The organism is Lutibacter sp. B1 (assembly GCF_012524075.1).
In the GTDB taxonomy this organism is placed as follows: Bacteria; Bacteroidota; Bacteroidia; order Flavobacteriales; family Flavobacteriaceae; genus Lutibacter.
Map to the genome: position 1 here is coordinate 57,672 of NZ_JAAZUI010000003.1, position 115,343 is coordinate 173,014.

92 protein-coding genes and 1 tRNA gene (2 of these 93 cut by a window edge) are annotated in these 115,343 nt (G+C 30.7%); 63 read left to right on the forward strand and 30 right to left on the reverse strand.

Translation table 11 applies throughout. The features are described from left to right. On the forward strand, window positions 1–499 hold the 3' portion of the coding sequence (locus HGB55_RS02615) for an HAD family phosphatase (RefSeq protein ID WP_168814377.1). 98 nt of this gene lie to the left of the window's left edge; the window shows 499 of its 597 coding nt (coding positions 99–597); the start codon falls outside the window, past its left edge; the stop codon is at window positions 497–499. On the opposite strand, the gene HGB55_RS02620 is transcribed toward HGB55_RS02615, so the two are convergent. Further along, window positions 500–1,357, reverse strand: a complete 858-nt coding sequence (locus HGB55_RS02620) for a DMT family transporter (RefSeq protein WP_168814379.1) — start codon at window positions 1,355–1,357, stop codon at window positions 500–502. Further along, a complete protein-coding gene (gene mfd / locus HGB55_RS02625) occupies window positions 1,354–4,707 on the reverse strand; it encodes a transcription-repair coupling factor (protein WP_371807796.1) in 3,354 nt (1,117 codons plus the stop codon). The genes HGB55_RS02620 and mfd overlap by 4 nt, the downstream gene beginning before the upstream one ends. Before the next feature lie 156 nt (window positions 4,708–4,863). Between mfd and HGB55_RS02630 the strand changes: the two genes are divergently transcribed. From HGB55_RS02630 to HGB55_RS02695, 15 genes are all read left to right on the forward strand, one after another. Further along, on the forward strand, window positions 4,864–5,304 hold the full coding sequence (locus tag HGB55_RS02630; protein WP_168814383.1) for a TerB family tellurite resistance protein: 441 nt from the start codon (window positions 4,864–4,866) through the stop codon (window positions 5,302–5,304). A gap of 67 nt (window positions 5,305–5,371) precedes the next feature. Beyond that, complete coding sequence (locus HGB55_RS15570; RefSeq protein WP_256368413.1) at window positions 5,372–5,500, forward strand: hypothetical protein; 129 nt, start codon at window positions 5,372–5,374, stop codon at window positions 5,498–5,500. A 74-nt stretch (window positions 5,501–5,574) separates the two neighbouring features. Next, window positions 5,575–5,805 carry a hypothetical protein gene (locus tag HGB55_RS02635; protein ID WP_168814385.1) on the forward strand — a complete coding sequence of 77 codons (231 nt, stop codon included), beginning with the start codon at window positions 5,575–5,577 and terminating at the stop codon, window positions 5,803–5,805. Window positions 5,806–5,892: 87 nt separating this feature from the next. Further along, window positions 5,893–9,039 carry a UvrD-helicase domain-containing protein gene (locus HGB55_RS02640; RefSeq protein WP_168814387.1) on the forward strand — a complete coding sequence of 1,049 codons (3,147 nt, stop codon included), beginning with the start codon at window positions 5,893–5,895 and terminating at the stop codon, window positions 9,037–9,039. A 31-nt stretch (window positions 9,040–9,070) separates the two neighbouring features. After that, on the forward strand, window positions 9,071–10,264 hold the full coding sequence (gene kbl / locus HGB55_RS02645) for a glycine C-acetyltransferase (protein WP_168814389.1): 1,194 nt from the start codon (window positions 9,071–9,073) through the stop codon (window positions 10,262–10,264). 115 nt (window positions 10,265–10,379) lie between these two features. Beyond that, window positions 10,380–11,741, forward strand: a complete 1,362-nt coding sequence (locus tag HGB55_RS02650; protein WP_168814391.1) for an OmpA family protein — start codon at window positions 10,380–10,382, stop codon at window positions 11,739–11,741. A 117-nt stretch (window positions 11,742–11,858) separates the two neighbouring features. Then, the gene (locus HGB55_RS02655) at window positions 11,859–13,277 is read left to right on the forward strand and encodes an OmpA family protein (protein WP_168814393.1); all 1,419 of its coding nucleotides are present in this window, start codon (window positions 11,859–11,861) and stop codon (window positions 13,275–13,277) included. A 77-nt stretch (window positions 13,278–13,354) separates the two neighbouring features. Further along, the gene (locus HGB55_RS02660) at window positions 13,355–16,093 is read left to right on the forward strand and encodes a PD-(D/E)XK nuclease family protein (protein WP_168814395.1); all 2,739 of its coding nucleotides are present in this window, start codon (window positions 13,355–13,357) and stop codon (window positions 16,091–16,093) included. Window positions 16,094–16,103: 10 nt separating this feature from the next. Continuing rightward, window positions 16,104–16,952 (forward strand): S9 family peptidase, encoded by an 849-nt coding sequence (locus tag HGB55_RS02665; RefSeq protein WP_168814397.1) that lies wholly within the window; start codon window positions 16,104–16,106, stop codon window positions 16,950–16,952. A gap of 16 nt (window positions 16,953–16,968) precedes the next feature. Beyond that, the gene (locus HGB55_RS02670) at window positions 16,969–17,478 is read left to right on the forward strand and encodes a GNAT family N-acetyltransferase (RefSeq protein WP_168814399.1); all 510 of its coding nucleotides are present in this window, start codon (window positions 16,969–16,971) and stop codon (window positions 17,476–17,478) included. Further along, complete coding sequence (locus tag HGB55_RS02675) at window positions 17,471–18,805, forward strand: MATE family efflux transporter (protein WP_168814401.1); 1,335 nt, start codon at window positions 17,471–17,473, stop codon at window positions 18,803–18,805. The genes HGB55_RS02670 and HGB55_RS02675 overlap by 8 nt, the downstream gene beginning before the upstream one ends. 10 nt (window positions 18,806–18,815) lie before the next feature. Further along, window positions 18,816–19,571, forward strand: coding sequence for an enoyl-CoA hydratase/isomerase family protein (locus HGB55_RS02680; protein WP_168814403.1), 756 nt, complete (start codon window positions 18,816–18,818; stop codon window positions 19,569–19,571). Between the two features lie 292 nt (window positions 19,572–19,863). Next, window positions 19,864–20,517, forward strand: coding sequence for a dienelactone hydrolase family protein (locus tag HGB55_RS02685; RefSeq protein ID WP_168814405.1), 654 nt, complete (start codon window positions 19,864–19,866; stop codon window positions 20,515–20,517). Window positions 20,518–20,729: 212 nt separating this feature from the next. Next, a complete protein-coding gene (locus HGB55_RS02690; RefSeq protein WP_371807792.1) occupies window positions 20,730–20,936 on the forward strand; it encodes a hypothetical protein in 207 nt (68 codons plus the stop codon). 22 nt (window positions 20,937–20,958) lie between these two features. After that, entirely contained in the window at window positions 20,959–21,420 is a 462-nt protein-coding gene (locus HGB55_RS02695; RefSeq protein WP_168814406.1) for a 6-carboxytetrahydropterin synthase, read from the forward strand. Window positions 21,421–21,502: 82 nt separating this feature from the next. On the opposite strand, the gene pth is transcribed toward HGB55_RS02695, so the two are convergent. From pth to HGB55_RS02710, 3 genes are all read right to left on the reverse strand, one after another. Then, window positions 21,503–22,135, reverse strand: coding sequence for an aminoacyl-tRNA hydrolase (pth, locus tag HGB55_RS02700; RefSeq protein WP_247649174.1), 633 nt, complete (start codon window positions 22,133–22,135; stop codon window positions 21,503–21,505). A gap of 95 nt (window positions 22,136–22,230) precedes the next feature. Further along, window positions 22,231–22,827, reverse strand: a complete 597-nt coding sequence (locus HGB55_RS02705) for a 50S ribosomal protein L25/general stress protein Ctc (protein WP_168814407.1) — start codon at window positions 22,825–22,827, stop codon at window positions 22,231–22,233. 22 nt (window positions 22,828–22,849) lie between these two features. Next, window positions 22,850–23,791 (reverse strand): ribose-phosphate pyrophosphokinase, encoded by a 942-nt coding sequence (locus tag HGB55_RS02710; protein ID WP_168814408.1) that lies wholly within the window; start codon window positions 23,789–23,791, stop codon window positions 22,850–22,852. A 143-nt stretch (window positions 23,792–23,934) separates the two neighbouring features. Between HGB55_RS02710 and HGB55_RS02715 the strand changes: the two genes are divergently transcribed. The 11 genes from HGB55_RS02715 (at window position 23,935) to HGB55_RS02765 (ending at window position 39,728) form a co-directional block, all read left to right on the forward strand. Beyond that, window positions 23,935–24,016, forward strand: a tRNA-Leu gene (locus HGB55_RS02715). Between the two features lie 573 nt (window positions 24,017–24,589). Next, window positions 24,590–27,931 (forward strand): SusC/RagA family TonB-linked outer membrane protein, encoded by a 3,342-nt coding sequence (locus tag HGB55_RS02720; RefSeq protein WP_168814409.1) that lies wholly within the window; start codon window positions 24,590–24,592, stop codon window positions 27,929–27,931. 55 nt (window positions 27,932–27,986) lie between these two features. Then, window positions 27,987–29,444 carry a SusD/RagB family nutrient-binding outer membrane lipoprotein gene (locus HGB55_RS02725; protein WP_168814410.1) on the forward strand — a complete coding sequence of 486 codons (1,458 nt, stop codon included), beginning with the start codon at window positions 27,987–27,989 and terminating at the stop codon, window positions 29,442–29,444. 23 nt (window positions 29,445–29,467) lie between these two features. Continuing rightward, window positions 29,468–31,114: an alkaline phosphatase family protein gene (locus HGB55_RS02730; RefSeq protein ID WP_168814411.1), complete on the forward strand. Its 1,647-nt coding sequence runs from the start codon at window positions 29,468–29,470 to the stop codon at window positions 31,112–31,114. Further along, window positions 31,107–32,378 carry a hypothetical protein gene (locus tag HGB55_RS02735; protein ID WP_168814412.1) on the forward strand — a complete coding sequence of 424 codons (1,272 nt, stop codon included), beginning with the start codon at window positions 31,107–31,109 and terminating at the stop codon, window positions 32,376–32,378. The genes HGB55_RS02730 and HGB55_RS02735 overlap by 8 nt, the downstream gene beginning before the upstream one ends. Beyond that, window positions 32,365–33,711 carry an aspartate aminotransferase family protein gene (locus HGB55_RS02740; protein WP_168814413.1) on the forward strand — a complete coding sequence of 449 codons (1,347 nt, stop codon included), beginning with the start codon at window positions 32,365–32,367 and terminating at the stop codon, window positions 33,709–33,711. The genes HGB55_RS02735 and HGB55_RS02740 overlap by 14 nt, the downstream gene beginning before the upstream one ends. A 26-nt stretch (window positions 33,712–33,737) precedes the next feature. Beyond that, entirely contained in the window at window positions 33,738–35,330 is a 1,593-nt protein-coding gene (locus HGB55_RS02745) for a metallophosphoesterase family protein (RefSeq protein WP_168814414.1), read from the forward strand. Beyond that, window positions 35,330–36,433, forward strand: coding sequence for a phosphoglyceromutase (locus HGB55_RS02750; protein ID WP_168814415.1), 1,104 nt, complete (start codon window positions 35,330–35,332; stop codon window positions 36,431–36,433). The genes HGB55_RS02745 and HGB55_RS02750 overlap by 1 nt, the downstream gene beginning before the upstream one ends. A gap of 7 nt (window positions 36,434–36,440) precedes the next feature. Next, window positions 36,441–37,742 carry a DUF5690 family protein gene (locus HGB55_RS02755; protein ID WP_247649175.1) on the forward strand — a complete coding sequence of 434 codons (1,302 nt, stop codon included), beginning with the start codon at window positions 36,441–36,443 and terminating at the stop codon, window positions 37,740–37,742. Window positions 37,743–37,807: 65 nt separating this feature from the next. Beyond that, a complete protein-coding gene (locus HGB55_RS02760; protein ID WP_371807793.1) occupies window positions 37,808–38,485 on the forward strand; it encodes a phosphonatase-like hydrolase in 678 nt (225 codons plus the stop codon). A gap of 1 nt (window position 38,486) precedes the next feature. Beyond that, window positions 38,487–39,728 carry an FAD-binding oxidoreductase gene (locus HGB55_RS02765; RefSeq protein ID WP_168814418.1) on the forward strand — a complete coding sequence of 414 codons (1,242 nt, stop codon included), beginning with the start codon at window positions 38,487–38,489 and terminating at the stop codon, window positions 39,726–39,728. Between the two features lie 25 nt (window positions 39,729–39,753). Here the strand turns inward: HGB55_RS02765 and HGB55_RS02770 are convergent, their stop codons facing one another. Then, complete coding sequence (locus HGB55_RS02770) at window positions 39,754–40,335, reverse strand: XRE family transcriptional regulator (protein WP_168814420.1); 582 nt, start codon at window positions 40,333–40,335, stop codon at window positions 39,754–39,756. A gap of 319 nt (window positions 40,336–40,654) precedes the next feature. Beyond that, the gene (locus tag HGB55_RS02775; RefSeq protein ID WP_168814422.1) at window positions 40,655–41,248 is read right to left on the reverse strand and encodes a DUF998 domain-containing protein; all 594 of its coding nucleotides are present in this window, start codon (window positions 41,246–41,248) and stop codon (window positions 40,655–40,657) included. Between the two features lie 154 nt (window positions 41,249–41,402). Here HGB55_RS02775 and HGB55_RS02780 point away from each other — a divergent pair, with 154 nt between their 5' ends. The 21 genes from HGB55_RS02780 to HGB55_RS02880 all read left to right on the forward strand — a co-directional run bounded on the left by HGB55_RS02780 (window position 41,403) and on the right by HGB55_RS02880 (window position 71,652). Further along, window positions 41,403–44,213, forward strand: coding sequence for a triple tyrosine motif-containing protein (locus HGB55_RS02780; protein WP_168814424.1), 2,811 nt, complete (start codon window positions 41,403–41,405; stop codon window positions 44,211–44,213). A gap of 242 nt (window positions 44,214–44,455) precedes the next feature. Beyond that, window positions 44,456–47,494, forward strand: a complete 3,039-nt coding sequence (locus HGB55_RS02785; RefSeq protein WP_168814426.1) for a TonB-dependent receptor — start codon at window positions 44,456–44,458, stop codon at window positions 47,492–47,494. A 12-nt stretch (window positions 47,495–47,506) separates the two neighbouring features. Further along, entirely contained in the window at window positions 47,507–49,000 is a 1,494-nt protein-coding gene (locus HGB55_RS02790) for a RagB/SusD family nutrient uptake outer membrane protein (RefSeq protein ID WP_168814428.1), read from the forward strand. A gap of 14 nt (window positions 49,001–49,014) precedes the next feature. Then, the gene (locus HGB55_RS02795) at window positions 49,015–51,093 is read left to right on the forward strand and encodes a PKD domain protein (RefSeq protein WP_168814430.1); all 2,079 of its coding nucleotides are present in this window, start codon (window positions 49,015–49,017) and stop codon (window positions 51,091–51,093) included. 44 nt (window positions 51,094–51,137) lie between these two features. Next, complete coding sequence (locus HGB55_RS02800) at window positions 51,138–52,802, forward strand: family 16 glycosylhydrolase (protein ID WP_168814432.1); 1,665 nt, start codon at window positions 51,138–51,140, stop codon at window positions 52,800–52,802. A gap of 56 nt (window positions 52,803–52,858) precedes the next feature. Continuing rightward, a complete protein-coding gene (bglX, locus tag HGB55_RS02805; protein WP_168814434.1) occupies window positions 52,859–55,141 on the forward strand; it encodes a beta-glucosidase BglX in 2,283 nt (760 codons plus the stop codon). A 10-nt stretch (window positions 55,142–55,151) separates the two neighbouring features. Continuing rightward, window positions 55,152–55,913, forward strand: coding sequence for a family 16 glycosylhydrolase (locus HGB55_RS02810; RefSeq protein WP_168814436.1), 762 nt, complete (start codon window positions 55,152–55,154; stop codon window positions 55,911–55,913). Window positions 55,914–56,097: 184 nt separating this feature from the next. Beyond that, the gene (locus HGB55_RS02815) at window positions 56,098–58,068 is read left to right on the forward strand and encodes a cytochrome c biogenesis protein CcdA (protein ID WP_168814458.1); all 1,971 of its coding nucleotides are present in this window, start codon (window positions 56,098–56,100) and stop codon (window positions 58,066–58,068) included. Window positions 58,069–58,149: 81 nt separating this feature from the next. Next, window positions 58,150–59,658, forward strand: a complete 1,509-nt coding sequence (locus tag HGB55_RS02820) for an aminotransferase class V-fold PLP-dependent enzyme (RefSeq protein ID WP_168814460.1) — start codon at window positions 58,150–58,152, stop codon at window positions 59,656–59,658. Between the two features lie 57 nt (window positions 59,659–59,715). Beyond that, a complete protein-coding gene (locus HGB55_RS02825) occupies window positions 59,716–60,300 on the forward strand; it encodes a HupE/UreJ family protein (protein WP_168814462.1) in 585 nt (194 codons plus the stop codon). A gap of 55 nt (window positions 60,301–60,355) precedes the next feature. After that, window positions 60,356–60,781 carry a dCMP deaminase family protein gene (locus HGB55_RS02830; RefSeq protein ID WP_168814464.1) on the forward strand — a complete coding sequence of 142 codons (426 nt, stop codon included), beginning with the start codon at window positions 60,356–60,358 and terminating at the stop codon, window positions 60,779–60,781. Continuing rightward, window positions 60,778–62,394, forward strand: a complete 1,617-nt coding sequence (locus HGB55_RS02835; RefSeq protein ID WP_168814466.1) for a S41 family peptidase — start codon at window positions 60,778–60,780, stop codon at window positions 62,392–62,394. Before HGB55_RS02830 ends, HGB55_RS02835 begins: the two co-directional genes overlap by 4 nt. Before the next feature lie 55 nt (window positions 62,395–62,449). After that, window positions 62,450–63,196 (forward strand): UDP-2,3-diacylglucosamine diphosphatase, encoded by a 747-nt coding sequence (locus HGB55_RS02840; protein ID WP_168814468.1) that lies wholly within the window; start codon window positions 62,450–62,452, stop codon window positions 63,194–63,196. A gap of 115 nt (window positions 63,197–63,311) precedes the next feature. After that, window positions 63,312–64,319, forward strand: a complete 1,008-nt coding sequence (locus HGB55_RS02845) for a MoxR family ATPase (RefSeq protein ID WP_168814470.1) — start codon at window positions 63,312–63,314, stop codon at window positions 64,317–64,319. A gap of 87 nt (window positions 64,320–64,406) precedes the next feature. After that, the gene (locus tag HGB55_RS02850) at window positions 64,407–65,279 is read left to right on the forward strand and encodes a DUF58 domain-containing protein (RefSeq protein ID WP_168814472.1); all 873 of its coding nucleotides are present in this window, start codon (window positions 64,407–64,409) and stop codon (window positions 65,277–65,279) included. Window positions 65,280–65,282: 3 nt separating this feature from the next. Continuing rightward, window positions 65,283–66,194: a hypothetical protein gene (locus HGB55_RS02855; RefSeq protein ID WP_168814474.1), complete on the forward strand. Its 912-nt coding sequence runs from the start codon at window positions 65,283–65,285 to the stop codon at window positions 66,192–66,194. After that, entirely contained in the window at window positions 66,181–67,188 is a 1,008-nt protein-coding gene (locus HGB55_RS02860) for a VWA domain-containing protein (protein ID WP_168814476.1), read from the forward strand. The genes HGB55_RS02855 and HGB55_RS02860 overlap by 14 nt, the downstream gene beginning before the upstream one ends. A 109-nt stretch (window positions 67,189–67,297) precedes the next feature. Further along, window positions 67,298–68,332 (forward strand): VWA domain-containing protein, encoded by a 1,035-nt coding sequence (locus HGB55_RS02865; protein WP_211047331.1) that lies wholly within the window; start codon window positions 67,298–67,300, stop codon window positions 68,330–68,332. Further along, a complete protein-coding gene (locus tag HGB55_RS02870) occupies window positions 68,319–69,125 on the forward strand; it encodes a tetratricopeptide repeat protein (protein ID WP_168814477.1) in 807 nt (268 codons plus the stop codon). The genes HGB55_RS02865 and HGB55_RS02870 overlap by 14 nt, the downstream gene beginning before the upstream one ends. Window positions 69,126–69,139: 14 nt before the next feature. Further along, window positions 69,140–70,894, forward strand: a complete 1,755-nt coding sequence (locus HGB55_RS02875) for a BatD family protein (protein WP_371807794.1) — start codon at window positions 69,140–69,142, stop codon at window positions 70,892–70,894. A 2-nt stretch (window positions 70,895–70,896) separates the two neighbouring features. After that, window positions 70,897–71,652, forward strand: a complete 756-nt coding sequence (locus HGB55_RS02880) for a tetratricopeptide repeat protein (protein ID WP_247649176.1) — start codon at window positions 70,897–70,899, stop codon at window positions 71,650–71,652. Here HGB55_RS02880 and HGB55_RS02885 read toward each other — a convergent pair. Continuing rightward, a complete protein-coding gene (locus HGB55_RS02885; RefSeq protein WP_168814481.1) occupies window positions 71,649–72,161 on the reverse strand; it encodes a CvpA family protein in 513 nt (170 codons plus the stop codon). The two genes, HGB55_RS02880 and HGB55_RS02885, sit on opposite strands and share 4 nt — an antisense overlap. A gap of 64 nt (window positions 72,162–72,225) precedes the next feature. Between HGB55_RS02885 and HGB55_RS02890 the strand changes: the two genes are divergently transcribed. Then, window positions 72,226–72,579 carry a hypothetical protein gene (locus HGB55_RS02890; RefSeq protein WP_168814483.1) on the forward strand — a complete coding sequence of 118 codons (354 nt, stop codon included), beginning with the start codon at window positions 72,226–72,228 and terminating at the stop codon, window positions 72,577–72,579. Here HGB55_RS02890 and HGB55_RS02895 read toward each other — a convergent pair. Then, window positions 72,576–73,376, reverse strand: a complete 801-nt coding sequence (locus HGB55_RS02895; RefSeq protein WP_168814485.1) for an SDR family oxidoreductase — start codon at window positions 73,374–73,376, stop codon at window positions 72,576–72,578. The genes HGB55_RS02890 and HGB55_RS02895 overlap by 4 nt on opposite strands. 83 nt (window positions 73,377–73,459) lie before the next feature. Between HGB55_RS02895 and HGB55_RS02900 the strand changes: the two genes are divergently transcribed. Then, window positions 73,460–74,806 carry a TlpA disulfide reductase family protein gene (locus HGB55_RS02900; RefSeq protein ID WP_168814486.1) on the forward strand — a complete coding sequence of 449 codons (1,347 nt, stop codon included), beginning with the start codon at window positions 73,460–73,462 and terminating at the stop codon, window positions 74,804–74,806. Here HGB55_RS02900 and HGB55_RS02905 read toward each other — a convergent pair. The 3 genes from HGB55_RS02905 to metG form a co-directional block, all read right to left on the reverse strand. Further along, complete coding sequence (locus HGB55_RS02905; RefSeq protein WP_168814487.1) at window positions 74,803–75,162, reverse strand: YraN family protein; 360 nt, start codon at window positions 75,160–75,162, stop codon at window positions 74,803–74,805. The genes HGB55_RS02900 and HGB55_RS02905 overlap by 4 nt on opposite strands. A gap of 125 nt (window positions 75,163–75,287) precedes the next feature. Continuing rightward, on the reverse strand, window positions 75,288–77,435 hold the full coding sequence (locus tag HGB55_RS02910; protein ID WP_168814488.1) for a Tex family protein: 2,148 nt from the start codon (window positions 77,433–77,435) through the stop codon (window positions 75,288–75,290). A 122-nt stretch (window positions 77,436–77,557) separates the two neighbouring features. After that, on the reverse strand, window positions 77,558–79,615 hold the full coding sequence (gene metG, locus HGB55_RS02915) for a methionine--tRNA ligase (protein ID WP_168814493.1): 2,058 nt from the start codon (window positions 79,613–79,615) through the stop codon (window positions 77,558–77,560). Window positions 79,616–79,718: 103 nt separating this feature from the next. Between metG and HGB55_RS02920 the strand changes: the two genes are divergently transcribed. Next, window positions 79,719–80,612: an LD-carboxypeptidase gene (locus HGB55_RS02920; RefSeq protein ID WP_168814495.1), complete on the forward strand. Its 894-nt coding sequence runs from the start codon at window positions 79,719–79,721 to the stop codon at window positions 80,610–80,612. A 163-nt stretch (window positions 80,613–80,775) separates the two neighbouring features. On the opposite strand, the gene HGB55_RS02925 is transcribed toward HGB55_RS02920, so the two are convergent. Then, window positions 80,776–81,111 (reverse strand): single-stranded DNA-binding protein, encoded by a 336-nt coding sequence (locus HGB55_RS02925; RefSeq protein WP_168814497.1) that lies wholly within the window; start codon window positions 81,109–81,111, stop codon window positions 80,776–80,778. A 179-nt stretch (window positions 81,112–81,290) separates the two neighbouring features. Between HGB55_RS02925 and HGB55_RS02930 the strand changes: the two genes are divergently transcribed. The 4 genes from HGB55_RS02930 to HGB55_RS02945 all read left to right on the forward strand — a co-directional run bounded on the left by HGB55_RS02930 (window position 81,291) and on the right by HGB55_RS02945 (window position 85,725). After that, window positions 81,291–81,848, forward strand: coding sequence for an HNH endonuclease (locus HGB55_RS02930; RefSeq protein ID WP_168814499.1), 558 nt, complete (start codon window positions 81,291–81,293; stop codon window positions 81,846–81,848). Window positions 81,849–81,865: 17 nt separating this feature from the next. Beyond that, the gene (locus HGB55_RS02935; protein ID WP_168814501.1) at window positions 81,866–82,213 is read left to right on the forward strand and encodes a hypothetical protein; all 348 of its coding nucleotides are present in this window, start codon (window positions 81,866–81,868) and stop codon (window positions 82,211–82,213) included. Window positions 82,214–82,309: 96 nt separating this feature from the next. After that, entirely contained in the window at window positions 82,310–84,619 is a 2,310-nt protein-coding gene (locus tag HGB55_RS02940; protein WP_168814503.1) for a M28 family peptidase, read from the forward strand. Window positions 84,620–84,621: 2 nt separating this feature from the next. Continuing rightward, the gene (locus tag HGB55_RS02945) at window positions 84,622–85,725 is read left to right on the forward strand and encodes a DUF2891 domain-containing protein (protein WP_168814505.1); all 1,104 of its coding nucleotides are present in this window, start codon (window positions 84,622–84,624) and stop codon (window positions 85,723–85,725) included. On the opposite strand, the gene pyk is transcribed toward HGB55_RS02945, so the two are convergent. The 5 genes from pyk to HGB55_RS02970 form a co-directional block, all read right to left on the reverse strand. Next, window positions 85,722–87,167, reverse strand: a complete 1,446-nt coding sequence (gene pyk, locus HGB55_RS02950) for a pyruvate kinase (protein WP_168814507.1) — start codon at window positions 87,165–87,167, stop codon at window positions 85,722–85,724. The genes HGB55_RS02945 and pyk overlap by 4 nt on opposite strands. A gap of 2 nt (window positions 87,168–87,169) precedes the next feature. Continuing rightward, window positions 87,170–87,628: an IPExxxVDY family protein gene (locus tag HGB55_RS02955; RefSeq protein WP_168814509.1), complete on the reverse strand. Its 459-nt coding sequence runs from the start codon at window positions 87,626–87,628 to the stop codon at window positions 87,170–87,172. Between the two features lie 88 nt (window positions 87,629–87,716). Next, entirely contained in the window at window positions 87,717–88,457 is a 741-nt protein-coding gene (gene rnc, locus HGB55_RS02960; protein WP_168814511.1) for a ribonuclease III, read from the reverse strand. A gap of 15 nt (window positions 88,458–88,472) precedes the next feature. Beyond that, the gene (fabF, locus tag HGB55_RS02965) at window positions 88,473–89,723 is read right to left on the reverse strand and encodes a beta-ketoacyl-ACP synthase II (RefSeq protein ID WP_168814513.1); all 1,251 of its coding nucleotides are present in this window, start codon (window positions 89,721–89,723) and stop codon (window positions 88,473–88,475) included. Window positions 89,724–89,730: 7 nt separating this feature from the next. After that, window positions 89,731–89,967, reverse strand: a complete 237-nt coding sequence (locus HGB55_RS02970; protein ID WP_068209181.1) for an acyl carrier protein — start codon at window positions 89,965–89,967, stop codon at window positions 89,731–89,733. A 172-nt stretch (window positions 89,968–90,139) separates the two neighbouring features. On the opposite strand from HGB55_RS02970, the gene purN reads away from it, so the two are divergent. Both purN and rnhA read left to right on the forward strand, forming a co-directional pair. Further along, complete coding sequence (purN, locus tag HGB55_RS02975) at window positions 90,140–90,715, forward strand: phosphoribosylglycinamide formyltransferase (RefSeq protein WP_168814515.1); 576 nt, start codon at window positions 90,140–90,142, stop codon at window positions 90,713–90,715. Then, the gene (gene rnhA, locus HGB55_RS02980; RefSeq protein ID WP_168814517.1) at window positions 90,702–91,190 is read left to right on the forward strand and encodes a ribonuclease HI; all 489 of its coding nucleotides are present in this window, start codon (window positions 90,702–90,704) and stop codon (window positions 91,188–91,190) included. Before purN ends, rnhA begins: the two co-directional genes overlap by 14 nt. On the opposite strand, the gene HGB55_RS02985 is transcribed toward rnhA, so the two are convergent. The 12 genes from HGB55_RS02985 to HGB55_RS03040 all read right to left on the reverse strand — a co-directional run bounded on the left by HGB55_RS02985 (window position 91,179) and on the right by HGB55_RS03040 (window position 104,987). Further along, window positions 91,179–91,592: a hypothetical protein gene (locus HGB55_RS02985; protein ID WP_168814519.1), complete on the reverse strand. Its 414-nt coding sequence runs from the start codon at window positions 91,590–91,592 to the stop codon at window positions 91,179–91,181. The genes rnhA and HGB55_RS02985 overlap by 12 nt on opposite strands. A 79-nt stretch (window positions 91,593–91,671) precedes the next feature. Further along, window positions 91,672–92,733 (reverse strand): zinc metalloprotease, encoded by a 1,062-nt coding sequence (locus HGB55_RS02990; protein ID WP_168814521.1) that lies wholly within the window; start codon window positions 92,731–92,733, stop codon window positions 91,672–91,674. Window positions 92,734–92,909: 176 nt separating this feature from the next. Beyond that, complete coding sequence (locus HGB55_RS02995) at window positions 92,910–94,124, reverse strand: aminotransferase class V-fold PLP-dependent enzyme (RefSeq protein ID WP_168814523.1); 1,215 nt, start codon at window positions 94,122–94,124, stop codon at window positions 92,910–92,912. 75 nt (window positions 94,125–94,199) lie between these two features. After that, complete coding sequence (locus HGB55_RS03000; RefSeq protein ID WP_168814525.1) at window positions 94,200–95,321, reverse strand: ABC transporter permease; 1,122 nt, start codon at window positions 95,319–95,321, stop codon at window positions 94,200–94,202. Further along, complete coding sequence (locus tag HGB55_RS03005; RefSeq protein ID WP_168814527.1) at window positions 95,321–96,427, reverse strand: ABC transporter permease; 1,107 nt, start codon at window positions 96,425–96,427, stop codon at window positions 95,321–95,323. Before HGB55_RS03005 ends, HGB55_RS03000 begins: the two co-directional genes overlap by 1 nt. A gap of 103 nt (window positions 96,428–96,530) precedes the next feature. Further along, window positions 96,531–97,304 (reverse strand): ABC transporter ATP-binding protein, encoded by a 774-nt coding sequence (locus HGB55_RS03010; protein ID WP_168814529.1) that lies wholly within the window; start codon window positions 97,302–97,304, stop codon window positions 96,531–96,533. A gap of 6 nt (window positions 97,305–97,310) precedes the next feature. Next, complete coding sequence (locus HGB55_RS03015) at window positions 97,311–98,213, reverse strand: ABC transporter ATP-binding protein (RefSeq protein WP_168814531.1); 903 nt, start codon at window positions 98,211–98,213, stop codon at window positions 97,311–97,313. Between the two features lie 148 nt (window positions 98,214–98,361). Then, entirely contained in the window at window positions 98,362–99,279 is a 918-nt protein-coding gene (locus tag HGB55_RS03020; protein WP_168814533.1) for an HlyD family secretion protein, read from the reverse strand. Window positions 99,280–99,384: 105 nt separating this feature from the next. Beyond that, the gene (locus HGB55_RS03025) at window positions 99,385–100,644 is read right to left on the reverse strand and encodes a TolC family protein (RefSeq protein WP_168814535.1); all 1,260 of its coding nucleotides are present in this window, start codon (window positions 100,642–100,644) and stop codon (window positions 99,385–99,387) included. Window positions 100,645–100,648: 4 nt separating this feature from the next. After that, entirely contained in the window at window positions 100,649–101,260 is a 612-nt protein-coding gene (locus HGB55_RS03030) for a TetR/AcrR family transcriptional regulator (RefSeq protein ID WP_168814537.1), read from the reverse strand. 139 nt (window positions 101,261–101,399) lie between these two features. Beyond that, window positions 101,400–102,530 (reverse strand): PepSY domain-containing protein, encoded by a 1,131-nt coding sequence (locus HGB55_RS03035; RefSeq protein WP_168814539.1) that lies wholly within the window; start codon window positions 102,528–102,530, stop codon window positions 101,400–101,402. A 75-nt stretch (window positions 102,531–102,605) separates the two neighbouring features. Then, window positions 102,606–104,987 carry a TonB-dependent receptor gene (locus tag HGB55_RS03040; protein ID WP_168814541.1) on the reverse strand — a complete coding sequence of 794 codons (2,382 nt, stop codon included), beginning with the start codon at window positions 104,985–104,987 and terminating at the stop codon, window positions 102,606–102,608. A gap of 221 nt (window positions 104,988–105,208) precedes the next feature. Here HGB55_RS03040 and HGB55_RS03045 point away from each other — a divergent pair, with 221 nt between their 5' ends. From HGB55_RS03045 to HGB55_RS03070, 6 genes are all read left to right on the forward strand, one after another. Further along, window positions 105,209–106,558, forward strand: a complete 1,350-nt coding sequence (locus HGB55_RS03045) for a serine hydrolase (protein ID WP_168814543.1) — start codon at window positions 105,209–105,211, stop codon at window positions 106,556–106,558. A gap of 418 nt (window positions 106,559–106,976) precedes the next feature. Then, complete coding sequence (locus HGB55_RS03050; RefSeq protein WP_211047332.1) at window positions 106,977–107,699, forward strand: LuxR C-terminal-related transcriptional regulator; 723 nt, start codon at window positions 106,977–106,979, stop codon at window positions 107,697–107,699. Between the two features lie 235 nt (window positions 107,700–107,934). After that, complete coding sequence (locus HGB55_RS03055) at window positions 107,935–111,291, forward strand: DUF11 domain-containing protein (RefSeq protein ID WP_168814545.1); 3,357 nt, start codon at window positions 107,935–107,937, stop codon at window positions 111,289–111,291. A 702-nt stretch (window positions 111,292–111,993) separates the two neighbouring features. Then, a complete protein-coding gene (locus tag HGB55_RS03060) occupies window positions 111,994–112,245 on the forward strand; it encodes a hypothetical protein (protein WP_168814547.1) in 252 nt (83 codons plus the stop codon). Window positions 112,246–112,279: 34 nt separating this feature from the next. After that, window positions 112,280–115,027, forward strand: a complete 2,748-nt coding sequence (locus HGB55_RS03065; RefSeq protein ID WP_168814549.1) for an Ig-like domain-containing protein — start codon at window positions 112,280–112,282, stop codon at window positions 115,025–115,027. Between the two features lie 57 nt (window positions 115,028–115,084). Then, a protein-coding gene (locus tag HGB55_RS03070; RefSeq protein WP_168814552.1) for a type IX secretion system membrane protein PorP/SprF crosses the window boundary here: on the forward strand, window positions 115,085–115,343 show its 5' portion. Its footprint extends 662 nt past the window's final position; 259 of the gene's 921 nt are visible here — the first part of the coding sequence; its start codon is at window positions 115,085–115,087; the stop codon falls past the right edge of the window.

Sequence of the window (115,343 nt, forward strand, 5' to 3'; positions counted from 1 at the left end):
AATTTTACCACACGGAATAGATTTTAATGCAACGTTATTTAAAGAACTTACGGGTATGCCTCGTACCGCAACTATTGAAAAATTAAATGAAATGTTCGGAACAAATATGGATACTCAAAAGGTGGGAGATGTAAAATCAAATCACTTTGAAAAATTGGCACACTTAACAGAAGAAATTAAAGTTGTTACCGATGTTGTTAGAAAATATCATGGTATTTTACCTATGTCAATTGGCACCGGAAGTCACAAAGCAGGAGCTTTTAAAACTTTAGAAGTAATTGGAATGAATTCTTATTTTGATGTGGTTGTTACTTCAGATGATGTTACGAACTTTAAACCACATCCTGAAACCTTTTTGAAATGTGCTGAGCTTATGGGAGTAAATCCAAAAGATTGTGTGGTTTTTGAAGATGGTATTTTGGGGATACAAGCTGCAGAAAAAGCAGGAATGATGGTAGTTGATATAAACGATTATTATGAAATGGAGTTTAAAGTATAACTATTTTTTATGATTGATACTTTCAATAATTACTGTTGCTACAATTAAAAAGCCACCAATAAAAATAGTTAAACTAGGAATTTCATTTAAAAATAACATTCCCATTAAAATGCCATAAACAGGTTGTACACTACTCATTATACTTGCAGTACTTACGTTGAAGTTTTTAAAACTCATTACAAATAAAGTGTGCCCAATAGAGGTTGTTACCAAAGCTAAAGCCGCTAACGCTTTCCAATCGTTTACTGTTGGGTTTACTTCAAAAACAAATAATACAGGCCATAAAACCAATGTAACTATTACCATTTGGTAAAACATAAGCATTGAACCATGGTAATTTGTCACTTTCTTTTTCATTAAAATATTTCGAATTGCGTAAAAAACAGCTGAGATCAACCCAAAAATAACACCTTTGGTATGGTTATTTTCTAAGTTAAATTCCGGAGATAAAAAATAGATACCGATAAGTACTATAATTCCTAAAACTACGTGTTTAAAGTTAAGCTTTGTTCTAAAAAAAACAGGCTCTAATAAAGCTGTAATTACAGGATAGGTAAATAAAGAAAGCATTCCTATAGCTACATTAGAAAGTTGTAAGGCATAAAAATAAGTAACCCAATGCGCTCCAAAAAATAAGCCACTTACAATAATTGAAGCCAAATCTCTTTTATTAAAAACTTTGAGATTAATTTTTTTATACCAGCAAAACAGTCCTAAAATTACAGCAGCAAATAAACAACGAAACCAAATGGTAACAGGAGGCGGCATAGAAACAAATCTCCCTAACGGTCCTGATGTACTTATCAAAATGACCGCAATATTAAGTTCGATGATATTTTTTAAGTGTTGATTTTTCAACTGTTCATTTTTTGAAGGGTTTCTAACGCTTTTTTAACAGAAGTAATTTTAGTAAAGGTTACTAATAAACGCAATCCGTTTTTAGTTTCTTTCTCTTTCATAGTACAACTTGCTGTATTTTGTTGTACAAATTGCAGCACTTTTGTAAATATAGGCGTTTGGTAATAAGAACTTTGCTGATTTGCAATAAAATAACCAACCATTTTATTGTGCTTTAAAATAAGCCTTTCAATACCCAATTTTTTTGCAATCCATTTTATGCGAACACTGTTTAATAAATCAACTACTTGTGTTGGAAGTTCACCAAAACGGTCAATGAGTTCTAATTCAAATTTTTGCAATTCATCTTCGTTTTTAAGCTCACCTAACCTATTGTATTGGTTTAAACGTTCTGTAATTACGTTGATATAATCATCAGGAAAAAGAATTTCAAAATCGGTATCAATTTGAATTTCTTTTACATATTCTTTAGGTTTATCTGAAGTGTCTTTATACAAGTCTTTAAACTCATTTTCTTTCAGTTCTTCAATGGTTTCATTTAATATTTTTTGATAGGTTTCAAAACCAATATCGTTAATAAAACCACTTTGTTCACCACCTAATAAATCACCTGCACCACGAATTTCCAAATCTTTCATAGCAATGTTAATTCCGCTTCCTAAATCGGTAAACAATTCAATTGCTTGTATTCGTTTTCGTGCCTCTTCGGTCATCATATGATACGGAGGTGTAATAAAATAAGCAAAAGCTTTTTTATTGGAGCGCCCAACTCTACCACGCATTTGATGTAGATCGGATAAACCGAAATTGTTTGCGTTATTTATAAAAATGGTATTTGCATTTGGAACATCCAAACCACTTTCAATAATAGTAGTGGAAACTAACACATCAAATTCATTATTGATGAATGAAAGCATTAAACCTTCTAATTTTTTACCATCCATTTGCCCGTGACCAATACCAATTTTTGCATCAGGCACCAAGCGTTGCAACATTCCGGCAACTTCTTTAATATTTTCAATTCTGTTATGAATAAAAAATACTTGTCCACCTCGTTGAATTTCATATCGAATAGCATCACGAATTATTTCTTCATTAAAACGAATCACATTACTTTCAATGGGATGGCGGTTTGGTGGCGGTGTACTGATAACAGATAAATCACGCGCTGCCATTAACGAAAACTGTAACGTTCTTGGTATTGGTGTGGCGGTAAGTGTTAGCGTATCAATATTTTCTTTTAGTGTTTTGAGTTTATCTTTAACTGCTACACCAAATTTTTGTTCTTCATCAACAATTAAAAGGCCTAAATCTTTATATTTTATGGCTGAATTTGTAAGCTGATGTGTACCAATAACAATATCAACCGAACCATTAGCTAAACCTTCTAAAACTCCTTTACGTTGTTTTGCTGTTCTAAATCTATTTAAATATTCAACAGCAACAGGAAAATCTTTTAAGCGTTCGCTAAACGTTTTAAAATGCTGAAACGCTAAAATTGTAGTAGGTACTAAAATGGCAACTTGTTTACCATTATCTACTGCTTTAAAAGCTGCTCTAACGGCAACCTCGGTTTTACCAAAACCAACATCACCACAAACCAACCTATCCATAGGCTGTTGACTTTCCATATCATTTTTTACATCTTGTGTTGCTGTAGATTGATCAGGCGTGTCTTCATAAATAAAACTGGCTTCTAATTCATTTTGCAAATAACTGTCCAAATTGTACTGATATCCTTTTTGGATTTTACGTTTTGCATACAGTTCAATTAAATTAAAAGCAATATGACGTATGCGCGATTTTGTTTTCTGTTTTAATTTTTGCCATGCACCGGAACCTAATTTGTATAATTTAGGAGCTGTACCGTCTTTACCGTTGTATTTTGAAATTTTATGAAGCGAATGAATGCTGATGTATAAAATATCTCTGTCACCATAAATAAGTTTAATAGCTTCTTGTTTTTTTCCTTCAACATCAATTTTTTGAAGTCCGCCAAATTTACCAATACCGTGGTCAATATGAGTTACATAATCACCAATTTCAAGATTTGTAAGTTCTTTTAAGCTGATGGCTTGCTTTTTTGCGTAACCATTTTTTAAGCGGAATTTATGGTAACGTTCAAAAATTTGGTGGTCGGTATAACAAACAAGTTTGTTTTCTATATCAATAAATCCTTGATATAATGGAAAAACAATGGTTTTGTATTCAATTTCTTTATCAACATCATTAAAAATATCGTGAAAACGATTGGCTTGTTTTTGCGAATCACAAAAAAGATAGTTTTCAAAACCATTTTTTGTGTTTTGATGCAAATTTTCAATTAATAAATCGAATTGTTTATTAAATGAAGGCTGCGGTTTTGTATTGAAAATAATTGAACCTTCGTTCTGAGTAGGTCGCTGAGCGGAGTCGAAGCGTTGATCCTGAATCTTTTGATGCGATTTCGAATCAAGCTCTGATTGAAGTGAATTAACAATTTCAACAACACTAAAATCTTGAAGTTCATTTTTTATATGCTCACCATTGCAAAATAATTCGTTTGGTTTTGCGTGGTTTATGGCACTTGATAAATTACTAAAAGCACTTTCGGCTTTACTGAAAAGCTTGTCTAACCTATCAGAAAACAACTCAATATTTTTAGTAAAAACAACCGTTTTATCGGAAATGTATTTTAAAAAACTTTCACGTTTTTCATCTAATGCCTTGTTTTCAACATTAGGCATAATGTTTATTTTCTTTAGTTTTTCAGTTGAAAGTTGGGTTTCAACATCAAAAGTTCTGATGCTTTCAACTTCATCACCAAAAAATTCTATTCGGTAGGGTTCATCATTAGAAAACGAAAACACATCAATAATACCACCTCTAACCGAAAATTCGCCGGGTTCTGTAACAAAATCGACTCTGTTAAAATGATATTCAAACAACACTTCGTTTACAAAATCTAAACTTAAATTGTCGTTTACACTTATTTTTAAGGTATTTCTGTTTAGTTCAGCCTTTGTAACAACTTGTTCAAAAAGTGCTTCAGGATAGGTAACAATAATAGCCGGTTTTTTTCGCGAATTTATTCGATTTAAAACTTCCGATCGCAATAAAACATTCGCATTATCGGTTTTTTCAATCTGATAAGGTCTTCGGTACGAACCCGGATAAAAAAGTACATCGTTATCATTTAAAAGTTGTTCTAAATCATTTAAATAATAAGCGGCTTCTTCTTTATCATTAAAAATTAATAAGAAAGGTTTTTCGGCCTTTTTAAAAGTTTCAGAAATAACAAAAGACAATGACGATCCAACCAAATTCGAAATTTGAAAATGGTGATTGCCTTTTGAAAGGAGTTGAACTATCTGTTTTTGCTGAACAGCTTGCTCAAAAGTTTTAATAATATGTTGTTTGCTCAAAAGTTGCAAATTTTGCCAAAGGTAGTATTTTATGAAAAATGAAAAAAAAATCGTTAAAATTTCTTAAATTTATAAGAGCGAAATTTTTAAAAACAATGTATTATGACTATTTCAGATTTGTATCCAACGGGTTTGCATGAAGAAAATATTGGACATTTTGCTACTATTGTTAGACTAGCTCTTATGGATGGTAAAATAGATTCTGATGAATTTATACTATTAAAAAGATTAGCTTTAAGATTAGATATTAGCAAAACTGAATTTAAAGATATTTTAAAAAATCCAACTAATTATCCTGAAAACCCTCCGGTAAGTTATGAGGACAGACTTGAACGATTATACGACTTAACTAAAATGTTATTTGTTGATAGAAATCCTACGATTGATAAAATGTCTACAATGGACAGAATTGCTATAGGTTTGGGATTTCCTGTAGAACACGCAAGAGATGTGGTAAAAGAAGCGGTAAAGTTCTTTTTTAAAGAACCTGATTTAGAAGATTTTAAAAATAAAATTAAAAAAGTAAATCCTATGAAACATTAACCTTCGGGATTAAGCATGATGTAAATTTGGTTAGTTTATTTATATTTGTTCACAAAAAATCAAAAACATGAAAATATCTGACCATAATCTAAACGGAGAGCAAAAAAGAAATTTTGATCATTTTGCAAGTTTAGTGAAATTAGCTTTAGCTGATAATGTTATTACTGAAGGAGAAGAAAAGTTTTTAAAAAAATAGCAACCAAGTTTCATATTTTAGATGAAAAATATGACGAAATTCTAGCAAATCCAGAAAAATTTTGTGCGCACAGTTTGCATAATTACGATGAACGTATTGAACATTTATACGATTTAACCAAAATGATTTTTGCTGATAATGAAGTTACAGGAATTGAAGCCAAAGTGTTAAGAAAAATTTGTTACGGATTGGGTTTTCCAACAGATAATGTTGAAAAAGTAGTTGACGAAGCTATACATTTGGTTTTGAATGATAATGATTTGGAGGAGTTCACAAAAGCTGTAAAATATGTGAATAGAATCTAATTAAGTTTAATGTTTATATTGAAAAAAGCCGAACAATTTGTTCGGCTTTTTGTGTTTAAAATAGTATTTTGCAGTAAAATTAAACAAGTGCCAAACGCAACTTCATTTCAAGTATATAACGCATCTGCAGGGAGCGGAAAAACTTTCACATTGGTAAAAGAATATTTAAAAATTCTTTTACAAAGCACCAATACTTTTAAATTTCAGCAAATTTTAGCTGTTACCTTCACTAATAAAGCTGCTGGTGAAATGAAAGAGCGTATTATTGAGAATTTAAATGTATTTTCAAAAAACACAACAAATAGCATGTTATCGGTAATTTGTAACGAAACAGGCTTAACAGAAGAAACGGTTTTTATAAGATCTAAAGTAATTTTAAATGCAATTTTGCAAAACTATTCGGCATTTAATATTACAACAATTGATGCTTTTACACATAAATTAATCAGAACTTTTGCGTACGATTTAAAACTTCCATTAAATTTTGAGGTAGAAATGGATTCTAAAAGTTTGTTAAATGAAGCGGTTGATATTGTGATTTCTAAAATTGGAGATACTAAAGAGCTAACCGATTTGCTGGTAGCTTTTTCACTCCAAAAATTAGACGATGATAAATCTTGGGATATTTCTTTAGAACTCAAAACGTTTGCCGAAATTATTTTGAACGAAAATCATGCAAAGCATTTAAAAATACTTTCTAAAGTTTCGGTTGACGAGTTCAAAAAACTAAAAGAAAAACTTCAAAAAGAAAATAAAGAAATTGAGAGTGAGTTTAAAAGAATTGGAAACGAAGGCTTACATATTATCAATGGCATTGGTGTTGATTTTAAGGATTTTTATTACTCAATGATTCCAAATCATTTTCAAAATTTGGCAACTTCATTTCAAAAAGCAAGTTTTTTTGATCAAAGTAAGCTTAAAGAGAGAATTGATGAGCAAACATTTTATTCAAAATCGAAACCGGAAAATGTAAAAAGCGCAATAGATAGTTGTATTCCTCAATTATTGAATTTGTACAATCAATCAGAAGTTTTGTTTCAAAAGAAAACTTTGAACGATTTAATTTTAAACAGCTTGATTCCTTTGGCAGTTTTAAATTATATCAACAATGCATTACAAGAAATTAAAAATGAAAATAATGTTTTGTTGAATGCCGAATTCAATCAAATTATAAGCGACACCATTAAAAACGAACCTGCACCATTTATTTATGAACGGATTGGAGAAAAATACCGTTATTATTTTATTGATGAAATGCAAGATACATCGGAAATGCAATGGCAAAATTTAATTCCGTTAATTGACAATGCAATTTCATCAGAAAATGAAGCTGGTGAAAAAGGGCAGTTATTATTGGTTGGCGATGCCAAACAATCAATTTATCGTTGGAGAGGAGGTAAAGCAGAGCAATTTATTTCGCTATCAGCAACCGATGCAGGAAAAGCGAATAACCCTTTTTATGTAGAAAAAGAATTACAAAATTTAGAAACAAACTACAGAAGTTATTCAGAGATAATAGACTTTAATAATTCCTTTTTCAAACACATTTCACAATATTTAGCTAACAGCAGTTACGGTAAGTTGTATTTTGAAGGAAACAACCAACACACAAATGAAAATAAAGGTGGTTATGTTCAACTGTCGTTTGTAGAAAAACAAAATGATGATGAAGAAAAGGATTTAGTTTTCCCTAAAAAAGTATACGAAATAATTGAAAATTTAGACAGCTCTTTTCAAAAAAGTGAAGTTTGCGTATTGGTGCGTACTCGAAAACAAGGAGTTAACGTTGCTGAATATTTATCGGAAAATGGTATTGAGATTATTTCATCAGAAACTTTGTTGTTAAAAAATAACGCAAAAGTTGATTTTATAATAGATTTATTGAATGTATTACAAAATCCCTCAACCAAAGAATACAAAATAAAATTACTCTATTTTTTGTACGAATACTTGCAATTAAAAGAAGATAAACATTTGTTTTTAAATAGATTTATAAACTACTCGAATGTTCAATTTTTTGAAGAATTGAAGCAATACAACGTGTATTTTAGCTACAATGAGTTTGTTCAAAATCCGTTTTATGAAAGTATTGAATATATCATCAGAAATTTCAATCTGGCTCAGGAGTCAGATTCTAATATTCAGTTCTTTTTAGATGTGGTTTTTGAATTTCAGCAAAAGAAAAAAGCATCAATTGGTGATTTTTTAGAATATTGGGAGTTAAAAAAAGACGCGTTAAGCATTGTTGCTCCTGAAGCAAAAAATGCCGTGCGAATTATGACGATTCACAAAGCAAAAGGTTTGGAATTTCCGGTAGTTATTTTTCCTTATGATATTGATATTTACAGACAAATAAACCCTAAAGTTTGGTATAATTACACACAATCAAACACTATAAAATCTATATTGTTAAATTATAGTGCCAAATTAAAGTATATAGACGAGCAAGGAATACAATTATTTGACCAACAAAAAGAAGAATTGGAGTTGGATAATTTTAATATTTTATATGTTGCTTTAACAAGAGCAGTTGAACAATTGTATATAATATCAGGTAAAAAGACATCAAATAAAAAAGAAGAAAAGCTTAGCTCAACAGCCGATTTCTTTATCAATTATTTAAAGAAAATTGAACAGTGGAACGAAAAACAAAACGAGTATTGTTTTGGAACTTCAACTCGAACAGATGTTATTTCCAAAAGAGATGAAGAAACAATTTTTCAACAGAGCTTTATTAATAATTCATGGAAAAATCACAATATTTCAATTGTTGCAAATTCTTCTTTATTATGGGATACGGAAAAAGGAAAATCAATTGTTTATGGTAATTTGATACACGAAATTTTATCAAAAATAAAAACTAAAAATGATATTTTAGAAACGGTTCAACAATATCTTTATAAAGGCATAATCACTATAAGCGAACAGGAAGAAATAACAGAAATCTTATATAAAATAGTGAATCATAAGCAGCTTTCAATTTATTTTGAACAAAATAACAAGGTTTTTAATGAGCAAGAGATTGTAACTAAAGAAAAGAACATTATTATACCTGACAGATTGGTAGTTAGAGAAGAAAAACTAACAATTATTGATTATAAAACGGGAAAATATGATAAAAAATATCATGATCAAATTAAAAATTACGCCAAAACGTTAGAGAATTTAGATTTTGAAATCGAAAAAAAATTACTGGTATATATTAACAATCAAATTTTGGTGGAAGAAGTTTAAATTGAATTAAATTTGTAAAAAAACAATAACAATGTACGGTACAATTCAAAAATATTTGCAAAACGAACTGCAAGAAATTAAAGATGCAGGACTTTATAAAACTGAACGGATAATAACCTCGTCGCAAGATGCAGTGATTAAAATTAGCACAGGTGAAGAGGTGATTAATTTTTGTGCTAATAATTATTTAGGATTGTCAAATAATCCGGAAGTTATCCAAGCTGCAAAAGAAGCAATGGATTCTCATGGCTTTGGAATGTCGTCGGTTAGATTTATTTGTGGCACACAAGATATTCATAAACAATTAGAGCAAAAAATCGCCGATTTTTATCAAACTGAAGACACAATTTTATACGCTGCGGCTTTTGATGCAAATGGAGGCGTTTTCGAACCGCTTTTATCTCAAGAAGATGCTATTATTTCAGATTCTTTAAACCACGCTTCCATAATTGATGGTGTACGCTTGTGTAAAGCGGCTCGCTACAGATATGAAAATAACGATATGGCATCGTTAGAAGAACAACTTATTGAAGCCAACAAAAACAAGCATCGATTTAAAATTATTGTTACAGACGGGGTATTCTCTATGGATGGAATTGTAGCAAGCTTAGATAAAATTTGTGACTTGGCTGATAAATACGATGCTTTAGTTATGGTAGATGAATGTCATGCTGCCGGATTTATAGGGAAAACAGGTAGAGGAACACTTGAGTTAAAAAATGTGATGGGTAGAGTAGATATTATTACCGGAACATTAGGAAAAGCATTAGGAGGAGCAATGGGAGGTTATACAACAGGTAAAAAAGAAATTATTGAAATGCTGCGTCAACGTTCCAGACCTTATTTATTTTCAAATTCTTTAACACCTGCAATTGTTGGAGCTTCATTAAAAGTTTTCGAAATGATATCTAACGACACTTCACTAAGAGATAAATTGGAATGGAACACAAATTATTTTAAAAATGCTATGAATGAAGCCGGATTTGATATAATTAAAGGAGATTCGGCTATAGTACCTGTGATGTTATACGATGCTAAACTTTCTCAAGATATGGCAAATATGCTGTTAGAAGAAGGAATATATGTGATTGGTTTCTTCTATCCTGTGGTACCAAAGGGTAAAGCAAGAATTAGAGTACAATTGTCAGCAGCTCATACTGAAGAACATTTAAAAAAGGCCGTAAAATCTTTTATTAAGGTTGGAAAAAAACTCGGAGTAGTATAAAAATCACAAAAAAACTATAGATTTTAATATAATTTTGTATTTTTGTCGTTATAATTGAGCTTTTATGGCTTATATTTGTGAAAAAAGAAAGAACATTAAATTTAAATTTTTGAAAATGAAACATTTAAAAGTAGCCTTATTGGCTTTATTATTGATTACTGGTTTCAGCAATGTAAATGCACAAGATGAAAACAATCCTTGGGCAATTGGTTTTGGTGTAAACGCAGTGGATTTCTATCCTACAAATTCAGGAGATCTTCCTGGAAAATGGTATGATGAATTTGCAAACGCAGACGATCATTACAACATTTTACCTGCAATTTCAAAACTTACAGTTGGCAGATACTTAGCTGCAGGTTTTAGTTTAGAAGTAGGAGGTACTTTAAACAAAATTGAAAAAATCGGTGATTTTGAAGCTGATGATTTATCATTTTTTGCTGTTGATGGTACTGTAAAGTACGATTTAAACAAACTTATCGGTGAAACTGCTTGGTTCGATCCTTATGCTTCTGTTGGTGGAGGTTATACTTGGATGGACGATTGGGATACTGGTACATTTAATGGTGGAGCAGGTTTCAATGTTTGGTTTACAGATAACTTAGGTTTAAATTTAGAAACAAAATATAAACACACTTTCGAAAGTAATATTATTCAACATTGGCAACACTCTGCTGGTATAGTTGTTAAATTTGGTGGTACTGACACTGATGGTGACGGTATTTTTGACAAAGATGACGCTTGTCCAGAAGTATTCGGTTTAGCTGAATTTAAAGGTTGTCCAGATTCTGATAATGATGGTATTATCGATTCAGAAGATGCATGTCCTAATACTGCAGGTTTAGCTGCATTAAACGGATGTCCAGATGCTGACGGTGATGGTATTGCTGATAAAAGCGATGCTTGTCCAAACGAAAAAGGAACAAAAGCAAACAATGGTTGCCCTGATACTGACGGTGACGGTGTAATTGATTCTAAAGACGAATGTCCTTCAGTTGCTGGTCCTGTTGCTAACAATGGTTGTCCTTGGCCAGATGTTGATGGTGACGGTGTTTTAGATAAAGATGATGATTGTCCAAAAGTAGCTGGTACTGTAGCTAACAAAGGTTGTCCTGAAATTACTGCTGTTGAAGTAGCTAAATTAGATGAGTTATTTAAAACAGTATATTTTGATACAGGAAAAGATACTTTTAAAGCTGATACTTATTCTAAATTAGATACAGCTGCTGAGATAATGGCTAAATATTCTACTGCTAAATTCGCAATCGGTGGTCACACAGATAGCGTAGGTAGTGCTACTTTAAACCAACAATTATCTGAAAAAAGAGCTAATGCTGTTAAAAAATATTTAGTTTCTAAAGGAGTATCAGAAAGTAACTTAACTGCAACAGGTTATGGTGAAGATATGCCAATAGCATCTAATAACACTAGAGCTGGTAGAGCTGAAAACAGAAGAGTTGAAGTAAAATTGATCAAATAATTGATTTTATAAAACATAAATTAAAAAGCCATTCATTTTTGAATGGCTTTTTTTTTGAAAAAATATTTTTGTGTTCTGATTTTTACAGCTAAATTAGTAAAAATTAAAAGTATGAAAATGAATATATTATCTAAAAAAATTACGCTAATAATCTTTTTCTTAATATTCATATCAGATTTAAGAAGTCAAGATAAAGACAATCCTTGGGTTATCGGGTTTGGAGTAAATGCAGTAGATTTTTATCCAACGAATATTCATGGCATGAAATCCGAAGCTGGAAATTCAACTAAATGGTTTGATCAATTTTTTAATTTAAATGATCATTATAATTATATATCAGCTCCAAGTAAATTAAGTATCGGAAGATACTTAAATGAAAGTTTTAGTGTAGAATTAGCAGGTAGTATTAATAAAATTAAGAAACTAGGTAGTATTAAGTTAGACAAAAGTATTTCATACTATGCAATTGATGCTAATATAAATTATAATATAAATAAGATTATAGGAAAAACATCTTGGTTCGACCCTTATGCAATTATGGGAGGAGGTTTTAATGCTAAAACAGGAAATAGTAATGGTTTGCCATTTAAAAATTATGGGTCATTTAATAGCGGAGTAGGAAGCAAAATATGGCTGTATAAAAAACTAGGAGTTAAAATACAAACTATATATAAACATTTTTTTAATGACGGATCTTACCCGCATTTTCAACATTCAGCAAGTATAATATACAAATTTGGAGGTTACGATGAAGATAATGATGGTGTTTTTGATAAAGATGATGTATGTCCGGATGTTTTTGGATTGGTTGAGTTTAAGGGGTGTCCAGATTCTGATGAAGACGGAGTGCCTGACTCTGAAGATAATTGTCTCAATGTTTATGGTTCAGTTAAATTAAATGGGTGTCCAGATTCTGATGAAGATGGCGTAACTGATGAACTGGATAACTGTCCTTATATCAAAGGAGAAATAAAACACAATGGTTGTCCTGATACTGATGGTGATGGAATTATTGATCAGCGCGATGGCTGTCCAACCGTAGCAGGTCCTCTTTCTAATAATGGCTGCCCTGAACCAGATACTGATGGTGATGGTGTGATAGATAGATTAGATAAATGTAAATTTGAAACTGGTCCAGCCGATAATAATGGCTGCCCGGTTGTAATTGATAATAATTATGAAGAATTAGAAGCAAAATTGGTTGAATTAGCACGTGGTATATTATTTGTTTCAGGGTCTGATAAATTTTATACCAAAAATGAGGATCAACTAAATCAAATAGCTGGCTTAATGAATGATCATAATGATTTAAAATTTCAAATCCAAGGGCATACAGATAGTGTAGGATCTGAAGAGACTAATCTTCAGTTATCTATAAAAAGGATAAATAAAGTTGTAAATTATTTGGTTTCACAAGGAGTAGATAAATCTAATTTAAGTACAAAAGGTTTTGGAGAATCTATGCCTATAGCAACAAATGACACTGCTGAAGGAAGAACAAAAAACCGTAGAATTGAAATTAAAATTGTGAATTAAAATATTTTAAAAAAATAGTAATAAAGTCATTTCTTTTGAGATGGCTTTTTTATTTTTATAAAATATAAAAAGGCTATATGAAATCATTTATTTCTAATGTTGTTGAGGATGTTTTAAACAAAAACAAAAATTATAATAACTTAATATGTGTACTTCCAAGTCAAAGGGCATGTGTTTTTTTAAAAGAAGAACTAATAAATAGCATACCTAAAACTTCATTTTTGCCTAAAATTATTAGTATTGAAAACTATATACAGGAGTTAGCTGATATCAGTTTAATTGACAATACTCAGTTGCTTTTCGAGTTTTATAGCATATATAAACAAAAAATCAAAGAAGAAAATATAGACAGTTTTGACTCATTTTCACAATGGGCTACCATTGCTTTGCAAGATTTTAATGAAATTGACAGTTATTTGATAGATACTGAGGTGTTTTTTTCTAACCTAAAGGATATTAAAAAGTTAAACAATTGGTTTCAAAATAAAAAACCAACAAAACTGGCAATAGATTATTTACAATTTTTTGAATATTTAGATGAATTATATACTGAACTTTATAAAAAACTTAAAGATAATAAAGTTGGTTATCAAGGTTTAATTTACAGAGAAGCCAAAGACAATTTAGAGTTTTATATTAATTCGCATTCAAAAGAGCATACTGTTTTTATAGGTTTTAATGCTTTAAACAATGCCGAAGAATTAATAATTCAAGAGTTGTTGTTGGCAAATATGGCATCAATTTATTGGGATGCTAATGAGGCAATGTTAAAAAGTACTAATGGAGCAGGAGTTTTTTTAAGAAAGTACAAAAACGAATGGAGTTATTATAAAAACAATCCTTTTTTGTGGATTGAAGATTTTACTGCTTTCAAAAAAAACATCCACATAATTTCTGTACCCAAAAATATAACTCAAATAAAATATGTAGGAGAGTTGTTGTCAAACTTTACAGACTTCTCTAAAACAGCATTGGTTTTAGCAGATGAAAGTTTACTTACACTAGCGTTAAATTCTCTTCCAAACAATGTTAAAAATATAAATATTACTATGGGATATCCTTTAAAAGATATTCCGATAGCAAGTTTATTCGAAAAGTTTTTTAAACTTCATTTAAATCAAGAAAAATTCAATAAGGTATCTGAAGGTGAATTTTATTATAAAGATGTTCTAAACCTTTTAAATGATCCTTTTTTAAATAAATTTGAGAGTGATTTACTTCAAAAAACAATACGTAAAATTAAAAGTGAAAACAGTATATTTTTATCGGTGGCGTCACTTCAAAAAAATCTTTCTGAAATAGAAAAAACGAATATTGTTTTTTCATTATTTTACATTTCTTCAAACATAAACAATGTAATAAATAGTTGTATTAAGTTTATAAATCAATTAAAAGATGTTGTTACGGGTATTGAAAAAGAATATTTGTACAGGTTTTATAATACGTTTAAACAATTACAAAGCCTTAATACAGAATACAATCATATTGACAATTTAAAAACCTTGTATTTATTTTTCAATCAACTTTTAAGTAATGAAAAACTATCTTTTCAAGGGGAACCTTTACAAGGACTTCAACTTATGGGAATGTTGGAAACAAGAGCTTTGGATTTTGATACAGTTATAATTACCTCAGTTAATGAAGGAGTTTTACCCGGCGGTAAAAGTGAAAATTCATTCCTTCCTTTTGATATTAAAAAGCATTTTAATTTACCAACTTATCAAGAAAAAGATGCTATTTTCTCATACCATTTTCAGAGGTTGTTACAAAGAGCAAAAAATGTTTATTTAGTGTATAATACGGAAACAGATGGTTATGGAGCGGGTGAAAAAAGCCGTTTTATCACTCAGCTTGAAATTGAAAACCTTAACTTAATTAAAACAGCTGTAAGTCCTAAAGTTCAACCATTAGAACTACCTGAAAATACTATTAAAAAAACACCGGAAGTATTAATTAAATTAAAAGAAGTTTTTGAAAAAGGCATTTCGCCTTCAGCTTTGGCAACATACATATACAACCCAATGAGTTTTTACGAGCAAAAAGTACTAGATATTAGCGAAGACAGCGAGGTTGAAGAAACAATAGAAGCAAATACAATGGGCTCGGTTATTCACGATGTTTTAGAAGAGCTTTATTTTCCTTTTTTAAATAAGTTTTTAAAAGAAGAAAATATTGTTGAAATGAGAGGGAAAATAGATGAATTACTCAATAAATATTTTGATAAACATTATGTAAAAGGTAATATTTTAACGGGTAAGAATAAACTTATTTTTGAAGTTTCTAAAACCTACATACATAAATTTTTAAAGCAGGAATTACAGTTGTTAAAACAAAATAAACAACTAAAAATACTTGCTTTAGAAGAAAAACTAGAAACTGAAATAATTATAGACGGAATTGATTTTCCTATAAAATTAAAAGGAATTGTTGATAGAGTTGATGAGTTGGATGGAATTACTAGAATTATTGATTATAAAACCGGAAAAGTAGAAGCAAGTCAATTAAAAATACCGGATTTTAGTGTAATTTCAACCGATTATAAATACACAAAGGCGCTACAGGTAATGATGTATTCTTTAATGTATTCAAAAGAAAAATCAACTCAAATTATAAATCCTATTGAAGCAGGAATCATTTCCTTTAAAAGTTTAAACAGTGGTTTTTTAAAAATGAATTTTTCCGATAAAAGAGGAGTTTCCGAAAGCTTAATTTCTTTAGAAAAAATTGAAGAGTTTTCTGTCGAATTAAACACAATAATAAAAGAAATCTTAAATCCTGAAATACCTTTTATTCCAAATAAAGATTTACCATTTTAAAATTAAAAGCATGAAAGATCTACGCAATTTAACAGTACAAAGTTCTCATCACAACAAACCAATTTTAACCGATATTTTTTATAACGATGATAAAATAAAAAAGCCAATTGTTATATTTTGTCATGGATATAAAGGTTATAAAGATTGGGGTGCGTGGAATTTAGTTGTAAATGAATTTACAAACAACAAATTATTTTTTGTAAAGTTTAATTTTTCTCATAATGGTGGAACTATTGAAAACCCGATTGATTTTCCTGATTTAGAGGCTTTTGGAGAAAATAATTTTATAATTGAGTTAAACGATTTGGAAGATGTTATTAATTATGTAGTGGAGAATCAAGATTTTAAAGATGAAATTGACCCAACTAATATCACTTTAATTGGCCATTCTCGCGGAGGTGGTACGGTGGTTATAAAAGCATCAGAAAACAATAAAATATCGAGAGTAATTACGTGGAACGGTATTTCCGATTTTGGTTCAAGATTTCCAAAAGGCAAAGAATTGGAATACTGGAAAGCTAATAAAATTGGCTACATTTTAAATGCACGAACCAACCAAAAAATGCCACATTTGTATAAATTCTACGAAAATTTTAAAGAAAATGAAGAGCGTTTAACTATTAAAAATGCAGTTCAAAAACTAACAATTCCTCATTTAATTATTTATGGTGAAATAGATGATGTTGTACCTCCGGTTGAAGCTGAAAATTTACATTCGTGGAATCCGAAAAGTGAATTGATTTGTATTGAAGAAATGAATCATGCTTTAGGATGTGTGCAGCCTTGGAAAGAATCAAAAATGCCTTTTCATTTAGAAAAAGTTGTTAAATTAACTATAGATTTTATTCATAAAAAGTAAAAGCTGTTTAAGGTAAATGAAAATTGAAAAAGCTTCAAACAATGATTTAGTGCAATTATTTGAAATCACAAAGAGTTGTGCGTTAGATTTAACTGAAAAAGGTATTTTTCAGTGGAATGAGCATTATCCTTCTATTGAAGTTTTGCAAAACGATATTGATTTACATCAAATTTGGAAATTAAGAGATGAAACTACTATTTTTGGAATAATTGTACTTACTGAAATTGAAGACAAAGAGTATAAAAACGTAAAATGGCTCACAAAAAACAGTAAAAATTTATACATTCATAGGTTAGCTGTGCATCCAAAATTTCAAGGAAAAGGGTATGCGCAAAAACTAATGGATTTTGCCGAAAATTATGCTGAACAAAACAATTACAGTTCAATTAGGTTAGATACCTTCAGCCAAAATAAAAGAAATCAAAAATTTTATGAGAAGCGTAACTATAAAAGACTCGAGAATATTTATTTTTCCAAACAAAGCGAATACCCATTTTATTGTTATGAAAAAGTTTTAGATGTATAAAGAATCCAATATAACTTTTAAAGGAATTAATAAGTTGGCAATTCCCGCTATTATTTCAGGTATTGCCGAGCCTTTATTGTCTATAACAGATACTGCCATTGTTGGTAATATTCAAGTAAATCCAACAGAAGCATTGGCTGCAGTTGGTATAGCAGGCTCATTTATTTCGGCTTTGGTGTGGATATTGGCACAAACACGTTCAGCAATTTCTGCAACAATATCCAAGTATTTAGGAGCAAAAAAATTAAATGAGATTGAAACCTTACCGGCACAAATTATAGCCATAAACTTTTTGTTAAGTACTCTAATTTATATTGTAACACTCTTTTTTGTACAGCAAATTTTTATGTTGTACAATGCACAAGGTTTAATTTTAAATTATGCTGTAGAATATTATAAAATTAGGGCTCTTGGATTTCCTCTAACTCTTTTCGTATTTTCAGTATTTGGAGTTTTTAGAGGTTTGCAAAATACTTTTTGGCCTATGGTAATAAGCATTGTAGGAATGGTTTTAAACATTGTTTTGGATTTTGTTTTGGTATACGGAATTGATGGTTTATTAAACCCCATGAATGTAAAAGGAGCTGCTTGGGCAAGTGTTATAGCTCAGGGAGTAATGGCAATGCTTTCTTTGGTTTTGTTGCTTAAAAAAACGCCTTTCAACTTAAAATTTGTGTTACCTTTTAATAAAGAAATTAAAAATTTACTTTCTATAAGTTTAAATTTAATAATTAGGGCATCTGCCTTAAATGTGGCATTATATTTGGCAAATTCTTTTGCTACAAAATATGGTAACAATTACATTGCTGCTCAAACAATTGCTTTCCAAATTTGGTTGTTTTTTGCTTTTTTTATTGATGGGTATGCCAGTGTTGGCAATATAGTTTCGGGGAAGTTATTGGGTGAAGAAAATTATGAAAAACTATGGAAATTAAGCGTAAAACTAAGTCGCTATTCCGTTGTAATAGCAGTTTTATTATCGCTTTTTTGTGTAATGTTTTATTTTCCAATAGGGCGAATGTTTTCTCAAGATGCGTTGGTACTGCAATCGTTTTACAGTATTTTTTGGATTGTACTTGTAATGCAACCTTTAAATGCTGTAGCATTTGTTTTTGATGGTATTTTTAAAGGACTGGCTGAAGCTGTAACACTTCGGAATTTACTATTAATTGCAACATTTTTAGGGTTTACACCGGCACTTTTAATAGGAGATTATTTTAATTTGAAACTCTATGGTGTTTGGATTGCTTTTACAGTTTGGATGCTTTTAAGAGGAGGTATTTTAGTAATTAAATTTAGGAGAAAATATTTGTTTAAAAACGCGTAACTTTGAAATTATGAGCAACGGAAGTTTATACACACACATTCAAAACAATATAGCAACAGTTGAGTTTTCTCATCCTGCAAGTAATTCTTTTCCCGGGGAATTGTTAGAAAGATTAACCAAGGTTTTTAATGAGCTAAGCATTAATAAAGATGTTTATGTAATTATTTTAAAAAGCGAAGGGGATACTACATTTTGTGCAGGAGCTTCATTTAATGAATTAGTTACAATTTCTAATTTTGAAGAAGGAAAACGATTTTTTTCAGGTTTTGCCAATGTAATTAATGCGATGCGAAAATGCTCAAAATTAATCATCGGGCGTGTACAAGGCAAAGCCGTTGGCGGAGGCGTTGGTTTGGCTGCAGCCTGCGATTACTGTTTTGCTACCGAGCAATCTTCTGTCAAATTATCAGAGTTTACCATAGGTATTGGTCCGTTTGTAATTGGACCTGCAGTTGAACGTAAAATTGGCTTGTCCGGCTTATCAGAATTAACCTTAGATGCCACAAGTTGGCAAAGTGCTTATTGGGCAAAAGAGAAAGGCTTGTATGCGAAAGTTTTTGAGACAATTAAGGAAATGGATACCGAAGTTGATAATTTGGCTTTAAAACTCTCTAAATACAATCCTGAGGCATTAAGTGAAATGAAAAATGTTTTTTGGGAGAGTACTGAAAATTGGGACGAGTTGTTGGAAAACAGAGCGGAAATTAGCGGAAAGCTGGTTTTATCAGAATTTACTAAAAACGCATTGCAAAAATTTAAAAAATAATCTCTTTTTATTAGTTGATTTAGAAAATGTAAATCAACACTTTTCAGCAACATTAAAATTTTATTTCAAAAAACAATTGCCTACATAATTTATTGATTTAAGAATGTGGATTTGTTTTGTATACACTTAAATAAAAAATAAGTTAAATATCGTGGTATTTACCTTATTAATTCGTAAATTAACGTGAAAATACAGAACCTGTTTTTTTATTTAAAAAAACATAATTCTTCCCAAAGGCATTATACCGATGTAAACTGAACATAATAACAAAAAATTCTAAAATAATAAAGTTATGATTGCAAAAGTAACCTACCGAAAAATAGAAGTTCCTTTAGGCGATATTAGTTTGAAAGGACGTTTAAAATTAGTTGATGATAGCAAAGGAATTGTGCTATTTTCACACGGGAAAGGAAGCAATCGACTAAGTGTTAGAAATAATTACGTAGCCGAATTGTTAGTTGAACATGGTTTTTCCAGTTTGTTATTTGATTTATTAACTCCGTTAGAAGCTGAAATTCAGCAAAACAGGGTAAATCTTGAACTTCTTACTAAACGACTTTTAAAAGTTACTGAATGGGTTAGATCTTACCATGAAACAAAACATCTGCCTATTGCATATTTTGGCTCTAGCTCTTATGGTGCCGCTTCGGCTTTAAAGGCTGTTAGTAAATTAGGAGATAAGGTAAAAGCAGTGGTATCAAGAGGTGGCAGACCGGATCTTGTAATGGATGTTTTGAAAGATATAAAAACACCTACGCTTTTCTTAGTGGGAAGTAATGATGAAGAAGATATAGTAGAATCAAATAAAAAGATACTCTCAGAAATGAATTGTATTCACGAATTAAGCATCATTGGAGGTGCATCTCATCTATTTGAAGAATCAGGAAAAATGGAAGATGTTACCGAGCATACGGTAAATTGGTTCGATAAATATTTACATCTATAAAAAAGGAAAAAAGAAATAATGCTTTAGTTACTTAACTATTTGGAAGTTGCTTCTAATTTTGCTGAAATAATTAAAATGTGTTTGCAATACTTATTTCAATCAAAAGATATGTTAAAAGTTACCTTCAGTAGAAAGATATGGTTTGAAACAAACTATAAAAAAGACTACTTTAGCCAAAAATAAAATCAAGAAATCTATTCAAAATAGATTTCTTGATTTTAAGAGATATATTAAACATGTTTAGTGGTTTGCTGTTACTTGTACAACAAGTAAATATTGAAGAAAAAATAAAAAATGCCCCTGATAAAAGTTATGAAATTGGTGTTGTAATTGGCACGTATTTACCTTTTGTTTTGTTGGTAATATTGGCATATATTATTTACAATAGAGCTAAAAACAGGAAAGATCTAGACGATTAATATGATTAAATTAAAGTGAAAAATGAGCAATATTAGAATTACCAAACAATTTTATTTTGAAACCGGACACGCATTGTATGGGTACGACGGAAAATGTAAAAACGTTCATGGACATAGCTACAAACTTTCAGTTACCGTTATAGGTGAGCCAATAAGTGATAAAACGAATGTTAAATACGGAATGGTGATAGATTTTGGTGATTTAAAAAAAATTGTTGCTTCTGAAATTGTTGATGTATTTGATCATGCTACAGTTTTTAATAAAAATACACCACATTTAGAATTGGCTAAAGAGCTTGAAATAAGAGGGCATAACGTAATTTTAGTAGACTATCAGCCTACAAGTGAAATGATGTTGGTAGATTTTGCTCAAAAAATTAAAAATAAATTACCCACCACTATTCAACTTCATTCTTTAAAATTACAGGAAACCGGCACGTCGCATGCCGAATGGTATGCGAGTGATAATGCTCCTCATCCTTAGTCCTTCTCAAAGGAAAGGAAACTTGTTGCCTTTGTTTTATTTCATTATAGAAGTCTTTCACTTAGGAAGATTTAGAAGAGCTTTATTTTCCGTTAAAAGTATTCATGGTTAAATTTAAACCTGCGGTACCAAACGATTTTATAACTTGGGCTGATTTATCCATACGTTCCGGTAATAATTTAAGTTCGTCATCATTCCATTTTCCCAAAACATAATCAACTTGTTTGCCTTTTGAAAACTCAGAACCTACACCAAATCTAAATCGGGCATATTGTTGTGTTTGTAAAACAGCGTTGATGTCTTTTAAGCCATTGTGGCCACCATCACTTCCTTTAGCTTTTACTCTAATACTTCCAAAATCCAAATTTAGATCGTCACAAATTACCAATAAATTTTCGAGCGGAATTTTTTCTTTCGTAAGCCAATAGTTAACAGCTTTTCCACTTAAATTCATATAAGTAGAAGGTTTTAGTAAAATAAAAGTTCTCCCTTTAAATCTGAATTTGGCTATGGCACCTAGTTTTTCATTTTCAAAAGTTATTTCTTCTTTTGAGGCAATTTCATCTAAAATTTTAAAACCAATGTTGTGTCTTGTATCAACATATTTTTCGCCAATATTTCCTAAGCCAACAATTAAGAATTTTTTCATATAATCTGTTGTTACTTCTTCTTTTTTAGAGCCAAATATTAATTTAAGTAATTTTTTTATTTGCATAGAGCAAAAATAGTAAAAAAGAAAAAAGGTTTAGTTAAAATAAAAAAGCGTTACAATTTGCAACGCTTTTTAGAATTTTAAAATACAAGTATATTTTATTCAGCAGTTTCTTCAGTTTCTTCTTCAGATTCTTCTGCACCTGCAACAACATTACGAGAAGTTCTAACTTGAGCAACAACTGTGTTATCCGGGTGTAAAATGCTAAATTTATCGTTAGCTAATTCAGTAACATATAATTTACTGCCAATTTTTAATTTTGATATGTCGGCGTTAATAAAGTCCGGTAAATCAGCAGGTAAAGCTCTTACACTTAATTTACGCATTGCAAAGCGTAAAGAACCACCGTTTAAAACACCGGGAGAAGTACCAACTAATTTTACTGGAATATTCATAGTTACCAATTTATCGTCAAATAATTGATAAAAATCTACGTGTTGAATTTTATCAGTTACCGGATGAAATTGGATGTCTTGTAAAATAGCATTGTAAGTAACACCTTCTAATTCAATCTTAGCAGTATAAACGTTAGGAGTATACACTAATTTTTTGAATGAAATTTCATCAGCTGAAAAATGTAGTGGTTTGTCTCCTCCGTATAATACGCAAGGTACCTTTTCAGCATTACGTAAGGCTTTAGTTGAAACTTTGCCTACGCTTTCTCTTTTAGATCCTTTGATTGTAATCGATTTCATTTATCTATTGTTTATTAATTATTTACATTAAAAATTGCCCACTTATTGATGTATTGTCTTGAACTTTATGCATTACATCAGCAAATAAGGCGGCGCAAGATACAACTTTTATTTTAGAACTAGCTCTTTTTAAAGGAATTGTATCAGAAACTATTAATTCTTGTAGTTTAGATTTTTCAATTTTATCGTATGCATCACCCGATAAAATAGGATGCGTACACACGGCTCTAACACTTATAGCGCCTTTTTCCATCATTAAATCGGCAGCCTTGGTAAGTGTTCCTCCGGTATCAATCATATCATCAACCAATATTACGTTTTTATCTTTTACTTCTCCAATAAGCTCTATTGTGTCAATTACATTTGCTTTTAAACGTTGTTTGTAGCAAATAACAACTTCGCTTTCTAAATATTTTGAATAGGCATAAGCGCGTTTAGAACCTCCCATATCTGGTGAAGCAATGGTTATGTTTTTTAAGTTCAGTTGCCTTATGTAAGGTAAAAATATGGTTGAAGCATATAAATGATCTACAGGTTTTTCAAAAAAACCTTGAATTTGATCGGCATGTAAATCCATAGTCATAATTCGGGTAGCACCTGCCGTTTGCAATAAATTTGCCACCAATTTTGCTCCAATAGCAACACGTGGCTGATCTTTACGATCTTGACGAGCCCATCCAAAATATGGCATAACAGCCGTTATGTGACGTGCCGATGCTCTTTTGGCTGCATCTAACATTAAGAGCATTTCCATTAAATTGTCGGAATTTGGAAACGTGGAGCCGATAATAAAAATACGACGACCTCTAACCGATTCTACAAATGCAGGTTGAAATTCACCATCGCTAAATCTTGAAATTTTAACATTACCAAGCTTTACGCCATAGTGTTTGGCAATTTCTTCGGCTAACGATATGCTTTGGGTACAAGCAAAAAGTTTTGGCTCAAGTTGATAGTTTCCCATTTTTTTAGCTGTGTTATTATTATGTGTTGTTGTTTTGTTGTGTGCAAATTTAAAATTATTTAAAGAGTAATTGAATAACAAACTAAAGTTTTTATGTTTTAGATTAAAAATATTTATAAATTTGCAGTCCAATACTTAAAAAAGCCTCGATGGCGGAATTGGTAGACGCGCTGGATTCAAAATCCAGTTCTTTCGGGAGTGTGGGTTCGATTCCCACTCGAGGTACAGTTTTAGATAAAAAAGGAAAACAAAAGAAAGTTAAACACTGTGAATTAGTAAAAATTTAAAAAATTAGCTTTTATTGCTTTCCTTTTTTATATCTTAATTTTGAGCTTTTTTATTGTAAATAGGATCAATTTCTTCGATTTTATTTCATTTATCTATAACTACAATAATAAATTAGTTGAATTTAAAACAATTTGATTGAAGTTTTATATTTAATAGTGTTAATTTAAAAATATTATTCTTCTCAGTATAATAATATTCTTTTTGTGAAATAATTAGGATATATATTTTAAAGTAAACAAATAATAATGTTGAAAAACGAGACACTTAAAACTAAAAAATCAATTGATCTAGAATTTTTATCCAAAACCAAATCATGTTATAAAGTTGATTTTAAATAATAAAAAAGTGTTAAATTATTTAGCCAAAAATAAACTTTAATAACAATTCTCTAACCCTTTCTAAAGAATATAATAATTATATGATAATATAAAAAAGTTTACTATTAGTAAATAATTAATGATTTTAGCTTACTAAATTTTAATAATTGTAAAAAAATTAATTATTTAAAAAATGAAAAAACTAACCAACTTCATTATTTTGTTACTATTATTTTTAGTTTCAAATGTTATCGCTCAAAACACACCTGCTAGTATAAAGGGTGTTATTTATGAAGGAGAAACAGAAACTCCATTACCTGGGGCAACTATATTTATTAGAGGTACTGAAAAAGGAGTAACTTCTGATTTTGATGGAAATTTTAAAATTTCAGGTATTGAACCAGGAAACTACCAATTACTTATAACTTTTATGGGTTATACGGATAAGATGATTCCAGTAAAATTAATTGCTGATCAAGAATTAGATTTAGGGGTTATAAAACTTGAAACTTCATCACAGCTTTTAAATGAAGTTGTGGTAACAGCTCTTAACATTACTCGAGATGAAAAATCTCTTGGGTACTCACTTCAAAAAGTTGATGGAGAAGAGGTCTCTCAATCAACAAGTACCAACATGGTAAGTACATTATCCGGTAGAACAGCAGGTGTACAGGTTGTTACCAATGGTACAGGTCCAGGGCAATCTTCATCTGTAGTAATAAGAGGGTATTCTTCTATGAATGGAGATAACCAACCTTTGTTTGTTGTAGATGGTATTCCGATTAATAATACTACAGACACTAGAACTAATACTTTAGGAGGAGCTAGTAATATGAATTTAGATTATGGAAACGGAGCAGCTGAAGTTAATCCGGATGATATTCAATCTATATCAGTATTAAAAGGAGCAAATGCAACAGCTTTGTATGGTTCAAGAGCAGCTAATGGAGCTATAGTTATTACTACTAAATCAGGAAAAGGACAAAAAGGATTGGGTGTATCAATTAGTTCAAAAACCACTTTTGAAAGTATGCTTGAAGGACCTAAATACCAAAGGGTTTACGGACAAGGCAAGAACTTTGATTTTCAATTTTTAGATGGATATGGTAATGGAACTTATGATGGTGTAGATGAATCTTGGGGACCTAGATTAGATGGGACACTTAGAGCACAATTTGATTCTCCAACTTCTACAGGTCTTAGAGGAGGTGATGTTCACGGACTAGATTATATTTTAGGTCCATCAGGTGTTGATTTAAATAGAAGAGGAATAATAAACCCAACACCTTTTGTTGATCATGGAGATCCTGTTGAAAATTTTTTACAAACAGGAAGAACTTTAACAAATAATGTTTCTTTTTATGGAGGAAATGAATTAGGAAACTATCGTGTTAGTTATACAAATCTTGATAATGAAGGAATATTACCTAATACAGATATTAAAAGAAATACCATTTCGTTTTCAGGAGATTACAACCTTTCAGATAAATTAAAGGTATCTTCTAAAGTAAATTATATAAGAACGGATTCTGATAACAGACACGTAAATGGATATGGAACAGAATCTGTGATGTATCTTTTTATATGGTGGGGGCAAAGTGTTAATGTAAAAAGCCTCAAAGATTATTGGCAAAACGGATTAGAAGGTTTTCAACAATTTAATTACAACTATAATTACCATGACAACCCTTATTTTACAATGTATGAAAATACAAATGGTCTTGCTAAAGATAGAATTATTGGAAATTTGTCTGCAACATATGATGTAACTGATAATTTTAAAGTTATGGTAAGAGGAGGAAGAGATTTTTTCTCTGAATATCGTTTTATAAAAAGAGCTTATTCAACTCAACGTTTTCCTAACGGCCAATATAGAGAGGATAAAATTAATTTTCAGGAAACCAATTTAGATTTCTTATTAACGTATGATAAACAAATTAATGAGGATTGGTATCTAAATGCAAATTTTGGAGGAAATAGAATGGTTCAAAAAAATCATTTCAATTCATTAATGGCTAATAAACTGTTATTACCTGGCGTTTATTCTTTTAATAATGCAGATGGAGCTTTAGTGCAAAGAACTAGCAGACCGGAAAAGCAAATAAATTCATTATATGCTTTTACGCAACTAGCTTGGAAAAATAAAGTTTATTTAGATTTAACTGCAAGAAACGATTGGTCTTCAACACTTCCTGAGAAAAATAATTCATACTTCTATCCTTCAGCTTCTTTAAGTGTAATACTTTCTGATTTATTTGAAGTTAATAAAGAGAAACTTTCCTTTGCTAAAATTAGAGCAGGATGGGCACAAGTAGGTAGTGATACAGACCCGTTTAGATTGTCTGATTCATATTTGTTAGGAACTCCTGTTGGAAGCAATCCAACAGCAAGCCCTTCTAATTCACTACCTAATTACGATTTAAAACCGGAAATACAAACTTCTTTTGAAGTAGGAACAGATTTAAGGTTTTTAAATGATAAAATTTCATTAGACCTAACCTATTATAATACTATTTCAAAAAATCAAATTTTAGATATTGAACTTCCTGTAACTTCAGGAAAAACATCAAGGGTAATTAACGCAGGTAAAATTAAAAACTATGGTTTAGAGTTATTATTAGATGTAATTCCTCTAGATAATGAAAATGGTTTTAAATGGAATTCAACTTTTAATTTTGGTCTTAATAAAAATGAAGTAATGGAACTTTCAGGGGGTGTTGACAAATACGTATATGGAGGAAATGGAATTACTTTAGTTGCTGAAAAAGGAGGTTCTTTGGGTGATATGTGGGGAACAGGATTAAAAAGAGTTGAAGATAAAGATAGTCCCTATTATGGAGAAGTAATTTTTAATAATGGTTTAGTTCAACAAGATAATACACTTAGAAAACTTGGAAATTTTAACCCAGATTTTAATTTGGGATGGAACAATAAAATAAGTTATAAAAACTTTGCTTTAAACTTTTTGTTTGATTGGAGACAAGGAGGTGAATTACTTTCTAGAACTCGTCTTATAGCAGCTACATCAGGTAATGTTGTTGAAACACTTTGGGGGCGAGATCCTGAATTTGGAGGTCCTCATCCTGGAATTAGTGATTCGGGGTTGTCATATACTGATAATAATGGGGTAGCACAAACCGATGGTATAATTGGTAATGGTGTAATTGAACTTACAGACATCGATGGAAATGTAACAGGATATAAAGAAAATGATGTTATAGTTGCTGCAAATGCATACCATAATAATAGATATAGAAGACAAAATGTATCTGAAGGAATTTATGATGCCACATTTATTAAACTAAGAGAGGTTAAGTTAACATATTCATTTCCAGATGAAATAATTAATAAGTTGGGAGTTCAAAACATGTCTTTGTCATTAATTGGAACTAACGTATGGTTATGGGCTAAAGAATTTAAACATGGAGATCCGGAACTACTTTCTTTTGGTGGAGGATCATATGTGCCAGGAGTAGAAAATGCAACTGTACCAAGCACAAAAAGTTTTGGTTTTGCCTTGGATTTAAAATTTTAACAATTTGAATCCAATTAGTAATAAGTATAATAATGCAGATTAAAAACATAAAAAAATGAAAAAAATAATTTTTACTGCGATCATCATATTTACAGGTTTATTTATTTCTTGTGAAGATTTTGATGTTTCAAATGATAATCCTGATGTAGCTTTAAATATCAGTAACAACCCAGAGTTATTGTTAACTCAATTTCAAAGAAATTCTATCAGAGGGGCTGTATCGTACTCTTGGAGTGAAGGAAATTTAATGGGGCAATATGGGGCCAGAATTGTATTTACCGAATTTGACTTATTTGAATGGGGAGATCAATCGGGAGCATGGAATAATTTTTTTATTAGTATAAGAGATGCTAAAGCCTTAGAACAAATTGCTGTTGAAGAATCTATACCAAGTTATGAAGCAGTTTCTAAAATAATGCAAGTGTGGATGTTTAATATACTAACAGATATGTGGGGAGATATACCTTATACAGAAGTAGCTAAAGCAAATGAAGAAAATTATTTTCCGGTTTATGATGAACAACAGTTTATTTACTCAGATATGATTGATAAATTGAAAGAGGCAAATGATATTTTAAGCGGAACTAACGCTACTTTAAAAGGAGATTTATTATTTGATGGGAATCTTTCTAAATGGAGAAAATTCGCTAATTCATTAAGGTTACGTTTAGCTTTGAGACTAAGTAAGGTTGATGCGTCAAAAGCTCAATCTATTATTAGTGAAATTTACGGAAATCCTTCTCAATATCCAGTAATGGAATCTAATATTGATAATGTAATACTTCAGTTTTTATCTTCAAATCCTGATGCACACCCTGTAACCGAAGAATCTGTTTATAGAGTAGGATCTTACAATGAATATAGAATTTCTGAGAATTTTGTAGGAATCCTTAAAAGTTTTAATGATCCAAGACTTGAGTTTTTAGCAGATCCAACTGCAAATTCTGTAGAAAATGGAACTCCGGAAATTCAAGGTATGCAAAACGGTATTGTTGATGGGCCGGCATACGAATATAAAGGTGGAGACGCATTTTTATCCAAATTTAATATAGACTACTTTTATTTACAACCAAATGCAAATGATGCCAGATTAATGCTATCTTCTGAGGTAGACTTTATTTTTGCTGAAGCCGCGCAAAGAGGTTGGATTAATGCTGATGCTAAAACTTTTTATGAAAAAGGGATTCAATCTAATTTTGAATATTGGGACGTTGAAATGCCTACAGATTATCTTTCACGTACAGGTGTTATATACAATGGAGCATTAGAAACCATTATTAATCAAAAATATATATCATTGTTTTATACCGATTATCAGGGTTTTATAGAATTTAAAAGAACTGGTTTTCCAAGCACAATAAAACCTGGCCCTGATGCTTTTTATAGTACATACCCAAGTAGATTTGAGTATCCTAGCGAGGAGCAATCTTTAAATGCTGATAATTATAATGAAGCAGTAAATCGTATGAATGGTGGGGATGAAATAACTACCAAAGTGTGGTGGGAAAATTAAGAATCTATTCAAAATAGTTTAAAATGAAATTTACTAAATTAATAGTAGTAACCATAGGGGTTTTGTCCCTATGGTCTTGTAATACAAAAGAAAAAACAAAACCATTAGGTATTCAACATGTTGTAGTTATTGGTTTTGATGGTTTAAGTCCGAATGGACTTAAAAATGCAAAAACTCCTAATTTTGATAGTATTATAAAAGAAGGAGCTTATACACTTCATGCTAGAGCTGTTTTGCCTACAAGTTCAAGTTCAAATTGGGCGTCAATGATTATGGGATCGGGGCCGGAACAGCATGGTATTACTTCTAATCAATGGGAAAGGAATAATTTAATTTTACCAACTGTTATCGAAGATGAGCATTTCTTGTTCCCTACAATTTTTGGCTTAATTGATAATCAAGTTGAAAATGCTGAAATAGGAGCTATTTATCATTGGGAAGGTTTTGGAAGACTTTTTGAAAAAAAAGCTGTGGATTATGATGTAAATGGCAAAACCGAGGATGAAACTGCAAACTTGGCCATTGAATATATCAAAACTAAAAAACCAACATTTACATTTATTCATTTTGATCATGTTGACCATGCTGGTCATGAATTTGGACATGGAACGGAAGAGTATTATAAATCTGTAGAAAAAGCAGATAATTTTTTAGGTGAAATAATCAATGCTATTAAAGAAACTGGCATTGAAGATAATACTTTAGTAATAATTAGTGCAGATCATGGAGGGATTGGTAAAGGACATGGTGGCGAAACCTTAGAAGAAATTGAAATTCCATTCATTCTTTGGGGAAAGTCTGTAAAAAATGATTTTAAAATTAAATATCCAGTATATCAATACGACAATGCTGCTACTGTAGCCTTTGCGTTAAATATTAAAATGCCTTATGCGTGTATTGGAAAGCCTGTAAAATTTGCTTTTGAAGGTTACGAAGTTTCTGATAACTATCCACTTTTAGAAATGATGGAAAAACCAATAATATTTCCAAACTCAAACTCAAATAAACGCAATGGAGGTTTGTTTAATGAGGAAACAATTGTAAAAATAGAAAACCCTAATAATTTAGGTGAAATCCATTATACATTAGATGGTTCGATGCCTACAATAGATTCAGAAAAATATACAGAAACTATTAAAGTTAATAAAAATATAATTGTAAAAGCAGCTATTTTTAATGAAGGAAAAATTAGAAGTTCAGTGGCAGAAGCTTTTTATCGTATAAAACCTGCTAATTACTTAGCACCTGTTTCTTATGAGCTTTATTATCTTGAAAATTTAACAAATATCCCAAATTTAGAAAATAAAATACCTGACGTTAAAGGAAATTGTTTTGAAATTACTTCTGATGAAATAAATGAAGAAATAAAGGAAAATACAGCGGTTAAATTCAAAACTAAAATTGAGGTTAAAGAAAATGATACCTATACTTTTTTTACCCGATCAGATGATGGAAGTAAACTATGGGTAAATAGTGAAGAAGTGGTTAATAATGACGGTGATCATGGAGTAATAGAAAAGGGTGGAAAAATTGAATTAAAAAAAGGAATATATCCTTTAGAAGTAATATGGTTTAATGCTGCTGGTGGCAGTTGGTTAGATGTATATTATAAAAGTAATTCCATTTCTAAACAAATTATATCCACAACTATTTTAAAAAGAAATGATTAAAATTTTAAGTATAATAAGTCTCTACATTTGTTTAATTTCAGAGTCACTTCTTTTTTCCCAAGAGGTAGAATATCCTGCTTGGGAAATTGGAGTGATGGAGTTACACCATATAAGCACCGGAAGAGGTGATGCGGCTTTTTATATTTTTCCTGACGGAACAACTCTCTTAGTTGATGCAGGGGATACTTCTGAAACGCATCCAAGAACAATGACCAATCGTAATGTTCCTTTGTTGCCAAACAGATCTAAAACAGCACCAGAATGGATTGTAGATTATATTACTCAATTTTTTCCAAAAAATAAACCTTTACAATTAGATTATGCTTTGATGACTCATTATCACGATGATCATTTTGGAGAAATAGATAGTACAAGAGTATTATTCAATAAAGGGAATTATGCTTTAACGGGTATTACAGAAGTAGGGCATTTGTTACCCATCAAAACTTTACTGGATCGCGGTTCTGATTTTCCGTTAAATTTAAAAAATTCACTTGTTCAAGAAAGTTTGAGTAAAAATGATACATATAAAATGATTTCAACGTTAAAAAACTATTGGAATTTTATTGAATATCATAGTCAACATAATGGTTTAAAGCATGAAATTTTAGAAGTAGGATCTAAAAATCAAATTAGTTTAAAAAATGAAGCTAAAAAATATTCTAATTTTTCAGTTCAAAATATTGCGGTTAATGGTAAAATTTGGACAGGTGAAAAGCAAGAATATTTTAATCTATTTAAAGAAGGAGAATATCCAGGCGAAAATTCATTAAGCACTTGTATAAAAATAACCTATGGTAAGTTCGATTATTTTACAGGAGGGGATATTAGTGGAGTTAATGAGTTTGGTGAATCAGATTTTGACAGAGTTGAATCACATATCGCACCAGTTGTTGGTCCGGTAGATGTAGCTACATTAAATCATCATGGTAACAGAGATTCACAAAACAGCTATTATGTTAGAACTATAAGACCCAGAGTTTGGATTGGGCAAACTTGGTCATCGGATCATCCGGGAAATAATGTACTAAGAAGGTTACTTTCTAAAAAATTATATCCTAGGAAAAGAGATCTTTTTTCAACGGCAATGTTACAAGCAAATAAAGATGTAATTGGAGAATTAATGGATAAATATAAAAGCTTAAGTGGGCATATTGTAGTTAGAGTTTATGCTAATGGAGACAAATATGATGTTTATGTGTTGAATGAAAATTCAGAAAAAAGAGAGGTAAAGGCTAAATACGGACCTTATGAGTCAAGATAAACATAGTAAAGTTACTGAAGGAGATATAAATTACTCTTTAGAACGTGATTTGTGGAACACAAATCACACAGATAAGGAAACAATTAGCTTATTAGAAAAAGATGCGCGTTATTTTTTACATCAATCTATGTCAACACCATGTTTGGATGTTTTACAAAATTGTGAAGGAGTTTTTATAGAGAACATTGAAGGTAAAAAATATTTAGATTTTCATGGTAACAATGTGCATCAAATAGGATTTTCTAATCCTTTGTTAGTTGAAAGACTTACAGAACAATTAAAAAAACTCACCTTCTCAACACGTAGATATACAAATGAAGCCGCCATTAATTTTGCTGAAAAACTGGCATCTTTAACACCATCAGATTTAAACAAAGTTTTATTAACACCAAACGGAAGTTCAGCAGTTGGTATGGCATTAAAACTTGCAAGAGCCGTTACCAAGAAGTTTAAAGTAGTCTCTTTTTGGGATTCATTTCACGGAGCTTCGTTAGATACAATTAGTGTTGGTGGCGAAGCAAATTTCAGAGAATATATGGGACCTTTAATGCCTGGTGTAGAACGTATTCCTCCACCTGTAAGTTATCGAGGTATTTTTGAAGGAAATGAAGATAAATGCTTGGAATATTTAGAATATGTTTTTAAAAAAGAAGGAGAAATAGGAGCTTTTATAGCAGAAACTATTAGAAATACAGATGTGCAGATTCCATCTCTACATTTTTGGAAAGAAGCTAGGGAATTATGCAATAAGTATGGCGTATTACTTATTCTGGATGAAATACCTATTGCATTAGGTAGAACCGGTAAAATGTTTGCTTTTGAAAATTATGATATTGAACCAGATATTTTATGTTTAGGAAAAGGATTAGGAGGAGGAATTTTTCCTCAAGCTGCAATTATCACAAGAGATCAATTTAATAATTTTGGTGATATTTCTTTAGGACATTATACGCACGAGAAAAGTCCGTTAGGGGCAATTGCCGGGCTTACCACAATTGAAATTATTGAAAATGAAGGCTTATTAAAAAAAGTATTGGATGATGAAATTTATGTGAAAAATGCTTTGGAAAAACTTAAAGATAAGTATGAAATTATAGGAGGTGTAAGAGGAATAGGTTTATTGTGGGGTATAGAATTGGTAAAAGATAGAAAAACCAAGGAAAAAGCTTTAAGTGAAGCAGAAAAATTGATGTATGAATGCTTAAAAAAGGGACTAAGTTTTAAGGTTTCAGCAGGAAATGTAATACAATTATCACCCGCGTTAACTATTTCAAAAGATGAATTAGATATTGCATTAACTATTTTAGATAAAAGTTTATCCATAATTCACTAAAGTGAATTCAATCAAAATATAAGTAAATGAGAACAATTATACTAGTATTTCTTTCGGTTTTAGTATTTCCTTTTTTTGGAAATTCACAAAACAATGAAATTGAAATTTTGATACAACCGTATCTTCAAGATGCAACACCTAATTCTATTAAAATACTTTGGGAAACAACTGAAGAAGATGAAAGTATTGTAGAATATGGACTTACTCCAAAATTAGGAAAGAAAGCTACAGGAATATCTTTTGATGTTAATTTTACCGCATCCAGAATTCATGAAGTTAAAATTGATGGATTAAAAAAGTTCACAGAATACTACTATAGAGTTAAAACCAAAAATGTTATATCAGATATTTTTCAGTTTAAAACACCACCTTTTGCAAACGATAACGAATCATTTAATATAATTGCAATGAGCGATATGCAGTATGATCCTAATAATCCCAATAAGTTTTCGGAAATTGTAAATGAAGGAATATTGACGTACCTAAAAAAAGAATTTAAAGGCTCTCTTCCAAATAATTTAGCATTAGTGATGATTCCCGGCGATTTGGTACAAGACGGAACAAAATATTTTCAATGGAAAGAGCACTTTTTTAATCCTTCTGAAAAGTTATTTGGCAATGTTCCTGTATATCCGGTTTTGGGAAACCATGAGAAAAATTCAATCTTTTATTTTAAATATTTTAGTCTTCCTGAAAACGGTACACCAGCTTATGCAGAACATTGGTGGTTTAAAGACTATGGAAATACAAGAATTATTGGATTAAATTCTAATGATGGATATAGAGATTCAAAAGAGCAGTATGTTTGGTTAGAAAAACTTTTAGAAGATACTTCAAAAAACGAAGATATAGATTTTGTTTTTGCTCAATTACATCATCCTTACAAATCAGAATTATGGATTCCGGGAGAAACAGATTTTACAGGGAAAGTAGTAAAATTATTGGAAAAATTCAGTTCGGAAACAGGTAAACCCAGTATTCATTTTTTTGGTCATACACACGGCTATTCCAGAGGTCAGTCTAAAGACCACAAACACTTGTGGATAAACGTTGCATCAGCAGGAGGAGCAATTGATAATTGGGGCGAATTTGAAGGAAGAGATTATGATGAGTTTACAGTAACTCAAGATGAATATGGTTTTGTAATGGTGGAAGTAGATGGCAGTAAAGATGATCCAAAATTTACGATAAAAAGAATTAGTAGAGGTAATGAAGATACGTTTAGAAACAATGAAGTTACTGACAGTATTACTATTTGGAAAAAAGAAAGAAAACCTATAGAACCTGAGGCATTAACGCCTAACAATGAAACACTAAATATTGAAGGAATTATTTTAAAAGCCGGTACTTTTAAAAGTAATTTTAAAGGTGCTTTTCACGCAGCATCAAACTGGCAAATTGCAGAAACAAAAGATTTTGTTAATCCGATTTTTGATAGTTGGAAACAACATGAAAATTGGTATTATTTAGAAAACAGACAAAAAGACGATAATCTGTCTGATGTAAATACAAAACGATTAAAACCAAATATAACGTATTATTGGAGAGTGCGTTATAGAGACCAAAATCTGAATTGGAGTAATTGGTCAAATATATCATCTTTTAAAACTAAAGAATAATGAAAAAAATAAGTTTAATAATTAGCATAATTTTATTGCTGTCTTTTATAGGAAATGCACAGCAAAAAACTCAGAAAAGTGAGCCAAATATATTCGTAATAACTTTAGATGGAGTTAGGTGGCAAGAAGTTTTTACCGGAATTGATACTGTTTTATTGGAAAACAAAAAATATACACACGACAAAAAGGTTTTATCAGAAAAATTTATAGGAGAAAGTATAGAGGAAAACCGGAAAAAATTAATGCCATTTTTTTGGAATACAATAGTTAAAGAAGGACAAATATATGGTAACAGAAATAAAAATAGCTTTGTTAATCTCACAAATAAAATGGTTTTCTCATATCCTGGATATAACGAGATTTTAACCGGAAAAGCCGATGATGCGACTATTAATAGCAACGATAAAATTTATAATAAAAACATTACAGTTTTAGAAAAAATAAATCAAAATCCACAGTATAAAAATAAAGTTGCTGCTTTTGGAAGTTGGGATGTTTTTCCTTTTATAATTAATGACAAAAGAAGTGGCATACCTGTAAATGCAGGATATATGAAAGCTACCGGAGATGATTTAACGGAAAGAGAAATATTTTTAAATGAAATACAATGGCAAGCTCCAATAATTTGGGAATCGGTTAGGTTAGATGTGTTTACGCATCAATATGCAAAAGAATATATTAAAAAGAAACAACCAAAAGTGGTATATATTGCTTATGGTGAAACTGATGATTTTGCGCATGGAGGTTTGTTTGATTATTATATTAAATCGTTATATACTGCCGATTCTATGATTGAAGATTTGTGGAATTATGTTCAAAATAATCCTTTTTATAAAAACAATACTTATTTTATTATCACTACAGATCACGGTAGAGGTGTTGGAGATGATCCCGAATCAATGTGGACAAGTCATGGTTCAAAAGTAAAAGATGCAGACCAAACATGGTTAGCTGTTATGGGGCCAACAATTAAAGCAAAAGGAGAAATTAAAGAAATATCACAAAATTACACCAACCAAATTGCCGCTACTGTAGCTAAATTGCTTGGTTTAGATAATTTGATAGATGATAAAATTGGAAAACCTTTTATTTCAAACTGGTAATTGAAAAATGAAATTAAGCAGAAAAACATACATGCCAAAAAGTAAAATATATATTATTATCCAAGCTATTATAGCTTCTTTTGGAACTTATTTTTGTATGTATGCTTTTCGTAAACCATTTACAGTTGCAACTTTCGAAGGTTTTTCTTACTGGGGAGTAGATTACAAAATTTTGTTGATTATTTCTCAAGTATTGGGTTATATGCTTTCAAAATTTATTGGAATAAAAGTTATTTCAGAAATGAAGCAAGAACGTCGTGGTATTTTTTTAATAGGATTGATTATTGTAGCAGAACTGGCTTTATTGTTATTCGCCTTAACTCCCAAACCATACAATATTGTTTTTATGTTTTTAAACGGCTTACCATTAGGGATGATTTGGGGTATTGTATTCTCTTATCTTGAAGGCAGGCGTTATACTGAAATTTTTGGTGTAGCTTTAAGTTCAAGTTTTATTGTATCGTCAGGTTTTGTTAAATCTACAGGAAAATTTGTAATGGATAGCTGGCATTTTTCAGAATTATGGATGCCTTTTATTACAGGAATTTTATTTATTGTACCCTTACTTTTTTTTACATTTTTATTAGAAAGACTACCTAAACCGGATGAAGAAGATGAAAATTTGAAAACAAAAAGGGTTCCTTTATCAAAAAAAGAAAGGAAGAAACTATTTTTAAAATTTGCTTTTCCTATTATTATTTTGGTTGTTTTCTATACAGCACTAACGGCTTTTAGAGATTTGAGAGATAATTTTGCCAGAGAACTTTGGGACACTTTAGGTTATCAAGACAGCTCCAGTATATATACAACAGCAGAAATTCCTATAGCCATAGCTGTATTGGTAATTTTGGGACTGTTAGCTTTTATTAAAAATAATATGAAAGCATTTTTAATTTACCATTATTTGATACTTTTTGGAACAATTATTATTGGTATTAACACATGGTTGTTTCAACAACAGGTTATATCTCCTTTAGTTTGGATGGTACTTACTGGTTTTGGCTTATACATTTGTTACGTTCCTTTTAACTGTATCTTTTTTGATAGAATGATTGCAACTTTTAAAATTAAAGGAAACTCAGGTTTTCTTATATATATTGCAGATTCTTTCGGGTATTTAGGAAGTATGGCAGTGCTACTGTATAAAAATTTTGGTCAGTCTTCTATTTCTTGGTTACAATTTTTCACCTATGGCACTTATGTAATTTCTGTAATAGGAATAATTATTACTGTAATTTCTTTATTTTATTTTATAATGAAATATAAAAAAAATGCTGAAGTAAAAGCATATAGTGTACAAGCGTTATAATTAAATAATTGATATAATATTAAAAAGAAAGCTATTTATAAAAGAAAAAAAATATAAAAATAAACTTGAAAATGATAAAATTAGTAGTATTTGATATAGCAGGAACCACTGTTAACGAGAATAATGTAGTTTATAAAACTTTAAGAAAAGCAATAAATAAAGCCGGTTATAATTTTTCTTTAGAAACGGTTTTAGAACATGGCGCAGGTAAAGAAAAACACCAAGCCATTAAAGATATTATTGCTCTGGAAAACAATAAAAATGGTGATGAGGAATCGTTAAGTATTTTTAATGTTTTTTCTAATTTATTAAAAATGAAGTATGCAGACTTAAAGGTTAGAACGTATCCAAATACTGAAGAAGTTTTTGAAAAATTAAAGGAAAATGATATTAAAATAGTTTTGAATACGGGGTATGATAAAAAAACAGCCCGATCACTACTTTCAAAATTAAAATGGGAAAAAGGCAAACATTACGATGAACTTATAACCGCGAGCGATGTTGAAAATAGCAGACCTGCACCTGATATGATAAATTTGGCAATGGATTTTTTTGATATTAAAGATTCTAAGAAAGTGGTTAAAGTTGGAGATTCAATAATTGATATTGAAGAAGGGAAAGCGGCTAATTGCGGAATTACAATTGGCGTTACAACAGGTGCACACACTAAAGAACAATTACAAAGTGCACAACCAACTTATATTATTGATAATCTCAGTGAACTAATTCAAAAAATACTTTAATATGGAAAATAATGTAATTGACAGTGTTGATGCCATTGTAATTGGAGCAGGTACAATAGGTTGTGCTACAGCATGGCATTTAGCAAAAAGAAGTGTTAATAAAGTGCTGTTAATTGACAGAAATACTATTGGAAGTGGTAATACGTCTAAAGCAGCATCATTAATGACGTTGGTTAGAACTAAAGAAGAGTTGATTCCTCTAATTCAAGAAACCTATAAAAATATTGATGAAATAGAACAAGAAACAGGTGAAAAAACAGGTAAAAATAAAGTAGGCACACTTCATATTGCTTCCTCTGAAGAGTCGGTAGTTAATCTTAAAAAAATAGTTGCTATTGCAAATAAACATCATATTAAAAATAAGGAAATAGGTATTGAAGAGGTAAAAAAGAAAGTTACTTGGTTAGATACTTCATCTATTAAAAAAGTTTCTTTTATGGAAGATGATTCTTTTCTAGATGCGTATTTGTTGGCAAATGCATTTGCAAAAGCTGCTAAATTAAAAGGCGCAACAGTAATGCAAAATACTGAAGTTATTGAATTGCTTTCTGAAAACAACCAAATTACCGGTGTAAAAACAACTAAAGGAATTATTAAATCATCCATAGTTATTGATTCGGCAGGCGCTTGGTCTAACCTATTATCTTTACAGCTAAACATACCAATACCAATGGCTCCGGTAAGAAGTATTTATTGGATTACCGAAAAAAATGATAAGTTGTTTCCGCACGATCATCCTATGATAGTAATGCCTGATGCTATGGCATATTCCAGACCGGAAAATGGAGCTTTATTGTTTGGGTTAAGAGAAGAAAACAGTCCACATTTTCATCCAAATAAATTAAATCCAAAACCTAATTCTGATTTTTTAGGGCCTAAAGATGATGAATGGGATATTTTAGAAAATTATGGGAAAGATTTTATCAATTATTTTCCTGAATTTGAAGAAATTGGAATGAAAAATTGTATTACAGGAATTTCTACGTATACGCCTGATGGATATTATACCGTTGGACCTTTTCCTAATTTTAAAGGATTTTACGCTGCAACAGGTTGTGCAGGAGCAGGTGTGGCAGGTTCGGGGGGAATAGGAAGATTAATTGCAGAAATGATTTTAAAAATTCCTTTGTTTACAAGTGCTGAAAAATTTAGAATTGACAGATTTTCTGATTTTGATCCATTATCTGAAAATTTTAGACAAAAATGTGCCGATGCAAGAAGTAAGAAAAAAGATGGCGGATAAAATAATGTCGATAAAAAAGGTTTAATTAACTTAATTCAGTTTCATTAAAAAAATACAAAACTAACATTTTAGCAGGTTCTGAATCTTTATTAATAGGAACATGAGGGAAACGGCCATCAAAAAATAACGAATCTCCTTCTGTAATTTCAATTTCTTCATTATCAATTATATAAGAAATTTTGCCACTTAACATATATTTAAATTCGTAAGCATCGGTAGTTACTTTATCGCGTTTACTATTTGGTAAAACTTCTAATAAAACTGCCTCAAAACCAATTGATGATAAACTTTTATTAAATATAAATTTATAAACAAAGCCTTCTGCTTCAACTTCTTTTTCAATTTCAGAATATTCGTTTTTTCTTGTAACAATAAATTTTTTACCATTTATTTTTTCCATTCCATCAAAAAAAGAACTGAGTTCAATTTCTAAGGCTCCAATAATATTTAATAGTACAGGTAATGAAGGTATTGTACGTCCGTTTTCAATTCTGGAAATTAATCCGTTACTAACACCGGCTTTAGTAGCAACTTCACTTATAATTAATTGCTTTTTTTTTCTAATTTTTTTAATTTGCTTTCCAATATCTAGTAAATAATCGTCCATAAGATTTTGTGTGTCTTAATAGTTTTTACAAATATGAATTTTTTGTATGAATTTAAATGTTAAAGTTGTTATAAGTTATTATAGCGTGAGTTCGATTAATTAAAACTTAATAAGCTTATTATATTTATGTTATTCCTGTGAAGGGAGGAATGACAGTTTCTTAATCAACTTAAAAACATATTTAATTTAATTATCAGATACTTTTATATCGAACTCACGTTTAAAGATAAAATCAATACTTGTATAAATTAATTGCCGGTTTTAGCTACTTATGAAAATGCTACGAGGATTCTTTATTCAGTTTTTTTTAGTGGGCGTTTCATTTTGCATTTCGAACATCGTTAATACTTAATTGAAGAAATCTAAAAGCTAGATACACAGACCATACTGTCCAACCTGCATACAAGAATCGCTGTTTTAATCCAAAATATCCATTCAATACATTTGGGAAAAAAATTGAAAAGCCCAACAACATTATTATAAAACTAATTATTGCTACTGCTCTTATTTTTAACAAATGTTCTTTCTTTCTCCATAAAATTAGGCTTAAAATTGGAGCCAAAATAATTAACGGAAAAGGAAGTCCTACAATACTATGTAATTTCAAAGGCATTGGAAATAAGGCTGGTCCTGCAAGAAAGGAATATAGCAAAATAAAAAGTATAGGAATAACGCTTAATTGCTTCATCTTACAGTATTTGTATAAACCAATAACAAAAAAAATATTCAATATAGAACTCAAAACTAATCCAGCAGTAAAAAGATACTGTGTTCTTGTTCCTAATGCTCCTAATTCGCTAACCAACCATGTAAAATGATTATAATCTTCAAGCATTAATCCGCAAACAATAGTAGTAATCCAAAAAATTATTGGACTTATTATTCCGAGGTATAACAAATGCCTTTCTTTCATAATTATTGCAAGTTTTTCTTAAATGCCCGCTAACTACCCACAAACAAACACGTTAAAAATGTAATTTATGAATTTACCTAAAGCGTTACATAAAGGTAATTACAACTGCAATAAAAATTGTAATATTGTATATACTTTTTTAATTTTTTGAAAATTGAAATACTTAAAAATTTTAATTTTATACGTTTTATGCTTTGTATCTTTTTATACTAAAGCACAAGAATTGCCTCCTTTAGAGAATTTTTCTCCTGATATTTATGAGGCTGAAAATCAAAATTGGGACATTTCACAATCAAACGAAAAATATATTTATGTAGCTAACAACAGTGGCTTGTTAGAGTTCAACGGTTCTAAATGGCGTTTGTATCCGTCGCCAAACAATACTATTATCAGATCGGTAAATGTTGTAGATCATAGAATTTATACAGGATGTTATATGGAGTTTGGTTATTGGGAAAACGATGAATATGGAAGGTTAAAATACAATTCATTATTAAACAAACTCACCGAACCTTTAATTGATGACGAGCAATTTTGGAATATTATAAAATTTGATGATTGGATGCTGTTTCAGTCATTAAACCGAATCTATATTTTTAATACAATTACCGAAAAATTTCGTGTTATCAACTCCAAAACTACACTTCCCAAAATTTTTAAGGTTGATGGTGGCATCTATTTTCAAAAAATGTATGATGGTGTTTATAAAATTGAAAATGGTAAAGAAGTTTTAATTTCTAACGATGCTGTATTGAAAAATAACACCTTGGTAAACATTTTTTCAGTTGATAAAAAATTGTTGTTTCAAACGCAAATGAGCGGATTCTATTTTTTAGAAAATAAGCAATTACAAAAATGGAATATAAGCGCCAATAAAGTAATTTCTTCACTTAGTATTTACAGCAGTATTCAATTAAAAGATGGAAGTTTTTTATTAGGAACCATTTCTAAAGGCCTTTATCAGCTTGATAAAAAAGGAAATATAATTTTGAACATAAATCAGGAAAAAGGTTTAAATAACAATACTGTACTTGCTGTTTTTGAAGACTACGAACATAATATTTGGCTCGCTTTAGATAACGGAATTAGCGTAGTAAATTTCAATTCGCCATTTAAAGTATACGATGATGTAAATGGAAAATTAGGAACAGTATATGCTTCTGCTATTTATAATAATTACTTGTATTTAGGAACCAATCAAGGTTTGTATTATAAAAAATTGAATGGAGATTCAGATTTTGAGATTATTCATGGAACAAACGGACAAGTTTGGTGTTTAAAAATTTATGACAAAACACTGTTTTGCGGACACAATCTAGGCACTTTTACAGTTGTTGATGATGAAGCTGAATTAATTACGGATGTGATGGGTGCCTGGGACATTAAACCAATTAAACAAAAACCAAATTTATTGTTGCAGGGCAATTATAACGGATTGAATGTATTACAAAAAGTAAATGGTAAATGGCAGTTTAAAAATAAAATTGAAGGGTTCGATATTTCGAGTAAATTTTTTGAATTTGCCCAAGACACAACAATTTTTGTAAGCCACGAGTATAAAGGTGTTTATAAACTTAACATTAATAGCGATTTTACAAAAGTAAAAAGTTATGTTACCGAAAAAACTGCTCCAAAAGGCTTTAAATCTAGCCTAGTAAGCTATAATAATAATTTGTTGTACACATCTAAAGATGGAGTTTTTAAATATGACAATAAGCTGCAAAAATTTCAAAAAGACTCAATATTAACAAATGATTTGTTTGATAATGATGAGTATGTGTCGGGAAAACTAATTGCGAATAATGAAACAAATACCTTGTGGGGATTTACCAATAAAAGCGTAGTATATTTTTCTCCCGGAAAACTGAACAACGAGCCGAAAGCCGATAAAATTTCGTTTCCAACATCTATAAGAAGAGATTTTGCCGGGTATGAAAGTATAGCACACATGTACGATAAGTCATTTTTATTAGGCAGTTCAAGAGGGTATGTTATTTTAGACTTGAATAAATTGGAGAGTAAAAGTTATGCAATTAAAATAAATTCAATTGAAAAAAGTATTCTAAACGAAACAAAAACACTTATTTCATTAGAAAAGGATACAAATTTTAAGTTTAAAGAAAATAATTTGTACTTCACCTATAGTGTTCCTGAATTTAACAAATACACACAAGTTAATTACCAGTACCGGTTAGAAGGTATCTATAATGAATGGAGTAATTGGTCTGCTAAATCTGATGTTTCTTTTAAAAATTTACCTTATAGCGATTATGTTTTTGAAGTTAGAGCATTAATAGGTAATAAATTGTCTGAAAATACGGCTTCGTATTCATTTAAAATCGAAAGGCCATGGTATTTATCAAATCAATTTTTATTGTTTTATTTTTTATTGTTTTTAGTATTGTTATTGGTGGTTCATAATTTATATAAACGCTATTACAACAAACAAAAACAAAAGTTGCTGGAAAAGAAAAAGCGAGAACTAACTATGTCTCAATTAGAGAGCGACAAAGTTATTATGAAGTTGAGAAATGAAAAGTTACAAAATGAAATTGAAAGTAAAACTAGAGAATTAGGTGTTTCTACAATGAATATTATAAAAAAGAATGAACTTTTAACTAAAATAAAAGATGAATTAACGTTGGTTAATGATGCTAAAAAAATCAAACCCGTAATTAATATTATTAACAAAAATTTAAATCATACCGGCGATTGGGAAATTTTTCAAGAAGCATTTAACAATGCTGACAGTGATTTTTTGAAAAAAGTAAAAAAAGCACATCCAACTTTAACGCCTAACGACCTACGTCTATGTGCTTATTTACGTTTAAACTTATCATCTAAAGAAATAGCACCTTTGCTTAATATTTCTGCCCGTAGTGTTGAAATAAAACGATACAGGCTTAGAAAAAAAATGGAATTAACCCACGAAAAAGGACTTGTAGAGTATATTCTAGAGATTTAACTCGCCACTACAATTTTGTAAATTACCTCAACATTACCTCAACTAAAAGGTTATAGTTGACTGTATTTTCATTATTTTCAAATTTCAATATACTTACTAAAATGTAGGGTTTACTTAGTTCTTTCTTTCTTTTTTTAAACTTTTGAATATGTTAAAAATAGTGTATGTTTTTTGTATAGGTTGGTTTTGGTAATCCATGGAATTTTAGGGTTATATTTATTAAAACTTAATTTAATCACTATATGAGACTACATATTTTATCAATTTTATTATTTTTTGCGAGTATAATTGCATATTCTCAAAATTATGAAATAAAAGGAAATGTATTAGATGCAAGTGGCGCCCCTTTACCAGGTGTTTCCATAATTGTAAAAAATACAACAAAAGGTATCACTACCGATTTTGATGGAAATTTCAGTTTACCAAACGTTCAAATAGGAGAAACATTGGTTTTCTCGTATGTTGGATTTACTACTAAAGAAGTTGTAGTAAGCGATTCTAATTTTTTGAATATTACACTTATTGAGGATTTACAAAGCCTAGATGAAGTTGTAGTAGTTGGGTATGGTACCCAGAAAAAAAGAGAAGTAACAGGAGCGGTATCTGTAGTTGGATCTGAAACATTGGAAACACTAAAGCCTGTTAAAATGGAACAAGCTTTGCAAGGTACTGTGTCGGGTGTAAATGTTACAACTACTTCAGGTGCACCTGGAGCAGACATTAGTATTCGTATTAGAGGTATTGCTACAAATGGTGATAACAAACCTCTTACCATTATTGACGGATATATTGGAGAACTGGCTTTACTAAATCCTAATGATGTTGAAACCATTACTGTTTTAAAAGATGCTCAAGCAGCCATTTATGGATCTACAGCCGCAAATGGTGTTATTTTAATCACAACTAAAATGGGTAAAAAGAATGCAAAAGCAAAAATTTCGTACAATACTTATTTTGGTTTGCAAGAAACTTCAAAAAAATTAAATGTTTTAAACGCTACTGAATATGCAGCTTTATTGAATGAAAGCTATGTAAGTGGTGGAAAGCAAATTCCTTATCCGGATTTAACGGGAATTGGAAGAGGAACAGACTGGCAAGATGAAGTTCTTGAAGAAAATGTTCCTATTATAAGCCACGATTTATCAATTTCCGGTGGTTCTGAAAAAATTACATATTTAGTAAGTGGTTCACATTTAGATCAAGAAGGTATTATTGGAAAGAAAAAATCAGGATTTTTAAGAAATACAGCCAGAATATCTTTAGGCGCTGAACTTTCTGATAATTTAAAATTAAAAACAAATGTTATTTATACGTATTTTAATAGAAAAACATTACCTGAAGGCGGTAATGCATCAGTTTTATTAAATGCGGTTAACAGCCCGTCTACACTAACGCCTTATGATGCTAATGGCGATTATACAGTATTCCCGATTGGAAATTTAGGAAACGAAATGATTAATCCGTTGGCGCAAATTGCAAATACTTATAATGACTATAATTTCAAAAAAATTAGTGGAAATTTTGGTTTGGATTATACCATATTTGAAGGTTTGGTTTTATCAAGTTCAATTGGTTTTAACACTTCAAATAGTGAAGGAAAAAGTTTTGCCAAAATTGTTGATTACGGAGGAAAAGTTTTTGATGTTGCGAGAAGTTCAGTTAATCAAAATACTGAAAATGCTAATGATTATTCGTTTGATATTTATGCAACCTATACAAAAGAAATTAGCGACCATAAAATTGTAGGAACAATTGGTAATACCATTTTTAAAGAATGGGGAAATCATTTAGAAGCAAATGGCTTCGATGTGCCAAATAATACTTGGAAAAATGCCGATATTTCTTTAACAACCGGAGCACCTGCTGAAGGTATTATTCCTGTTTCCTCATGGAATTGGGATGAAAGAAAACTTTCATATTTTGCAAGACTGCAATACGATTTTAAAGGAAAATATTTGTTGTCTGCAATGATTAGAAGAGATGCTTCAACAAAATTTGGACCAGGAAATAAAGTAGGTTATTTTCCATCATTTACAGCTGGTTGGATTGTATCTGATGAAAATTTCTTTGGAGAATCTAATATAGTTAGTTTCTTAAAGTTAAGAGGTAGTTATGGTACTTTAGGGAATGATAGAATTCCAACTAATGGATATATTTCTCAATTATCAGGTGAGGCAACGTATGTTTTTGACGGATCGTTAATTAATGGTGTAGCAACAGGTCAAATTCCTAATCCAAACTTAAAATGGGAAGAAGCAAGAAAATTTGATGTTGGTATAGATATGAAATTATTCAATGACAAAGTTAGTATTATAGCAGATTATTTTATAGATACAAGAGAAGATTTGTTAATACCTTATATACCGGTTTCAGGAATTTTAGGACCTGGAGCTCCGGGAGCTGCTTCTCCTACTATTAATGCAGGAACAGTTGAAAATAAAGGGTTTGAATTTTCAGTAGATTATAAAAATAATTTCTCTGACGATTTTTCAATGAATATTGGTTACAATGTAACGTTTCTTAAAAATGAAGTCACCGAAATTAATGGAACAGACTTTATTGAAGGTGGAGTTTTTGGAATTTCACAACCGGCACCATCCAGAATGGAAGTTGGTGAGCCAATAGGCTATTTTTATGGTTACAAAACAGATGGAATTTTTCAAAACCAAGATGAAGTTGATGCACATCCTTCACAAATTGCTTTAGGAGCCGAATCGGCACCGGGTGATTTTAGATATGTTGATACCAATAACGATGGTGTAATAGATGTTAACGATAGAACCAACATTGGTGATCCAATTCCGGATGCAACAATGGGCTTAAACTTACAATTCAATTATAAAGCGTTAGATTTTTCTATGTACACTTTTGCTTCCGTAGGCAATGATATGGTTAGAAATTATGAAAGTATTTATCCGGATGCTAATAATTTAAATTATGTTTTAGATAGATGGACAGGTGAAGGAACAAGTAATAAAACACCTAGAGTTACTACAGCAGCATCAGTTAATAATGTTTTTTCTGAATATTATGTTGAAGACGCATCTTATGTAAGAATACAAAACATACAATTAGGATATACTATAAATCCTGTTTTTCTTGAAAAATCAGGAGTTGATAAATTAAGGTTATACGCAAGTATAAACAACCTGTATACATTTACAAAATATAAAGGTTTTGATCCGGGAGCTTCTAGTGGAGATCCAATTGGAGGTGGAATCGATGATGGTTTTTACCCAATTCCAAGAACTTATATGGTAGGTTTAAACATTAATTTTTAATACGTAATTAAAATGAAAAAATATTTATATAATACTATAATTGTAACAGTGTTATTAGCAATTACAATTTCATGTACCGATGATTTTGTTGAACGCCCTGTTGAATATTCTATTGATTCTGAAAATTATTTCAATTCAAAAGAAGAATATGAAAGCGCATTAATTGGTGCTTATGACCTTTTACAATCTACTGCAATCAATGTCTTAATGTCAGAAATTGCATCAGATAATTCTTTATGTGGTGGAAATAGCCCAACAGATGTTCCAGCATATCAACAAATTGATGATATGATTCATACTCCGGTAAATGACATGCTTAAAAAATCATGGGATTTTATGTTTGCAGGTGTTCAAAGATGTAATTACATTCTTGAATTTAAAGATAAAACTGATTTTGAAGGTAAAGATCAAATAATTGCCGAAACACGTTTTCTTAGAGCATACTATCATTTTGAATTGGTAAAATGGTTTGGAGGTATTCCAATGAAAGAAAACGCAAGATTTACTCCTGGAGATGAAACTTCAATTCCGCGTTCATCAGTATCAGAAGTATATGCTTCTATTTATGAAGATTTAAATTATGCTTCCGAACATTTAAGTGCAACTCCATCGCAAGAAGGTAGGGCTACAAAAGGTGCTGCTTTAGCATTACTAGGAAAAGCTTATTTATATGAAGCCTCTTATACAGATCAATCAGAGAAATACAAATTAGCCGCTTCTGCATTACAAAAAGTAATTAATAGTGGAGACTATATGTTAGTATCTGATTTTGGAGAAATTTGGGAAATGGATGGTGAAAACGGTCCTGAGTCTGTATTTGAAGTTCAATATACTGATGTTGAAGGTGCAAGTTATGGACAAGAACAATACTTTGAAGGAAATGTAATGGTAGGTTATAGTGGTCCTTATGGATATGAAGGTCCATTGTTTACTTCAGGAAACAATTTTAACCTACCGGTACAAGAAGTTGTAGATGCTTTTGAAGAGGGTGATTTAAGAAAGGATGTAACCATTTTAGATATGATATCTTGGATGGCAGAAACAGGAGCAACGTACACTATACAACATGAAAACACTTTCTATTTCAACAGAAAGTACATTCCAAGAAAAAGAAGTGAAAATGCAGCACTCGATTTAAAATTAACAAACCCGAATAATTATAGAGCTATTCGATATTCAGATGTGTTATTAATGGCTGCAGAGGCTTACAGCAAATCTGGAAATGATGGAAAGGCAACAGAATATTTAAATCAAGTAAGAGATAGAGCCTTTGGTGATCAAAATCACAGAATAACATACTCTGGATCAAATTTATACAATGCGATATTAGCAGAGAGAAGAGTTGAGTTTGCAGGAGAAGGGCTTCGTTTCTTTGATTTGGTTAGAACAGGTAGAGCCGTTCAAGAAATAGATGGTTTTATGGCTAATAAAAATGAATTATTCCCAATTCCATTAGAAGAAATTCAATTCTCAAACGGTAATTGGAGTCAAAATCCAGGGTATTAAAATAAATGAATATTATGAAAACATTAAAATATTTTTTATCGATTTTTATTCTTATTTCAGCAGTTTTAAGTTGTAATGAGGATGAACTTGGCAGTACTGATTTTGTGGACTCAGTTGTGGCTCCAACAAATGTAACGGTTGTATTTGATATTACGCAAGATAATACAGGTTTAGTAACAATAACACCTAATAGTGAAGGAGCAGTTAGTTATGATATTTATTTTGGAGACGACACAAGTGATCCTGTAAATGTGAAGCAAGGTAAAAATATAACACATATTTATGCAGAAGGTAATTATGAAGTAAAAGTTATTGCTGCAGGAATTACAGGATTAAAAACTGAAATTACACAACCATTAACAGTTTCATTCAAAGCTCCTGAAAATTTAGTTGTAACCATTGAAAATGATGCTGCAATTTCAAAACAAGTAAACGTTACAGCAACTGCTGATTTTGCAACAACATTTGATGTATATTTTGGTGAAGAAGGAAACGATGATCCTGTTGCGGCAAATATTGGTGAAACTGTAAGTTATATTTATGCAGAACCTGGTATATATACAATTAAAGTTGTAGCTAAAGGTGGAGCAATTGAAACTACCGAATATATTGTTGAAAATTTTGAAGTAACCGCAATTTTACAACCACTCATGAAAGCTCCAACACCTCCAACTAGAAATGAGACTGACGTAGTTTCAATATTTAGTGATAAATACACAAATATAACAGTAAATGAATGGAATCCTGGTTGGGGACAATCTACGGTTTTATCTTCTTTTGATGTTGATGGAGATAACATTTTAAAATATGATTATTTAAATTATACAGGAATAGTAACTGATTATGATAACCCAACAGATCTTTCAACTATGGAATATATTCATTTTGATTATTGGACAAATGATGCTGAAAGTATTGGATTTAAAATTGTAAATACAAATCAAGCTGATGGTTCACCGGAAAAAGAATCAGAAATAACTATTTCCGAAATTACAGAAGGAGAATGGGTAAGTGTTGAAATTCCATTAACCGATTTTACCACAAACATGTCTGAAATAACACAAATGTTGTTTGTTTCCAATGGAGTAACTGTATTTATTGATAATTTATATTTCTATAAAGCTCCTTCAGGTGTTATGAAATTAATGATAGAAGATTTTGAAGGAACAGCTCCAACATTTACTGATTTTGGAAATGCCGGCGTACAAGTTATAAGCAATCCGGATATTTCTGGAAAAAATACCTCAGCTACTGTAGCACAATTTACAAAACCATCAGGAGCTGACACATGGGCAGGTTCATATTTTGAAGTAGCAACTGCACTAGAATTAAGCACATATAGTAATATAAGTGTTAAAACATGGTCGCCAAAAGTTGGTGCTGTAGTGAAGCTTAAATTAGAAAATTCTGACGCAAGTATAGTTTATGAAGTAGACATGAATACAACAGTTGCAAATGAATGGGAAGAATTAGTTTACGATTTTAGTGAAGCTCCTGTTGCAGACTATGTTAGAGTTGTAATTTTCTTTGATTTTGGAAATTCAGGAGATGATACTGTTTATTATTATGATGAAGTTCAACTAGTAAGTTCAGGAGGAGAAATTACTCCTTTAACAGGGACTTGGAAACTTGCACCTGAAGCATATGCTTTTAAAGTAGGGCCTGCACCTGAGTCAGGTGAATGGTGGGCTAGTAGTGCTGATGATGTAACTGCCCGAGCTTGCCTATTTGATGACACCTATGTTTTTGGTACAGATGGTTCATTTACCAATGTTTTAGGTACTGATACATGGTTAGAAGCCTGGCAAGGTGTTGCAGCTGATGGTTGTGGTACACCAATAGCTCCTCACGATGGATCTAATCCTGCAACGTATTCATATGATTCAAATGCAGGAACTGTAACTCTTAATGGAATTGGAGCTTATTTAGTGCTATCAAAAGCAAATAATGAAGGAGAATTACCTAATGTACCTGTGCCGGATTCAATTACATACAATGTTACATTTTCAGATAATGATAATACTATGACAGTTGTTATTGAAATTGGTGCAGGTTCAGGAACTTTTTGGACATATAAACTTGTAAAGGCATAATGCAGATTGCTTTTAATAATAGGTAGTAATTAAAATATATAAAAATGAAAAATATAAAATATTTAATTGGTCTTTTTCTAACACTTACTTTTATTGTAAGTTGTGAAGATGATGACTACAAATTTGGAGACATTGTGACTCCCTCAAATGTTCAAGTAACTGCTGAAATTGTTGGGCAGGACCTAAGTGACCCAGAGTTATTATATGGTGATGGGGCTGGTTTTGTTACATTTGAAGCTACAGCTGATAATGTTATTAGTTACAGTTTTAATTTTGGCGATGGTTATGTTGAAGTTGCACCCTCAGGAAAAATTACCCATAGATATACAAAAGTAGGGGTTAATACATTCACTGTTATTGTTAGTGCAATTGGTACAGGAGGAGTTTCTTCTACTACTTCAATAGATGTTGAAGTTTATAGTTCTTTTACAGATGTAGAAGCCGAAGATTTATTAAGTGGAGGTATTATAGGCGAAGGTAAAACTTGGTATTGGGCAGCTGATTTACCATTACATGTAGGTATGGGCCCTGTATCAGATGATTATGGCTCACTTGATTTTGCTTGGCCAAATTGGTGGAATGCGATTCAACCTTGGGATGATGAAAAAGGATGTATGTATACTAATGAATTTGTATTTACCAAAACTGAAAATGGAATTACATTTGAACAAACTACCGGACCAGCATTTATTCCGGGTACTTATGCCGGTATTCTTGGTGTTGACGGCGATACTTGTCATGATGAAACTGTAGCTACTACGATGTTTGGAGTTAAAAATGTTTCTATGTTCCCTTCTTCATCTAAAGCGGCATTAGAAGGACTTTATTATGATGAAACACCATATAGACAAACGGCATTTGAAATATCTGATGGTGGATTTATGGGATGGTATGTGGGCTCAAGTACGTATGATATTATTACAATTACTGAAGATTATCTGCAAGTTAGAATTGAAGAAGCTGGAGGTGGAGCTGCTTGGTACCAATTATTTACTTCAACAAAACCAGTACAAGATGAAGGATTTACTGAATTAGCTTGGGCTGATGAATTTGATACAGATGGAGCTCCTGATGCTACAAAATGGACTTACGATCTTGGTGCCGGTGGCTGGGGAAATAATGAAGCTCAAACATATACAGATGATGCAGCAAATGTAATTATAGCAGATGGAGTTTTAAAAATAACTGCAAAAGCTGAAGGTGATTCTTATACTTCTGCAAGACTAAAAACACAAGGATTATACAGCTTTACTTACGGTAGAGTTGATGTGAGAGCAAAATTACCATCAGTTGCTGGCACTTGGCCGGCAATTTGGATGTTAGGTGATAGTTTTGATTCTGTTGGATGGCCTAAAAGTGGAGAGATTGACATCATGGAACAAACAGGAGCCGATAAAAATACAGTTGGAGCAACATGTCATTGGTTTGATGAAGTGAATTCAGTTGCTGCAAATTATGGATTAACAACTAGTGTAGCTAATGCATCAACCGAGTTCCACGTATATTCGTTAGAATGGACTGAAGAATCTATCAAAGTATTTGTTGATGATGTTAAGTATTACGAGATGACAAATAGTGAGGCTTTACCATTTAATGCAGATTTCTTCTTGATTCTTAATGTTGCAATGGGCGGAAGTTTAGGCGGAGATATTGATCCTGCATTTACAGAAGATTACATGGAAGTAGATTATGTAAGAGTATATCAGTAAAAAAAATAATAAAAGCAGTATAATTTTATACTGCTTTTATTCATAATTAAATATTTATGAAGAAAGTAATTTCAGCATTTTTAATATGCACAGTAGTCTTTTTGGTTAGTTGTAACCAAAATGTAAATTTAGAAGGCGCAAAAGAAGTGTCAATTTCAAAAAAAGTTGATTCCATATTAGCTTTAATGACCTTACAAGAAAAAATAGGTCAAATGAACCAGTATAATGGTTTTTGGGACGTTACTGGCCCAACACCTAAAGAAGGTGATGCAGCTCATAAATATGAGCATTTAAAAAGCGGTTTGGTGGGGTCTATGCTAAATGTTAGAGGTGTTGAAGAGGTCACAAAAGTTCAAAAAATCGCAGTAGAAGAAACCAGATTGGGAATTCCTTTAATTATAGGTTTTGATGTGATTCATGGTTATAAAACATTAAGTCCAATTCCTTTAGCAGAAGCAGCTAGTTGGGATTTGGAAGTTATTAAAAATTCTGCAGCAGTTGCTGCGAAAGAGGCAGCAGCCAATGGTATCAATTGGACTTTTGCTCCTATGGTTGATATTTCAAGAGATGCACGTTGGGGAAGAGTTATGGAAGGTGCAGGTGAAGACCCGTTTTTAGGCAGTAAAATAGCATACGCCAGAGTTAAAGGTTTTCAAGGAGAAGATCTTTCAGCAGTAAATACAATTGCAGCTTGTTCTAAACATTTTGCAGGGTATGGTTTTGCAGAAGCAGGTAAAGATTACAACACCGTTGATGTAAGTTTATCAACTTTATACAATACCATTTTACCGCCGTTTAAAGCAACGATTGATGCCGATGTTAAAACGTTTATGAATTCATTTAACGAGTTAGCGGGAATTCCTGCAACAGGAAATAAATTTTTACAAAGAGATGTGTTAAAAGGAGATTGGAATTATAAAGGCTTTGTAGTTTCAGATTGGGGCTCAATAGCAGAAATGATTCCTCATGGATATGCCAAAGATGGTAAACAAGCTGCTGAATTAGCTGTAAATGCCGGATCTGATATGGATATGGAGTCATATCTATATGTAAATCACATAGAAGCATTGGTTAAAGAAGGAAAAGTTAATGAAAAATTAATTGATGATGCTGTAAAACGCATTTTAACAGTTAAGTTTGAATTAGGTTTATTTGATGATCCATACAAATACTGTGATTTAGAAAGAGAGAAACTGGTAACAGGAAGCAAAGAAATTAATGATGCTGTTTTAGATATGGCTAAAAAGTCTATTGTTTTATTAAAAAATGAAAAACAATTGCTTCCTCTTAAAAAAGAAGGTTTAAAAATTGCTTTAATAGGACCTTTAGCGAATGATAAAAACAGTCCGCTCGGAAGTTGGCGTATTGGAGCTGATGATAATACGGCAGTTTCGGTTTTAGAAGGTTTACAAGCTTATTCCGGCAACAAAATAACATTTAGTAAAGGTGTTGAACTTGTTAACGGAGAAACTATTTTTGGAATGGAAACTTCTATCAATACAACAGACAGAACTGGGTTTAAAGAAGCGATTGCAACAGCAAAAAATAACGATGTTGTTGTTATGGTTTTAGGTGAATATTCGTACCAAACAGGAGAAGGCAGAAGCAGAGCTTCTTTAGATTTACCGGGACTTCAGCAAGAGTTGTTAGAAGAGATTTACAAAGTAAATAAAAACATTGTTTTGGTGTTAATGAATGGTCGTCCGTTGGCAATTAATTGGGCAAATGATAACCTTCCTTCAATTATTGAAGCGTGGCATTTAGGTACACAAAGTGGTAATGCAATAGCTCAGGTTTTATATGGCGATTACAACCCAAGTGGAAAATTACCAATGACTTTCCCAAAAAGTGTAGGACAAGTGCCAATTTATTACAATCATAAAAATACAGGAAGACCAACTATTCCTGGTCCAAATCAGGTTTTTTGGTCGCATTATATTGATGAAACTAACCAACCTTTATATGAATTTGGCTACGGATTAAGTTACACTACCTTTAAGTACGAAAATTTAAAATTAAGTTCAACAACAGTTAATGAAGGTAATTCAATTGAAGTTTCGTTCACCTTAACAAATACAGGTAAATATGAAGGTAAAGAAGTTACTCAATTATATATAAGAGATTTATTTGGAAGTATAACTCGCCCTGTAAAAGAATTGAAAGATTTTAATATGGTTACATTAAAGCCTGGAGAATCAAAAACAGTTACGTTTACTATTACTAAAGAAATGCTTCAATTTTATACTGCAAATAACAAATGGGAGGTAGAGCCGGGAGATTTTAAAGTATATATTGGAGGAAGTTCTAATACTGTTTTAGAAGCAGATTTCACATTATAAATAAAGAAATATGAAAAAAATAGTGAGTATTGGTTTAGTATTGTTTGGTTTAATTTCTTGCAATAAAAATCCTCAACTTATTTGGGAAGAAAATTTTGACGGTACTACTTTAAATGAAGACGTATGGAATTTTGAACATGGCAACGGTTGCCCTGAAATTTGCGGATGGGGAAACAACGAGTTGCAATTTTATACCGAAACCAATCATACCGTAAAGGATGGTTTGTTAACTATTACAGCCAAGTTAGAAGATTCAGTTTATACTTCAACCCGAATTACTACAGCAGGAAAATTTGAGTTTCAATATGGTAAAATTGAAGTAAGAGCAAAATTACCTGTGGGCAAAGGGATATGGCCTGCATTTTGGATGTTGGGATCTAATATTAAAGAAGTTGGTTGGCCTAAAAGTGGAGAAATAGATATTTTGGAATATGTAGGAAAAGAACCGGGAATGGTGTTTACATCATTACATACTCAAGATAGTCATGGAAATACGATCAATACTAAAAAAACAGAATTTAAAAATATTGAAGAAGGTTTTCATTTGTATGCAGCAAATTGGACGAAAGATAAAATTGAGTTTTTTGTTGACAATCAGTTAGTTTATACGTTTGCTCCGGAAAACAAAACTGAAGCTGTTTGGCCGTTTAATCAACCTTTTTATGTGATAGTTAATATGGCAATTGGAGGTAATTTTGGAGGACAGGAAGTTGATAATGCTATATTTCCTCAAGAATTTGTATTAGATTATATTAAGGTTTATAGTAATTGATTTTTTTATTTTTTGCATAATAAAGCTCTAATTAGATACTCTTTTTAGGGCTTTATTTTTCCCTTTTTTATACATTAAGAAAAATTTAACACTGAGTTTGGCTGTTAAATCTGTTATTCAGAAATAGAATTAGTATTATTGCTTAATTTTGATAAATTCGTTAAAGAACAATCGAAATTTCAATATGAAAAAACTATTTTTATTTATATCTGCAATTCTTTTAACTGCTATAAGTTACTCTCAAATTCACGAGCCGGTAAAATGGTCAACGGATGTTGAAAAGGTTTCAGATACCGAATACAATTTACTTATAAAAGCTACAATTGAAGATAAATGGCATTTGTATTCTCAACATGTTCCTGAAGATGGGCCAATACCAACCAATTTTACTTTTGAAAAAAATGACGATTTTGATTTGATTGGAGAAACTTCTGAAGAAGAAGGCCATACAGTTGACGATCCTGTTTTTAATATGAAAATTAAGTATTTTGAAAACAAGGCAATTTTTAAACAACGTATTAAAGTTTTAAAAGAAGATTCATTTAAAATAAAAGGAGAAGTTGAATTTATGGTGTGTGATGATGCTCAATGTTTACCTCCAACATTTGTAGATTTAGAATTCCCAATTGGAGAAAAAGGAGCAGCTTCGGTAATTTCAATTATAAATGAAAATAAAACAGAAGTAACTGCAACTCCTGTAAATGACAAAAAACCCGATAAAGGTTTGTTAAGTATATTTATTATTGCATTTTTATCAGGTTTTGCGGCTTTGTTAACACCTTGTGTGTTTCCAATGATTCCTATGACGGTAAGTTTTTTTACCAAACAAAGCAAAACAAAAGCTGCCGGTATTAAAAATGCCATTATTTACGGTCTTTCCATAGTTGTAATTTATGTGGGTTTAGGAATTTTAATCAGTTTAATTTTTGGACCTAATGCGTTAAACGCACTATCAACCAATGTGTGGTTTAATATTATTTTCTTTTTACTGTTAGTTATTTTTGCTATTTCGTTTTTAGGAGCTTTTGAAATTGTGTTACCAAGCTCTTGGGGAACAAAAGTTGATAAACAAGCAGATAGAGGCGGATTGATTGGAATCTTTTTTATGGCTTTAGCTTTAGCGATTGTTTCTTTTTCGTGTACCGGACCAATTGTGGGTACTATTTTAGTTGAAGCGGCTGCAGGTGGCAATCAAATAGGACCTATTGTTGGCATGTTAGGTTTTTCATTGGCAATTGCAATACCTTTTGCGTTGTTTGCAGCATTTCCGGGTTGGTTAAATTCATTACCAAAATCCGGAGGATGGTTAAATACCGTAAAAGTGGTTTTAGGCTTTTTAGAATTGGCTTTAGCATTTAAATTTTTATCAAATGCCGATTTGGTTTTACAGTTACATTGGTTAGAACGTGAAGTATTTATAGCTATTTGGATTGCTATTTTTGGAACCTTAGCCTTTTATTTATTCGGTAAGATACAATTGCCGCACGATTCACCAAACGGACATATTTCAGTTGGCAGGTTATGTTTAGGTTTAATTTCTTTAACATTTACCATTTATATGATTCCCGGTTTGTGGGGAGCGCCGTTGAATTTAATTAGCGCATTTCCTCCTGCACAACATTACAGCGAGTCGCCTTATGGAGTTGGGTTTGCAAAATCCGGTAATGTATTATCTGTGAAAGAACATTCCGAAATTCCTGAAGGAGCACATATAATGGCTCCACACAATATTTTAGCTTTTAATGATTACGATAAAGGTTTGGCGTATGCTAAAAAAGTAAACAAACCTGTGCTTATTGATTTTACCGGACACGCGTGTGTAAATTGTAGAAAAATGGAACAAAATGTGTGGGCTAAAGATAAAGTGCTGAATGTTTTAAAAAACGAAGTTGTGTTAATATCTTTATATGTTGATGATAAACGTAAATTACCGGATGATGAAGAAATAGACTCTAAATTGCGTCCCGGGAAAAAACTAAGATACATTGGGCAAAAATGGAGTGAGTTTCAAACTATAAAATATGGAGCCAATGCGCAACCGTTTTATGTTTTAATGGATCATAATGAAGAAAATTTAATAAATCCTGTTGCGTACACACCGGATGTTGATGCGTATTACAACTGGTTAAAGCAGGGAATAGATAATTTTAAATAAAAGTGATTTTTATTGTTATTGATTCACTCTAGTTTTATAAATTGGGGTGAATCTTTTTTTAGTAATAGAAATGACATTAAAATGAGTTTTTTTTCAGAAAAAAATATAAAAAACACGCTCAATCAATCTTCAGAATTAGAAAATTACTTTCAGCAATTTAGAAAGCATATAGTTGGTGTAGGACAAGTATTTCAATCGCCATACGGAGAAAAAGAAATAATTTATACTGATTGGACTGCCAGCGGAAGATTGTACCGTCCTATTGAAGAAAAAATGCTGAATGCTTTTGGTCCTTTTGTTGCCAATACGCATACCGAAACTTCGATTACAGGATCGGTAATGACTATGGCTTATCATAAAGCACGAAATATTATTAAAAAGCATGTAAATGCCGGAGAAAATGATGTTTTAATTGCCGAAGGTACAGGAATGACAGGTGTTATAAATAAATTTCAACGTATTTTGGGTTTAAAAGTTTCAGAAAATTTAAAGAAGCATACTGTAATTCCTACTGAATTAAAACCTATTGTATTTATCACACACATGGAGCATCATTCTAACCAAACATCATGGCTGGAAACTATTGCTAATGTTGAAATTATACCGAATGATGAAACCGGATTGGTATGCTATAAAAGTTTTAAAAATTTACTTAAAAAATACAAGGACAGACCTATTAAAATTGCTTCTGTTACAGCCTGTTCAAATGTAACAGGAATAAAAACGGATTACTATAAAATAGCTAAAATGATTCATCATTTTGGCGGACTTTGTTTTGTTGATTTTGCCTGTTCGGCACCTTATGTTAAAATTAACATGCATCCAATTGATAAAGATGCTTATTTAGACGCTATATTCTTTTCTCCTCATAAATTTTTAGGAGGTCCGGGAACTTCAGGAGTATTGATTTTTAATAAGAAGTTGTATAAAAATATGGTTCCGGATAATCCTGGTGGTGGCACTGTAAGTTATACAAATCCTTGGGGTAATCACGATTATATTGATGATATTGAAACTCGTGAAGATGGTGGTACTCCCGGATTTTTACAAACTATAAAAGCAGCACTTTCAATTCAATTAAAAGAAGAAATGGGTGTTGAAAATATATTGGCTCGAGAACACGAAATTAACAACATTGTTTTTAATAAACTTTCTACAGTTTCTAATGTAAATATATTAGCAAATCAGCATAAAAACAGGTTAGGGATTTTTTCATTTTATATAAATGATGTTCATTATAATTTGGTAGTTAAACTTTTAAACGACAGATTTGGCATTCAAACAAGAGGCGGTTGCTCATGTGCGGGTACTTACGGTCATTATTTATTGCATGTAGATCAGCAAACATCAAAAAATATTGAAGATCAAATAATGGAAGGTTGTTTAATTGAACGTCCGGGATGGATTAGAATGTCTATCCACCCAACGTTAACCAACAAAGAAATTTTATATGTGTGCGAAAGCATAAAAAGTGTTGCTGAAAATTGGCAAAATTGGAAAGATGATTATAATTATGAACCTGTAAAAAATGAGTTTATACACAAAACAGCAAAACCGATAGAAAAAGAGATGGTTAATAATTGGTTTTAGTATAACTTATAAGAAAAAACTTTTTCTATATTTGGAAATCAAAAAATCAAAAATTTAATGGATAACTTCATATTCTTCCTTAAAGAAGGTCTTTACCATGTATTGGACTGGAATGCGTACGATCATATTTTATTCTTAATAGCATTAGCAGTAGTGTACGATTTTAAAAATTGGAAAAAAATATTGTGGCTAATAACTTTGTTTACAATAGGGCATACGCTTACGTTAATTTTATCTGCCTATAAAATAGTTTCAGTTAATTCAAGTTGGGTAGAATTTTTAATACCGGTAACAATTATTGTTACAGCTATTGTTAATATATTTTATGCAAAAAATGCTACAAAACAAACGAAAACAAATACCAATTTATTTTTTGCTCTATTTTTTGGATTGATACATGGTTTAGGGTTTTCAAGTTATTTTAAAATGTTGATAGGTAGTTCTAGCACTAAAATTATTCCGCTATTGGAATTTGCTTTGGGAATAGAAATAGCTCAAATTGTGATAGTGTTATTAGTATTGATTTTTGGATTTATTTTTCAAACTATATTTCGTTTTTCTAAAAGAGATTGGATTCTTATAACATCATCAATAGTAATAGGTGTAGTTATACCAATATTAAGAGGAGCAATTTTTTGGTAAAAAATTAACTTTGAATTTATAAGATTCTTATTACATTCGTAATTGTTGAAAAACTATGAATAAAAAACAGCTAAAATACGATAGAGCTTATATGAAAATGGCGTTGGAGTGGGCAAAATTGTCGTATTGTAAAAGAAGACAGGTTGGAGCTTTAATTGTAAAAGACAGAATGATAATTTCTGACGGATATAATGGCACTCCTACAGGTTTTGAAAACTGTTGTGAAGACGATAATAACTATACAAAATGGTATGTGTTGCATGCTGAAGCTAATGCAATTTTAAAAGTTGCAAGTTCAACACAATCTTGTAAAGATTCTACGTTATATATAACATTATCTCCCTGTAAAGAGTGTAGTAAATTGATACATCAATCCGGAATTAAAAGAGTAGTTTATGCAGACCAATATAAAGATACTGCAGGACTTGAATTTTTAGAGAAAGCAGGAGTAGAGTTAACATATCTTAAAAATTTAAAATGACAGAAAGAAAAACGAATTTACCATTAATTATAGGGATAGCTATTGCTATTGGAATTTTTATTGGAAGTACATTCAATTATAAAAATAAGTCTGTACTGTTTTCTTCTAATTCAAGCGAAGCTAAAATAAAACGACTAATTAATTACATACAGTACGATTATGTAGATAAAGTTGATACCGACAGCTTACTTGATGATGCTATTTCTAATATGCTGATAAAGTTAGATCCGCACTCAGTTTACATTCCAAAAGATGAATTAAAAAGGGTAACTGAGAGTATGGAAGGTAAATTTGTAGGTATTGGTGTTACATTTTTAATGCATGAAGATTCTGTTGCTGTAACAAGTGTTATTGAAGGAGGTCCAAGTGAAAAGGCCGGATTAAAAGCCGGAGACAGAATTATTGTTGCAAATAATGATACGTTGTTTGGTAAAAGTATCATAAAAAAAGCAGGAGTTACAGAGAATGAATTAAATACACCATTAGCGAATAGAAAAATAAGCGATGCTGTTATGAATTCATTAAAAGGCGAACCTGATACCGATGTTACTGTTTCGGTTTACAGACGCGCTACAAACGAAATTTTGAAATTTCCTATAACGAGAGATGAAGTCCCTATTAAAAGTGTTTCAGCATATTATATGATTAATAAATCGTTAGGATATATAAATATAGATCGTTTTGCCAGAACTACTTATGATGAATTTAAATTGGCCTTAGAGAAGCTAATTTCTGAAGGAATGACTTCTTTAGTACTCGATTTAAGAGGTAATCCGGGAGGTTTTATGGATATAGCCAACAATATAATTGATGAATTTTTAGAAGACGGAAAACTAATTGTTTTTACTAAAAATAAAAGTGGTGAAGTAGATAAATCTTTTGCTACCGGCAGAGGAGATTTTGAAAACGGAAAAGTGTATGTTTTAATCGACCAAAATTCAGCTTCAGCCAGTGAAATTGTTGCAGGTGCTTTACAAGATAACGATAAAGGAACTATAGTTGGACGAAGATCTTTTGGTAAAGGATTGGTTCAACAAGAAATGGATTTAGGTGATGGTTCTGCGGTTAGACTTACAACATCGCGCTATTATACACCTACAGGAAGATCAATTCAAAAACCATATATAGATAAAGACACAAAATCTTATAATATTGACAGGTTTCATAACGGAGAACTTATTTCGAAAGATAGTATTAAAGTAAATGACGAACTAAAATATACTACGCCAAAAGGAAAGGTAGTTTATGGTGGAGGTGGAATTATACCAGATGTTTTTGTGCCAATTGATACTTTAAATACGTATAGTACAAGATTATATGGTAGATTAAACGAGTTTATATTTAATTATATTGACGATAACAGAGAAGAAATAAGCAAATGGTCATTGGAAGATTTTGTGGATAATTTTGATACAGATGATAAAATATTCAATCAATATATTGATGAGTTAGACTTAAATTATCCAATTGCACCAAATTCAAGAAAAAATTTAAAATTATATTTTAACGCTATAATGGCCAGAAATTTGTTTGATGAAACCGGTTATTTTATGATTACTCAAAAAGAGGATAATATGATTTTAAAAGTGCTCGAATTAGAGAGTGCACAATAGCACTTGTAACAAATAATATGTTACACTATCTTTGAGCATTTAATTAATACCTATTTTGATAACCAATAAAAAAATATATTTTGCTTCCGACCAACATTTTGGTGCGCCAACTGTTGAGCAAAGTAAAATTAGAGAACAAAAGTTTATAAATTGGTTAGATTCTATTAAAAATGATGCCGATATCATTTTCCTGTTAGGTGATTTATTCGATTTTTGGTTCGAATATAAAACTGCTGTACCAAAAGGTTATGTACGTATTTTGGGAAAATTGGCCGAACTTAGAGACAGCGGCATTCAAATTCATTTTTTTGTTGGTAATCACGATCTTTGGATGAATGGTTATTTTGAGAAAGAACTTAATATTCCGGTGTATCATTCTCCAAAAGAATTTATTTTTGCCAATAAAACCTTTTTAATAGGCCATGGAGATGGTTTAGGGCCCGGAGATAAAGGGTACAAACGAATGAAAAAAGTATTTACCAATCCTTTTTCAAAATGGCTATATCGTTGGTTGCATCCTGATCTAGGTATAAAACTAGCACAACATCTTTCAGTAAAAAACAAATTAATTTCAGGAGAAGAAGATGTAAAATTTTTAGGCGAAGAAAACGAGTGGTTGGCACAATATTGCAGAAAAAAATTAACAGAAAAACATTACGATTATTTTGTGTTTGGACACAGGCATATGCCTTTAGAAATTGATATTTCAGAAAATGCAAAATATATTAATACAGGAGATTGGATAACCCATTTTACTTATGGCGTTTTTGATGGTACCGAATTGCTGTTAAAATCTTATTAAACCTTTCAAAATCCTTATATTTTAACCAATTTTTAACAAGAATTAAAAAAATAATTCTGCTATTTGCATTGTGTTATAAAGTATGTTAAATTCACGCGGTTTAAAACAAGAAAAAATGATAGAAGAAAACAATGTTCCGGTAGATATTAAGGCTATCAATGAAAAAATTGAAAAAGAAAGTGCTTTTGTTGATTTATTGATGATGGAAATGAACAAAGTAATTGTTGGTCAAAAGCATATGGTTGAACGATTACTTATAGGTTTGTTGGGAAATGGACACATTCTGCTAGAAGGTGTTCCGGGTTTAGCAAAAACATTAGCAATCAATACCTTATCAAGAGCAGTTCATGGTGATTTTAGTAGAATTCAGTTTACCCCTGATTTATTACCTGCAGATGTTATAGGTACTATGATTTATAGTGTAAAGGATAATGATTTTTCTATTAAAAAAGGACCCATTTTCGCAAACTTTGTATTAGCTGATGAGATTAACCGAGCTCCGGCAAAAGTACAATCTGCTTTGTTAGAGGCCATGCAAGAACGCCAAATTACAATTGGAGATACTACATTTAAATTAGACGAACCATTTTTAGTAATGGCAACTCAAAATCCTGTAGAGCAAGAAGGAACCTATCCGTTACCGGAAGCACAAGTTGACCGTTTTATGTTAAAAACCGTAATTGACTATCCAAAAATTGACGAAGAACAATTAATTATGCGTCAAAATTTAACTGGAAGTTATGGAAATGTAAATGCAGTAGCTTCGCTTGAACAAATAAAAAAAGCACGTGAAGCAGCAAAAGAAGTATATATGGATGAAAAAATCGAAAAATATATACTTGATATTGTTTTTGCTACACGTTACCCGGAAAAATACAACTTACCAGATTTAAAAGGATTGATAAGTTTTGGAGCTTCGCCTCGTGGTAGTATTAATTTAGCAATGGCTGCCAAATGCTACGCCTTTATTAAACGAAGAGGTTATGTTATTCCAGAAGATGTTAGAGCTGTTGTACACGATGTTTTACGTCATAGAATTGGAATTACCTATGAAGCTGAAGCTGAAAATATTACTTCCGAAGAAATTATCAATAAAATTGTAAATGAAGTAGAAGTACCTTAACAGTTCTTAGTTTTAAGTTTTCAGTGCACAGTTTTTAATATTCCGTGCCAACTGCTAACCGTTAACTGCTAACTGCCAACTGAATATATGGACACTAAAGAAATTCTAAAAAAAGTTCGAAAAATAGAGATTAAGACACGTCGCTTGTCTGATCATATTTTCTCAGGCGAATATCACAGTTCGTTTAAAGGACGAGGTATGACTTTCTCTGAAGTGCGACAGTATCAATATGGTGATGATGTAAGAGCAATAGATTGGAATGTTACCGCACGTTATAACGAGCCCTACGTAAAAGTATTTGAAGAAGAACGCGAACTTACAATGATGTTAATGGTTGATGTAAGCGGGTCAGAATTTTTTGGAACAACACAGCAGTTTAAACGCGATACAATTACTGAAATAGCAGCAACTTTAGCCTTTTCGGCAATTCAAAATAATGATAAAGTGGGCTTATTGTTATTTTCAGATGATGTTGAACTTTTTATTCCTCCAAAAAAAGGAAAAAGTCATGTACTTAGAATAATTAGAGAGTTAATTGAATTTCATCCAAAAAGCAGTAAAACTAACATTAATGAAGCGCTTAAATTCTTATCAAGTGTAATGAAGAAAAAAGCAATTGTTTTTGTGCTGTCAGATTTTATGGATGATCATTATGAGCATACATTAAAAATTGTAGGAAGAAAGCACGATATAACAGGCATAAGAATATATGATAAGCACGATACCTCAATTCCAAACTTAGGAATGGTCTCAATGTTAGATGCTGAAACCGGAAAAACAATACTTGTAAACACATCATCAAAAAAAGTTAGAAATAACTATAAAGCAAATTATTTAAGAATGGTTGATTATTACGAAAAATCGTTTAGTCATAGTGGTGCAGGAACAATTAGTTCTAGAATTGACGAAAGTTATGTAAAAAAATTATTAGGTTATTTTAAACATAAAGGAGCAAGGTAGTAAATGAAAAAGCAACTTATTTTTATATTATTTTTTGTAAGTGTATTCGGTTTTGCTCAGGAAAACCCAATTACTGTAGCTATTGATACAGCTACTATAAGAATTGGAGAGCAAATTCAATATAAAATAGTTGTAGATCAAAAAAGAAATGTACTATTTTCAAAATTACAATTAGATAGCTTAGGAAAAGTAGAAGTTGTTGAAGATTTACCGATTGATACTATTAAAAATAAACTGGAAAAAAAATACATACTTACAAGTTTTGATAGCGGACAGTACGTAATACCAAAACAACAGGTACTTGTAAATAATCGAAAGTTTTTTACAGACTCGTTATTGGTAAATGTAGCTACTGTAAAAGTAGATACAACCAAACAAAAAATGTTTCCAATAAAAGCCATTAAAAACGAACCAAAAACATTTGATGATTACAAACATTGGTTGTGGTGGATTATTCCAATTTTAGTGTTGATAGCAGTTGTTTTGTATTTCATTTTTAGAAAAAAAGAGAAAAAAGAAACTATAAAAATTGCCATACCTCCAATTCAGGAAGCTTTACAACGCTTAAAAGAATTAGACGAAAAACATTTATTGGAGCAAAAGAAAATTAAAATTTACTATTCAGAACTTACAGATATTGTAAGAACATATATAGAAAAAGATATTCATATTCCTGCGTTAGAATCAACAACCAATGAGTTGATTGAAACCATTACAGATTTTAATGAATCGAGTAAATTAGGAATATCAAAAGAAACCATACAACAATTAAAAGAGGTTTTACAAAATGCCGATTTGGTAAAATTTGCAAAATCTAAACCAATTGTTGAAGAAATTAAAGAACATAGAAATATGTCTGAACATATTTTACAAAACTTAAAACCGGTAAAAGAAACAGCAAATGAAGTGGAATAATTTTGAGTTTTTGCATCCGCAGTTTTTATGGTTATTGTTACTTATACCATTATTGGCTGTTTGGTATTTTTTAATGAGAAAAAAGGACAATGCCGCTTTAACGGTATCCAGTACAAAAGGTTTTGAAGCTAATCCGTCAATACTTTCAAAACTAAAACCTTTATTATATGTATTGCGTTTACTGGCAATAGCACTGTTAATTATAGCTTTGGCCAGACCAAGAAATGTAGAGGTAAGTAAACGTACAAAAACCAATAAGGGAATTGATATAGTTATGGCTATAGATGTTTCGGCAAGTATGTTGGCTCGCGATTTAAAACCAAACAGATTAGAAGCTTTAAAAAAAGTAGCTATAGAATTTGTTAATCAACGGCCAAATGATAGAATTGGAATTGTAGTGTATGCCGGAGAAAGTTTTACGCAAACACCAATAACAAGTGATAAGCGAATTATTAGAAATACTATTTCTGAAATAAAATGGGGTCAGCTAGAAGGAGGTACAGCAATAGGAATGGGATTAGGTTCTGCAGTAAACAGGTTAAAAGAAAGTAAAGCAAAAAGTAAAGTTATTATTTTATTAACCGATGGTGTAAATAATACAGGTTTTGTAGACCCAAAAACAGCAACTGAGTTAGCTGTTGGATTAGGTATTAAAGTTTATACAATAGGATTAGGAACAAATGGAACAGCGTCATTTCCGTATGCAAAAGATCCTCAATCAGGAAAATTATTATACAGAAATTCACCGGTAGAAATAGACGAAGATTTATTAAAATATATAGCAAAAGAAACAGAAGGTAAATACTTTAGAGCAACTGATAATTTGAAGCTAAAAGCTATTTATGATGAAATTAATAAGTTAGAAAGAACTGAAATAGAAGAATTTAAATACTATAATTATCAGGAAAAATACAGGCTTCTAGTTATTATAGCAGGTTTATTAATTATTCTGGAAATATTTTTAAAGAACACAGTATTTAAGAGTTTTATTTAGTAATAGATGTTAAAAGGTGTAATTGTTTAAGTGTGTAACTATTAACAGGTTATTTAAAATGAAGAAAAACAATTAAACAATTTCATGATTAAACAATTAAAAAACAATTATGTATCAAATAGAAGAACCAACATATTTTATATACTTAGCAATTATACCTGTTATATTTGTGCTGTTTTTGTTGGTGCTTTGGTGGAAAAAAAGAACACAAAAACAATTTGCAGATAGTGATTTAATTCAAAAATTAAGTCCGGAAAAATCTACATTTAAATCGTTCTTAAAAATAATAGCAGTATTAATAGCTTTAGCATTTTTAATAGTTTCTTTAACAAATCCAAAAATGGGAACTAAGTTAGAAACAGTTAAACGTCAAGGAGTTGATATTGTTTTTGCCTTAGATGTTTCAAAAAGTATGCTCGCTGAAGATATAGCACCCAGCAGGTTAGATAAGGCGAAACAAATAATTACGCGAATTATCGATCAATTGGGAAGCGACAGAGTTGGAATTATTATTTATGCAGGAAATTCATATCCGTTATTACCAATTACAACCGATCATGCAGCCGCAAAAATGTTTTTACAAAATGCAAATCCGGATATGGTTTCAAGCCAAGGAACAGCAATTAATGAGGCTATTGAAAGGGCAATAACATATTTTGATAATAACGAGCAAACCAACCGATTTTTATTTATAGTTTCTGATGGTGAAGACCATGAAGAAAATACCATTTCTACAGCACAAGAAGCAACAAAACAAGGAATAAAAATATATACTGTTGGTGTTGGTACCGAAAAAGGAGGTCCAATCCCAATTCAAAGTATTGGCGGAATAACTTATAAAAAAGATAATGAAGGAGAGGTGGTTATTACCCAAATGAAAGAACAAGTATTAAGAGATATTGCTAATGAAGGTAATGGGAAATATATAAATGGAAATAAAACACAAGAAACCATAGATTTTATAGAAAATCTATTAATAAAAGCTGATAAAAGTGAATTTGAAACTAAGCAATTTTCAGATTATAAAGATCAATTTCAATGGTTTATAGGTTTAGGATTGTTATTTCTAATTATTGATGTATTGTTATTAGAAAAGAAAACGAAGTGGGTACAAAAATTAAATTTATTTAATGAAAAGAAGTAGTTTGATCATCGTATTTTTATGTTTTACAACACTCTTATTTTCTCAGCAAAAAGATTCAAAAAAACTGGAACGACAAGCAAGAGAAGATGTTAGGGAAGGAAACAAGTTATACAATCAGTTAAAGTTTGAAGAGGCTGAAATTGCTTATAAAAAAGCATTGTCTAAAAACCCGAATTATCCAAAAGCTTCCTATAATTTAGGAAATACAATTTATCAACAAAATAGAGGTAAAGAAGCTGTAAGTCAGTTTGAGTTGGTTGAAAAAACTGTTAAAGATAAAATGAGTAAGGCAGAAGCGTATCATAATATGGGAAACGCTTTTATGAAAGAAAAACAGTATGATAAAGCGGTTAATGCGTTTAAAAATTCATTAAGAAATAATTCAAAAGACGATGAAACCCGCTACAATTTGGCAATGGCCCAAGAATTATTAAAAAATCAACAACAAAATAAGGATAATAAAGACAACAAAGATAATAAGGACAATAAAGACGATAAAAACAAAGATCAGAAAGATAAAGAAGGAGGAGATCAGGATAAGAAAAACGATAAAAACGAAGATAAAGATAAAGGGAAAGACAAAGAAGATGATAAAGGAGATCAACAAAAAAATGATCAGAATCAAGATAAAAAAGATGAACAAAAAGATCAAAAACCACGACCAAATCAATTGTCTCCGGAACAAATGAAACAATTGTTAGAGGCAATGAATAACGAAGAAAATAAAACTCAAAAGAAACTGAATGCTCAAAAAGCACAGGGTAAAAAAATAAAACAAGAAAAAGACTGGTAATTGAAATGAAATTAATGAAGTTTTACATACTAAGCATTTTATTAGTTACAACACAAGTAATTTTTGCTCAAATTGAGTTTAAAACCTCTGTGAGTAAAAATAAGCTAGGTGTAAATCAGCGTTTTAGAATTGAATTTACGGTAAATAAGCAAGGAGCAGATAATTTTAAACCTCCTTCATTCACTAATTTTAGAATAGCAGGAGGTCCAAGTTCATCAGTAAATCAATCGTGGATAAATGGTAAATCAAGCTATTCTCAATCGTATATTTATATTTTAGAACCCAAAAGTGAAGGCGAATTTACCATAGAGTCTGCAACTATTGAATATGATGATGAAATTGTAAAATCCAATCCTGTAAAAATAACAGTAACATCTGCAGTTGAAATTCCTAAAGACCCTAATAATCCTCATTATATTGCACAGCAGAATATACATTTGGTTGCTGAAGTTTCCGATTTAAGCCCTTATGTTGGAGAAGGAATTTATGTGGTTTATAAACTATTTGTTAGTGAAAATATAAGCGTTCACGATTGGAGGGTAAGTGAATCTCCTGAATACAATGGCTTTTGGAATCAAGATATTGAGGTTAAAGATTTAAATGTAAAAAAAGGGAAGTATAATGGGGAAGATTATCGATACCTTGTTCTTAAAAAAGCGGTTCTAATTCCGCAAAGAGCAGGTAAATTGATTATAGAACCTATAAAAATGGATTTTTCAGTTGGAATTCCAACCGGTAGAGGAGATTTTTTTGGAAATATGATTACCAGAAATATAAATTTTTCAACCGAATCAGCAGAAAAAAACGTGAATGTAAAAGCCTTGCCTGAAGAAGGAAAACCGGTTGATTTTACAGGTGCTGTTGGTGAGTTCGAATTTAAAGTTACTACAGATAAAAATGTTTTGAAAGCCAACGATGCTGCTCAAATAAAGGTTGAAGTTTCGGGTAAAGGAAATTTAAAATTATTTGAAATTCCTAAAATAACAACACCTGCAGAGTTAGAAGTTTATACACCGGAGCATAAAGAGCAAGTAGTAACTTCGTTAAATGGTTTAAGAGGAAGTGTTTCCGATATATATACAGTAGTTCCTCAGTTTAAAGGAAAATATAAAATTCCGGAAGTTTCATTTACATATTTTAACCCAAAAGAGCAAAAATATAATACAATAAAAGCTGATGCTATTTTTGTTGATGTTACTGAAGGTAAAGAGTTACCTACGGCAAGTAACACTAATGAAACAACAAAACGTACAGTTACTGCAAGCGACAATAATTTTAAATATATTGCTTTAGATACATCATTTGAGCCAAAGGAAGAACAAGATTTCCTTCATTCAAAATTATTTTACGTATTGCTTTTATTACCATTTTTAGCTGTACCAATAGGAATATTTATAGGAAATAAAAGAGCAGAACGTGCAGGCGATGTGTTTGGAAACAAAATTAGAACAGCCAATAGATTAGCTAGAAAATATCTATCAGAAGCCAAAAAACAGTTGGGCAATAAAGAAGGATTTTATATTGCTTTAGAAAAGGCATTGCACAATTTTTTAAAAGCAAAACTATTTGTTGAAACATCCGATATTTCAAAAGAAAAAATATCTGAATTATTACAAAATAAAGGTGTTAACAAAGAAACAATTAGTGAGTTTATTGATGTTTTAAACGATTGCGATTTTGCACGTTATACACCAACTACCGATGTAATGATGCAACAAGAATTTGAAAAAGCAAAAGAAGTGTTAACTAAAATTGATAAACAATTGTAAAAATGATGAAAAGAGTTGTTTTAATACTATCACTTTTTTTTAGTTTGATAATTCATTCTCAAACTGCAAATGAATTATTTTCAAAAGCGAATGAATTGTATAAAAATGGAAATTACAACAAGGCAATTGAATTGTATTTGGATATTGAAAAACAAGACTTTGTATCGGCAGAGTTGTATTTTAATTTAGGAAACAGTTATTATAAGCTGAATAAAGTTGCTCCATCCATTTATTATTATGAAAAAGCGTTAAAAATTAATCCAAATCACCAAGACTCTATATCAAACTTGGCTTTTGCAAAGCGAATGACAATTGATGTGATTGAAGATTTACCCAAAACTTTTTTACAGCGTTTTTCTGAAGCTGTTATTCAAAAATTAACATTTGATTCTTGGGCTACTATTGCAGTTATTGCTTCTTTTTTAGCTTCAATATTGTTTTTAATGTATTATTTTTCAAATTCTTCAAAAAAGAAATTGTTCTACTTTAATACAAGTATTTTTACAGTTTTTGTATTGTTAGTAACGCTGTTTTTTGCATTCAGCAATTATAAAATTGAACAAAAGAATAGAACAGCTATAATTTTTGCACCAAAAACTGAAATTAAAAATGCTCCAACTAAATCAGGTGACGAAGTTTTTGAACTTCATGAAGGCACAAAAGTTGTTGTTTTAGATGAGTTAGATAACTGGAAAAAAATTAAAATAGCCGACGGTAAAACAGGCTGGATAAAAGCCGAGGATTTGAAAGAAATTTAATCGCTTGTATTTTCTGATTTTTCATCAACTACATTTACAAAACTAGGGAACAATACAGGTGCTAAATTTTTAACCGACTCGTATAAAACCGACTCTTCTTTTTGTTCACTTGAAAGAAAGGGAATAGTATTGTTTAGTTTATTGAATATTAGTAAAACTATGCTCAATATCAATCCAATTTTTAAAGCACCAAAAACACCTCCCAATAACTTATTTAACAAACCTAAAGCTGCAAAATCAGCAATTTTAGTAAACAGTTTCCCTAATAAAGCTATTACCAGTACAATTGCAGCAAATGTAATTGCAAACGAAACTATAGTAATGTATTTTTCATCCCAAGAAACTCTTTCTGCTAAAAAATTTCCTACAAAATAAGAGAAGTGTATTGCTCCGTAAATTCCCGCAATTAATGAAACTAAAGATGCTACTTCAACAAATAAACCTTTAAAAAGCCCTCTAATAAATCCAAATACCAATAGAGCAGCAATGATAATATCAAAAGTATTCATAAATAATTTTTTGTAAATATACATTATTCGATTTGTATATTTGCAGCCAAACAAACGTTTTAAAATGTCAAGAGATCAAAAAATAAAAGAAAACTGGGAGCAATTAACTAAAATATTATCTGATAAATTTGGTGATGGAGAAGAACTTAATTTGGATGCTATTATTTATTTAATAGGTGTTCAAGAGTTAGGTCAGGGACCAAAAGAGTTTAAAAAAGATGATAAAGTTAATTTAATGCATATTGCTATTTGCCGCTTACTGGAGCCTTTTGGTTATTATGAATTTGATTTTTTTGACAACGACGGATGGCCTCACTATAAAGTAATTGAAGAGTTACCGGTTTTAAAAGCCGGAGAACAAACGGTGTTAATGAAAGAGGCTATTGTAATGTATTTTCAACAAAACGGACTGATTTAAGTTACTGCCGATTTTCGAATTATTTTTGAAAGTAAGTTTGGAGTAAAGCGTTTTAAATAAACAGCCAGTACTTCTTTAAAACCACCAATATAAACTTCTTGCTTTTCTTTTTTAACAGAGGGCAATAATTTTTTAGCAAAATTTTCGCTTGTTAAGCCATTTTTAGTTGCTGTATCCATTTTGTTTTGAGGTGTTCCATCTCCCGTAAGTGCATTAATTGAAACGTTAGTTTGAACAAAACCCGGACAAGCAATAGTAATTTGTATATTGTGTTTATAAATTTCGGCTCTTAAGCTGTCAAAAAAACCATGAAGCGCATGTTTTGATGCAGCATAAGATGAACGTAACGGAGTTCCAACTTTTCCAACAATGCTCGATGTAATTACAAAACAACCTTCATTTTTAGTTATAAAATGAGGTAAAAGCGCTTTGGTTAAAGCAATGGTTCCTAAATAATTTATATCCATTATCCTTTTATCAACATCAACAGAAGTATATTTGGCATACGAACGCTGACTTATTCCTCCATTATTAAAAAGGATATCAACACTTCCAAATAAAGCTAAAGCTTCGCTTACTTTAGGTTTTAAAGTTGAATATTTTTCTAAATCTAAAGGTAAAACTCTTATATTTTCAGAATTAACACATTCGTTTTTTACTTTATTAAGTGCGGCTTCATTTCTAGAAGAAAGAATTAATTTAGCACCAATATCAAGTTTAGAAATTTCAAGTGCAATTGATTTTCCTATACCTGAAGAAGCACCCGTTATCCAAATGGTTTTATTTGTGAAATTCATAAGAATATATTTTTACACAAAATAATAAATTTAAGTACATTTGGTTCAATTATTGAGAAAATATTCCAAAATAGTAAGACCTCATGCTAAAAAAAATTATACTGTCGTTATTATTGCTTATTACATTTTTAGGCTATAGCCAAAATACCATAAAAGGGAAGTTAAATCCTCAAACTGATACTTATAGTTGGGTTATTTTGTACCAACTTAAAGGAGCAAAGCAATTGTATATTACCAACTCTGTTATAGAAAATAGTCAATTTACACTTGAAATGCCCGAGAAATCAGAACAAGGAATGTATCGTTTAGTATATAGTATGGATAATGGTAAAAATATTGACTTTATTTATAAAAATAATAGTGTTGAAATAACATTCAATCCTGAAAACCCTTTAGAAAATATAAGTTTTATAAACTCCGAAAATAATAGTAAATATTATAATTATTTAGCAAAATCTTCTTTAATCAAAAAGAAATTAGATTCGTTGCAATTAACGTATTTTAAGCTAATTGATGAAAAAGAAAGATTAACTACTGAAAATTTATATAAAGAAGGGCTGAATTCATATCAACAAATAGAGCAATCAATAGTATTGAATAGTACAGATACATTGTTTAATAATATACTTAAAATGAAAAAAAAGTATTATGCTCCTCAACTATTTTCATCAGCTCAAGAATATTTGAATAGCGAAAAAATGCATTTTTTTGATTCTTTTAATTTTTCTACCGAAGAATTAGAAACTTCAACCCTATTGGCAGAAAAAATTGTAGACTATATTTTTTATTTGAATGTTTCTGATGATGCTGAAGTCCAAAATAAATTGTACAAAAATGCTGTTAATGAGGTTATGCAAAAAATTGGCGATAATAATGAAGTTAAAAGCGAAATTTTGTCAACCGTTTTATATACTTTTTCTCAATTAGAAAATATTGAATTAACAAACTTTTTAGTTGATAAATACAATAGTTTACCTGAAAAATATATCAATAAATCACTTGTGGAAGAAGTAGAATCGTTGATAAAACTTGCCATTGGAAAAACAGCACCCGATTTTAGTTGGAAAGAAAAAAGCAAGGAAATAAAGTTATCAGAACTTGATGTGGCAGAAAAATATATTTTGGTTTTTTGGAGCACTTCGTGTTCTCATTGTTTAGAAGAAGTTCCTAAATTATATGATTACACAAAAGACAAAGAAAATATACATGTTATTGCCGTTGCATTAGAAAAAGATGAATTAGGTTTTAATCACTATACATTGAATTATGTAAAGTGGACGAATGTTTTAGGCTTAAAAAAATGGGAAAACTCAATTGCAAAAGAGTATAAAATTACAGCAACACCAACTTATTTTGTGTTAGATAAAGATAAAAAAATTATTGCTAAACCCGATTATTTTGAAGATGTAAAAGCTTTTTTTGAAAATTAAAAGTGTAAAAAAGCATCTTCTAAATGTTCAATTTTGAAGCTATTTTGATTTTTTATAATTGCAATAATGTCAAACCTAACTTCAACATCTAAATTTTTTGAAATAATATATTCGTTAATTGCTTCGACCAAGAGTTTTATTTTTTTAGAATTTACAAAATCTTGTGGATTTCCAAAATAATTGGTGGAACGTGTTTTAACTTCAACAATGGCTAAAACATCATTTTTTAATGCAATAATGTCAACTTCCGCTTTTTGAAAGCGCCAATTTTGCTCTAAAATTTTATAGCCATTTTTCACAAGAAATTCTACTGCAATTTCTTCTCCTTTTTTTCCTAGTTCATTGTGTGATGCCATTTTTTATAAGTAAATCGATATTCTTATCTTGAATTTGTTTCAAGGACGCATAATATTCAGTGTTTTGATATGTGATGCTGAAACAAGTTCAGCATTATGAAATTACTCTATTTTAAGCGCTTTGTTTATTTATAATTCATCGTAAGCTGAATTCGTTTACGCTCAACATCAACTTCCAACACTTTTACAATAACTTGTTGGTGTAAGCTTACAATTTCGGTTACATCACTCACAAATTTATCTGACAAATTAGAAACGTGAACCAAGCCACTTTCTTTAATACCAATATCTACAAAACAACCAAAATTGGTAATATTATTTACAATTCCTGGTAATAATTGTCCAATTCTTAAATCGTTAATAGTTCTAATATCCTTATTAAATGTAAAAACTTTAGCTGTTGAACGAGGGTCTAATCCGGGTTTTTCAAGTTCTTTCACAATATCCTCAAGAGTTGGTAAACCAACTGTTTCGCTGCAATACTTTTTTAAATCTATTTTTTGTAAAAGCTCTTTATTTCCAATTAATTCAGCTACATTTTTATTTAAATCTTTCGCCATTTTTGCAACAATAGCATAACTTTCCGGATGTACAGCCGAGTCATCTAAAGGATTTTTCGCATTTTTAATTCGTAAAAATCCTGCACCTTGTTCAAAAGCTTTATCGCCCAGTCTTGGTACTTTTTTAATATCATTTCTTGAAGAAAAAGCACCTTTTTCAGTTCTGTAACTCACAATATTTTCAGCCAATTTTGGACCAATTCCAGACACATAACTTAACAATGAAGTACTTGCGGTATTGATATTTACACCAACGGCATTTACACAACTTTCTACAACGGTATCCAAACTATTTTTTAATTTGGTTTGATCTACATCGTGCTGGTATTGCCCAACACCAATAGATTTTGCGTCGATTTTTACCAATTCAGCCAAAGGATCTGCTAAACGACGACCAATAGAAACTGCCCCACGAACAGTAACATCGTAATTTGGAAATTCATCACGCGCAATTTTTGAAGCAGAATAAATTGATGCTCCCGCTTCACTTACCACAAAAACCTGAATATCTTTGTTAAAGCGCATTTTTCTGATTAGTTGTTCTGTTTCTCTTGATGCTGTTCCGTTTCCAATGGCAATGGCTTCAATTTTATACGCATCAACCAGCGAGTTTATTTTTTTCATCGCACCAATAGAATCATTTTTAGGAGCGTGAGGATAAATGGTTTCATTATACTCCAAACCGCCTTGTGCATTTAAACACACAACCTTACAGCCTGTTCTAAAACCCGGATCAATTGCCAATATGTTTTTTTCACCTAAAGGAGATCCTAATAATAATTGTTTTAAATTTTTTGCAAAAACAGCAATCGCTCCTTCATCAGCTTTTTCTTTTGCCATATTTAAGATTTCATTCGACAATGCAGGAAACAACAATCGTTTGTATGAATCTTGAATTGCTTTTTTAATTTGAACGGAACAATCGTTATTAGAACGGATAATTCTATCTTCTATTTTGATTAAAGCTCTTTCATCATCAATTTCAATTTTTACACGAATAAAACCTTCTTTTTCTGCTCTTAAAATGGCTAACAATCGGTGTGAAGGAATTCTATTTAACGCTTCACTCCAATCAAAATAATCTCTAAATTTTTGCGCTTTCTCACTTGTGCTGAGCGGAGTCGAAGTATCTTCTTTTACTTTAACTACTTTGGTGTTTATTGTAGCGAATTTTTCTAACTGATAACGAATATTATTTCGAACATCGGTACGTTCATTAACCCATTCTGCAATTATATAACGTGCACCTTCTAAAGCTTCATCTTCAGTTTTAACCTCTTCTTTTACATATTTTAAAGCAATAGATTTAATATTTGTTGCATTCTGACTCATTATAATCTTCGCCAACGGTTCTAATCCATTTTTACGAGCAGTTTCGGCCTTTGTCTTACGTTTTTTCTTAAAAGGAAGGTAAATGTCTTCTAAAACAATTAAATCGTTCGTATTGGCTATTTTTTGCTTTAATTCTTCCGTTAAAACTTCTTGCTCCTCTAAAGCTTTAAGAATAGTTACTTTTCGTTTTTCAAGCTCTTCAAATTGCGATTTGTATTTTACAATTTCACCTATTTGAACCTCGTCTAAATTTTGGGTGCGTTCTTTTCTGTAACGCGAAATAAAAGGAATGGTACAATCTTCATTTAATAACTGAATGGTATTTTCAATGCTTTTTTCAGGAAGATTGGTGTTGGATTTTATGTAGTTTACTAATTGCATTTATTTTAAATATAATTAACATAAATATAAACGTCACCTGAATTTATTTCAGGGTCTCTTAATTATTAATACAAATAGGATGAGATGCTGAAACAAGTTCAGCATGACGAACAAATTATTTTTTAACTTATCTGCTCGCCATTTTTTACCGAATCATTTTCAGGTTCAATAAAAGCTAATTTCCCGTCAGGAGTATCAGTCATTAAAATCATTCCTTGACTTTCAATTCCTTTTAAAACGCGTGGAGCTAAATTTACCAAAACGGTTACTTTTTGACCAATAATTTCTTCAGGGGAGAAGCTTTCGGCAATTCCAGAAACTATAGTACGTGTATCAATACCAACATCAACTTTTAGTTGTAACAATTTTTTGGTTTTTGGTACTTTAACAGCTTCAACAATAGTTCCCACTCTAATATCCAGCTTTGTAAAATCATCAAATTGGATGGTTTCTTTTTGTGGTTCTACAACTTTATTTTCGGCTTCATTAGCTAGTTTGGTTGTTTCTAATTTATTTAGTTGAACTTGAATTTCGCTATCTTCAATTTTAGCAAACAATAATTCTGCTTTTCCTATTTGATGATTTTCAGCAAGTAAAACATCTTTTTCAGCAACATCATTCCATTGTAAATTTTCAGAAATATTCAGTATTCCTTTTAATTTTGAAGCTGAAAAGGGTAAAAATGGCTCAGCAACAACAGACAATCCTGTTGCAATTTGCAAGGCAACATATATAATTGTTTTAACTCTATCCGGATTTTCTTTAATCAACTTCCAAGGTTCTTCATCAGCCAAATATTTATTTCCTAAACGCGCTAAATTCATCAATTCTTGTGATGCTTCTCTAAATCTGTAACGCTCAATAGAATCTGCAATTATTGATGGAAATTTTTGTAATTTTTCCAACGTTTCATTATCAACATCTGAAAATTCATTTGGTTCAGGAACAATACCTTTGTAATATTTATTGGTTAACACTACAACTCTATTGATAAAATTTCCAAAAATAGCAACCAATTCATTGTTATTTCTTGCCTGAAAATCTTTCCAAGTAAAATCGTTGTCTTTTGTTTCTGGTGCATTTGCAGTTAATGTATAACGCAACACATCTTGTTTATCAGGAAAATCTTCTAAATATTCGTGTAACCAAACTGCCCAATTTTTTGAAGTTGAAATTTTATCGCCTTCTAAATTTAAAAATTCATTTGCAGGCACATTTTCAGGTAAAATATAACTTCCTTCAGCTTTTAACATCGCCGGAAAAATAATACAATGAAACACAATGTTATCTTTTCCAATAAAATGAATAAGCTTAGTGTCTTTATCTTTCCAATAAGGTTCCCAATCTTTTCCTTCACGTGCAGCCCATTCTTTAGTTGATGAAATATAACCAATAGGAGCATCAAACCAAACGTATAGTACTTTTCCTTCAGCTTCTTCTACAGGCACAGGAATTCCCCAATCTAAATCGCGTGTAACAGCCCTTGGCTTTAAACCATCATCTAACCACGATTTTACTTGTCCTAACACGTTGGTTTTCCAATCGTTTTTATGACCTTCAACAATCCATTCTCGTAACCATTTCTCGTACTTATCTAATGGTAAATACCAGTGTTTTGTAACCTTCATTGTAGGTACATTTCCTGTAATTGCCGATTTTGGATTGATCAAATCTGTTGCATTATGACTTGTACCGCATTTTTCGCATTGATCTCCATAACTTTCTTCATTACCGCATTTTGGGCAGGTTCCAACAACAAATCTATCTGCTAAAAACTGATTTGCTTCTTCATCATATAATTGCTCGGTTGCCTCTTCAATAAATTTACCTTCATCGTATAATTTCTTAAAAAATTCTGAGGCTGTTTTATGGTGAATTTTAGCAGATGTACGCGAATAATTTTCAAAAGAAATGCCAAAATCAGCAAATGATTTTTTAATAATTGCGTGGTATTTATCTACAATATCTTGTGGCGTAACACCTTCTTTTTTTGCTTTTAACGTTATTGGTACGCCGTGTTCATCAGAACCGCAAATAAAGGCAACATCATTTCCTGTGCTACGTAAATAACGTGCGTAAATATCAGCTGGCACATATACTCCTGCTAAATGTCCTATATGAACCGGACCATTTGTATATGGTAAAGCCGCTGTAATTGTATATCTTTTTGAATTGCTCATCAAAATTAATTTAAGAAAGTGCAAAAATAAGGATTGTTTATTAGAAAAGTGAAAAGTTGATTCGGTTTTCGTAATTTGCATTATCATTTATTAATTTTAAAGAATGATTCAACCGGTTAATTTAAAGAAAGATGATACTGTTGCCATAATTTCAACAGCCCGAAAAATTACTCCCGATAAAATTATACCAGCCATTAGGTTGCTTGAAAGTTGGGGTTTAAACGCAGTTTTAGGCGATACTATTGGCTCGGAAGAAAATCAATTTGCAGGAAGTGATGAGATACGAATAAACGATTTTCAAAAAATGCTCGACAATCACAAAATAAAAGCTATTTGGTGTGCTCGAGGTGGATACGGAACAGTTCGAATTATTGACCAACTTGATTTTACGGAATTTAAGAAAAATCCTAAATGGATTATTGGTTATTCCGACATTACGGTTTTACACAACCATATCCATAATTTTAGCATTGAAACCATTCATGCTACGATGCCTTTAGATATTGAAAAAAACACCAAAATGGCTTTAACATCCTTAAAAAAAAGTATTTTCGGAAAGCCTGTTTCTTATAAAATTCCTTCTTCAGAAGAAAATAAATTGGGAAGTGCTAAAGGAGAACTTATTGGAGGAAATTTGTCTATTTTATACAGTTTATTGGGAAGTAATTCATCTATAAATACTTCTGAAAAAATTCTTTTTATTGAAGATTTAGACGAATATTTATATCATATTGACAGAATGCTGATGAACTTAAAAAGAAACGGTTATTTTGAAAATTTAAGAGGACTCATTGTGGGAGGAATGACAGATATGCACGATAACAGTATTCCATTTGGTAAAAATGCCAAAGAAATTATTCTAGATATTGTTTCTGAATACGATTTTCCGGTTGTTTTTGATTTTCCTGCCGGGCATTTAAATGATAATAATGCCTTAGTTTTAGGACGAAATGTAAAATTAGAGATTAACAACCAAACGGTAACGCTTTTGTTATAAAATATATAAGATAAAACGATTGTTATTCTAAATGAAGTGATAACAAATGAAGAACCTCATTAAATAACAATACAGATTCTTAGTTGCACTATAACAATAGGAGTTTTCAAAACAAAAAACCGCCAATTGACGGTTTTTCTCTTTTTCAAAGCAAACTTCCCAATTACTTACCTCCAAGTAGTAGAAGCTCATTTACAACAACTTCAGTTATATAGCGTTTTTCACCATTTTTATCTTCATAACTTCTTGAAGTTAATTTCCCTTCAATAGCTATTTCTCTTCCTTTTTCTAAATATTGTTCAACAATTTCAGCAGTTTTATTCCACGCTACTACATTGTGCCATTGCGTATCAGTTACTTTTTCTCCTTGTGCATTTTTATAAGATTCATTTGTAGCGATAGAGAATTTCGCTAATTTTTTTCCTGAATCTAAAGTGATAATTTCCGGGTTGTTTCCTAAGTTTCCAATTAACTGTACTTTGTTTCTTAACGTACTCATAAGATAAGGTTTAAATTATGTTGAATATCATTCGTTCAATTCAACAGGGCAAATATCTTATGTTTTAAAAATGATATTCGGTTTAAATACATTTACTTTCGATAGTAAATGTTTGTAGTCGTTTGTAAACGGATATTTTGTATATTTGTAGTACTACTTTACTAAAAAAACCTAAAATTATGATAGTTAATTATAGAAATGAGGTATGGACACCATACAAAATGGAAAGTTGGAGTGATGAAGACGAGTATTTAATATCCAACTACGGAAGAATAAAAAGAAAAAAAGTAACTGAAGATGAATGGCAGCTATCTAAAACATCATTAGTAGGAGGCTATCCTTCTTTTTGGATTCGAAAAAAAGGAAAGAGTAGAACTTCATCCAGTTATGTTCATAGGGCTGTTGCAAACATTTATTTAAAAAAAAGAGAAGATCAAAAATTTGTAATTCATTTAGATTTTGATAAAACAAATAATGAAGCTTCTAATCTAAAATGGGCAAATAAAGAAGAACTTAAGCAACATCACACTAAAAATCCTGAGTTAATTAAACGAAAAGGAGAAATTAAATATTCAAAACTCACAGAAGGTAGAGTTAGAATGATAAAAAGAAAAATATTCGACCCTAACAGAAGAACCAGAATGCGTTTAATTGCTAAGCAATTTGGAATATCTGAAATGCAATTATACCGTATAAAATCTGGTGAAAACTGGGGTCATGTAAAAATTGACGGATAAAAAGATTAAAAATTTAAATGAAAAAAAATTGCTTAGAATGCGGCGAACCGCTTAATGGTCGTATTGACAAAAAATTTTGCTCTGATTATTGTAGAAACACTTATAATAATAAGATTAACAAAGAAAGTAAAAACCTAATTAGAAACATTAATAACAGGCTTCGAAAAAATCATCGTATTCTTTCTGAACTAAATACTTTGGGAAAAACAAAGGTGACCAGAAAAAAACTTTTGGATGATAATTTCGACTTCGATTTTATTACTTCTATTTATACCACAAAAGCGGGGAATACCTATTTTTATGTTTACGATCAAGGATATTTGCCTATAGAAAACGACTATTTTTTGCTCATAAAAAAAGATTAATTATTTGATATTTAGTAATTAAGTTTAAAGTTTTTTGCTAAAAATAACGAGTTTCTAAAAAATAAATTAATTTAGAAGTACTCAATTTTTTAGTTTATGGCTTCAAAAAAATACCGTCGTATTATTTCACTACTCTTAATTGTAGGAGCAGTTTATTATAGTTTTTATTCGTTAATGCCTTCTGAAAAAATAGAAGAAACCGCAACTTCTGCAGAGTTTTCTATTAATAATGCATTGCGTCATTTAAAAGAAATTTCAAAAAAGCCTCATTATACAGGTTCAGAAGAATTAGGTGTGGTTAAAAACTACATAGTTTCTCAATTAGAGGCTTTAGGACTAAAAGTTGAAATTCAAGAGCAAACAGCCATAAATAAAAAATGGAAAGCCGCTACAAACACAGTAAATATTTTAGCTCGAATTAAAGGAACTGAAGAAGGGAAAGCACTACTGTTACTTTCACATTACGATTCCAATCCGCATTCTTCACTTGGCGCAAGTGATGCAGGAAGTGGAGTTGTAACAATTTTAGAAGGTGTAAGAGCTTTTCTTACTCAAAATAAACAACCAAAAAACGATGTTATTATTTGTATTACGGATGCTGAAGAGCTTGGTTTATTGGGAGCGAATGCTTTTGTAAACCATCATCCTTGGGTAAAAGATGTTGGGTTAGTACTTAATTTTGAAGCTAGAGGAAGCGGAGGTCCAAGTTACATGTTGCTAGAAACTAATGGAGGAAATAAAAATTTAATTGAAGCATTTCAACAAGCAAAAACACCCTATCCGGTTGCAAATTCTTTAATGTATAGCATTTATAAAATGCTGCCAAATGATACTGATTTGACTGTGTTTAGAGAAGATGCTGATATTGATGGTATTAATTTTGCTTTTATTGATGATCATTTTGATTATCATACAGCACAAGATTCTTATCAGCGATTGGATATAAGCACTTTAAAACATCAAGCATCTTATTTAACAGCAACACTAAACTATTTTGCATTCAATAATTTGGATAATTTAAAAGCTCAGGATGATTTTGTTTATTTTAATTTTCCGTATTTCGGAATGGTTTTTTATCCGTTCTCTTGGGTTACACCTATTTTTATAGTGTGTGTTTTTGCATTTTTAGGTTTAATTTTTAGTGGATTTACAAAAAGAAAATTAAGGGTTAAAGGAATTGTAAAAGGCTTTATTCCTTTTATACTTTCTATTGTAATTTCGGGTGTAACGGCTTATTTTGGATGGAAACTATTGCTTAAAATTTATCCGCAGTACAACGATATTTTACAAGGATTTACCTATAATGGTTATATTTATATTATAGCATTTGTATCGTTAACAATTGCTATATGTTTTTGGTTTTATAAAAGTTTTTTTCAAAAAAGAACAAATCAAGATTTACTTATTGCACCATTGCTAGGTTGGATTATACTGAATGGATTTATTGCTTTTTATTTAAAAGGTGCAGGGTTTTTTATACTTCCTGTTATTGTTTTATTGATAATTTTGGCCGTTCTACTATTTTCTGATAAAGAAAATAACACCTTATTATTTACTATTTTAACAATTCCGGTATTGGTAATTTTTGCTCCTTTGGTAAAAATGTTACCTGTTGGGTTAGGATTAAAAATGTTAGCAATAAGCAGCGTGTTTACAGTGTTGTTATTTGGAGTTTTAACACCTGTTTTTTACAACTATTCTAACAACAAACAGTTAATCAAACTTTTTAGTTTAATTGGATTAATAGCGCTTATTTCAGCGTCATTCACGTCTTCTTATTCAAAAGACAGGATGAAACCAAACAGTATTTTATATGTGCTTGATACAAATAAAAAGGAAGCATATTGGGGAACCTATAATTTAAAGTTAGATCAATTTACCAAACAATTTTTAGGTGAAAAACCTACTGAAGGAAGTTACGATGAAAATACGACCGCCAGTAAATATAAAACCAAAATAAAATGGCATACAAAAGCTGAGATTAAAGATTTAAAAAAGCCGTTGATTCAAGTACTTTCCGATACTGTAATTAATAAAAACAGAAAAGTTTGTTTGAGTATTATTTCTGAAAGAAATGCCAATAAAATTGAAATATTATCTAAAATCCCAATCAGATTTAAGTCTTTTAAAGTTAACGATGAAGATTTAAAACGTAAATGGAGTAATCCGTATGTGCTTACAATTGATAAAGGAACAGTTTTGACCTATTATTTAACTAAGAATGAGATAATTGATATAGAAATGATTGTTGATGAAGGTCAACAATTTGATTTAGATATTTTAGAAGCTAAGTACGATTTGTTTACTAATCCTCAGTTTGATATTCTACCTCGTACAGAGGAAATGTTGCCAATGCCTTTTGTTTTAAACGATGCAACGGTTGTAAAAACCAATATTCAATTTTAAAAATGAGAAATTTAACGTTATTAATTATTTTAAGTTTGGCAGTTGCTTGTAACCAAAATAAAGATCAACAAAAATCAAAATATTTATCAGAAGATATAACATATCCAAAACCTGAATTAAATGCTAAAAGTGCAACGTATTTGTATCATTTTGCATACGAATGCATTGATAAAGAATATCCCAATAAATTAGGACAGGTTTTAGGTGATAGCACATATTTAAAAGAACCTTCAGAACTGCATCCTGCTTTTTACGGCTGTTTCGATTGGCATTCTTCAGTTCATGGGCATTGGGCACTGTTAAATATTATAAAACATCAACCTAATTTTGAGCTTAAAGAAGAAATTTGGCAAAAACTTAAAAAAAATATAACGAAAGAACATATTTTAAAGGAAGTTGACTATTTTGATGATATTCATAATAAGAATTTTGAAAGAACGTATGGTTGGGCTTGGTTATTAAAAATTGCAGAAACTTTACAGGATTGGGATAATGATAATGCAAAAGAATTATATACAAACTTGAAACCTTTGGTTGAATTGATTGAAAACAAATATGCCGAATTTTTACCTAAATTAAAGTATCCTATTAGAGTTGGTGAGCACCCAAATACAGCTTTCGGAATGTCTTTTGCGTTAGATTACGCAAAAAAATATTCACCTAAACTAGATAGTATAATTACGCAAAAAGCTAAAGAATATTATTTAAACGATAAAGGATGCCCAATAACTTGGGAACCCGGAGGTTTCGATTTTATATCACCTTGTTTACAAGAAGCTTCATTAATGTTAAAAGTGCTTCCAAAAGATGAATTTGAAATTTGGTTAGATGATTTTTTGCCAAATTTCAGAACCAATCCTACAGCGTATTTAAAAGTTGCTGAGGTAACTGACAGGTCTGATGGTAAGTTGGCTCATTTAGATGGTTTAAATTTTAGTAGAGCTTGGTGTTTGTATGAAATAGGAAAAGAGTTAAACAATAAAAAAATGCTCAATTTGGCAAATGAGCATTTTAATTATAGTTATACAAAAATGGACTCCGGTGAATATGCCGGAGCTCATTGGCTAGCTTCTTTTGCTTTATATGCTATACTAAAAAGTAATTAACTTTTAATAGGGGTTTTAAATTCGGTTATGCGAATGGTATTGGCCATACCTCTCTTTTTAACAGGCATAGAAGTAATGTTAATAGCGTACTCACCTTCGTTTAAGTAACCGCGTTTGTGCGCCAGATTATTGATGTCTTCAATAGTTTGATCGGTACTAACAAAGCGATCGTAAAATACACCTTTAACTCCCCACAATAAATTTAGCATGGCTAAAATTCTTCTGTTTGAAGAAAATACCAAAATATTTGATTTTGGTCTCCATGATGATATATGGAAAGCTGTAAAACCAGAGTCGGTTAATGTTGTAATTACTTCTGCGTCTATAGAATTAGCCATAAGTGCAGCTTGATGACAAATGGTTTTAGATATAAAACGTTCGTTAATACATTGTACATATTCTTCAGGTACTGATATTAAAGGTGAATTTTCAACGCTTTCAATAATTTTACGCATTTGCTTAATTACCTCTAATGGAAATTCTCCAACCGATGTCTCACCTGAAAGCATAACGGCATCTGCGCCATCCATAATAGAGTTTGCAACATCATTTACTTCTGCTCTTGTAGGAACTTGATTTGTAATCATTGTTTCCATCATTTGCGTTGCAATTATTACAGGAATATGTGCTTTTTTAGCTTTTAACACTAAACGTTTTTGAATTAACGGAACTTTTTCCATCGGTACTTCAACTCCTAAATCTCCACGAGCCACCATCAAACCATCGCAATAAGGTGTTAATTTGTCAATATTAGCAACAGCTTCAGGTTTTTCAATTTTTGCAATTATAGGAATTTTATATGCTGAATGCTCTTTAATTATTTCTTTAAGATGTATTAAATCCTCAGGAGTTCTTACAAAAGATAATGCAATCCAATCAACTTCCATTTCAATAGCAAATAAAACATCTTTTTTGTCTTTTTCGGTAAGTGCAGGTAAAGATATTTTTGTGTTAGGTAAGTTTACACCTTTTTTAGATTTTAATTTACCACCACGTAATACTTTTGTTGTAACATTTTTATCTCTATCGGTTGCAGTAACTTCAAATAAAAGTTTACCGTCATCAACTAAAATTTGCTCACCAACTTCAACATCTTTTGGGAAGTTTTGGTAGGTCATATAAGCTTTTTCGGCAGTTCCTTCGCATTTTTCAGTAGTAAAGGTAAAAGTATCGTCTATTTTTAAGTTTACGTTTTCAGCCATTACGCCTACACGTAATTTAGGACCTTGTAAATCGGCTAAAACAGCAACATTAAATTCACGTCTTTTATTAATTTCTCTAATTATTTTTATTCTTTCTTCAACATCAGCATATTCTGCGTGTGAAAAATTAACTCTGAATACATTTACACCAGCTTCCATCATGTTTTCAATAATTTCCTTAGTGCCGCAAGCAGGGCCAAGGGTTGCAACTATTTTGGTGCGTTTTCTGTTTTTTGCCATTGTTAAAAAATTAGATTATTTTTTGATTTTAATATACTTGGTTCAATTGAGTATGAAGTTATTATTTGGTTAATTTTATTTAAATTTTCAACTAATTTTATGCTGAAACTTTGGCTGTTACAACCTTCAATTTTTAAAAAAAAATCAACTTTCTTTTTTTCCGGTATTAAATAATAGGTTGTGCTATAATTACCTCCAAATAACCCTTCATTATTTTTATCGTTTTCAAGTTGTATATCCTTGTTATTTATTAAATAATAATTAATAAAATTAATATCATCTTTATACTCAAACATTGGGAATTCTGCATTTGAATCTTTAAAATCTAAATGATGTTTAAACCTTACAAATTTAGTTTTTAAATGCTTGTTTATTAGATATGCCAACCTGTAATCTTCTTCAGTTGAGTGAATACCTATTAATGAATAATCATCTTCTAAATCAAGTGTTAATAGTTGCATATAAAAAATGAATATTGATATTGCAAAAGTACCATTGTTTAATTATAGTAACTAATTATTTTACGAAAGCGTATTCGTAAAATTCATTTTAAGAGTTCGACATTTCATTTTGGAAAGCGTAATATGCTCTTTTAGAAGCTGTTTCTTCAGCTTTTTTCTTTGAAGTTGCTCTTCCTTTAGCTATTATTTTACCTTCTAAATATAATTTAACACTAAAATGCATTACTTCATCATTTCCGGTGTCTTCATAAACGTCATAAAGAAAATCTTTTTTCTGTTTTTGGCACCATTCAATAAATAAGCTTTTATAGCTTGTTATTTTACCTTCTAATTTTGGAACATCTATATAAGGTACTATTACGCGTTTATTTATAAATTTTTTACAATAATTATAGCCTCTATCTAAATAAATAGCCCCAATTAACGCTTCAAAAACGTTTCCATGAATATTTTCACCAAATTTTGATCTTGAAATACTGCTTTTTACAAAGCGTAATAAGTCTAAATCTCTTCCTAATTCATTCAAATGTTCTCTACTAACTATTTTAGAACGCATTTGAGTAAGATATCCTTCATCTCCGGAAGGAACTTCTTGGAATAAATAGGAAGCTATAACTGCACTAAGCATAGCATCTCCTAAAAATTCTAAACGTTCAAAATTAACAGGATGTCCTGTAGTTTTATCTACAGCTTTTATTGAACGATGAATAAAAGCCTTTTTGTAAAGTTCAATATTTTTAGGGGTAAAACCTATAATCTTTTTTAAATCAACAAAAAATACCTCGTCTTCTTTTGAGCGAGTTTCAATAATTTTTCGAATGAAGTTCATTCAGTTTTGTTGTTGTTAGTCAAGTTTTTTAAAAAGAACACAAGCATTGTGTCCTCCAAAGCCAAATGTGTTGCTCATAGCAACATTTACATTACGTTTTTGTGCTTTGTTAAACGTAAAGTTTAATTTACTGTCAATTTGATCATCATCGGTAAAATGATTTATTGTAGGAGGTACTATTCCATTTTTAATTGCTAGTATTGAAGCAATAGCTTCTACAGCTCCTGCAGCACCTAATAAGTGACCCGTCATTGACTTGGTTGAATTAATGTTTAGTTTGTAAGCATGATCTCCAAAAACATCAACAATTGCTTTTGATTCGGCAATATCACCCAAAGGAGTAGCTGTACCATGCATATTAATAGCATCAACATCTTCAGGTTTTAAACCGGCATCTTTTAAGCAGTTTATCATTACACTTTTAGCTCCTAAACCATCAGGATGTGGAGCGGTAATATGGAATGCATCGGCAGATAAACCTCCACCGCTTATTTCAGCGTAAATTTTGGCTCCTCGTGCTTTTGCGTATTCATATTCTTCTAGTATAAGTGTTCCCGAACCTTCTCCCAAAACAAAACCTTCTCTGTCTTTATCAAAAGGGCGAGAAGCAGTTGCAGGGTCATCATTTCTTGTAGAAAGTGCTTGTAAGGAGTTAAAACCTCCCATACCTGCCATTGTAACAGCAGCTTCGGAACCTCCTGATATCATAACATCAGCATATCCTAATCGAATGTAATTTAATGCGTCAATTAGTGCGTTTGCTGAAGATGCGCAAGCTGAAACAGTAGCGAAGTTTGGACCTCTAAATCCATATTTGATTGAGATTTGGCCTGGTGCAATATCTGCAATCATTTTTGGAATAAAGAAAGGGTTAAATCTTGGTGTACCATCACCGGAAGCAAAATTCAAAACCTCATTTTGAAAGGTTTCTAAGCCACCAATACCGGCACCCCAAATAACACCAACTCTATCTTTATCAATTTTTTCTAAATCTAATTTTGAATCGATAATAGCTTCATCAGTAGATACCATAGCATACTGAGTAAATCTATCCATCTTTCGAGCTTCTTTTCTGTCAATATATTGAGTGACATCAAAGTTTTTCAGTTCACAGGCAAAACGAGTTTTGAACTTGGTTGCATCAAAATATGTAATTGGAGCTGCCCCGCTAACACCGTTAATGAGGCCGTTCCAATATTGCTCGATATTATTACCTATTGGCGTTAATGCACCAAGTCCAGTTATAACAACTCGTTTGATCTCCATATAAAAATTACTTTTTTGCTTCTTCTATATAGCTAATTGCTTGACCTACAGTACCGATGTTTTCAGCTTGATCATCTGGGATTTGAATATCAAATTCTTTTTCAAATTCCATGATTAATTCAACAGTATCAAGTGAGTCTGCTCCTAAGTCGTTAGTGAAGCTTGCTTCTGTTGTTACTTCATTTTCGTCAACGCCTAACTTATCTACGATAATGGCTTTTACTCTTGATGCAATGTCTGACATAATTCTTTAATTTTAAATTTAATTACTGGGCAAAAATATAAAACTTTATTTAAAACAAAATCGTTTAATTGATAAAAGATGAATTCTAATACTTAAAATTATACAAAGTTTTTTTATTTAGCCAGTAAAAGTTGTTAATAATTTATTTTATTTGCTAAACAACATTATAGATATGAAACGTATAATTATACTTGCTTCTGGTTCTGGCACAAATGCCGAAAACATTATAAAGTATTTTAATAATCACAAATCGATTTCTGTTGTTCAGGTGCTTTCTAACAAGAAAGATGCCAAAGTATTGGATAGGGCTAAAAGGTTAAAAGTGAGTAATTTAAGTTTTGATAAAAATGCTTTTGTTAATTCAAATGAAGTGTTGGATATTTTAAAAAATAATGCCGATTATATTATTTTAGCCGGGTTTTTATGGAAAATACCAGCGAAAATTATAGAAGCTTTTCCTAATAAAATTATTAATATTCACCCTGCTTTATTGCCAAAATATGGAGGAAAAGGTATGTATGGTGTGCATGTGCATAACGAAGTTGTAAAAAATAAAGAAAAAGAAAGCGGTATAACAATACACTATGTTAATGAAAATTATGACGAAGGAGCAATTATTTTTCAGAAAAGTGTAAAAATTATACCTGAAGATACTCCTAATGATGTTGCAAATAAAGTTCATAAATTAGAATATGAATATTTTCCTAAAATTATTGAAAAAGTTATTTTAGAGAATGACAAAAACTAGTGAGGTACATATTTTTACTGATGGTGCTTGTAGTGGAAACCCAGGTCCCGGAGGTTATGGTATTGTAATGGAGTGGGTTGGTAAACCTTATAAAAAAGAGTTTTCAGAAGGGTTTAAAAGAACTACAAATAACAGGATGGAATTGTTAGCGGTTATTGTTGCGCTAGAAAAAATGAAAACATCTGATGTAAAAATTACTATTTTTTCCGATTCCAAATATGTTGTTGATGCAGTGGAGAAAAAGTGGTTGTTAGGGTGGCAAAAAAAACAATTCAAAGATGTTAAAAATCCTGACTTATGGAAAAGATTCCTGAAAGTCTACAATCCTAAAAATACAGTTTTTAAATGGGTAAAAGGGCATAATAATCATCAGCAGAATGAACGTTGTGACTTTTTGGCTGTTGAAGCAGCTAAAAAAGAGAATTTAAAAGATGATGTAGGTTACGGTAATAATGGAGAAAAATTACTCTTTTAATAAGACAAATTCTTGTAAGGTATTTATTAGATTTTCTATTCCTTTAGGTAAGTTATTGTGCTCAAATTCAAAATTATAATCGGCTTCATTAAGTTTTAGTTTGAAATTTGCAGGAATTGCTTTGTCTACGGCAACATTTTCTGCTGAAAGATTGTTTTTCAATTTGGAAAAATCAATTTCTGAAATTATTTTTTGTAGCTCTGCAAGCTTTTTATTAGTTAAAACTTTTTTTGAGATATTGTTATTTTCAGAAATTTCTAATGTGTTTTCTTTTAAATTTATGGTTAAATGATAACCTCTTGTTTGTGCAACATAGCTTAATTCAGTTTTTGTACTATTTTCCTGGCTTTTACATGAAATAGAAATGATGAATACTATTAAAATTGTACTATAAAGTTTCATTTAAAGTGTTTTAGATATTTAAAGATATTAAAAAAAGGAGCAATTTGCTCCTTTTTTTGATTTTAGAGATATGATGTGTTTAATTTATAAAGCTTTCTCTTGCTCCTCCAGAAGCGAATAGAGCTCTCATTCTATCATTTTGACCAATTGTGAACATATACATACAATCGTCATAAACATAGTCCATGTAGTTCATAGTCATGTCGTTTGTTTTACATTTCACAGTTGGATAAGTTGGGCAACCATAGTTTGCACTATCTGATGTTGGGGTGTCATCAACAAAATCATCTTGACGGCATCTACCATCACCCCATATGTGACGTAAATTTAACCAGTGACCAATCTCATGAGTTGCAGTTCTACCGTGTCCGTATACACCACCAGCCGCATTTTTACCAAAATAATCAGAACCAATAACAACACCATCGGTAACTAAAGTTCCTCCCGGGAACTGTGCATAACCTAATATTCCACCACCTATTTCACAAACCCAAAGGTTTAAATAAGTTGTTGGGTCAGTAGCGTCAATTCCTCCTTCGCTTGAGTATTTCATAGCGTCGCTTGTTCCCCAAGTAGTTTTTGTAGATGTTTTTCTGTTAACTCCTGCAAGTGTAAAAGTAATATCAGCATTGGCAACTAAATCAGCAAATTCTGCAGGAACACTACTTGTATTAGAATTGTTATTGTTAAAATCTTCATTTAAAATAGCTATTTGAGAATCAATATGTGCTTGTGTTACCGGGTGAGCAGCGTCTTCAAGAATATTTACAATAACAGGAATAGTAATAGTACCTGTATATACAGGATCTGTAGTTGGGTCAGGAGTTGTTCCTCCACCTCCGGGAGTTCCGCTAGGTTTTTTTGCAGAAATAAAAGTTCTGGTATGTTTTTCAATGGCAAACATTCTATTTTCCAACCCGGGATTTTCTTTTAGTTGTCTGTTCAAAACTTTCATACTGTAACATTTATCATTTTTAGCTCCTTCTGATGCTTTTGAAGATAGGTCATCATAAGTATACACATAAAAATCGCTCATGTCTATGTTTACAGCTTCTTGATTTGGAATTACTTCATCAGAATTATTCTGACATGCCACTACTGTTAATGCCACAGCAGCAAAAGTAAAAATTAGTTTTTTCATAAATTGTTTAAATAAATTTTGGTTAATAATTGGGGTTAAATCTTTTTACTAAGCCCGCCGAATTTATTAAAAAAAAGTTAAAAAGCAATTAATTGTGTAAAAAAAAAGAAAAAACATTGTAATATGTAAACTATATAAATGTTTTTATTATTCTTTTCTCAGTTGATATTTTTCTATTATGAAAGCATCATTTTTGCTTTAAGTAAAGCTTCGTACAATAAGTCAATTTCTTCAAATGTATTGTAGAATGAAAAAGAGGCTCTAACTGTACCCGGAATTTTATAAAAATCCATGATAGGTTGGGCGCAGTGATGACCGGTTCTAACGGCAATACCCAGTTTGTCTATTATTGAACCAATGTCGTATGGATGAATGTTGCCAATATTGAATGAAAGAACAGATGTTTTTTCTTTAGCAGTTCCGTATATCCTTAAGCCTTCAATTTGCAACAGTTTTTTTGTGGCGTAGTTTAATAATTCTGTTTCGTAGGCAGAGATATTGTCAAATCCTAAATTGTTTAAATAATCAATGGCGGTTCCAAAAGCAATAACTCCTGCTATGTTTGGTGTGCCTGCTTCAAATTTATGAGGTAAATCGGCATACGTTGTTTTTTCAAAAGTTACTTGCTTAATCATTTCACCACCACCTTGGTAAGGAGGTAATTTATTTAACCATTCCTCTTTTCCGTATAAAATTCCAACTCCTGTTGGTCCACATAGTTTATGTGCAGATGCTACATAAAAGTCTACATTTAATTCCTGAACATCAGGTTTAATATGTGGACAAGCCTGCGCACCATCAATTAAAACAGCAGCATTAACTGCATGAGCTTTGTCTATAATTTGTTTGATAGGATTGATAGTTCCTAAAGCGTTGGAAACATGATTTACAAAAACCAATTTAGTTTTGTTCGAAAGTATTTTGTTGTACGCATCCATCAATAATTCCCCTTCATCATTCATAGGAATTACTTTTAAAATAGCTCCGGTTCGTTCACATAGCATTTGCCAAGGAACAATATTAGAATGGTGTTCCATTGCCGAAACAATAATTTCATCATCCTTTTGTAATAAGGAAGTAAAACCTGTTGCAACAATATTTATACTGTGAGTAGTACCTGCGGTTAAAATGATTTCATAGTTCTTTTTTGCATTAAAATGATGTTGCAATTTTATGCGAGCTTGTTCGTACGCATCAGTAGCTTTTTGACTAAGAGTGTGAACACCTCTATGAATATTTGCATTTAAAGTTGAGTAATAGTTAACAATACTGTCAATAACAACCTGAGGTTTTTGGCTTGTTGCAGCATTATCTAAATACACTAATGGTTTTCCGTTTACGGTTTGTGTAAGTATTGGAAAATCGGCACGAACTTTATTGATATCTATCATTTTCACTTTTTAGAATGATTCTAAATACAAAGTTACAAAACTACAAAATTGATATTGTTTCTTGTAAAAATCTTTTTAATTTATCTTTTTATAACTCCACACTGCCAGTCCGTTCATAATAACAGCATATCCAAGGGTTTTTATAAATTGTGGAAAAATATCAGAAAAACTGGCTCCTTTTAACATTACCATACGCATAACTTGTACAAAGTATTTAATGGGATTAAATTCAGTAATGTATTGAGCCCAAGTTGGCATACTTTCAACAGGAGTAAAGAGTCCGCTCATTAATAAGAAAACAACCATAAAAAACCACGCAATAAACATGGCTTGTTGTTGAGTATCCGTAAAATTTGAAATAAACAATCCTATTCCTAAAATTACTAAAAGATACACCGAAGTATAAAAATACATTAACCCTAAACTGCCCACTATTGGAATGTTAAAAATCAATTTTGCAATAATCAAACCTATAGTTAGTAACACCAATCCAATCATCCAAAAAGGGAAAAGTTTTCCGATAATAAATTGATATTTTTTTATAGGTGTAACGTTTATTTGCTCTAATGTTCCAATTTCCTTTTCACGAACAATATTCATTCCTGATAAAAAAAGCGTAATAAGTGTAACCAATAAAACCAAAATACCGGGAACCATGTAGGTTTTGTAATTTAAAGTTTCGTTATACCAAAAAGAAGTAATGGTTGTTATATTTTTAGGCATATTTATTACATCTGAAGGTTGCATTAACTCAACTCTTGCATTTTTATTGAAGTTTTGTACAATTTCAGTTATATACACATTTTCTACTCCGGCGGCCGATCCGTTTATGGCGTCAATTGTAACGCCTAAATCTGTTTTTTTATGTTTTAACAGAGTCTTTTCAAAATATTTTGGAATTTCTAAAATTACATCAACATCTCCATTAAGCATGGCAGAATTTGCTTCTTTTGTTGATGGAAATCTGGCAACTAAATTAAAATACTTGGAAGCATCAAACTTATCAACTAATGCTCTTGAGAACGAAGTATTATCGGAATCAATATATGAAAATTTAATGTTTTTAATTTCAAATGTTGCTGCATTAGAAAGTATAATTAACTGAATTAAAGGCACGGCAAAAATGATTGGAAGCATTCCTTTATTTCTAAAGATTTGCTTGAATTCTTTTTGAATTATGTATCCTATTATTTTCATTATTCTAATCTTATTTTATACTTTTTAATACTCAGCATAATAAAAAATAGTGTCATACCAATTAAAATCAACGTTTCTTTCCATAAGTAGGATATACCAACACCTTTTAACATAATTCCCTTTAAAATAATAACAAACCATTTAGCCGGGATAATATTGGTTATTGCTTGTAAAATCCAAGGCATACTTGAAATGGGGAAAATAAATCCTGATAAAATAATAGTTGGCAGCATTAAGGTTACCAAGGAAATCATCATAGCTTTTTGTTGATTTTCCGATACAGTTGAAATTAAAATTCCTAATGAAAGCGATGTAATAATAAATAAAATGTTTTCAGCAACTAAAAAAAGTAAGCTCCCTTCAATAGGCATTTCAAAAACCAAAATACTCAATAAAACAATTACAGTTGCATTAAAAATAGATAGAAGAATATATGGAACAACCTTCCCTATAATTACCTGAAAAGGTTTTAATGGTGAAACCAATAACACTTCCATAGTTCCAAATTCTTTTTCACGACTGATGGAAATTGATGTCATCATTGCAGAAACTAACATTAAAATAATGGTCATAACACCTGGAACAAACATAAAAACGCTTTTGAGCTCAGGATTGAAAATCATTTTGGTGTTTGGATTTATTTGATAAGCTAAATGAATGTTTTTATTAATTTGTTGTTGGTAATTTCGCAAAATTGAATTTATATAATTACTTATGGTATTTGCTGTATTTGGATCGCTGGCATCTGTAATTATTTGAATGGAGGCATTGTTTTCTTTAGTTAATTTTTTACTAAAATCTTTTTCAAAAATTAAAACGGCTTTAATTTTTCCTTTTTTAAATGAACGTTCAATTTCAGTTTCATTAGCAATGTATTCTTTTATGCTGAAGTATTTTGAAGAAGCTATTTTATTGATAATTTCTTGAGTAGTTACATCTTTTGAATGGTCTAAAATAGCAATATCAACATTATTAATTTCGTTGGTAATGGCAAAACCAAATAAAATTATTTGAACTATAGGCATACCTAAAAGAATAAACAATGAGCGTTTATCTCTTATTATATGATAAAATTCCTTTTTTATAAAGCCTATAAATCGTTTCATTAGCCCTCTCTAACTCTCCCAAAGGGAGAGGTTTTTTTTATTAGTTACAGATTACTTTTGTTTTCCAAAATTTTGCCATGGCATTTCATTTTTTTCTTCATGATTAATTTTCAGTATGAGTTCCGTTCCCTTTGGGAAGGGTTAGGGATGGACTTCTTGCCAGTTTTAAAAACACATCATTCATATTGGTTGCGTTATATTTTTCTTTTAGTTTTTTAGGCGTGTCTAACGCTTCAATTTTGCCGTTTACCATTATAGAAACTCTATTGCAATATTCTGCTTCATCCATATAGTGTGTGGTAACAAAAATGGTTGTTCCGGTATTGGCAGTTTGGTATATCATTTCCCAAAACTGACGTCGGGTAATTGGGTCAACACCACCGGTTGGTTCATCTAAAAAAACTATTTTAGGATTGTGTAATAATGCAACGGAGAATGCTATTTTTTGTTTCCAGCCTAAAGGCAAAGAGCCTACTAATTTATTGGCAACTTCTTGTAATGCTAAATCATTTATCAGTTGTGTTGTTTTTTCTTTTATTTGATTTTTTTTTAAACCGTAAATTCCTCCAAAAAAAGTGATATTCTCTTTTACTGTTAAATCATCATACAGAGCAAATTTCTGGCTCATATAGCCAATATTTCTTTTAATATTGTCTCTGTTTTTATAAACATCGAAACCTGCAACTATAGCTTCGCCAGATGTTGGCATAGAAATCCCGATTAACATTTTCATTGCGGTGGTTTTTCCTGCACCGTTTGCACCTAAAAACCCAAAAATTTCACCTTTTTTTACTTCAAAAGAAATAGCATCAACAGCAGTAAAATCACCAAATTTTTTGGTAAGAGATTGAACTTGTATTACGTTTTGGCTTTCCATCTAAAGTTATTTGGTTAATTCCATAAAAACATCTTCTATGGTAGGTATTGTATTATTAATTTCTACATCTTTTAAGTTTTTACTTTGCAAGAAATCATATAATTCTTGTGAATTAAAAAGATCTCTTTTATCGGTATAATGTACATTTTCACCAAAAGGATATACGCTGTAATTATGCTCATATTCATTCAAACATTCTATAAGATTGTGCATGTTTTCTGCTGAAATGTTATAGATATTTTTAGGATAATGATTGATAATTTCTTGAGGCGTGTCTATTTGCATTATTTTGCCATGTTGAATCAAAGCAATTCTATCGCACAATTCAGCTTCATCCATATAAGGTGTAGAGACCAAAATAGTGATGCCTTTTTGTTGAAGACGTTTTAGCATTTCCCAAAATTCTTTACGAGAAACCGGATCAACGCCCGTTGTGGGTTCGTCTAAAAACAACACTTTTGGTTTGTGAATTAAAGCGCATGATAATGCCAGTTTTTGCTTCATTCCACCCGATAATTTTCCGGCTCTACGTTTTTTAAAAGGTTCAATTTGAATGTATATTTCTTTAATTAAATCGTAATTTTCTTCAATAGTAGTTCCAAAAATGGTAGCATAAAACTCTAAATTTTCTTCAACCGTTAAATCTTGATATAATGAAAACCTGCCGGGCATATAACCCACATTTTTTCTGATGTTTTTATAATCTTCAACAACATCAAAACCTGCAACAGTAGCATTTCCTTTATCAGCAAAAAGAAGTGTGGTTAAAATTCGGAAAAGAGTCGATTTTCCTGCACCATCAGGACCAATCAATCCAAATAATTCTCCTTCTTTTACGTCAAAAGAAATATTTTTTAATGCAGTCACATTTTTAAATGATTTGCTGATATTTTGTGCTTTAATTCCCATTTTGTTCGATTGCAAATGAAGTTAAATTTCGTCATTCTGAACTTGGTTCAGAATCCCAATATATTGATTGCTAATTATTGTGAGAACCTGAAACAAGTTCAGGTTGACGATGTTCAAAAATTTTAATCTTCTCATTTTTTAAAATAATTTATTCTCCCTTTTCTTTGGAAAGGGGCGGGGATTGTACCCACATTTCGGCAGGCATTCCAATTTTAAGACTTCCGTCGTTTTTAACATCAACTTTTACGGCATATACCAAGTTTACACGTTCTTCTTTAGTTTGAATTATTTTAGGAGTAAATTCAGCTTCAGAAGCAATCCACGTAATTATTCCTTCGTAACTTTTCATGGCAGCACCCGAATCAATTTTAACAGTAACTTTTTCGCCAATTTTTATAGATGAAAGTTGTGTTTCGCTTATAAAAACTCGTAGTTGCATAGTGCTTAAATCTGCAATTTTATAAAGAGGTTTTCCAAACGATGTGATTTCATTGGGCTCGGCATATTTTACCAAAACAGTTCCGTTAATCGGATTTATAATGTTGCTTTTTTGAAGCTGATCTTCAATTTGATTTATTTGTACATCAATATTTTTTAATTCATTAATTGTTGGTGAATTTTGAATTTCTACACTTCTTATTTGTTGTTTAATTACATCAATTTCGCCATTAACATCATCTAACTGTTTTTGAGTTCCTGCGTTTTCTTTTATAAGGTTCTCAATTCTATTTTTTGAAATAGTAGCGGTTTTTAATTTGGCATTTAGCACACTTATTTGAGATAAAACACCTTTTGATTTAGATGATATTACATTTTTAGAAACTTCCAATTGTTCCTTTTTTAACGTAAGTGGAATAGTATCTATATATCCTACAAATTCTCCTTGTTTTAAGGTTTGCCCTTCTTCTACTGTAAACTGCATAAGTTTTCCGTTACTTTCCGATGAAACTGTAATTTCAGTAGCTTCAAAATTACCATAACCATCTGCTTTATCGCTGTTGCTTTTGCAAGAAAAAAAGAAGCCGGTTATCACAATTACTCCTGTTAGTATTTTTATAATTTTCATATGAATTTGTTTAAGTTTTTTTTTGATATTGGGTAATTTGTTTTGAGATAATGTTGCTCCTTATTTATACTTTCTACTTAAATAAGGAATATTTCCCCTTTGGGGTTAGGGGATTCCTTGTGTTAAATTATAGTTTGATTTTGCCAGTAACAGCTCAATTTTATGAGTACTTAAATTGTTTTCATCTTCATATAAATTGGTTAATTCAGTAATATATGCTGATGAGGTTATAACACCATTTTTTAATTGAGATTCGGCTGATTTTAAAATCTCTTTTCTCAACTCGATTATTGATTTATCAGATTCTATTAGTTCTGAAATTCTTAAAATATCAGTTTCTTGTTGTGTTAATTCAATAGTTGTATTTAATTTAAAAGCAGCGGTTTCAGTATCAATAATATCTTTATTAATCAATAATGATTCTCGTTGTTTTTTGTTTGCATTCCAGTCAAAAACATTCCAATTTAGTTTAATGCCTAAATGATAATAGGTTTGAAAAGAATTGTCTAGCATATTTAATCCGGGATTCCCGTAACCACCAGTTGCAAAACCCAATAGTTTTGGATTGTTTTGTTTTGAAATTAATTTTTCTGAAGTTTCCAAATAATCTTTTTGTAATTGAAACAATTCTAATTCAGGTCTTTTTATTTCGGTAGTTAAGTTGGTTAAAATAGTTGGAGTTTCTAATGTTGCTGATTTTGAAATTGGTTCTCCAATAAGGTTAGAAAGTGTTTCAATTAAATTGGTTTTGTTTAAATCAAGCTCAAAAAATTGCTGTGCTATTTTTAAAAGCTCAGCTTCTAAAACTTTGTCTGACGCAGGTAATAAAGCACCATATTTAATTCCGGCTTTAACTTCTTCTAATTTTGAGTTCAACTGATTTTTTTTAGCAGTTAGTAAGTTCTTTTTTTCTTGTATAAGCAATATGGAAAAATAGAGTTGATTTACACGTTTTTTTAATTGATATAAAGTTACTTCAACTTGTTTTTGTTGCGTTTTTAACTCGTCAGATTTTACGTGTGTAGAAGCATTTACCATACCGCCATCGTAAATTAACTGATTTACAGAAATTGTTGCTTTATACTGATCTTTATTGGGAGGTTCTATGCTAATATTGGGAATTTTAACAGGCATTTGCGTAATATCAGATTGGTAAGTTGCTTGAGCCGAAAAATCGAATTGAGGTAATTTTTCGGTTTTAATAACTTCTATATCCAATAAATTCTGTTTTTCGTATAACTGACTTTGCTTAGCCAAAGGATAGTTTTTTGTAACCAAATTATAACAATCCTTTAAATTCAAATTTTCTTGAGCTAACGAATTAAATGAGATAAGTATAAGTATAATTTTAGCTAAATTTCTCATTATTTTAAATTTTTATCGAATTAATTATAAAATCTGCCACTTCTGTTTTACGATCTTCCAACAGTTGATGATATTGTTTGTCATTTAATTTTAAAAACTCTTTTAATATAGGTTTAGACACAAAAGGGAAGATATTTAAAGCTAATACATTAATAAATAATTGTTCCGGTTTTATGGGTTTAATAATGCCTTCATTTATTTCTTTTTTTACCGTATTCTTAAAATTTTCAATATTGGGAAAATATTGATTTGTAATTAGTTTGGTTATAAATTCGGGATTTCTATTTAATTCTTGGATGATAAAATTAGGCAAAAAAGGGTGCTTAATTACAAATGAAATATAATTGTTTGTAAAATTTTTGATTTTGTCAAAAATAGAGGAGTCATCATTTAAAATCTTATTTATTTCAGGTGCTAATACGAAAAATAAGCTTTTAAATACAGCTTCAAAAAGTAATTGTTTACTCCTAAAATAGTAGTGAAGCAAAGCTTTATTTATACCGGCTTCATCTGCAATTTCCTGCATTCGAGCACCATCCATTCCTTTTTGTTGAAAAACACGCTTGGCGGCATTTAAAATTTCAGTTTCAGTAGTTACATCTTTTTCTTTAGCCATAATTTAACTATTTGGTTTAACCATTTGGTTAACAAATCTAAAATATTTTACGAAACTTTCAAAATAAGTATAAATTAAAAAATGTGCTCTGCAAATAAATGAAGAACAGATTGTTATAAATAAGAATACTAAATTTAGGCTATACCTTTTTCTTTTTTAATTTATTTAACCAAATAATTGTGCCGGTAATAGGTAAGCTGGTAGCTATTAAACACGCTAAAAAATAGATTGTTTTTGAAAATGTTCCAAATATAGAACCTGTATGCAATGGTTTTACAAGCGTTGCAATTTGTTCGTTTAAAGGTTTTTTACTAAAAATTTCCTTTTTTAGCATATTTCCATAAATGTCAACTGTTAATTTATCGGCAGTTTCAGGTGACCAACTTTTACTATTGTATTTTCTAAATTGGTACACTGCATTTTTAGCGGTTGGAAAAGTAACAGAAAGTTTACCATTATAATTTAACTCTTCGTTTGTTATTTTTATGGCTTCATTTAAAGAAATTTTGGAAATACTATCTTTTTTTACAATTTCAAAAGGAGCGTCTCTTTTACCAAATAAAGGACTTCCTAAAATTTTTCCCATACCTTCTCTATAACTGTCAAAAGACCAAGCAAGACCTGTTAAGCCCATAATCACAATAAAAATACAAGCATAAAAACCTAAAGTATTGTGTAGATCGTGGTTTATTCGTTTCCAGTTAGCATTGGTTTTAATTTTTAAGCCATGTTTAAAATTTTTCCATTTTAATTTTTTAGGAAACCACAAAATTATACCTGAAATGGCTAAGATTAAAAAGATGATGGTAGCAACACCTACTATGGGTCTGCCCACTTTTAAATCCAATAATAACCAACGATGTAATTTAAACATGGTAAGCATAAAATTATCAGCAGCAGTTGTTTTGGGTTTTACAATTTCTTGTGTGTAAGGATTCATTAAAAAAATAGAGCCTCTTCTTTCTTTAATGTCTTTTTTTACTTGAAATTCATAAGGTTGATTATTTTTACTTGGTATAGTTACGCCTGTTACAAATCCTTTTTCTGATGTTTTTAATGAAGTTACAAGTTTATCTATATCTATATCAATTTCTTTTGAAGGCTGTTCTACAGTAATTTTATCGCTAAAAAAATCTTTTATTTCATGTTCAAATGCTAAAACAGTTCCGCTTAAGCATACTAAAAATAGAATGATACCACTTGCTAAGCCTAGCCATAAATGAATATCATTAATAAAATTTCTTAAACTGTAATTAATTTTTTTAGCCATAACTGTTATTTTGTTAATGAAAGGTGCAGTTTTAAAAACTGCACCCAAATATAAAATAAATTATACGTATTCTTTTTAGAATGAATAGGATACAATTGCTGCAAATGTTCTTGGATCTGTTTGGTTTATAAAACTAGTTCTATAGGCGTTATAACCTATTTCATCAAATACATTATTTGCAGTAACTTTTAAATTCCAATTTTCATTAAACTTATAATTTGCTTGAATGTTAACAAGTGTATATTCATCTACATCAAACGGTTTTTGATTTGGTACAATTCCTTCATGAGTTACTGGTCCGGCTGACCAATCGTTTATTGGTCGCTTCCCTGTATAATAAGCACCGGCACCTAAAGATAATCCTTCTAAATTTCCTCTAAAATGATAATTACCATACACATTAAAAGTGTGTTTTGGTGTGTTTAATGGTGCTGAGCCATAAACGTAAGAAGTATGTTTTTTATATTGTGCATCAATGTATGAATATCCTGTAATAACTTCAAAGTTTTCTAATATTCTACCGGTTAATTCAACTTCAATACCTTGACGTTGATCATTACCACCTTTTTCATAAAACCCGGTAGCTACCCAGTTTTCATCATAAACAGGAAGATTAATATCTTTATTATTTATTTTAAATAAAGTAAGGTTAAAACGTAAGCGATTGTTTAACCAATTGGTTTTAACACCGGCTTCAAGTTGATCGTAGCGCTCATTACCTAGTTCTTTGCCATTTTCACTTAATCTTGAAGCTGTTCTTGGGTAAGAACTGTTTGTGTAAGAAGCAAATATATTTACATTTTCAATAGGTGTAAAAATAACTCCTGCTATTGGATTGAATGCATCACTTGTATTATTTTCTGTTGCATTTATGGTTTCTGTTGAACTGTAACGTAAACCTAAAAAGGTTTTAAACCAAGAGTTAAAAGTTATAACATCTTGAGCAACAAAACCAATTGATTTTGATTCTGCTCCACCCGTGCTTGCTGCTCCAAACTCAATAGTAGATGGTAATGTTATACTATTGTTTTTACTAAAAACATCAATTACATCTACGTTTCTGGCAGATTGACTAAAACTACTATATTTTGTTGTTCTGTAATCAAATCCTACCTGAAAAGTGTGTTTGAGAGATCCTGTTTCAATGTTATCTCCAATTAAATCAAATTGTATCACGCTGTTATCATCACTACGCGTAGAAATACCATAATTTCTATTTCTTAAATTATAAATAGGCTCATCGTCTTGTACTACAACGTTACCAAGACTTGCTCCTTTGTCATCTAAATCTAAAGCAGATTTATAATAAGCTCCTTTTAAAGTCAATTTATCACTTAATGCTCTGTCAAAACGAATTGCGTAGGTAGTGTTTTTAGTAATAGACCTGTCATTTTTGTAACCAATAAAAATATCATGTGGTAAATCGTAAATGGCATTTATATCATTTTCATCTAAATTTACGGTACCTAAGTCCGGAGTACGGCTATCGTCAAAATAGTCCATTTCAAAAGTAACTGTAGTTTTATCATCTATTTTCCATTGCAATGAAGGATTGATATAAAAGCGCTCTGATGAAATTCCTTTTCTATAATTATCACCTCTTTCCAAAGCACCATTTATTCTAAAAGCCAATGTTTCGTTATTGTTAAGTGGCCCATAAACATCAAAAGACGGACGAACTTGACCATAACTTCCAACTCTTAATGAGGCATTGCCTCCAAATTCATATTTAGGAGTTTTTGTAACAATATTAATTACACCACCCGGACTTCCTAAATCTGTAGCAACACCTTGTGTAATAGAAGCAGCTCCTTTTAATACTTGAATATTATCAACACCTTGCATATCGGTTAAAATTCCAACTCCTCTAAAATCAGAGTGTATTCGAACTCCGTTTTTTAGAATTGGAATTCCTCTAAAACCTCTTGACGACATACTTTCTCTTTTATTCCCATACGTAGCAAAGGTATATACACCGGGAACGTTTTTAGTTGCTTCAGAAATTGTTAAAGCACCTTGATCTTTTATAAGTTTATCTGAAATTACAGAGATACTTTGTATCTGTTCATAAGGTTCTAATGGTAAGCGAGTTAGTGTTTCGATTTTATCAGGATGTTTAAATCTGTTTCCAAAAACCTCTACTTGTTCTAATTCTGTATCATTTTCAAGGTTGAAATGAATATTAAAAGCTTCATTTTCTTTTAGAATAATTTGTTTACGTAAAGTTTTATAACCAACAGCACTAATTCTAATACTATGTGTTCCTATAGGAACTTTCGAAATTTGAAAAACACCATCTTCATTAGCAGAAGTGCCTTTATGTAAGTTTTCAATAATAATGTGTGCGAAAGGTACAGGATTATTTTGTTTATCTAAAACAGTACCGTTAATTTCTGATTGTTGTGAGTAAGCGGCTTGAAGGCTTAAAAATACAAGGAATAATAATTTTTTATACATATTGTTTTTATTTAGACTTATTATAAATAAGTGCAAATATATATTTAAAAATTGATTTATAAAAATTATTTAGAACGATTTTAAATAATATTTTACATTTTGTAAAAATGAAGTGTTGTAGTTATTACTTTATAAAGATTTATATAATAATTCATTAACTATACATACTATTGATTACTAAGTTAATTGGTTATATTTGTTAAAATAAAAAATGAATTTTAATGAAAAAATTAGCCTATTTTTTAATTCCTATACTGGTAATTGGCATAGCTGTTACTGTTTATAATAATTATCCTAAACTAGATATTGTTACAGGTTTTGCTGCTAAAAGTGTTTGTTCTTGCACATTTGAAGCAGGTAGAGATTTAAAATCTATAGAAGAAGGAGATAATGATGTAAATATGGTTGAAAAAGCAAAAAATACAATTAATAAAGATGAAAAATCGGTTACATCAACGTTTTTTGGATTAAAAAAACGGAAAGCTGTTTATAAAGAAGGTGTTGGGTGTGTGCTTATTTCAGATGAATCGCATATACAAAAACGTGATATTTTTAAGCCAAATAGATATATAGTTATCAACAATAAAATTCCTTATCCTTATGGTTCTAAGAAGCAAAAAGATACCATTTTTGAAAATATTGATTACGATAAATTGAAAATTGCAGTTGAAAACGCTTTTGATAAAGAAGGAGAAATTAAGAAAAGAACAAGAGCGGTTGTTGTAATTTATAATAATCAAATTATTGCCGAAAAATATGCTCCCGGTTTTACAAAAGATACTAAATTGTTAGGTTGGTCTATGACCAAAAGTATTGTTAGTGCCGTTATTGGTGTTCTTGAAAAACAAGGTAAAATAAATGTAAATCAAGCTAATTTATTTGCTGAATGGCAAAATGATGAGCGTTCTAAAATAACACTAAACAATTTATTACAAATGAATAGTGGTTTAGAGTGGGTTGAAGATTACAATAATATATCTGATGTTACCAAAATGCTGTTTTTGGATGAAGATATGACCAAAACGCAACTAAATAAACCATTGGTTGGCGAGCCAAATAACACATGGAATTATTCTTCGGGAACTACAAATTTATTATCGGGTTTTGTTCGTAATCAATTTAAAACACCTCAAGAATATTTGGATTTTTGGTATACAGAATTGATTGATAAAATAGGGATGAATTCTATGGTAATTGAAACCGATTTAAGCGGTAATTATATAGCTTCTTCTTACGGATGGGCAACTGCCCGTGATTGGGCTAAATTTGGTTTGTTGTATTTACATAAAGGCAATTGGAACGGTGAACAAATTTTAAACGAATCGTGGATTGACTATACGGTAACTCCTACAAATGGATCAAATGGAGCTTACGGAGCTCAATTTTGGTTAAATGCAGGAGGAGTTTATCCAAATGTGCCAAAAGATTTGTTTTCATGCAATGGCTACCAAGGGCAGCACGTGTTTGTAATTCCTTCAAAAAATATGGTTATTGTCAGGTTTGGTTTAACTGAGAATCCCGAGTTTGATTTTGATACTTTTTTAAGTGAAATAATTCAAAATATTCACTAAAAAGCAGGTATTAAATTTTTCATTTCAGTATAATACATGCATTCTAAATATGTTAAAAATATAAAGTTGCAAATAATTAACATAATTTAATTATTTGCAACTTTTATTGCATGTATTCATGTATTTTGAAATTTTAGACACCTTTTTCTATAAAATAATAAAGTTTTTTTATTAAATAATTAAGAAAAACATATTGTTAAATATGAATAGTAAAAATAAAATTAACCCATTTATTTATTAAAATGGGTAGTTTGTTAAGAAACTTAAAAATAGGATTATTGGGTTCTAAAATTTATATATTTTTGCGACCGATTTCAAAAAAATAACCGGTTAATACTCAAATGCAATAATTTAAATAATAGAGTGTTTAATCATTATTGAGGTCATTTTTGAAAAAAGTTTGAGCAAAATAGACAGAATGGAGAAGTATAATAATTTAGTAAATCTTTGTATCGAAAATTTATCGGATAAACTAAAATGTGAAGAATTTAAAAGTTGGTTTGAAAATTATCTGGATTTTTTCAAGCCTGATTTTATAACTATTTTAGATTTAAAAAATGAAAATAGAGTAATTTTTAATGAAAATTTTAATTTCAAATTTGCAGAAGGAAAAGAAGAAACTATTGAAGGCATTATAAGTTCGGTTGATGAAGATCAAAAAGAGAAGATGTATAAAATTGATAAAATAGTATATAAATTTGCGAAGAAGAACAGTTTTATTGATAGAAAATACTTGTTTCATATGTTATTTACAGCAAGTTTTGAAGGAGAATCTAAAACATATTTAAGAGATATTTACGTATTATCAAACGGGATTCTTTTAGTGTCACTAAAAAATGTATCTGTTTTAGCCGGAGTGCAAAAAAATATAAATGTAGATATTAAGCATTATAAAAATAATAAAGAAGTAATTGATAAAAATTTATTAAAGTTAAAGGAAGAAATAAATAAGGTTATAACTCCAAAAATTAATTTAACCAAAAGAGAGCGAGAAATATTAGAATTAATTGCTGCAGGAAAAACCAGTGAAGAAATAGCTGAAACTTTATCAATATCTGTTTTTACGGTAAATACACACAGGCAAAATATTATTAAAAAATTCAACGTTAAAAATACCGCAGCACTTATTCAATTGCTTTAGGTAAAATACTTAATTTTAAGTATGGTGTTTCAAAAAAAGAAGAATTAACTTAGGAGCAACACTTATTTACTGGCAATCTCTAAATGAAGCCCATAAAGACAAATAAAGTAAAAGAAAACTTTGCGGAGTATTAAAACACTAAACAAAGTCTTTTGTATATAAAAATATAAGTTACTTTTGTACAGTGTATTACATTTTTATCAAAAAAAGATACACGCTAATCAAATTATCATTCATGAAAAAAGAATACGTTATAAATTTTATTTCCAAAATAAAAAATATAAAAACTTTATTAATTATAGTTGTAATATATTTATTTAATACAAATATAACTACAGCACAATGTACAGATTGTACTGTAACAGGACCAACAAGTGGAGATGTTACTGTTCCTGCCAATTCGGTTATGTGTTTTACATCTGGAGCGAGTATCAATAATATTACTTTTGCCGACAACAGCAAAATTTGTATTGCATCAGGTGTTACTGTTTACATTAATATCAACACAAATTCTACAACAGGAAACAATATTGATATAGAAGTATATGGTACTTTACAGTTTAGTAATCCACCCGATTTTAAGGCTAATGTAGATATAACTGTTCATGAAGGTGGAGTTCTCAACTCAGGGAAAAATGGGAAATCTGATATTAAATTTAGTGGTACAGGTAGTAATACCCTATTAAATAATGGAGAATTTAATGTCAACGTTTTAACATTTTCAGGATCAACTCAAACCAATACAGTAGATAATTATGGTACTATGAATATTGGTAGCAATGTTAACCTTGAAAGTTCTACTACTCAATTTAGAAATGAAGGTGAATTATATATAGGTCAAAGTTTTAATAGTAACAGTTATAGTAGTTATGTTAATTGCGGTTATGTTAATACAGGAACTTCTTTTAATTTGCAAGGAAGCCTAGTTATTAATACAGGTACTTTTATTTCAAATGGAGGAGCGATAGACTTTAGTAATTCACTATCAAGATTTGAAAATTACGGTGAAGTAAGTGTGGGTAGTGTCAACTTAGGCGGAAATGGTAGTACTATATACAACCAAGGGTTATTTACATTATCAAGCAATTTTCAAAATGATGGTAATTTAACAGGACCAACGGATGATACTAAAAAAGGTTATTTTGTAGTGGGAGCTGCCGGAGCTATGAATAGCGGAACCATTGGCCCTAATCTCGATTTTAAAAATATAAGCGTTTCGCCAAATACTAATGCAGCAAGCGTATTTGGTAACAATGTGGGAAGCCTTACTTTTAAGACGAATGTAACATATGATTGCCAGGCAAAAGGTACTTGTTCCGCTCCACAAGTTACAACAGGTGTAAATTGCCCATTAATAGATGGTACATTGGTTACTTGTAATATAGAAGATGTTGGTCTTACCAATGTAACTTGTAGTAACAATGGAACAACAGGTTTGTCGTCCGATGATACGTTTACATTTACATTAAACCCAACAGGAACTAATCTTAGTCCAACATATTCCATAACGGGTGATATTGAACGTTCAAATATACCTTATGGTACACCGGTAAATTTTGGACCTTATGCTATTTTAGGAGGTACAATTAATATAACCATTACAGACGCGTATAATTTTTGCTCAACAGAATTATCAATTTCCCCACCGGGGACTTGTTCCGTTCCCGCATATACAACAGATACAGATGGCGATGGCATTACCGATGATATAGATTTAGATATTGATGGCGATGGAATTCCTAATTCTCAAGAGCTGAGCGATTGTGTATCTTCAGCCGACACATTTTTAGAAACATTTGGAGCAGGTTCAAATTTTGGTGCAGAAAGTCAAATTTTACCAGGTTCAACATCTTACTTATATCGATCAAATATTGATTCTAATAACAATTACTTGGAAGATGGACAATATACATTTGCAAATTCTCCACAGGCAACTCACTGGGATTGGCAGGATATGGAAGACCATACTGAAGGAGATGTAAATGGCTATATGATGGTGGTAAACGCAGCGTTTGAACCAGGCGAATTTTATAGGGTTGCGGTTGATGTTGAGCCAAATACTTATTATGAATTTTCAGCTTGGTTGGTTGTGGTGAATTCCCAAGAAACTGTTGATAGGTATTGTGGTGCCGATTTGGTTTTGGCTGATGCGAAATTTCAAGTGGAAAACAGTTCTGGGATAATTGGTTCTACTGTAACAGGTGAAATTCCTTTTTCAGATCCGGCTGAATGGGATAAATACCAATTTACATTTAAAACAGGAGCAACTGATACTTCCATAGATATAGTATTAATCAATAACGCTCCGGGTGGTTGTGGTAACGATTTGGCAATTGATGATATACAATTAACCCCTTTATGTGATACCGATGGCGATGGTGTATTAAATCATTATGATTTAGATGCCGATAACGATGGAATTCATGATCTTTTAGAAGCCGGTGGAACAGATGCTGATAACGATGGATTAACTGATAATTTTATCGACGTTAATCGCAATGGATTAAATGATGCCTATGATTATGAATGTACCGGTTTAATAACTACTACAGGATATGCAGTATCTTCTCCTTCAAACAGTGGAGCTTCCAATCCTACAAATGCGTTGGGAGAACCTGATAATACGCTTGCTGTTTTAGATAGAGGAAACGAATATGTTGTGCTGGAGTTGCAAAATATCGTTCCATCAGGAACAGTTATTACTTTAAGACATAATAGGACAAATGGAACAAGAGCTACAAGTGTAAGAGTAGAACAATCTTTAGATGGAAGTTCGTATTCAAATGCAAAAACATATAGCGCATCGTCAACCACATTTGTAAATAGTTCATACACCTTAGCAGCTAATGCTAAATATATTAAAATAACAAACACTGGAGGAGGATGGAATCCTGCGGATATTGGTATTGACGCATTAAGCTATTCTTATACTGTTGATCCTTGCGACGGTATAGTTGGAGTGCCTTTAACTATTCCTGATACTGATGCTGATGGGTTGCCTGATTATTTGGATTTAGACAGTGATGCTGATGGATGTAGCGATTCTAACGAAGCTTATGTTTTAGATTCTTCTGTAGTAGTAGGAAATGCCGATGGAAATATTGCAGGAACAGATGATATGTATTATGGTACATCACCAGTTTATGAAAATCCTGATGGTAGTGTTATGGGAGCTTCATACCCGGGAACAACTTCGGCAGTAACAGATAGTAGTGTTTATATAGCTTGTAGAGCCGATTTAGAGTTAACAAAAACAGTAGATAAAACTACACCAACTGTAGGAGAAACAATAATTTTTACTTTAACATTGGTAAATAATGGAGCAAGTGCTACTACTTTAGTTCAAGTAAAAGATCTTATGCCGGAAGGTTTAATGTATAATTCTGAAGGCACAGTTGTTCCATCAGGTACAACATATAATAGCACTACAGGAGTTTGGAATTTAGGAAATATAATTGTTAAAAGTGGAAATCAATATGTGTTAAAAATAGCAGCAGTTGTACAGCCAAATTGTGGAGACATTACAAACTTTGCAGAGGTAGTAAACAGTATTGTTATTGATTCTGATTCAACACCAAATAACAATCAATAAAAATAATAGTTTAAAAAAAGATTCCAAATTAAAAAGAATATTGAGAGTCAGTCAGCCCAAATAAGGATAAATTATCGTATAATTTAAAATATTAATTTTCGCTTTTTTGTTTCAATTTTAATTGATAAAGAGTTTTTTTCCTTGTCTTTTTAAGTAAAATTTTATATTTAAATGTTAAATTATTGACACTTAAGAAACTAAAGTAGCATATTAATTGTTGGAATTATTGTAACTTTGCAGACTAAAAAAACTAAAAAAAGTCAAAATACTTAAACATCAGTATAGGTTACTAATATTCTGTACTATAACTTTGTTGCATTACCCACAAATCGTATAGTTTAACTAAAGCACCCTCTATATTATTTATTAAAAATAAAATAATGTAGCAAAATAAAATAGAGTATAAATGTGTTTTAAGTGTTTTTTTTGTAATGTTGTAACGCCTTGTTTTGTAGGTGAATGTACTAAAGTTAAGTTATTTTAAAGACAATTTATTAAAATAAATAAGCTGTTTGTTTACCAAAACAAGAAACTAGTTAAAAGTTTAAAAAATAACCAAAAATAAAAGTTTCGATAGTCTATTTTTGCACAGCAAAAAAGTAATAAAAAAGAAATTAGAATAATAAAAATAAAAAAACTTATCAACATATAGTTAAGTTTTATAAATCAGTTAATTAAGCCCAATATGTATGAATAATTTTATTGAGTTTGTTTTTTGTTAATGGACATATCCAAGCTATTGATATTGATGGTAATGGCATTGATGATTTATGCTATAAAAAGCTACCTGTTGTTGAAGAAACCTGTCCGGAAAAAAATAATATCCCATTAAATGTTTCGCTTTTTTCAGATTGTAATTACACCAACTTAGAAATAATTAAAATAGATGGTAATTCTAATTATGTTGTAAGAGAAGAAATTACATTAATTATTGCAATATTAATACACCAATAACAATTGAAGGAAGATTTAAAAAAATATATAGAAGATGAAAAAACTTTTACTTCTAACACATAAAAGAAATATAAGCTTTAGAACATTCGTTCCGGATGTTTTAAAGTATTTCTTTTTTATAATATTTACTGTTGTATTTGCATTTACAGGGAAAGCACAAACCCCAGTTGAAGATGATGCTTCAGCGGTAACTATTACGGTAATAGATACAACACCTCCAACAGTAATAGCTCCTGGAGAAGTTTCTGTTGAAGGATGTGATACAAGCATTATTACAGCATCAAATGCAGGATTTGCTTATAGTGTAACTGAGATAACTATATCTGAAGCAGAATATGAAAATTATGTTGGTGCTAATACAGTATCAGATAATGGAGCAATTTCTTCAATTACATATAAAGATGAAATAACATCAACTTCTTCTTGTCCTATTATAGTAACAAGAACTTTTACTGTTATTGATACATGTGGTAATATAACTGTTGTAAACCAAATTATTACAGTCCAAGATAGTATAGCCCCTACGGCAACAAAACCTGATGATATAACTGGAATACAATGTATAAGTGATATTCCGGTGGTAGATGTAACTTTAGTAAATGATGAAGCGGATAACTGTACTACAAACCCTACAGTAGCTTTATTTTCTGAATCTAATAATAATGGTGTTGGATCTGTAGATAGTCCATATATTGTAACTAGAACTTATAGAGTTACAGATGAATGTGGAAATTATATTGATATTTCTCACACGATAACGGTATTAGATACTATTTTACCTATAGCTGTGAATGATAATTACACTACGAGTGAAGATGTTTCTATTAGTGGCGATGTTACATCAAATGATTTAGGATTATGTGATGAATTTACAGTAACGGACTACACGCAAGGTTCAAACGGAACCGTAGTGGTGAATGCAGATGGTACGTTTACGTATACCCCGAATGCGGACTATAATGGAGAAGACAGCTTTACCTATACGATAGAAGATGCCAATGGCGATACATCAACAGCGAGAGTAACGGTAACGGTAGTTCCAGTGAACGATTTACCGGTAGCGGAAGCAGACGCCTATACCACGGAAGAAGACACGGCTGTAAGCGGCAATGTATTGACGGATGGCACAGGGGATTACTTAGGCGATGCGCCAACGACAGTAACGGACTACACGCAAGGTTCAAACGGAACCGTAGTGGTGAATGCAGATGGTACGTTTACGTATACCCCGAATGCGGACTATAATGGAGAAGACAGCTTTACCTATACGATAGAAGATGCCAATGGCGATACATCAACAGCGAGAGTAACGGTAACGGTAGAACCTACAGTGGACATCATTGATGATGATGTTACTACTATTCAAGATTCACCAATCGATGTTGATATTTTTGTTAATGATAATGACATACCAACAGAAGGAATATTGACAGTAATAGACCCTATACATGGAATAGTAACGGTAGGTGACGGAGGTACATCGAATGATCCAAGCGATGATGTTGTTACTTACACACCGGATACGGATTACACAGGTGAAGATACTTTTGCCTATACGGTATGTGATGCAGTAGGTAATTGTGATACAGCAATTGTTAATATAACAGTTGTTCCTTATACAGATACGGATGGTGATGGTATTTCGGATATTTATGAAGATTTGAATGGTGACGGCAATTTATCAAATGATGATACAGATGGTGATGGGATACCAAATTATATGGATACTGATGATGATGGTGATGGTATACCAACAATTGATGAAGGAGCTGATCCTGATGGTAACTCAAACCCATCTGATGCGGTTGATACGGATAATGATGGTGTACCGGATTATTTAGATCCATTTGACGGTACATTAATAAATGTTGTTAACGACCAAATAGATATGTTGGAAAATTCATCAATAGTAATATCTATATTTGAGAATGATTTAAACATCCCAATGGAAGGAACAATTACTGTAACAAATCCGGTAAATGGAAATGTGGCTGTTAATAATAATGCTACTCCAAATGACCCAAGTGATGATGTGATTACGTATACGCCAAACACGAATTATGTTGGTGAAGATACTTTCGAGTATACAGTCTGTGATACAGCTGGTAATTGTGATACCGCAACGGTAGCTGTAACAATAATTCCGGAAATTAATTTGGAAGATGATTTATTTGAAATTGAATCGCTTGATCCTATTGAAGTTAATATATTTGATAATGATACTAATATTCCGATGGAAGGTACATTAAATGTAAGTAATCCTGAAAATGGAACTGTTAGTATAGATGATAATGGAACACCAAATAATCCAAGTGATGATGTAGTTACATATATACCGGGAAATAATTATGTAGATAGGGATATATTCACTTATACTGTTTGTGATAATAATGGTAATTGTCAAACAGCTACAGTTGAAATTGTAGGAGGTGTAGCACCTGATTGTTATTCCAACTTCCCAGGTCAAGAGAATAGTAATTATGAAGGGTATGGTTTTTCACCTAACGGCGATGATTATAATGATTACTTTGTAATTGAAGATTTGGAATTATGTTTTCCTGATTACAAAATAGAAATTTATAACAGATGGGGTAATATAGTATTTGATTATAAACATAATGGAGATTCAAGCAGTAAACCAATTTGGTGGGATGGTAGATCTAATGGAAGAATGACAATTAACAAAGGAGAAATTCTTCCTGCAGGTACATATTTCTATATAATTTATCCTAACAAAGATAATTATAAGCCTATATCAGGATATGTTTATTTAACTAAGTAATAAAATTATATGAGGAGTGGATTTTAAAAATCCACTCCTCTAAATAATCAATTGAATATGAAAATAATTAAATTAATAATTTTAGGGGTGTTTGCATTAAATATATCATTAATGTACAGTCAGCAAGATCCTCAATATACCCAATACATGTATAATATGCATGTATTAAATCCTGCTTATGCAGGCTCTCAAGGTACTTTAAGTATAGGTTTATTGGGGAGAACACAATGGGAAGGTATTGATGGTGCTCCTAGAACTATAACCGCAACGATAAATGCTCCAATAGGTAAAAATGTTGGTATGGGATTTTCTGTAA

Excerpts from the sequence above, each read along its gene's own strand:
- HGB55_RS02630 (WP_168814383.1), top strand. The coding sequence starts at position 4,864 with ATGACTATTTCAGATTTGTATCCAACGGGTTTGCATGAAGAAAATATT.
- HGB55_RS15570 (WP_256368413.1), top strand. The coding sequence starts at position 5,372 with ATGAAAATATCTGACCATAATCTAAACGGAGAGCAAAAAAGAAATTTT.
- kbl (WP_168814389.1), top strand. The coding sequence starts at position 9,071 with ATGTACGGTACAATTCAAAAATATTTGCAAAACGAACTGCAAGAAATT.
- HGB55_RS02650 (WP_168814391.1), top strand. The coding sequence starts at position 10,380 with ATGAAACATTTAAAAGTAGCCTTATTGGCTTTATTATTGATTACTGGT.
- HGB55_RS02655 (WP_168814393.1), top strand. The coding sequence starts at position 11,859 with ATGAATATATTATCTAAAAAAATTACGCTAATAATCTTTTTCTTAATA.
- HGB55_RS02660 (WP_168814395.1), top strand. The coding sequence starts at position 13,355 with ATGAAATCATTTATTTCTAATGTTGTTGAGGATGTTTTAAACAAAAAC.
- HGB55_RS02665 (WP_168814397.1), top strand. The coding sequence starts at position 16,104 with ATGAAAGATCTACGCAATTTAACAGTACAAAGTTCTCATCACAACAAA.
- HGB55_RS02670 (WP_168814399.1), top strand. The coding sequence starts at position 16,969 with ATGAAAATTGAAAAAGCTTCAAACAATGATTTAGTGCAATTATTTGAA.
- HGB55_RS02675 (WP_168814401.1), top strand. The coding sequence starts at position 17,471 with ATGTATAAAGAATCCAATATAACTTTTAAAGGAATTAATAAGTTGGCA.
- HGB55_RS02680 (WP_168814403.1), top strand. The coding sequence starts at position 18,816 with ATGAGCAACGGAAGTTTATACACACACATTCAAAACAATATAGCAACA.
- HGB55_RS02685 (WP_168814405.1), top strand. The coding sequence starts at position 19,864 with ATGATTGCAAAAGTAACCTACCGAAAAATAGAAGTTCCTTTAGGCGAT.
- HGB55_RS02695 (WP_168814406.1), top strand. The coding sequence starts at position 20,959 with ATGAGCAATATTAGAATTACCAAACAATTTTATTTTGAAACCGGACAC.
- pth (WP_247649174.1), bottom strand. The coding sequence starts at position 22,135 with ATGCAAATAAAAAAATTACTTAAATTAATATTTGGCTCTAAAAAAGAA.
- HGB55_RS02705 (WP_168814407.1), bottom strand. The coding sequence starts at position 22,827 with ATGAAATCGATTACAATCAAAGGATCTAAAAGAGAAAGCGTAGGCAAA.
- HGB55_RS02710 (WP_168814408.1), bottom strand. The coding sequence starts at position 23,791 with ATGGGAAACTATCAACTTGAGCCAAAACTTTTTGCTTGTACCCAAAGC.
- HGB55_RS02720 (WP_168814409.1), top strand. The coding sequence starts at position 24,590 with ATGAAAAAACTAACCAACTTCATTATTTTGTTACTATTATTTTTAGTT.
- HGB55_RS02725 (WP_168814410.1), top strand. The coding sequence starts at position 27,987 with ATGAAAAAAATAATTTTTACTGCGATCATCATATTTACAGGTTTATTT.
- HGB55_RS02730 (WP_168814411.1), top strand. The coding sequence starts at position 29,468 with ATGAAATTTACTAAATTAATAGTAGTAACCATAGGGGTTTTGTCCCTA.
- HGB55_RS02735 (WP_168814412.1), top strand. The coding sequence starts at position 31,107 with ATGATTAAAATTTTAAGTATAATAAGTCTCTACATTTGTTTAATTTCA.
- HGB55_RS02740 (WP_168814413.1), top strand. The coding sequence starts at position 32,365 with ATGAGTCAAGATAAACATAGTAAAGTTACTGAAGGAGATATAAATTAC.
- HGB55_RS02745 (WP_168814414.1), top strand. The coding sequence starts at position 33,738 with ATGAGAACAATTATACTAGTATTTCTTTCGGTTTTAGTATTTCCTTTT.
- HGB55_RS02750 (WP_168814415.1), top strand. The coding sequence starts at position 35,330 with ATGAAAAAAATAAGTTTAATAATTAGCATAATTTTATTGCTGTCTTTT.
- HGB55_RS02755 (WP_247649175.1), top strand. The coding sequence starts at position 36,441 with ATGAAATTAAGCAGAAAAACATACATGCCAAAAAGTAAAATATATATT.
- HGB55_RS02765 (WP_168814418.1), top strand. The coding sequence starts at position 38,487 with ATGGAAAATAATGTAATTGACAGTGTTGATGCCATTGTAATTGGAGCA.
- HGB55_RS02770 (WP_168814420.1), bottom strand. The coding sequence starts at position 40,335 with ATGGACGATTATTTACTAGATATTGGAAAGCAAATTAAAAAAATTAGA.
- HGB55_RS02775 (WP_168814422.1), bottom strand. The coding sequence starts at position 41,248 with ATGAAAGAAAGGCATTTGTTATACCTCGGAATAATAAGTCCAATAATT.
- HGB55_RS02785 (WP_168814426.1), top strand. The coding sequence starts at position 44,456 with ATGAGACTACATATTTTATCAATTTTATTATTTTTTGCGAGTATAATT.
- HGB55_RS02790 (WP_168814428.1), top strand. The coding sequence starts at position 47,507 with ATGAAAAAATATTTATATAATACTATAATTGTAACAGTGTTATTAGCA.
- HGB55_RS02795 (WP_168814430.1), top strand. The coding sequence starts at position 49,015 with ATGAAAACATTAAAATATTTTTTATCGATTTTTATTCTTATTTCAGCA.
- HGB55_RS02800 (WP_168814432.1), top strand. The coding sequence starts at position 51,138 with ATGAAAAATATAAAATATTTAATTGGTCTTTTTCTAACACTTACTTTT.
- bglX (WP_168814434.1), top strand. The coding sequence starts at position 52,859 with ATGAAGAAAGTAATTTCAGCATTTTTAATATGCACAGTAGTCTTTTTG.
- HGB55_RS02810 (WP_168814436.1), top strand. The coding sequence starts at position 55,152 with ATGAAAAAAATAGTGAGTATTGGTTTAGTATTGTTTGGTTTAATTTCT.
- HGB55_RS02815 (WP_168814458.1), top strand. The coding sequence starts at position 56,098 with ATGAAAAAACTATTTTTATTTATATCTGCAATTCTTTTAACTGCTATA.
- HGB55_RS02820 (WP_168814460.1), top strand. The coding sequence starts at position 58,150 with ATGAGTTTTTTTTCAGAAAAAAATATAAAAAACACGCTCAATCAATCT.
- HGB55_RS02825 (WP_168814462.1), top strand. The coding sequence starts at position 59,716 with ATGGATAACTTCATATTCTTCCTTAAAGAAGGTCTTTACCATGTATTG.
- HGB55_RS02830 (WP_168814464.1), top strand. The coding sequence starts at position 60,356 with ATGAATAAAAAACAGCTAAAATACGATAGAGCTTATATGAAAATGGCG.
- HGB55_RS02835 (WP_168814466.1), top strand. The coding sequence starts at position 60,778 with ATGACAGAAAGAAAAACGAATTTACCATTAATTATAGGGATAGCTATT.
- HGB55_RS02845 (WP_168814470.1), top strand. The coding sequence starts at position 63,312 with ATGATAGAAGAAAACAATGTTCCGGTAGATATTAAGGCTATCAATGAA.
- HGB55_RS02850 (WP_168814472.1), top strand. The coding sequence starts at position 64,407 with ATGGACACTAAAGAAATTCTAAAAAAAGTTCGAAAAATAGAGATTAAG.
- HGB55_RS02855 (WP_168814474.1), top strand. The coding sequence starts at position 65,283 with ATGAAAAAGCAACTTATTTTTATATTATTTTTTGTAAGTGTATTCGGT.
- HGB55_RS02860 (WP_168814476.1), top strand. The coding sequence starts at position 66,181 with ATGAAGTGGAATAATTTTGAGTTTTTGCATCCGCAGTTTTTATGGTTA.
- HGB55_RS02865 (WP_211047331.1), top strand. The coding sequence starts at position 67,298 with ATGTATCAAATAGAAGAACCAACATATTTTATATACTTAGCAATTATA.
- HGB55_RS02870 (WP_168814477.1), top strand. The coding sequence starts at position 68,319 with ATGAAAAGAAGTAGTTTGATCATCGTATTTTTATGTTTTACAACACTC.
- HGB55_RS02875 (WP_371807794.1), top strand. The coding sequence starts at position 69,140 with ATGAAGTTTTACATACTAAGCATTTTATTAGTTACAACACAAGTAATT.
- HGB55_RS02880 (WP_247649176.1), top strand. The coding sequence starts at position 70,897 with ATGATGAAAAGAGTTGTTTTAATACTATCACTTTTTTTTAGTTTGATA.
- HGB55_RS02885 (WP_168814481.1), bottom strand. The coding sequence starts at position 72,161 with ATGAATACTTTTGATATTATCATTGCTGCTCTATTGGTATTTGGATTT.
- HGB55_RS02890 (WP_168814483.1), top strand. The coding sequence starts at position 72,226 with ATGTCAAGAGATCAAAAAATAAAAGAAAACTGGGAGCAATTAACTAAA.
- HGB55_RS02895 (WP_168814485.1), bottom strand. The coding sequence starts at position 73,376 with ATGAATTTCACAAATAAAACCATTTGGATAACGGGTGCTTCTTCAGGT.
- HGB55_RS02900 (WP_168814486.1), top strand. The coding sequence starts at position 73,460 with ATGCTAAAAAAAATTATACTGTCGTTATTATTGCTTATTACATTTTTA.
- HGB55_RS02905 (WP_168814487.1), bottom strand. The coding sequence starts at position 75,162 with ATGGCATCACACAATGAACTAGGAAAAAAAGGAGAAGAAATTGCAGTA.
- HGB55_RS02910 (WP_168814488.1), bottom strand. The coding sequence starts at position 77,435 with ATGCAATTAGTAAACTACATAAAATCCAACACCAATCTTCCTGAAAAA.
- metG (WP_168814493.1), bottom strand. The coding sequence starts at position 79,615 with ATGAGCAATTCAAAAAGATATACAATTACAGCGGCTTTACCATATACA.
- HGB55_RS02920 (WP_168814495.1), top strand. The coding sequence starts at position 79,719 with ATGATTCAACCGGTTAATTTAAAGAAAGATGATACTGTTGCCATAATT.
- HGB55_RS02925 (WP_168814497.1), bottom strand. The coding sequence starts at position 81,111 with ATGAGTACGTTAAGAAACAAAGTACAGTTAATTGGAAACTTAGGAAAC.
- HGB55_RS02930 (WP_168814499.1), top strand. The coding sequence starts at position 81,291 with ATGATAGTTAATTATAGAAATGAGGTATGGACACCATACAAAATGGAA.
- HGB55_RS02935 (WP_168814501.1), top strand. The coding sequence starts at position 81,866 with ATGAAAAAAAATTGCTTAGAATGCGGCGAACCGCTTAATGGTCGTATT.
- HGB55_RS02940 (WP_168814503.1), top strand. The coding sequence starts at position 82,310 with ATGGCTTCAAAAAAATACCGTCGTATTATTTCACTACTCTTAATTGTA.
- HGB55_RS02945 (WP_168814505.1), top strand. The coding sequence starts at position 84,622 with ATGAGAAATTTAACGTTATTAATTATTTTAAGTTTGGCAGTTGCTTGT.
- pyk (WP_168814507.1), bottom strand. The coding sequence starts at position 87,167 with ATGGCAAAAAACAGAAAACGCACCAAAATAGTTGCAACCCTTGGCCCT.
- HGB55_RS02955 (WP_168814509.1), bottom strand. The coding sequence starts at position 87,628 with ATGCAACTATTAACACTTGATTTAGAAGATGATTATTCATTAATAGGT.
- rnc (WP_168814511.1), bottom strand. The coding sequence starts at position 88,457 with ATGAACTTCATTCGAAAAATTATTGAAACTCGCTCAAAAGAAGACGAG.
- fabF (WP_168814513.1), bottom strand. The coding sequence starts at position 89,723 with ATGGAGATCAAACGAGTTGTTATAACTGGACTTGGTGCATTAACGCCA.
- HGB55_RS02970 (WP_068209181.1), bottom strand. The coding sequence starts at position 89,967 with ATGTCAGACATTGCATCAAGAGTAAAAGCCATTATCGTAGATAAGTTA.
- purN (WP_168814515.1), top strand. The coding sequence starts at position 90,140 with ATGAAACGTATAATTATACTTGCTTCTGGTTCTGGCACAAATGCCGAA.
- rnhA (WP_168814517.1), top strand. The coding sequence starts at position 90,702 with ATGACAAAAACTAGTGAGGTACATATTTTTACTGATGGTGCTTGTAGT.
- HGB55_RS02985 (WP_168814519.1), bottom strand. The coding sequence starts at position 91,592 with ATGAAACTTTATAGTACAATTTTAATAGTATTCATCATTTCTATTTCA.
- HGB55_RS02990 (WP_168814521.1), bottom strand. The coding sequence starts at position 92,733 with ATGAAAAAACTAATTTTTACTTTTGCTGCTGTGGCATTAACAGTAGTG.
- HGB55_RS02995 (WP_168814523.1), bottom strand. The coding sequence starts at position 94,124 with ATGATAGATATCAATAAAGTTCGTGCCGATTTTCCAATACTTACACAA.
- HGB55_RS03000 (WP_168814525.1), bottom strand. The coding sequence starts at position 95,321 with ATGAAAATAATAGGATACATAATTCAAAAAGAATTCAAGCAAATCTTT.
- HGB55_RS03005 (WP_168814527.1), bottom strand. The coding sequence starts at position 96,427 with ATGAAACGATTTATAGGCTTTATAAAAAAGGAATTTTATCATATAATA.
- HGB55_RS03010 (WP_168814529.1), bottom strand. The coding sequence starts at position 97,304 with ATGGAAAGCCAAAACGTAATACAAGTTCAATCTCTTACCAAAAAATTT.
- HGB55_RS03015 (WP_168814531.1), bottom strand. The coding sequence starts at position 98,213 with ATGGGAATTAAAGCACAAAATATCAGCAAATCATTTAAAAATGTGACT.
- HGB55_RS03020 (WP_168814533.1), bottom strand. The coding sequence starts at position 99,279 with ATGAAAATTATAAAAATACTAACAGGAGTAATTGTGATAACCGGCTTC.
- HGB55_RS03025 (WP_168814535.1), bottom strand. The coding sequence starts at position 100,644 with ATGAGAAATTTAGCTAAAATTATACTTATACTTATCTCATTTAATTCG.
- HGB55_RS03030 (WP_168814537.1), bottom strand. The coding sequence starts at position 101,260 with ATGGCTAAAGAAAAAGATGTAACTACTGAAACTGAAATTTTAAATGCC.
- HGB55_RS03035 (WP_168814539.1), bottom strand. The coding sequence starts at position 102,530 with ATGGCTAAAAAAATTAATTACAGTTTAAGAAATTTTATTAATGATATT.
- HGB55_RS03040 (WP_168814541.1), bottom strand. The coding sequence starts at position 104,987 with ATGTATAAAAAATTATTATTCCTTGTATTTTTAAGCCTTCAAGCCGCT.
- HGB55_RS03045 (WP_168814543.1), top strand. The coding sequence starts at position 105,209 with ATGAAAAAATTAGCCTATTTTTTAATTCCTATACTGGTAATTGGCATA.
- HGB55_RS03050 (WP_211047332.1), top strand. The coding sequence starts at position 106,977 with ATGGAGAAGTATAATAATTTAGTAAATCTTTGTATCGAAAATTTATCG.
- HGB55_RS03055 (WP_168814545.1), top strand. The coding sequence starts at position 107,935 with ATGAAAAAAGAATACGTTATAAATTTTATTTCCAAAATAAAAAATATA.
- HGB55_RS03065 (WP_168814549.1), top strand. The coding sequence starts at position 112,280 with ATGAAAAAACTTTTACTTCTAACACATAAAAGAAATATAAGCTTTAGA.